At 55.5% G+C, this 115,343-nt stretch carries 98 protein-coding genes and 6 pseudogenes (1 of these 104 running past the window's edge); 67 read left to right on the forward strand and 37 right to left on the reverse strand.

The annotated features are described in order from the left end of the window. Positions 1–342 precede the first annotated feature (342 nt). Positions 343–729 (forward strand): annotated as a pseudogene (locus tag HGT1_RS04530) (IS3 family transposase); the annotation flags it as partial. Positions 730–926: 197 nt separating this feature from the next. On the opposite strand, the gene HGT1_RS04535 reads toward HGT1_RS04530, so the two are convergent. After that, positions 927–1,346: an Rrf2 family transcriptional regulator gene (locus HGT1_RS04535; RefSeq protein ID WP_176248751.1), complete on the reverse strand. Its 420-nt coding sequence runs from the start codon at positions 1,344–1,346 to the stop codon at positions 927–929. A gap of 88 nt (positions 1,347–1,434) precedes the next feature. On the opposite strand from HGT1_RS04535, the gene HGT1_RS04540 reads away from it, so the two are divergent. The 6 genes from HGT1_RS04540 to HGT1_RS04565 all read left to right on the forward strand — a co-directional run bounded on the left by HGT1_RS04540 (position 1,435) and on the right by HGT1_RS04565 (position 5,454). After that, the gene (locus tag HGT1_RS04540; protein WP_255200092.1) at positions 1,435–1,899 is read left to right on the forward strand and encodes a group III truncated hemoglobin; all 465 of its coding nucleotides are present in this window, start codon (positions 1,435–1,437) and stop codon (positions 1,897–1,899) included. Between the two features lie 15 nt (positions 1,900–1,914). Then, entirely contained in the window at positions 1,915–2,388 is a 474-nt protein-coding gene (locus HGT1_RS04545; RefSeq protein WP_176248752.1) for a hemerythrin domain-containing protein, read from the forward strand. 13 nt (positions 2,389–2,401) lie between these two features. Beyond that, the gene (locus HGT1_RS04550; protein WP_176248753.1) at positions 2,402–3,097 is read left to right on the forward strand and encodes a 5-formyltetrahydrofolate cyclo-ligase; all 696 of its coding nucleotides are present in this window, start codon (positions 2,402–2,404) and stop codon (positions 3,095–3,097) included. Beyond that, positions 3,094–4,305, forward strand: a complete 1,212-nt coding sequence (locus HGT1_RS04555; protein ID WP_176248754.1) for an NnrS family protein — start codon at positions 3,094–3,096, stop codon at positions 4,303–4,305. Before HGT1_RS04550 ends, HGT1_RS04555 begins: the two co-directional genes overlap by 4 nt. A 4-nt stretch (positions 4,306–4,309) precedes the next feature. Then, entirely contained in the window at positions 4,310–4,978 is a 669-nt protein-coding gene (locus HGT1_RS04560; protein ID WP_176248755.1) for an NnrU family protein, read from the forward strand. A 110-nt stretch (positions 4,979–5,088) separates the two neighbouring features. After that, on the forward strand, positions 5,089–5,454 hold the full coding sequence (locus HGT1_RS04565; protein ID WP_217902972.1) for a CBS domain-containing protein: 366 nt from the start codon (positions 5,089–5,091) through the stop codon (positions 5,452–5,454). A gap of 151 nt (positions 5,455–5,605) precedes the next feature. Here the strand turns inward: HGT1_RS04565 and HGT1_RS04570 are convergent. Continuing rightward, positions 5,606–5,875: pseudogene (locus HGT1_RS04570) on the reverse strand (IS21 family transposase); the annotation flags it as partial. 490 nt (positions 5,876–6,365) lie between these two features. Between HGT1_RS04570 and HGT1_RS04575 the strand changes: the two are divergent. Together HGT1_RS04575 and HGT1_RS04580 are read left to right on the forward strand one after the other, a co-directional pair. After that, the gene (locus HGT1_RS04575; protein ID WP_176248756.1) at positions 6,366–7,616 is read left to right on the forward strand and encodes an acyl-CoA dehydrogenase family protein; all 1,251 of its coding nucleotides are present in this window, start codon (positions 6,366–6,368) and stop codon (positions 7,614–7,616) included. A gap of 208 nt (positions 7,617–7,824) precedes the next feature. Further along, complete coding sequence (locus HGT1_RS04580) at positions 7,825–8,004, forward strand: hypothetical protein (protein WP_176249047.1); 180 nt, start codon at positions 7,825–7,827, stop codon at positions 8,002–8,004. On the opposite strand, the gene HGT1_RS04585 is transcribed toward HGT1_RS04580, so the two are convergent. Continuing rightward, the gene (locus tag HGT1_RS04585; protein WP_176248757.1) at positions 8,005–8,694 is read right to left on the reverse strand and encodes a Crp/Fnr family transcriptional regulator; all 690 of its coding nucleotides are present in this window, start codon (positions 8,692–8,694) and stop codon (positions 8,005–8,007) included. Between the two features lie 137 nt (positions 8,695–8,831). Here HGT1_RS04585 and HGT1_RS04590 point away from each other — a divergent pair, with 137 nt between their 5' ends. The 9 genes from HGT1_RS04590 (at position 8,832) to HGT1_RS04630 (ending at position 18,502) form a co-directional block, all read left to right on the forward strand. Continuing rightward, positions 8,832–9,293, forward strand: a complete 462-nt coding sequence (locus HGT1_RS04590) for a pseudoazurin (protein ID WP_308791271.1) — start codon at positions 8,832–8,834, stop codon at positions 9,291–9,293. Positions 9,294–9,406: 113 nt separating this feature from the next. Then, complete coding sequence (locus tag HGT1_RS04595; protein WP_176248758.1) at positions 9,407–9,862, forward strand: hypothetical protein; 456 nt, start codon at positions 9,407–9,409, stop codon at positions 9,860–9,862. Further along, positions 9,859–12,060 (forward strand): NosR/NirI family protein, encoded by a 2,202-nt coding sequence (locus tag HGT1_RS04600; RefSeq protein WP_176248759.1) that lies wholly within the window; start codon positions 9,859–9,861, stop codon positions 12,058–12,060. Before HGT1_RS04595 ends, HGT1_RS04600 begins: the two co-directional genes overlap by 4 nt. A gap of 11 nt (positions 12,061–12,071) precedes the next feature. Further along, the gene (gene nosZ, locus HGT1_RS04605; protein ID WP_176248760.1) at positions 12,072–14,009 is read left to right on the forward strand and encodes a TAT-dependent nitrous-oxide reductase; all 1,938 of its coding nucleotides are present in this window, start codon (positions 12,072–12,074) and stop codon (positions 14,007–14,009) included. A gap of 2 nt (positions 14,010–14,011) precedes the next feature. After that, entirely contained in the window at positions 14,012–15,343 is a 1,332-nt protein-coding gene (locus tag HGT1_RS04610; protein WP_176248761.1) for a nitrous oxide reductase family maturation protein NosD, read from the forward strand. Beyond that, positions 15,309–16,205: an ABC transporter ATP-binding protein gene (locus HGT1_RS04615; RefSeq protein WP_176248762.1), complete on the forward strand. Its 897-nt coding sequence runs from the start codon at positions 15,309–15,311 to the stop codon at positions 16,203–16,205. Before HGT1_RS04610 ends, HGT1_RS04615 begins: the two co-directional genes overlap by 35 nt. Next, on the forward strand, positions 16,202–17,026 hold the full coding sequence (locus tag HGT1_RS04620; RefSeq protein ID WP_176248763.1) for an ABC transporter permease: 825 nt from the start codon (positions 16,202–16,204) through the stop codon (positions 17,024–17,026). Before HGT1_RS04615 ends, HGT1_RS04620 begins: the two co-directional genes overlap by 4 nt. Next, a complete protein-coding gene (locus HGT1_RS04625; protein ID WP_176248764.1) occupies positions 17,023–17,589 on the forward strand; it encodes a nitrous oxide reductase accessory protein NosL in 567 nt (188 codons plus the stop codon). Before HGT1_RS04620 ends, HGT1_RS04625 begins: the two co-directional genes overlap by 4 nt. 4 nt (positions 17,590–17,593) lie before the next feature. Beyond that, positions 17,594–18,502, forward strand: coding sequence for an FAD:protein FMN transferase (locus HGT1_RS04630; protein ID WP_176248765.1), 909 nt, complete (start codon positions 17,594–17,596; stop codon positions 18,500–18,502). Positions 18,503–18,675: 173 nt separating this feature from the next. Here HGT1_RS04630 and HGT1_RS18455 read toward each other — a convergent pair whose 3' ends face one another. Beyond that, positions 18,676–18,903 (reverse strand): transposase, encoded by a 228-nt coding sequence (locus tag HGT1_RS18455; RefSeq protein ID WP_217902973.1) that lies wholly within the window; start codon positions 18,901–18,903, stop codon positions 18,676–18,678. A gap of 304 nt (positions 18,904–19,207) precedes the next feature. Here HGT1_RS18455 and HGT1_RS04640 point away from each other — a divergent pair, with 304 nt between their 5' ends. From HGT1_RS04640 to HGT1_RS04665, 6 genes are all read left to right on the forward strand, one after another. Beyond that, entirely contained in the window at positions 19,208–19,645 is a 438-nt protein-coding gene (locus HGT1_RS04640) for a MarR family transcriptional regulator (RefSeq protein WP_176248766.1), read from the forward strand. Positions 19,646–20,429: 784 nt separating this feature from the next. Beyond that, a complete protein-coding gene (ytfQ, locus tag HGT1_RS04645) occupies positions 20,430–21,383 on the forward strand; it encodes a galactofuranose ABC transporter, galactofuranose-binding protein YtfQ (RefSeq protein ID WP_176248767.1) in 954 nt (317 codons plus the stop codon). A gap of 90 nt (positions 21,384–21,473) precedes the next feature. Further along, a complete protein-coding gene (locus tag HGT1_RS04650) occupies positions 21,474–22,991 on the forward strand; it encodes a sugar ABC transporter ATP-binding protein (RefSeq protein WP_176248768.1) in 1,518 nt (505 codons plus the stop codon). Next, positions 22,988–24,007 (forward strand): ABC transporter permease, encoded by a 1,020-nt coding sequence (locus HGT1_RS04655; protein WP_176248769.1) that lies wholly within the window; start codon positions 22,988–22,990, stop codon positions 24,005–24,007. The genes HGT1_RS04650 and HGT1_RS04655 overlap by 4 nt, the downstream gene beginning before the upstream one ends. Beyond that, entirely contained in the window at positions 24,004–24,975 is a 972-nt protein-coding gene (yjfF, locus tag HGT1_RS04660) for a galactofuranose ABC transporter, permease protein YjfF (RefSeq protein WP_176248770.1), read from the forward strand. The genes HGT1_RS04655 and yjfF overlap by 4 nt, the downstream gene beginning before the upstream one ends. Before the next feature lie 14 nt (positions 24,976–24,989). Further along, on the forward strand, positions 24,990–25,979 hold the full coding sequence (locus tag HGT1_RS04665) for an aldose epimerase family protein (protein WP_255200111.1): 990 nt from the start codon (positions 24,990–24,992) through the stop codon (positions 25,977–25,979). 100 nt (positions 25,980–26,079) lie between these two features. On the opposite strand, the gene HGT1_RS04670 is transcribed toward HGT1_RS04665, so the two are convergent. After that, on the reverse strand, positions 26,080–26,997 hold the full coding sequence (locus HGT1_RS04670; RefSeq protein WP_176248772.1) for a LysR family transcriptional regulator: 918 nt from the start codon (positions 26,995–26,997) through the stop codon (positions 26,080–26,082). Between the two features lie 151 nt (positions 26,998–27,148). Between HGT1_RS04670 and chvE the strand changes: the two genes are divergently transcribed. The 8 genes from chvE to HGT1_RS04710 all read left to right on the forward strand — a co-directional run bounded on the left by chvE (position 27,149) and on the right by HGT1_RS04710 (position 37,063). Beyond that, positions 27,149–28,201 carry a multiple monosaccharide ABC transporter substrate-binding protein gene (gene chvE, locus HGT1_RS04675; RefSeq protein ID WP_176248773.1) on the forward strand — a complete coding sequence of 351 codons (1,053 nt, stop codon included), beginning with the start codon at positions 27,149–27,151 and terminating at the stop codon, positions 28,199–28,201. Between the two features lie 73 nt (positions 28,202–28,274). Continuing rightward, the gene (mmsA, locus tag HGT1_RS04680) at positions 28,275–29,795 is read left to right on the forward strand and encodes a multiple monosaccharide ABC transporter ATP-binding protein (RefSeq protein WP_176248774.1); all 1,521 of its coding nucleotides are present in this window, start codon (positions 28,275–28,277) and stop codon (positions 29,793–29,795) included. 12 nt (positions 29,796–29,807) lie between these two features. Then, a complete protein-coding gene (gene mmsB, locus HGT1_RS04685) occupies positions 29,808–31,007 on the forward strand; it encodes a multiple monosaccharide ABC transporter permease (protein WP_176248775.1) in 1,200 nt (399 codons plus the stop codon). A 10-nt stretch (positions 31,008–31,017) separates the two neighbouring features. Then, positions 31,018–32,760, forward strand: coding sequence for an L-arabinonate dehydratase (gene araD, locus HGT1_RS04690; RefSeq protein WP_176248776.1), 1,743 nt, complete (start codon positions 31,018–31,020; stop codon positions 32,758–32,760). After that, the gene (locus tag HGT1_RS04695; protein ID WP_176248777.1) at positions 32,760–33,695 is read left to right on the forward strand and encodes a Gfo/Idh/MocA family protein; all 936 of its coding nucleotides are present in this window, start codon (positions 32,760–32,762) and stop codon (positions 33,693–33,695) included. The genes araD and HGT1_RS04695 overlap by 1 nt, the downstream gene beginning before the upstream one ends. 35 nt (positions 33,696–33,730) lie before the next feature. Then, the gene (locus HGT1_RS04700; RefSeq protein ID WP_176248778.1) at positions 33,731–34,648 is read left to right on the forward strand and encodes a dihydrodipicolinate synthase family protein; all 918 of its coding nucleotides are present in this window, start codon (positions 33,731–33,733) and stop codon (positions 34,646–34,648) included. 11 nt (positions 34,649–34,659) lie between these two features. Beyond that, a complete protein-coding gene (locus tag HGT1_RS04705) occupies positions 34,660–36,180 on the forward strand; it encodes an aldehyde dehydrogenase (NADP(+)) (protein WP_176248779.1) in 1,521 nt (506 codons plus the stop codon). Positions 36,181–36,211: 31 nt separating this feature from the next. Further along, entirely contained in the window at positions 36,212–37,063 is an 852-nt protein-coding gene (locus HGT1_RS04710) for an SMP-30/gluconolactonase/LRE family protein (RefSeq protein WP_176248780.1), read from the forward strand. Between the two features lie 723 nt (positions 37,064–37,786). Here HGT1_RS04710 and HGT1_RS04715 read toward each other — a convergent pair. Continuing rightward, positions 37,787–38,856, reverse strand: a pseudogene (locus HGT1_RS04715) (IS110 family transposase). A gap of 272 nt (positions 38,857–39,128) precedes the next feature. Between HGT1_RS04715 and HGT1_RS04720 the strand changes: the two are divergent. Further along, positions 39,129–39,841: pseudogene (locus HGT1_RS04720) on the forward strand (IS3 family transposase); the annotation flags it as partial. A gap of 172 nt (positions 39,842–40,013) precedes the next feature. Here HGT1_RS04720 and HGT1_RS04725 read toward each other — a convergent pair. Continuing rightward, positions 40,014–41,660 (reverse strand): sulfatase-like hydrolase/transferase, encoded by a 1,647-nt coding sequence (locus HGT1_RS04725; protein WP_176248781.1) that lies wholly within the window; start codon positions 41,658–41,660, stop codon positions 40,014–40,016. After that, positions 41,657–42,178, reverse strand: a complete 522-nt coding sequence (locus HGT1_RS04730; RefSeq protein ID WP_176248782.1) for a MarR family winged helix-turn-helix transcriptional regulator — start codon at positions 42,176–42,178, stop codon at positions 41,657–41,659. Before HGT1_RS04730 ends, HGT1_RS04725 begins: the two co-directional genes overlap by 4 nt. Positions 42,179–42,318: 140 nt before the next feature. Between HGT1_RS04730 and HGT1_RS04735 the strand changes: the two genes are divergently transcribed. From HGT1_RS04735 to HGT1_RS18285, 4 genes are read left to right on the forward strand one after another with little or no spacing between them, the layout of a single operon-like run. After that, positions 42,319–43,374, forward strand: a complete 1,056-nt coding sequence (locus HGT1_RS04735; RefSeq protein ID WP_176248783.1) for a TAXI family TRAP transporter solute-binding subunit — start codon at positions 42,319–42,321, stop codon at positions 43,372–43,374. A 55-nt stretch (positions 43,375–43,429) separates the two neighbouring features. Further along, positions 43,430–45,730, forward strand: a complete 2,301-nt coding sequence (locus tag HGT1_RS04740; protein WP_255200093.1) for a TRAP transporter fused permease subunit — start codon at positions 43,430–43,432, stop codon at positions 45,728–45,730. Continuing rightward, positions 45,711–45,908 (forward strand): DUF3237 family protein, encoded by a 198-nt coding sequence (locus HGT1_RS18280; RefSeq protein WP_255200094.1) that lies wholly within the window; start codon positions 45,711–45,713, stop codon positions 45,906–45,908. The genes HGT1_RS04740 and HGT1_RS18280 overlap by 20 nt, the downstream gene beginning before the upstream one ends. Beyond that, a complete protein-coding gene (locus HGT1_RS18285) occupies positions 45,868–46,173 on the forward strand; it encodes a DUF3237 family protein (RefSeq protein ID WP_255200095.1) in 306 nt (101 codons plus the stop codon). The genes HGT1_RS18280 and HGT1_RS18285 overlap by 41 nt, the downstream gene beginning before the upstream one ends. 911 nt (positions 46,174–47,084) lie before the next feature. Here the strand turns inward: HGT1_RS18285 and HGT1_RS04750 are convergent. Continuing rightward, positions 47,085–47,309, reverse strand: coding sequence for a hypothetical protein (locus HGT1_RS04750; RefSeq protein WP_176248750.1), 225 nt, complete (start codon positions 47,307–47,309; stop codon positions 47,085–47,087). Here HGT1_RS04750 and HGT1_RS04755 point away from each other — a divergent pair. Beyond that, positions 47,287–47,688: pseudogene (locus HGT1_RS04755) on the forward strand (transposase); the annotation flags it as partial. The gene HGT1_RS04750 and the pseudogene HGT1_RS04755 overlap by 23 nt on opposite strands. Positions 47,689–47,985: 297 nt before the next feature. Here HGT1_RS04755 and HGT1_RS04760 read toward each other — a convergent pair. Further along, positions 47,986–48,438, reverse strand: a complete 453-nt coding sequence (locus HGT1_RS04760; protein WP_217902974.1) for a hypothetical protein — start codon at positions 48,436–48,438, stop codon at positions 47,986–47,988. 497 nt (positions 48,439–48,935) lie between these two features. Here HGT1_RS04760 and HGT1_RS04765 point away from each other — a divergent pair, with 497 nt between their 5' ends. The 4 genes from HGT1_RS04765 (at position 48,936) to HGT1_RS04780 (ending at position 52,512) form a co-directional block, all read left to right on the forward strand. Next, entirely contained in the window at positions 48,936–50,309 is a 1,374-nt protein-coding gene (locus tag HGT1_RS04765; protein ID WP_176248785.1) for an FRG domain-containing protein, read from the forward strand. Between the two features lie 453 nt (positions 50,310–50,762). Beyond that, entirely contained in the window at positions 50,763–50,963 is a 201-nt protein-coding gene (locus HGT1_RS04770; protein ID WP_176248786.1) for a hypothetical protein, read from the forward strand. A 303-nt stretch (positions 50,964–51,266) separates the two neighbouring features. Further along, positions 51,267–52,031 (forward strand): hypothetical protein, encoded by a 765-nt coding sequence (locus HGT1_RS04775; protein WP_176248787.1) that lies wholly within the window; start codon positions 51,267–51,269, stop codon positions 52,029–52,031. A gap of 73 nt (positions 52,032–52,104) precedes the next feature. Next, a complete protein-coding gene (locus HGT1_RS04780) occupies positions 52,105–52,512 on the forward strand; it encodes a helix-turn-helix domain-containing protein (RefSeq protein WP_176248788.1) in 408 nt (135 codons plus the stop codon). A 541-nt stretch (positions 52,513–53,053) separates the two neighbouring features. Here HGT1_RS04780 and HGT1_RS04785 read toward each other — a convergent pair. Further along, positions 53,054–55,513: an FAD-dependent oxidoreductase gene (locus tag HGT1_RS04785; RefSeq protein ID WP_176248789.1), complete on the reverse strand. Its 2,460-nt coding sequence runs from the start codon at positions 55,511–55,513 to the stop codon at positions 53,054–53,056. Between the two features lie 101 nt (positions 55,514–55,614). On the opposite strand from HGT1_RS04785, the gene HGT1_RS04790 reads away from it, so the two are divergent. Next, on the forward strand, positions 55,615–56,268 hold the full coding sequence (locus HGT1_RS04790) for a TetR family transcriptional regulator C-terminal domain-containing protein (protein ID WP_255200096.1): 654 nt from the start codon (positions 55,615–55,617) through the stop codon (positions 56,266–56,268). A gap of 457 nt (positions 56,269–56,725) precedes the next feature. Here HGT1_RS04790 and HGT1_RS04795 read toward each other — a convergent pair whose 3' ends face one another. The 7 genes and pseudogenes from HGT1_RS04795 to HGT1_RS04825 form a co-directional block, all read right to left on the reverse strand. Next, positions 56,726–58,384 (reverse strand): BCCT family transporter, encoded by a 1,659-nt coding sequence (locus HGT1_RS04795; RefSeq protein WP_176248790.1) that lies wholly within the window; start codon positions 58,382–58,384, stop codon positions 56,726–56,728. 42 nt (positions 58,385–58,426) lie between these two features. Next, the gene (locus tag HGT1_RS04800; protein ID WP_176248791.1) at positions 58,427–58,840 is read right to left on the reverse strand and encodes a universal stress protein; all 414 of its coding nucleotides are present in this window, start codon (positions 58,838–58,840) and stop codon (positions 58,427–58,429) included. A 636-nt stretch (positions 58,841–59,476) separates the two neighbouring features. Next, positions 59,477–59,641, reverse strand: a pseudogene (locus tag HGT1_RS04805) (transposase); the annotation flags it as partial. A gap of 150 nt (positions 59,642–59,791) precedes the next feature. Continuing rightward, a complete protein-coding gene (locus HGT1_RS04810; RefSeq protein ID WP_176248792.1) occupies positions 59,792–61,621 on the reverse strand; it encodes a TniQ family protein in 1,830 nt (609 codons plus the stop codon). A 20-nt stretch (positions 61,622–61,641) separates the two neighbouring features. Beyond that, a complete protein-coding gene (locus HGT1_RS04815) occupies positions 61,642–62,616 on the reverse strand; it encodes an ATP-binding protein (protein ID WP_176248793.1) in 975 nt (324 codons plus the stop codon). Beyond that, complete coding sequence (locus tag HGT1_RS04820; RefSeq protein ID WP_176248794.1) at positions 62,613–64,562, reverse strand: Mu transposase C-terminal domain-containing protein; 1,950 nt, start codon at positions 64,560–64,562, stop codon at positions 62,613–62,615. Before HGT1_RS04820 ends, HGT1_RS04815 begins: the two co-directional genes overlap by 4 nt. Then, positions 64,559–65,281, reverse strand: a complete 723-nt coding sequence (locus tag HGT1_RS04825; RefSeq protein WP_176248795.1) for a hypothetical protein — start codon at positions 65,279–65,281, stop codon at positions 64,559–64,561. Before HGT1_RS04825 ends, HGT1_RS04820 begins: the two co-directional genes overlap by 4 nt. Before the next feature lie 220 nt (positions 65,282–65,501). On the opposite strand from HGT1_RS04825, the gene HGT1_RS04830 reads away from it, so the two are divergent. The 6 genes from HGT1_RS04830 (at position 65,502) to HGT1_RS04855 (ending at position 74,444) form a co-directional block, all read left to right on the forward strand. Next, positions 65,502–66,170, forward strand: coding sequence for a hypothetical protein (locus HGT1_RS04830; RefSeq protein ID WP_176248796.1), 669 nt, complete (start codon positions 65,502–65,504; stop codon positions 66,168–66,170). 104 nt (positions 66,171–66,274) lie between these two features. Beyond that, positions 66,275–68,728 (forward strand): EcoAI/FtnUII family type I restriction enzme subunit R, encoded by a 2,454-nt coding sequence (gene hsdR, locus HGT1_RS04835; RefSeq protein WP_176248797.1) that lies wholly within the window; start codon positions 66,275–66,277, stop codon positions 68,726–68,728. A gap of 11 nt (positions 68,729–68,739) precedes the next feature. Then, positions 68,740–70,179, forward strand: coding sequence for a class I SAM-dependent DNA methyltransferase (locus tag HGT1_RS04840; RefSeq protein WP_255200112.1), 1,440 nt, complete (start codon positions 68,740–68,742; stop codon positions 70,177–70,179). Beyond that, positions 70,176–71,885: a restriction endonuclease subunit S gene (locus tag HGT1_RS04845; RefSeq protein WP_176248799.1), complete on the forward strand. Its 1,710-nt coding sequence runs from the start codon at positions 70,176–70,178 to the stop codon at positions 71,883–71,885. The genes HGT1_RS04840 and HGT1_RS04845 overlap by 4 nt, the downstream gene beginning before the upstream one ends. Further along, positions 71,882–73,384 carry a hypothetical protein gene (locus HGT1_RS18225; protein WP_217902975.1) on the forward strand — a complete coding sequence of 501 codons (1,503 nt, stop codon included), beginning with the start codon at positions 71,882–71,884 and terminating at the stop codon, positions 73,382–73,384. The genes HGT1_RS04845 and HGT1_RS18225 overlap by 4 nt, the downstream gene beginning before the upstream one ends. Beyond that, a complete protein-coding gene (locus HGT1_RS04855) occupies positions 73,374–74,444 on the forward strand; it encodes an endonuclease NucS domain-containing protein (protein WP_176248800.1) in 1,071 nt (356 codons plus the stop codon). The genes HGT1_RS18225 and HGT1_RS04855 overlap by 11 nt, the downstream gene beginning before the upstream one ends. A 97-nt stretch (positions 74,445–74,541) precedes the next feature. Here HGT1_RS04855 and gyrB read toward each other — a convergent pair whose 3' ends face one another. The 8 genes from gyrB to mutM all read right to left on the reverse strand — a co-directional run bounded on the left by gyrB (position 74,542) and on the right by mutM (position 84,072). Further along, a complete protein-coding gene (gene gyrB, locus HGT1_RS04860; RefSeq protein ID WP_176248801.1) occupies positions 74,542–76,956 on the reverse strand; it encodes a DNA topoisomerase (ATP-hydrolyzing) subunit B in 2,415 nt (804 codons plus the stop codon). A gap of 78 nt (positions 76,957–77,034) precedes the next feature. Continuing rightward, positions 77,035–77,655: a LysE family translocator gene (locus tag HGT1_RS04865; protein WP_176248802.1), complete on the reverse strand. Its 621-nt coding sequence runs from the start codon at positions 77,653–77,655 to the stop codon at positions 77,035–77,037. After that, a complete protein-coding gene (gene recF / locus HGT1_RS04870) occupies positions 77,652–78,749 on the reverse strand; it encodes a DNA replication/repair protein RecF (protein ID WP_176248803.1) in 1,098 nt (365 codons plus the stop codon). The genes HGT1_RS04865 and recF overlap by 4 nt, the downstream gene beginning before the upstream one ends. Before the next feature lie 60 nt (positions 78,750–78,809). Further along, on the reverse strand, positions 78,810–79,928 hold the full coding sequence (dnaN, locus tag HGT1_RS04875) for a DNA polymerase III subunit beta (RefSeq protein WP_176248804.1): 1,119 nt from the start codon (positions 79,926–79,928) through the stop codon (positions 78,810–78,812). Positions 79,929–80,062: 134 nt separating this feature from the next. Continuing rightward, positions 80,063–81,421 carry a chromosomal replication initiator protein DnaA gene (gene dnaA, locus HGT1_RS04880; protein WP_176248805.1) on the reverse strand — a complete coding sequence of 453 codons (1,359 nt, stop codon included), beginning with the start codon at positions 81,419–81,421 and terminating at the stop codon, positions 80,063–80,065. 524 nt (positions 81,422–81,945) lie between these two features. Next, positions 81,946–82,209 (reverse strand): 30S ribosomal protein S20, encoded by a 264-nt coding sequence (gene rpsT / locus HGT1_RS04885; protein WP_093916616.1) that lies wholly within the window; start codon positions 82,207–82,209, stop codon positions 81,946–81,948. 170 nt (positions 82,210–82,379) lie between these two features. Then, positions 82,380–83,156 (reverse strand): enoyl-CoA hydratase, encoded by a 777-nt coding sequence (locus HGT1_RS04890; protein WP_176248806.1) that lies wholly within the window; start codon positions 83,154–83,156, stop codon positions 82,380–82,382. A gap of 64 nt (positions 83,157–83,220) precedes the next feature. Beyond that, positions 83,221–84,072: a bifunctional DNA-formamidopyrimidine glycosylase/DNA-(apurinic or apyrimidinic site) lyase gene (gene mutM / locus HGT1_RS04895; protein WP_176248807.1), complete on the reverse strand. Its 852-nt coding sequence runs from the start codon at positions 84,070–84,072 to the stop codon at positions 83,221–83,223. 88 nt (positions 84,073–84,160) lie between these two features. Between mutM and ubiE the strand changes: the two genes are divergently transcribed. The 5 genes from ubiE (at position 84,161) to tdh (ending at position 89,448) form a co-directional block, all read left to right on the forward strand. Then, positions 84,161–84,913 carry a bifunctional demethylmenaquinone methyltransferase/2-methoxy-6-polyprenyl-1,4-benzoquinol methylase UbiE gene (ubiE, locus tag HGT1_RS04900; RefSeq protein WP_176248808.1) on the forward strand — a complete coding sequence of 251 codons (753 nt, stop codon included), beginning with the start codon at positions 84,161–84,163 and terminating at the stop codon, positions 84,911–84,913. A 1-nt stretch (position 84,914) separates the two neighbouring features. After that, positions 84,915–86,447 (forward strand): 2-polyprenylphenol 6-hydroxylase, encoded by a 1,533-nt coding sequence (gene ubiB / locus HGT1_RS04905; protein WP_176248809.1) that lies wholly within the window; start codon positions 84,915–84,917, stop codon positions 86,445–86,447. A gap of 114 nt (positions 86,448–86,561) precedes the next feature. Further along, positions 86,562–87,128, forward strand: coding sequence for a helix-turn-helix domain-containing protein (locus HGT1_RS04910; RefSeq protein ID WP_176249052.1), 567 nt, complete (start codon positions 86,562–86,564; stop codon positions 87,126–87,128). Positions 87,129–87,220: 92 nt separating this feature from the next. Continuing rightward, on the forward strand, positions 87,221–88,408 hold the full coding sequence (locus tag HGT1_RS04915) for a glycine C-acetyltransferase (RefSeq protein ID WP_176248810.1): 1,188 nt from the start codon (positions 87,221–87,223) through the stop codon (positions 88,406–88,408). Then, positions 88,405–89,448 (forward strand): L-threonine 3-dehydrogenase, encoded by a 1,044-nt coding sequence (gene tdh / locus HGT1_RS04920; protein ID WP_176248811.1) that lies wholly within the window; start codon positions 88,405–88,407, stop codon positions 89,446–89,448. Before HGT1_RS04915 ends, tdh begins: the two co-directional genes overlap by 4 nt. A gap of 59 nt (positions 89,449–89,507) precedes the next feature. On the opposite strand, the gene HGT1_RS04925 is transcribed toward tdh, so the two are convergent. The 3 genes from HGT1_RS04925 to HGT1_RS04935 all read right to left on the reverse strand — a co-directional run bounded on the left by HGT1_RS04925 (position 89,508) and on the right by HGT1_RS04935 (position 93,229). Continuing rightward, positions 89,508–90,242, reverse strand: a complete 735-nt coding sequence (locus tag HGT1_RS04925) for a metallophosphoesterase family protein (RefSeq protein ID WP_176248812.1) — start codon at positions 90,240–90,242, stop codon at positions 89,508–89,510. A gap of 170 nt (positions 90,243–90,412) precedes the next feature. Beyond that, positions 90,413–92,008 carry a phosphoglycerate dehydrogenase gene (gene serA / locus HGT1_RS04930; RefSeq protein ID WP_176248813.1) on the reverse strand — a complete coding sequence of 532 codons (1,596 nt, stop codon included), beginning with the start codon at positions 92,006–92,008 and terminating at the stop codon, positions 90,413–90,415. Between the two features lie 81 nt (positions 92,009–92,089). Further along, the gene (locus tag HGT1_RS04935; RefSeq protein ID WP_176248814.1) at positions 92,090–93,229 is read right to left on the reverse strand and encodes a phosphoserine transaminase; all 1,140 of its coding nucleotides are present in this window, start codon (positions 93,227–93,229) and stop codon (positions 92,090–92,092) included. 156 nt (positions 93,230–93,385) lie between these two features. Here HGT1_RS04935 and serB point away from each other — a divergent pair, with 156 nt between their 5' ends. Further along, a complete protein-coding gene (gene serB, locus HGT1_RS04940; protein WP_176248815.1) occupies positions 93,386–94,261 on the forward strand; it encodes a phosphoserine phosphatase SerB in 876 nt (291 codons plus the stop codon). 72 nt (positions 94,262–94,333) lie between these two features. Here the strand turns inward: serB and HGT1_RS04945 are convergent, their stop codons facing one another. Then, the gene (locus HGT1_RS04945) at positions 94,334–95,314 is read right to left on the reverse strand and encodes an asparaginase (RefSeq protein ID WP_176248816.1); all 981 of its coding nucleotides are present in this window, start codon (positions 95,312–95,314) and stop codon (positions 94,334–94,336) included. Between the two features lie 175 nt (positions 95,315–95,489). On the opposite strand from HGT1_RS04945, the gene HGT1_RS04950 reads away from it, so the two are divergent. From HGT1_RS04950 to HGT1_RS04960, 3 genes are all read left to right on the forward strand, one after another. Continuing rightward, positions 95,490–96,020, forward strand: coding sequence for an invasion associated locus B family protein (locus tag HGT1_RS04950; protein ID WP_176248817.1), 531 nt, complete (start codon positions 95,490–95,492; stop codon positions 96,018–96,020). Between the two features lie 111 nt (positions 96,021–96,131). Continuing rightward, the gene (gene rlmN, locus HGT1_RS04955; RefSeq protein WP_176248818.1) at positions 96,132–97,307 is read left to right on the forward strand and encodes a 23S rRNA (adenine(2503)-C(2))-methyltransferase RlmN; all 1,176 of its coding nucleotides are present in this window, start codon (positions 96,132–96,134) and stop codon (positions 97,305–97,307) included. A gap of 221 nt (positions 97,308–97,528) precedes the next feature. After that, complete coding sequence (locus tag HGT1_RS04960; protein WP_176248819.1) at positions 97,529–97,741, forward strand: hypothetical protein; 213 nt, start codon at positions 97,529–97,531, stop codon at positions 97,739–97,741. A gap of 24 nt (positions 97,742–97,765) precedes the next feature. Here the strand turns inward: HGT1_RS04960 and HGT1_RS04965 are convergent, their stop codons facing one another. Continuing rightward, positions 97,766–98,608: an LOG family protein gene (locus HGT1_RS04965; RefSeq protein WP_176248820.1), complete on the reverse strand. Its 843-nt coding sequence runs from the start codon at positions 98,606–98,608 to the stop codon at positions 97,766–97,768. A gap of 140 nt (positions 98,609–98,748) precedes the next feature. Here HGT1_RS04965 and dapD point away from each other — a divergent pair, with 140 nt between their 5' ends. From dapD to HGT1_RS04980, 3 genes are all read left to right on the forward strand, one after another. Continuing rightward, complete coding sequence (gene dapD / locus HGT1_RS04970) at positions 98,749–99,576, forward strand: 2,3,4,5-tetrahydropyridine-2,6-dicarboxylate N-succinyltransferase (RefSeq protein ID WP_176248821.1); 828 nt, start codon at positions 98,749–98,751, stop codon at positions 99,574–99,576. A 62-nt stretch (positions 99,577–99,638) separates the two neighbouring features. Further along, on the forward strand, positions 99,639–99,890 hold the full coding sequence (locus HGT1_RS04975) for a GlsB/YeaQ/YmgE family stress response membrane protein (protein WP_176248822.1): 252 nt from the start codon (positions 99,639–99,641) through the stop codon (positions 99,888–99,890). 61 nt (positions 99,891–99,951) lie between these two features. Continuing rightward, positions 99,952–100,290, forward strand: a complete 339-nt coding sequence (locus tag HGT1_RS04980) for a hypothetical protein (protein WP_176248823.1) — start codon at positions 99,952–99,954, stop codon at positions 100,288–100,290. Here HGT1_RS04980 and HGT1_RS04985 read toward each other — a convergent pair whose 3' ends face one another. Continuing rightward, entirely contained in the window at positions 100,291–101,385 is a 1,095-nt protein-coding gene (locus HGT1_RS04985) for a Hint domain-containing protein (RefSeq protein WP_176248824.1), read from the reverse strand. Between the two features lie 3 nt (positions 101,386–101,388). After that, a complete protein-coding gene (locus HGT1_RS04990) occupies positions 101,389–102,969 on the reverse strand; it encodes a Hint domain-containing protein (RefSeq protein ID WP_176248825.1) in 1,581 nt (526 codons plus the stop codon). A 273-nt stretch (positions 102,970–103,242) separates the two neighbouring features. Between HGT1_RS04990 and dapE the strand changes: the two genes are divergently transcribed. From dapE to HGT1_RS05015, 5 genes are all read left to right on the forward strand, one after another. Next, the gene (dapE, locus tag HGT1_RS04995; protein WP_176248826.1) at positions 103,243–104,388 is read left to right on the forward strand and encodes a succinyl-diaminopimelate desuccinylase; all 1,146 of its coding nucleotides are present in this window, start codon (positions 103,243–103,245) and stop codon (positions 104,386–104,388) included. Beyond that, a complete protein-coding gene (locus tag HGT1_RS05000) occupies positions 104,385–104,807 on the forward strand; it encodes a GNAT family N-acetyltransferase (protein ID WP_176248827.1) in 423 nt (140 codons plus the stop codon). The genes dapE and HGT1_RS05000 overlap by 4 nt, the downstream gene beginning before the upstream one ends. Continuing rightward, positions 104,804–105,406 (forward strand): TIGR04282 family arsenosugar biosynthesis glycosyltransferase, encoded by a 603-nt coding sequence (locus HGT1_RS05005; protein ID WP_176248828.1) that lies wholly within the window; start codon positions 104,804–104,806, stop codon positions 105,404–105,406. The genes HGT1_RS05000 and HGT1_RS05005 overlap by 4 nt, the downstream gene beginning before the upstream one ends. Positions 105,407–105,409: 3 nt before the next feature. Further along, positions 105,410–107,677 (forward strand): ribonuclease R, encoded by a 2,268-nt coding sequence (rnr, locus tag HGT1_RS05010; protein ID WP_176248829.1) that lies wholly within the window; start codon positions 105,410–105,412, stop codon positions 107,675–107,677. Positions 107,678–107,756: 79 nt separating this feature from the next. Next, on the forward strand, positions 107,757–108,989 hold the full coding sequence (locus HGT1_RS05015) for a lytic murein transglycosylase (protein WP_176248830.1): 1,233 nt from the start codon (positions 107,757–107,759) through the stop codon (positions 108,987–108,989). A 75-nt stretch (positions 108,990–109,064) separates the two neighbouring features. Here the strand turns inward: HGT1_RS05015 and HGT1_RS05020 are convergent, their stop codons facing one another. The 4 genes from HGT1_RS05020 to HGT1_RS05035 all read right to left on the reverse strand — a co-directional run bounded on the left by HGT1_RS05020 (position 109,065) and on the right by HGT1_RS05035 (position 114,360). Next, positions 109,065–110,243, reverse strand: coding sequence for an ABC transporter permease (locus HGT1_RS05020; RefSeq protein ID WP_176248831.1), 1,179 nt, complete (start codon positions 110,241–110,243; stop codon positions 109,065–109,067). Between the two features lie 4 nt (positions 110,244–110,247). After that, positions 110,248–111,933: an ABC transporter permease gene (locus HGT1_RS05025; RefSeq protein ID WP_176248832.1), complete on the reverse strand. Its 1,686-nt coding sequence runs from the start codon at positions 111,931–111,933 to the stop codon at positions 110,248–110,250. 98 nt (positions 111,934–112,031) lie between these two features. Further along, positions 112,032–113,147: an extracellular solute-binding protein gene (locus tag HGT1_RS05030; RefSeq protein ID WP_176248833.1), complete on the reverse strand. Its 1,116-nt coding sequence runs from the start codon at positions 113,145–113,147 to the stop codon at positions 112,032–112,034. A gap of 112 nt (positions 113,148–113,259) precedes the next feature. Then, positions 113,260–114,360 (reverse strand): ABC transporter ATP-binding protein, encoded by a 1,101-nt coding sequence (locus tag HGT1_RS05035; RefSeq protein ID WP_176248834.1) that lies wholly within the window; start codon positions 114,358–114,360, stop codon positions 113,260–113,262. 251 nt (positions 114,361–114,611) lie between these two features. Between HGT1_RS05035 and HGT1_RS05040 the strand changes: the two genes are divergently transcribed. After that, positions 114,612–115,343: the 5' portion of a M24 family metallopeptidase gene (locus tag HGT1_RS05040; RefSeq protein ID WP_176248835.1), read on the forward strand. 450 nt of this gene lie beyond the right edge of the window; only the first 732 of its 1,182 coding nucleotides appear in the window; it begins with the start codon at positions 114,612–114,614; its stop codon lies beyond the right edge, outside the window.

Raw genomic sequence — 115,343 nt, forward strand, 5'->3', positions numbered from 1 at the left:
GATTTACTTGGGGAATGCGGGATAAAAAATATTGCTATTTATTTGCAAGGCGAATGTTAGCTGGCTGAATAGGGCATAGCTGTGTGCCTTGTTCTATGCTGTACCGTTGTTTTCAACGTATTTTTTGAAAAAGGCCATGAACGAGGCTTCCACGCTGTCAGGGATGAAGCCGCTATCAAGCAACCATTCCCGCCACTTGCCCTCTAAAACGAACGTATCCCAACCGCCCGCATGTTTGTGCGCTTTCTCGTGGGTTTTCATATGCACAATGAGATCATACACGCCTAGCGGTTTGGCTTCTTTGCGGGGCCTGAAAGTCACAAGGTCTTTGTCGTCAATGCTGATCGAATAGAACGGCGCGTCATCGGTTGGGCAGTAAGCAATCGTATGAATCGCGACCTTGCGATCCGAGCGCTGAACATGGCTATGGCGTTCCGTGCGCCGCCTAAAGACTGCATCCACCACACGGATCGCCCCTCTCGAGACATTGCTCTGCAATGCACTGCCAGGCAGTGGATGAGCGGCAAGGGCAATTGTTATGACAATGCTGTCGTTGAAACGTTCTTCAAAACCATCAAGGCCGAGCTGATCTGGCGGGACACATGGAACACACGCAGACATGCTGAGATGGCGATCTTCCACTACATCAACGGCTTCTACAATCCACGCCGCCGTCACTCAGCACTGGGCTGGAAAAGCCCCATCGCTTTCGAACGGAAGGTGGCTTGAACGAGCGCTTGGGGCGGCACTAAAGCGGGACAGGTCCAAGTGGATTCTGATACCCTCAAGTTCCACATCGCTCCCAGACGAAACACGAATGCCAATATTGGTGGGAATTCTAACGATTTTGATGAGTTGCCTGCTTCGTGGGGTGCCAAGTCGGTCTGTAGTACTCCCACAGCGTTTTTGTGTGGTAAAGCATTTGCTCAAGTGTCAGAAGACAGTCTCGGAAGTGCGATGTCGGCAAGCGTCGCGTTGTCGAGACTTGCGAGGAACACCGTTTCCGCTGTTCGCAAACGTGCTTTTAACCGACAGCTACCGTCAAGTGAGCATGTGTTTGTCTCGGCCTGGAAGCACTCCACAAGCGGCTGATCCTCTTCAAGAAGGCGTACAATATCGCCCAGTCGGATGTCCCGCGGAGGGCATGCCAGCGTCGCACCACCGCCTCCGCCTCTGCGGGTCTCGACGATCCCGCCGCGTGACAGGCGTTGAATGATCTTGCTCAGATGATTGCGCGAGAGGCCAAATTCCTCGGCCAACGTGGCTGTGGAATGAGCCCGCTCAGGGGCGCTGGCCATGCGCATCAGCATGCGAAGACCATAGTCCGTGAAAGAAGTCAGGCGCACGAAACCCTCCATGTATTGAATTGGTATTTACAATACCTATTAACAGGTCTACGCAGTAATACAACGCGAAATGCTTCAGGAGGCGGCTATGGCCGACACGCAGGCTGACACACTGCGGATACCCTCCGCACGACCCGAGATGACCCGGGCGATTATTGACAAGACCGACCTCGACCAAGGGATGCTGGCGGATTTGGTACATCGATTTTACGGTAAGTTTCGCGCGGACATTGTTCTCGGACCGATCTTCGCAAGCCGCATCACCGAATTGGAGCCACATCTCGAGCGGATGGTAGCCTTTTGGTCTTCCGTCGCGTTGATGACAGGGCAATGCCACGGTGCACCGGTGCCAACGCATGCGCTTTTGCCCGTAACACGGTCGCATTTCGACCATTGGCTGAGCCTGTTTCGCGGGACCGCATATGATGAGACCTGCCCGCCTGCCGGTGCTGCGCATGTCATCGAACGCGCCGAGCGGATTGCACGCTCTTTGCACATGGCCGTGGAGGACATGGTCCTCACCAATTTAAAAACCATTCCCAACTTGCGCTGATGAAAGGATGCTGAAATGACCGAAACGAGCCCTCCACAAGATCCTGTTCAGCTGGCCCGGTACATCGAAACGCGTTACCATGCGCTGCATCGTGAACAGCTTCCCGTGCTTGCCCGGATGGCTGAAAGGGTCGAGACGGTGCATTTCGGCGACGACCATGTGCCTGAAGGTCTGTCTGACCTGTTAGAGCGGATGATCGGCGAGATGGAAATCCACATGAAAAAGGAGGAACTGATCCTCTTTCCCGCCATCCGCAAGGGTGGGATGCCGGGCATCGAAAACCCAATTGCGGTCATGCGTGCTGATCATGATGATCACGCCACCGGAATTATAGAGATCCGCCGCCTGACTGGCAATTTGACCTTGCCGGAGGGGGCTTGCGGAACCTGGACTGCACTTTACACTGGGCTGGCTGAGTTTCTGAGAGACTTGGAGGAGCATATGCGCTTGGAAAACGATGTATTGTTCCCACAGTTCAAGCCGGCTTAAGGGCAAATCCGATATGGCTATCACAGACGCTGGAGGCCGTTTCGCCTCGCCGCCGAGCTTCGCGGGAGAGATCGCGCCGGGCTATTTTGATCCGATGGCGGTGGATCCCGAACAGGGGCGGGACGTGGCGCGATGGCGAAAGTCGGAACGTGCCCGATTGCGCACCGAACGCCAAGCGCTCAGTGTAGAGGACCGTGAAACCGTGGGAACGGCGGTAGCCGGGCACCTGCGAGAGTTTCTGTTCACGCGCTTTGACGGCGCGCAGCGCAGGGTGGTCTCGGGCTATTGGCCAATCAAGGGTGAGCCTGATCTTCGGCCACTGATGGCCGACCTGCACGCGGCAGGTGTCACAATTGCTTTGCCATTGGTCGAACACAAGGCCGCGCCGCTTATCTTTCGCCGCTGGACCCCAAACACAACTATGATCCGAGGGGACTGGAACATTCCCGTCCCGCCGCCGGAGGCAGACGCGCTCACGCCCGACATAATGCTTGCACCTTTGGTTGGCTGGGACAGCGAAGGTTTCCGACTTGGCTACGGAGGTGGCTATTTCGACAGAACGCTGGCGGCGTTGTCCCCGCGGCCTTTTACCATCGGTATCGGGTTTCACTCCGCCCGCTTGACAACGATCTTCCCGCGGCCTCACGATATCCCGTTGGACGTCATCCTGACCCAAGAGGGCGCGCAAGTTTCGAGGAAAACACCATGAGCAGTACGGCAGAACAAATGCGCGCTTGGAGTGGTCCGGCACTTCTCACATTCGGCTTTCGCCCGTTCTTTCTCGGGGCGGCAGTCTGGGCCGTGCTGATCATGGCGCTCTGGGTGCCAATGCTGTCTGGCGCGATGACTTTGCCTACGGCATTCGACCCGGTTTCGTGGCATGCGCATGAATTCTTGTTCGGTTACCTTTCAGCTGTTGTTGCGGGTTTCCTGCTCACGGCAGTGCCGAACTGGACAGGGCGGTTGCCGATTGTGGGCTGGCCGCTGGCCGGTCTTTTTGCGCTCTGGGTGGTGGGCCGTGTTGCTGTTGGTCTCTCGACGCTTCTGCCACCTCTTGTGGTAGTGGTCCTGGATCTCGTGATGCCTGTCGCCCTTGGTCTCGTGATTGCGCGCGAAATTGTTGTGGGAAAGAACTGGAAAAACCTCATCGTTCTGGCCCTGTTGGCCGTGTTTGCGTTCGCAAATGCGCTGTTCCACTGGGAGGCCGCAAACGGTTTTTATGCCGCGCGAGGCTACGGGCTACGCTTGGGGGTTGGCACAGGTGTGATGATGATCGCCGTGATCGGGGGGCGGGTTGTGCCGTCGTTCACCCGCAACTGGCTTGCCAAGCGTGGTGAAGGGCGACTGCCGACACCACCGATGCAGAAGTTCGACAAGGTTGCGCTTCTGATCCTGCTGATTGCTCTGCTGCTTTGGGTCCTCTGGCCTGACCGCTGGGGAGTAGGTGCCGCCCTTCTTTTGGCTGGAATTGCGCACGCTGTTCGTCTGGCACGATGGGCAGGGCATCGCACGGGGTCAGAACCGCTGGTTGCAGTTTTGCACGTTGCATTTGCCTTCGTCCCACTCGGAGCAATTGCAATCGGGGCAGATGCTCTCTGGCCCGGCATCTTTGGGGCTGCGGCGGCACAGCACTTTTGGATGGCGGGGGCAATCGGTCTGATGACGTTGGCTGTGATGACCCGTGCTACTCTGGGGCATACGGGCCAGCCACTGACTGCGGGGATCGGGACCATTGGCATCTATGTCGCCGTGATCGTGGCGGTTCTGGCGCGGTTGGGTGCAGGATTCTTTCCCTCCGAGGCAGACTGGCTGCATCTGCTCGCGGGCTTTGGATGGTTCGTGGGCTTTGGCAGTTTTGTCCTGATCTACGGACCAATGCTCCTGCGCTTGCCGGCAGATAAGCGGCCCGGAGGATAGGACCATGGGCTGGCTTGAATTCGCTGCAGCTTGGGCGGCTTTCTTCTTTACCCATTCGTTGCCTTTGCGCCCGCCAATGCGTCCGTGGCTTCAAACCCGGTTGGGCCAGCGCGGATTCACATTTGCGTACTCTGGCCTTTCGCTCGCAGCGCTGGTCTGGTTGATCGGTGCTGCCGGGCGCGCACCTTTCGTGTCTTTTTGGGACTGGGCCCCTTGGCAGGCGCATGTGCCTTTGGTCGTCATGCTGCCGGTCTGTGTGGTCCTCGCCCTTGCTATTGGTCGGCCGAATCCGTTTTCCTTCGGGGGCGCAAGGAATGACCACTTCGATCCGGCGCGTGCTGGTATCGTCCGGTTGACGCGGCATCCGTTGCTTCTGGCATTGTCGCTTTGGGCCTTGGCGCATGTCGTGCCCAATGGTGATCTGGCGCATGTGATTTTGTTCGGAGTTTTCGCGATCTTTGCTGCATTTGGGGGACGCCTCGTCAACAGGCGCCGACAGCGCGAAATGGGCGCAGAGTGGCAAAGGTTGCTTACTGAGGTCACTTCGAGCGCCGGGAATGCCAGGCCAGTGTCGTGGGTTGCGGTAATTGTCCGCGTTGCGATCGGCGTCGCGCTTTACGTTGGCCTGATTTGGGTACATCCGTGGCTGATTGGTGTTAGCCCTCTGAGGTGACAGGGAAAGCAGCGATTGATCCTGATAAATAAGCTTTTGATGGGCCCAACTACAATACAACTGATATTTGATTGGGGGCTCATTTCGCAACGGAAACGCTTCGACAAATTATGGATGAGAAAGGCGCAAATGTTTTCAGTGTAGCGCCCGATGGTACTGCCCTTGATGCAATCAAGGCGATGGCCGATCACGATATCGGAGCGCTTGTTCTTTTGGATGGCGACATTCTGGCCGGAATTGTTACCGAGCGCCATTATGCCCAAAGAGTCTTCTTGCAGGGCAAATCCTCTCCAAAACCCAAAGTGAAAGACATCATGACCACACCAGTTGTCTGTGCTGACCCCAATCAATCAACAGATCAGGGTCTGGCGTTGATGACTGAAAGGAAGATACGTCATTTGCCGGTCATCAGCGAGAACCAGATCATTGGCATTGTGTCGACCGGCGACTTGTTGAAAAGCAAGATCAGCGACTAGAAGTGCGAATGGCGCTTAGGCGCAGGATGTTCAACATCACCGGCGTCAAGCTGTCGAAACGACGCCGGCCGCAAGATGCGGAAGACAAAATTCGTGACAGCATCATCAATTGCTACGAATGCAAGAGCGGCGATACCTGTGCTAGCTGAGCGCGCACATAATCTTTGACGATGGTGTCGCCGCCGACAAACCCGCATTCATCACGGAGCCGTATAAAAATACGCTTGGAAGTGTGCCGCTGCTTGCGTGGGCGCATCTTGTCTTCCGCCAACCACTGATCAATCTGACCGATATAAGTATTCAACTTCGGGCGTTTGATTGCTGCCGTCCGCCGGTATCCAGGCGGCTCAGAATACGGCAACATCTTCAAAACACTGTCCCGGCTGATCCCAAAATCCCGAGCTATCTGTCGCCCGCTCAACCCATCCTGAAAATGGGCGCGACGCACCTTCAAATATAATTCCACGGTGAATATCCCCAAGCCCTCCCATCAAGTGAATATGCCAAAGTGGCCGACTTTTAAGCCGCCCGCGACAGCACAATGCCGCCGCTACCGTGGCCGAGTACTTTTCCGCCGATTACAAATCTCTGCACCTTATCGCCTCTACACCCTGGCGCTCATGCATAGAGAGGGTAGGGGGCGGTCGATCTTATTCCATGATGTTTGGAGTACCAAAAGGTGACTGGCATGTCTTGAAGACAGTTTGTTCTGAGTTTGATCTTGCACAATGTTGGATGGATTAAAGCAGCCTAGGCTTGGAGTAACATGACGCAACGGAGCAGAGGCTGATGTGCCGATGAAGGCCTTTATCTCGATAGGAGCGATTATCGCAGATCAGCATTTGACCTTTTCCAAATCTCGCTTTGGCGCGATCGGTTAAATTGCGCGCACTATGGCAGGAGCCGTTGAGATGGAATTTTCACATTCGATCCGATGCAGAGATTATCTGCGACTAGTGTCCGATTTCATGGATACTTACATCGTGCCACGCAACGCATTGTGGCGCGCTGAGGTTGCTGCTGGGAACTTTCCAGTCTCTTTCATGGCAGACCTAAAGGCTTTGGCAAAATCTGAAGGACTGTGGAACCTGTTTTTGCCTAGCCTCAAAGACGATGAGCCGGGGCAAGGGCTAAGCACATTGGATTATGCGCCCCTTGCAGAAGTGATGGGCCGGATCTCATGGGCGTCGGAGGTGTTCAATTGCAGCGCACCAGACACGGGTAACATGGAACTGCTGCATATGTTTGCCACACCCAAACAGCGTGAAGACTGGCTGATGCCGCTGCTGGAAGGCGAGATCAGATCTGCTTTTGCCATGTCCGAGCCGGATGTGCCTTCCTCCGATGCGAAAAATATCCAAACCTCAATCAAAAGGGTCGGCAACGAGTATCTGATCAGCGGGCGTAAATGGTTCATCACCAATTCGGCGCACCCTGACTGCAAATTATTGATTGTCATGGGGAAAACAGACACGGACGCGCCGCGCCATCTGCAACAAAGCATGGTGCTGGTGCCCATCGACACCCCGGGTGTGGAGATCAAGCGAAACATTCCGGTGCTCAACCACCAGACGCCTGAGGGCCATGGCGAAATCCTGTTCCGGAATGTGAAAGTGCCAGCCGACAATTTGCTGGGTGCCGAAGGCGAGGGGTTCAAAATGGCACAGGCCCGTCTTGGGCCGGGCCGCATCCATCACTGTATGCGCTCCATTGGTCAGGCCGAACTGGCGCTGGAACTGATGTGTGACCGCGCCAAGGAGCGTAAAACCTTCGGGAGCTATCTGAGTGATCGTGCCAATGTGGGAGATTGGGTCGCTCACTCTCGGCTTGAGATCGAACAGGCGCGGCTGCTGGTGCTAAAAGCAGCATGGATGATCGATACGGTCGGGATCGAAGGGGCGAGGGCGGAAATCGCCATGATCAAGGCGCTTGTACCGTCCATGCTATGCCGTGTAACGGACCGCGCCATGCAGACATTTGGTGCGATGGGGATGTGCCCCGACACCCCACTGGCCGAGATCTATACATTTGCGCGGGCATTGCGGTTTGCGGATGGTCCTGACGAGGTGCATCTGCGCTCGATTGCCAAGGGTGAGTTTAAAGCGAGCTCAGAACGTTTCGGTGCGTCGGCAAGTTACATGACGCCACCAACCACCGGTTAAGCGACCGGTCATTCTCTGTCCGTATGGTTGGGCAAGCATGTAAAGTTTGTCGCAGGGACTTTGGGGCTCGAAAATAGCCACCACGCGACACCCAGTTCAAAGAGAGAAGTTTACGCTTCCACAACGTCTGAGCAGAAGTTTACTGATATCAACGTGCTATAGTGGAGGGCTGCCCGTGACGAAAAAGCCAGATATCAACGATCCAGATATGTCTTTGGACATGCTGATGTCTATCTGGCCTGAAACGATCACGGTTTTTCTGCAGCACAGGATGTTATGTGTAGGCTGTATGGTAAATTCGTTTCACACGATCATTGACGCTTGTCGCGAATATCGCCTCGATGAGGTGCTTTTCCGCGCAGAACTCCAACTGGTCATCGAGACCTGACTACGCCTCGCCGAGAATGGCCAATTGATGTGGATTGCAAATAATTATCTTCTTTCGTTTGCTGGTCACGAGTCCGTTCTTTTCCCATGAGCTCAGCAGACGGCTTACGGTCTGCAGGGTTGTCCCTGTCATTTCAGACACATCTTTGCGCGTTATAGGAAAGCTTATTTCTATTCCCTGCTCAACTTGTCGACCTGATTGGCTGATGAGCCGCAAGAGTGCCCTCGCGATGCGCTGTTCCACGTGCTGTGTCGACATCTCAATAACGCGAGTGTTCAGCTCTCCTAGACGATCGCCGACAGTCTTATATGTCTCTGTGGCAAAGCCTGAATATTCGGTGACAAAATTATCCCAGAGCGTTGTAGGCCAAGATAGTGCTAGCGCCTCCGAGGCTGCTCGTGCCGTCGCCGGGTAGGTTGTCCGACTTAGTGCTTTTGCAATCCCGAACAGTTGGCCAGCGGGAATGTGTATCGAGGTGACCTGCTCGCCATCTGCAGTGGTCTTTACCACCCTGATGGTACCATCCAGCAAAAGGAAAAACCGCTCCGCGAGGGCACCTTCATGAAAAACTGCTGCGCCGGATTCGATGCGCCGACTCGTTGCCTGATCCAGAATGGTTCTGATCTGCGTTTTTCCCAATTTGGAGAAAGGCGGCAGCGGCGACAACAGGCTTTCGTCGAGTTTGTGCAAAGTTTTATCCTGTTTCAGAACTGCTCCCCTCCTAAAGGCGTTTCAGTTGAACCACCAGCGCCGTCTGATCAGCACAAAACGAATAGAAGGTTAATCTTGCGCAACGTTTGGTGCTGCAGGTGGGGCTAGGAGTGCTTTTGACAACGATCCATTTGAAAGGAAATACGATGTTTCGCACCCTGGTTACCTCTGCTGTAGTCATGTTGTCTCTCGGCGGTGCAGTCGTCGCAGAAACGTTCGAAGTTAAAATGTTGAACAAGGGAGAAGGCGGTACAATGATTTTTGAACCGGCCTCGTTGCGCATTGCCGTGGGAGACACAGTGAAGTTTCTCCCCGCTGATAAGGGTCACAATGCTGAATCTGTCAAAGGCATGATCCCTGAAGGAGCGGAAGCTTTTGCAGGAAAGATCAACGAAGAGATTGATGTAACTCTCACAGAGCCAGGACTTTATGGCGTAAAGTGCAAGCCACACTGGGGTATGGGTATGGTAATGGTCGTCGCTGTTGGAGAGGGCGATGTTGACGCTGACAGTTTTCTTTCAGGCAAGATGCCGAAGAAAGCCAAAGCGCGTTTTGAGAAAAGCCTTGGTGGCCTTTGAGAGTTATCAAACGGACGATCCCCCAACAATCATACCTTGAGCGCGCAGATCTGGCGCGCATTTCTTGAGTTAGATCAAAGTGCCTTGTTTAATCTGGAGCTAATCGTTTACGCATGAAAGCCGTATCCACCGTTGTCCTCGGCGTTTTGCTGACCGTGTGCCTTACTTTGTATGGCTCTTTCGGCATGGCCAGCGCCGGGGAGGTCTTTTCGATGGAGATCTGTGCAGACGGTGTTGCGAAAACGGTTCTGTTCGATGCGGATGGCAATCCTGTCGAGCCTGCTGCGAACTGCCCTGAATGTCTGACCTGTTGTCGGGCCATCGGGTCGCTTGTTCCTGTGAGTTGTCCGGCGAACGCGTCCTTTGCCACTATCGAAATTCTACTGGAGCACCTTTCTGCCCAGCAACCACTTACCAATAGACGACATTCATTCCCCGCGCCGCGTGGCCCGCCTGTTGTGCAAGCAACTATGGTCACTCAAAAAGGGTTGATCATTGCCGACCATCCTGAGTTTGGTCAAACTACGAACGGCGACGGGCGACTTTTGTTTAAGGACGCCATCACATGAATGTTCTGCGCTCTCGCCTCAGATGTTTAGCGATGCTTGCGGCGATGCTCCTTATCGGGCTGCCTGTTGCTGCCGATACAATTCTGTCCAAGCTACTGCCCGACCTGAATGCCTCAGAGTTGGTCGAGGGTGCGGATGGCTTTGGCTCAATTCATCCCGATATTCCGGTTGTGCAGGTCCTCCAAGGCACCGAGCGGATCGGCTGGGCCTATATCACTTCTGACTTCGTCTCCACGACTGGCTATTCGGGCAAGCCCATTCACACGATGGTTGCGATTGATGACGCAGCACAGGTGATTGGCGTGCAATTGGTCAAGCACTCCGAGCCGATCGTGCTGATCGGTATTCCGGATGCGAAGGTTAAGGCGCTGGTTGCGGGCTATCGCGGTCTTGATCTGGTGGCAGAGGCGGAATCGGGCGGCACCGCACACCAGCTTGATATTATCTCCGGCGCGACCGTCACGATCATGGTGATCGACGATTCTATCGTGCGGGCGGGTTTGAAAGTGGCGCGGCGGCTGGGCTTGGGCGAACTGGCTGCCGAGGTTGCAGGCACAGGTCCGCAGTTGGAGATCAACCCCGACGCCGAAGCCTCAAATGACTGGATGACGCTGGAGGGGGATGGCACCTTGCGCCGTCTCTCATTGGATGTGGGCCAGATTAACGCGGCCTTTGCCGCGATGGAGGACGTGCGCGCAGGCAAACGTGCGCTGACCGAAGCGCCAGAGACAACCTTCATCGAAATGCAGGCCGCCCTTGTGTCCCACCCCGCCATTGGTCGCGCTATTCTCGGTGAGGCTGTTGCCGAAAATATCGAAGCATGGATGGACGAGGGTGATCACGCCATCGCGATTGTGGGCCGTGGCCTCTACTCCTTCAAAGGGTCTGGTTATGTACGGGGCGGCATTTTTGACCGGATATTTCTGATCCAGGATGACGTGTCCGTCCGCTTCCGTGATCGTATGCACAAACGGATCAACACCATCGCTGCTGAAGGTGCGCCAGTCTTTGCCGAAGCCGACCTGTTTAAAATTCCCGCCGACAGCGGCTTTGATCCGACAAAACCGTTCCGCATTCAACTGTTGGTGCAGCGCGAAGTGGGCGCAATCGAGAAGGTCTTTACCACCTTCGATCTGGGCTACCAGCTGCCGTCAAAATACATCCGCACCATCGCGGCGTCCCCTTCGGCGGAGGTGCCTGCCAGTGTCGCAGCGATGACCTCGCAATCCGAACTCGATGCACAACAAGCTATGTGGAAAAAGATCTGGATGGGCAAAAAGGTCGAAATTGTCGTACTTAGCATCATGCTGACCATCCTGACTGGCGTATTCTTTTTCCAGAATTTGGCTGTGCGCAACGAGCGTGTGTTCTACTGGTTCCGCATCGGTTTTCTGACGGTCACGTTGGTCTATCTCGGCTGGATGTCCAACGCACAGTTGTCGGTGGTCAATTTGATGGCGTTGTTCGGCTCCTTGGTCTCCGGCTTTAGCTGGCAGGCGTTCCTGTTGGATCCGCTAACCTTCATCTTGTGGTTCTCGGTAGCAGCGGCCCTGCTGTTCTGGGGGCGCGGTGCCTATTGCGGTTGGTTGTGCCCGTTCGGCGCGCTGCAAGAGCTTCTCAATCAGGTGGCGCGCAAGCTGCGCATCCCGCAATGGACCCTGCCATGGGGCCTGCATGAGCGCCTGTGGCCGCTGAAATACATGATCTTCCTCGGTCTGTTTGGCGTTTCGCTGACAAGTATCGAGCAGGCGGAGCGGCTGGCAGAGGTCGAGCCGTTCAAGACCGCGATCATCTTGAACTTTGTTCGTGTCTGGCCGTTTGTGGCATATGTTGCCGCCTTGTTGATCGCTGGTTTGTTTGTCGAGCGTTTCTTTTGCCGCTACCTGTGCCCGCTTGGCGCGGCGCTGGCAATTCCGGCGCGCCTTCGAATGTTCGACTGGCTGAAGCGCTATAAGGAATGTGGCAACCCGTGCCAGACCTGCGCACATAAATGTCCGGTTCAGGCAATCCATCCGACGGGTGAGATTAATCCCAACGAGTGTATCAACTGCCTGCATTGTCAGGTGCTTTACCAATCAGAATCAACCTGTCCCGTTGTTATCAAAAAGATGAAGCGGCGGGCAAAAGATGGTGCCGGACCAGACCTTGACCGGTTTGTCGGGCATCCCAATCAAAAACTCAAACTACCTACAACATGAAAGGAAAAGACATGTCTGAGGAAAGAAGATTGCCAATTTCACGCAGAAGCCTGCTGGGTGCAACGGCGGGCGGTGCCGCTCTGGCCGGAACCTGGGGAAGCAGGGCTCTGCTGGTCGGCGGAACCGCTGCGGTCGCAACAGTCGCAACGACCACCAGCGCACGGGCAGCAGCCGGTGCAGAAGTCGGACCTGGTCAGCTGGACGAATTCTATGGCTTCTGGTCTTCGGGCCAGTGTGGCGAGATGCGCATTCTGGGTATTCCATCCATGCGCGAGCTGATGCGGGTCCCTGTCTTCAACACCTGTTCTGCAACAGGCTGGGGCATTACGAACGAGTCCAAGAAGATTCTGACCGAAGGGCTTCTGCCGAAAACCAAGGCCTACCTTGCCGCCAACGGTCTTGAGTTTCCGCCCAACGGCGATTTGCACCACCCGCATATGTCGTTCACCGAAGGCACCTATGACGGGCGCTATCTGTTCATGAATGACAAGGCCAATACCCGTGTTGCCCGTGTCCGGTGTGACGTGATGAAGTGTGACAAGATTATCGAGATCCCCAATGCCAAGGCGATCCACGGTCTGCGTCCGCAAAAATGGCCCCGCACGGACTATGTCTTCTGTAACGGCGAAGACGAAGTGCCCATGGTCAATGACGGCAAAATTCTTGATGAGCCAGAGCAGTACGTGAACTTTTACACCGCGATCAATGCCGATGAGATGACAGTGGCGTGGCAGGTGATGGTCAGCGGAAACCTTGACAACACCGATTGCGACTACGATGGGAAATATGCCTTCTCGACCTCGTATAACTCGGAAATGGGCATGACGCTTGCCGACATGACCGAGGCAGATATGGACCATCTTGTCGTGTACAACATCAAAGAGATCGAGGCTGGCATCGCGGCTGGTGATTTCATTGAATTGAACGGCGTGAAAGTGCTGGACGGGCGTAAGGGCACGACCAACAAATACACCCGCTATATCCCGATCCCGAACAACCCGCACGGCTGTAACATGGCACCGGACAAAATCCACTTGTGCATCGCGGGCAAGCTGTCGCCGACAGTGTCGGTGATTGACGTGCGTAAACTGGACGCTGTCTTCAACGATGGTGCCGACCCGCGCAGCGTTGTCGTGGCAGAGCCTGAACTGGGCCTTGGGCCGCTTCACACAGCATTTGATGGCAAGGGCAACGGGTATACGACATTGTTCCTCGACAGCCAGGTTGTGAAGTGGAACATTGAGGACGCGATCAAGCTCTATAACGGCGAAAATGTCGATCCGATCCGCGTCAAGAAGGACGTTCATTACCAGCCGGGCCACAACTCAACCGTGATGGGCGAGACGCTGGAAGCAAACGACAAATACTACATCACGATGAACAAGTTCTCGAAAGATCGGTTCCTGAACGTGGGTCCGCTGAAGCCCGAGAACGAGCAGCTGTTCGCGATTGATGGTGACAATATGACCTTGATCCACGACGGCCCGACTTTTGCCGAGCCACACGATTCAATCATCGTTGATCCGTCCAAATTGAACCCGAGATCGGTCTGGGATCGCAACGATCCGATGTGGGCCGATGCGCGCACGCAGGCAGAAGCGGATGGTGTGAACCTCGACGATTGGCAGGACACAATCATTCGCGACGGCAACAAAGTGCGGGTCTATATGTCCAGCAACGCGCCGAACTTCTCGCTTGAGAGTTTCACCGTGCAGCAAGATGATGAAGTGACCGTCTATGTGACCAACCTTGATGACATCGATGATCTGACCCACGGCTTCACCATGGGTAATCACGGTGTCGCGATGGAAGTGGGACCACAGGCCACGTCATCGGTCACATTCGTTGCCGCGCAGGCTGGGGTCTACTGGTACTATTGCCAGTGGTTCTGTCACGCCCTCCACATGGAGATGCGCGGCCGGATGTTTGTCGAGCCGAAGGCGAGCTGAACATGTTGCGTGCCCTGATCTTTGCGCTGTCCCTGCTGATCGCGCCGCCTGTCTGGGCGGACGAGAGACATGTGATGGCAGGTCGGGGCACGCTTGCAATTGCCATCGCCGGGGCCAACCCCGGCGATGTTCTTGTTCTTCAGCCGGGTCTGCATCGCGGTCCGGTTGTCATCGACCGCCCTTTGACCCTGACCGGTGAGCCCGAGGCAATCATTGATGGCATGGGTCAAGGCACGGTTGTGAGCATTGATGCGCCTGACGTCACCATTCGCAACCTGACCGTGATCGGTTCGGGCCTGAACAGCCAAGAGACGGATGCAGGAATCAAGATACTCAGGAAGGCAGACCGGGCCATCGTTGAGCGCAACCGCGTGCTGGGAAACCTGCACGGCGTTGATGTGCATGGGGGCCGTGACGCGCGGGTTAGCAACAATATTATCGAAGGTACCCGCACCCCGCGCATGAATGATCGTGGCAACGGTATTTATGTCTGGAACTCGCCGGGTACTGTCGTCGAGGGCAACTCGGTTCGTTGGGGCCGCGACGGGATTTTTTCGAACACATCCCGCAAGGGTATCTATCGCAACAACCTGTTCCGCGATCTGCGGTTCGCTGTGCATTACATGTATACCAACGATTCCGAGGTGTCTGGCAACGTGTCCATCGGCAACCACCTTGGCTATGCGATCATGTTCTCGAACAAGGTGATCGTGAAAAACAACCTGAGCCTGTCGGACCGCAGTCATGGCGTCATGCTGAATTTCGCCAATAACGCCGACGTCTCGGGCAATCTGGTGCGCGGCGGGGCGGACCGCTGTACATTTATCTACAATGCGCACAAGAACCTCATCTACGGGAACCGCTTTGAGGGCTGTAACATCGGCATCCATTTCACTGCGGGGTCAGAGCGGAATGTACTTACTGGCAACGCCTTTGTGGGCAACCGCACGCAGGTGAAATATGTGGGCACGCGTGATATCGAATGGAGTTTTGAGGGCAGGGGCAACTACTGGTCCGATCATGCCAGCTTTGATTTGGGTGGCGACGGTATCGCTGACAGCCCGTTTCGCCCCAATGACCTGATGGATCACATTCTCTGGTCCCAACCTGCTGCCGGACTCCTGACGGGCGCACCCGTGGTGCAACTCATCCGCTGGGCACAATCGAGCTTTCCTGCCACGTTGCCCGGCGGTGTTGTGGATTCCAGCCCGCTTATGACAGCGCCAACCATTAATATTCCCTCTAAGTATCTGCCGATGGAGGTCGAAGCGGCCGCTCGGTGGAGTGAAAGTGAACCCGATGACTTCGACGTTAACGATCTCTCATCTCACTAAGACCTTTGGCGGGGTCAACGCCCTGTCAGATGTGTCCTTGCACGTGGCCGCAGGTGAGCGAGTCGCGCTGCTGGGCCATAATGGTGCGGGCAAATCGACCTTCATGAAGGTGATTTTGGGGCTGATCGCAGCAGACAGTGGCGAGATTTCTGTCTGTGGTGAAGCACCAGGTGGTGCCGCTGCGCGGGCAAAGGTCGCGTACCTGCCAGAGAATGCGACTTTCCATTCCGCGCTGACAGGGTTGGAGCAGATCACCTACTATCTGCGCCTTCGCGGTGAGGATACATCGGAGGCTATGGTGCTCCTGGATAAGGTCGGCCTGGGCCACGCGGCCAAGCGGCGGATCGGCACCTATTCCAAAGGCATGCGGCAGCGCGTCGGACTGGCCCAAACCCTGATCGGGCATCCCGACCTGTTGGTGCTTGACGAGCCGACAAGTGGTTTGGACCCTGTCTCGCGCCGCGATTTTTATGAGCTGCTGGACGGGCTTGCGGCGGAGGGTGCGGCAATTCTGCTGTCCAGCCACGCCTTGACAGAAGTGGAGGCGCGCACAGATCGCCTGTTGATCCTGTCGGGCGGGAAGATGGTGGCGACGGGAACTCTGCCGGAGTTGCGGCGTGAAGCGGCCTTGCCTATTGCGATGCACATCACCGCGATCAACGGCTATGACGGAGACATCCTCACTGCTTTCCCAGACGCCATCCGCGTGGGCAGCGCCTTGCACTTAAACTGCAGCCAAGAGGACAAACTCACCACCCTCTCGCAAATTGCCGGCCTCAAAGACAAAGTGGCGGACATCGACGTCATCCCGCCCAGCCTTGAAGATATCTACAGTCATTTCAGTCGGAGGGATGGCCAATGATCGCCCGCATCCTTGCCACCGCCATGACCGAGGCGCATATCGCGCGGCGCAACCGCTGGGTGCTTATCGCGGTGGTGCTGATGGTCGTTTTCTCGCTGGTTCTTTCCGCCGTTGGCTCCGCTCCCAGTGGAGGTCTTGGTGCGGACAGGCTGTCGATTACGGTCGCGTCACTGACTTCCCTTTCGGTCTATTTGGTCCCTTTGGTGGCTCTGCTGATGTCATTCGATGCCGTCGCGGGCGAGGTCGAGCGGGGCACGCTGCCCTTGCTATTGACCTATCCGGTTGCGCGCTGGGAAATCCTAGCAGGTAAACTGGTCGCGCATACTGGTATTCTAATCATCGCCCTTGTCGCGGGGTACGGCGCAGCCGCTATAATTGCAGTGGCCAGCGATCCTGCCGCCGATGCCGGTTTCGGCGCGCTATGGCGGCTGACTTGGACTTCGACGTTTCTGGGTGCCACTTTCCTCGGGATTGGTTATGCGCTGTCATCGTTGGCACGGCGTGCATCGGGGGCTGCGGGTCTCGCGATCGGGCTTTGGTTAGGGCTGGTAGTGCTGTATGATTTGGCGCTGTTGGCTGCTGTTGTTGCGGACGATGGCGGCACGTTTACCACGCAGGTCTTTCCTGCGGCCCTTCTTGCCAATCCAGCAGATGCCTTTCGTCTGTTCAATTTGACGGCTTCGCAGGCCACGGCGGCGGCGTCTGGTATCGGCGCTGCGGCGGCCTCAATCGGGCTCTGGAAATCGCTGGCGTCCGTCTTGGTCTGGCCCTTGGTCGCCCTTGGCCTCGCCACACTGGCGTTCAGAAAGGTCGAGCCATGATCCGATTATCGAGCATTATTGCCATCGTTTTATTGGTGGGATGCAAGCAAGAGGTGGTGCAAGACACTTCGCCGCTTCCGTTGACGGTCGAGGCAGTCGGGCATTATTGCCAGATGAACCTGTTCGAGCATGAAGGCCCGAAGGCGCAGGCACATTTGGGCGGGCTGCCGCAGATGCCGCTATTTTTCAGTCAGGTGCGCGATGTTGTTGCTTACGTGCGCCTGCCTGAGCAGACCCATGAAATTCTGGCGATCTGGGTCAATGATATGGGTGCGCAGGATGCCACTTGGTCCGCGCCCGGAACCACCAACTGGATCGCTGCCGATGAGGCACATTATGTTGTCGGCAGCCGTGTGATCGGCGGGATGGGGGCACCGGAACTTGTGCCCTTTTCGGATGCAGTCAAAGCGCTGGAATTCGTCGCAGAAAATGGCGGAACAGTCATGCGATTGGCTGAGATACCCGATGATGCCGTGCTGGCCCCCGTGGCGCTGGAAGGTGACAGCGATGATGCCGATTTTGAACAACGCCTGCGCGCCCTGTCGCGCGCATCGGGAGATTAAGACCATGACAACCCGCCGCCGTTTCCTTGCCATCAGTGCCGCCGCTGCTACCTTCCCAAGCATTGGCAGCGCCGCACCCGTCTACACTTGGCAGGGTGTTGCCCTTGGTGCCCGCGCAACGTTGCGCCTTGCACATACGGATGCAAAAGCGATCAGCAAACGTGTGGCTGCCGAGATTTCGCGGCTCGAAGACATCTTTAGCCTTTACCGTCCCGACAGCAGCTTGATGCGATTGAACCATACGGGCAGGTTGGATGCCCCGCCTTTTGAATTGCTCGAATGTCTCTCCCTTGCGGGGGCCGTGCATAAGGCAAGCGACGGACGGTTTGATCCAACTGTTCAGCCACTGTGGGCTTGTTATGCGGAGGCTTCAGCGTTGGGGCAAGCGCCTGAAAGCGATGTGCTGGGCGTTGCGCTTTCACATGCGGGCTGGGCGCGTGTGCGGTTCGACGCCGCCGCCATTGAAATAGATCCAGACATGGCGCTCACGCTTAACGGCATCGCACAGGGATATATCGCGGACTGCGTGGCGAGGATGCTGGAGGCTGAGGGGCTTACGAATATCCTTATCGACACAGGCGAATTTCGTGCAGTGGGAAGTCATCCTGACGGGCGCGCATGGCCGGTCAAATTGTCAGCAGGCGGCGAGGTCCCTCTGATCACCCGCGCGCTTGCCACCTCTGCCCCGTTGGGGACCACCTTTGATGCGGATGGGCAAGTCGGGCATATTCTTGATCCGCACACGGGCTTGCCTTCGCCAGCTTTGTGGCGTGAAATCTCGGTTTCGGCAGGCTCTGCGGCTTTAGCGGATGCACTCTCGACTGCGGCCTGCCTGTGCGAGAGCCGCAATGGGGTAGAGCAGCTTACCGGGCAGTTTGTGGACGCTCGTATTGAGGCGGCTCTCTTTATCTAGTCGCAGGGTTTTTCGAATGTGGGACACGGACATTTCTTAAATCAGTTGGCCAAATGGGCATGCAGGCCAACGGTGGCCCGTATCTGCGAACTGACCAACGACCCATCAAAGTTTCACTTCGACTGCGCTGATTACAGCCCGATGTCTTCTGCCAAGCTATGCGTCCGTACGCCTTAATTTCGGAAATTTAATGATCGCGGATTGTCGGATTCCGGGCGGCGTCCGAGCTCAGCATCGCGTTCTTGGGTGGTGGAATCTCCGACGTCATCGGTGGTCAAATCGGAGCAGACGATCTCGCCGCTGACAAGATCGAGACCGAGGTGCAGCTTGCGCCAGGACCGCCGTTTGCGCTTGGTTTTATGCTTCTCCTCTAGCCACTCGCACGCATCGTGGATCTTCAACCCGGTGCTATCCCTTGTCTGGCAGGCGATAAATATCGCCGAGAAGGGACGACCAACTGGATTCCCGCTTGGCCGTTGGTCTGCGGCTGAGCGCGCAATGTCAGGCCGCTGCCCCAGTGCTACAAGGTGGGGAAACTGGGCACCGCGATTTCGACCCCCGGCAGCTTGGAAAGCGACCACATCAAGCCTTGAATCTGGCGCAGCGGTTGCGAGAGTTCTTGAGATGGATATTTGCATAATTGCCCATATCATCACCCTAGGTTGATAATTGAGATATCGTGTTCCAAAAAAGTATCTGTCAACCATGGATGATGAAAGAATTTTCGAACCCGAGCAAAACAACATTCATGGGCTTGTTCAAGATCTGTCTGAACGTCTCGATGCCAAATCCAACGAACTGCGGTCTGACACTGCTTTTGCGTCAACAAGGCCTGCGGACGCTAAGACATTCATGCTTATTTCCCGGCATCCCCGCAGGTTAACGGAACTTCCCAAAGCACTGAAAATATCAAGGCAAGCCGCGCATAGATCCGTTCTCCGACTAGTTGAGGCCGGCGTTGTTCAGTTTGACTACGCCGAAGGATCACGCCGCGACATGATTGCAAATCTTTCACAAGAAGGTCTGAAAGCACGCAAAGTCGGATTGGAAATTGCGGCCGCTGTCGAAGAGATGGTTCGCGAAAAAGTCGGGAGTGATGATCTGGAGACACTGCGGCGTATTTTGATCAATCTAAGCCAATAAGTAACAGGATCTTTCTGGTGCCAACTACTTCGCAAACGAAAAGAAAAGCCGACGGGTGTCTATCAGGAGGTGACGGCAGGGCTCAAAGGGAGTCACCCTTTTGGCACTCGGTCTCAAGGCGTTTCACCCTTCGACCTGCAAATTGGATGGGGAAAAATGCCCACATGACCCGCTGGGCAACGTTAAGACACCCCCTCCAAAAACCTACATGCAGATCCACACTTTCTAGAACACGCCTAAATGCTGAAATTTTCAGATCTATATCAGCGTGACAGCACTGTCGAATTTGCCCGATGCCGAGCTGCCACTCCAAAAAGACATAACAAAAATGATATGGTAAGTGCAAAATTCTTAATTTGACTGAAATGATGCAATATTGGCAATTCAATCATGCGAGTGAGGTTTCTTCGAAAATTCTGCCGGTCTCCGTTGGGATGGAAGGTAATTTCTTAATTACCGTCAGAAATGGAAATTTGGTAAATAGGAGGCGATCAAGCTTCGTAAAGTAAACGTCAATTAAAATCGATCAGCAACCGAATGCGTATGAAGCTGACAAATGATAACGTGCGTGTGTTAAAAAGAGGAGTTCAATCAAATAGATTTATTTGGCTTTCACCGAACCTAATATTTAAGTGAATGCTTGTTGCTTAATGATTTACTCCAAAACGCGAGGAGTGTGATTGGGAGTAATACACGCGTCAAATCTATCGCGTGTATATTTGGTTGGATTATCTAATAAATATCAAAAACAGCATTTGTGCTGGTACCGTCTGGGAGGACAAACATGAAACTCAAAACCCTTATGATGACAACCGTTGCAGCGTTAGGGATTGCTGCAATGTCTGAAGCACAGACCGTTGGCTTTTCGCAAATTGGCTCCGAGTCGGGCTGGCGTGCCGCTGAAACTACAATCACAAAACTACAAGCGGAAGAGCGTGGAATTGACCTGCGATTCTCCGATGCGCAACAGAAGCAGGAAAATCAAATTGCAGCAATGCGTTCGTTTATCGCGCAGGGCGTTGATGCTATCCTGATCGCACCTATTGTTGCTACTGGCTGGGACTCGGTCCTGGAAGAAGCGCAGGAAGCGGAGATCCCTGTTGTTTTGCTTGACCGGTTGGTCGACAGTTCTGACGATCTGTATTTGACGGCCGTTGGATCCGATCTCGTTCATGAGGGTAAGGTTGCCGGGCAATGGTTAGCAAAAACAGTAGGGGACGCTCCATGCCGCGTCGTTGAACTTCAGGGTACCACTGGTTCTTCTCCTGCAATCGACCGCAAAGCTGGTTTCGAAGCGGGTATCTCTGGCCACGCCAATATCGAGATTGTCCGCAGCCAAACAGCCAATTTTACGCGCTCGCTTGGCAAGGAAGTCATGGAGAGTTTTTTGCAGGCTGAAAGTGGTGGTGCTGACATTTGTGCTCTTTACGCTCACAACGACGACATGGCTGTGGGTGCCATTCAGGCCATCAAAGAAGCGGGCCTGAAATCAGGGACGGATATCCTTGTTGTGTCAATTGATGCGGTTCCAGATATCTTCAAAGCGATGTCCGAAGGCGATGCAAATGCCACCGTGGAGCTGACGCCGAATATGGCAGGCCCCGCGCTTGATGCCCTCGCGGCATATTGGAAAGACGGCACAATGCCACCTAAATTCATCCAAACAGAGTCAGCGCTTTACACTGTGAATGATGACCCATTGGGTGAATACGAAGCCCGTAAAGATTTGGGCTATTGATCTGAATAGAAAAGTAGAGGCCGGGAGGGGTATCGTCCCACCTGGCCATATTAATATTCGCTACTTTGAAATATTCAGACAGGCCTGCTTATGCTTCTTACAATTCAATCGCTCTCCAAATCATTCCCAGGCACAAAGGCGCTTGATGGAGTTGATTTTGAACTGGCCTCAGGCGAGGTCCACGCTCTGCTTGGCGAAAATGGTGCGGGCAAGTCTACCCTGATAAAATGTTTGACCGGTGCCTATAATCGCGATGGGGGCGAAATCAGGTTGGGTGGAGAAACCATCTCACCCAGCTCGACAGCTGAAGCGCAAGACTTGGGAATCGGCACTGTCTACCAAGAGGTCAACCTCCTTCCCAATTTGACCGTTGCCCAGAATCTCACATTTGGTCGTGAACCGCGTCGATTTGGCATAATTAATTCTCGATTACAGAAACTCGAAGCACGCGAAATGTTGCAGGGCTATGGGCTCGAGATTGATGTTGGGCGTGATCTGTCCAGTTATTCCCTAGCAATTCAACAGATTGTCGCCATCGCCCGTGCGGTAGCGGTGTCAGGCAAAGTGTTGATCCTGGACGAGCCGACTGCCAGCTTAGATGCCGCTGAAGTAAAGATGCTGTTTGATGTGGTGCGAAAACTACGTGATCAGGGTTTGGGCATCGTCTTTGTGTCGCACTTTCTGGACCAGGTGTTTGACCTTTCTGACCGCATGACAGTGTTGCGCAACGGTAAATTGGTAGTCACCGAGCGGGCAGAAAATCTAAACCGAATGAGCCTGATCCAGCATATGTTGGGGCGTGAGCTGGAGAGTGTCGAGGCTAAGGAGCGTGTAGATGACGTGACCGAAACCCGCGGTAAGGAATTGATTTATTTTAATGACATGGGCCATTCTGGAGTTGTCGAACCCTTTGATCTAACCATTTACGAAGGGGAGGTGCTCGCCTTTGCCGGGCTGCTCGGTTCTGGTCGAACTGAAAGCGCGGAACTGCTTTTTGGTCTTCGCCGTTCGCAAAAGGGAACTGTATCTGACACAAACGGACCATTAACCATAGACACATCTCGTGCCGCAATCGGTGCGGGCTTTGGATTTGCACCAGAAGACCGCAAGACAAGTGGCATTGTGGCCGAGTTGTCTATCCGCGAGAATATAATTTTGGCACTTCAGGCGCAACGGGGATGGGCGCGCCCGATGCCGCGTTCTGAGCAGGATCGTTTGGCAAGCTATTTCATCACCAAACTGGATATCCGCACATCAGACGCTGAGAAAGCAATTGGCGATCTCTCCGGCGGAAATCAACAAAAGGTCGTACTTGCCCGTTGGTTGGCAATGAACCCCCGGTTCTTGATTCTTGATGAACCGACACGCGGGATTGATGTGGGAGCACATGCGGCGATCCTTGAATTAGTGGACCAACTGACAGCCGAAGGTATGGCCGTTCTCATCATCTCTTCTGAGTTGGATGAGCTCGTTGCGGTTGCAGATCGTGTCATTGTGGTTCGAGATCGGTGCCATGTGACAGAGTTAACGGGCACTGCAGTCAAAACAGACACTATTTTGCAGGCAATTGCCGGATCGAATGCCCCAAATAAAGAGGCCCACTCATGAGGCGTACATTTAAGCGTATCGCACCCCAAATAATCACCCTTATTGTGTTGGCTGGCCTTGTGAGTTGGTTCTTTCCCAGTTTTCTTCAGGTCGAATTGGTGGACGGCCGTTTTGTTGGCCCGGTTATCGATATCTTAAAACGCAGCGCACCCATTGCCATATTAGCCGTCGGCATGACGTTGGTGGTAGCAACGGGTGGGATCGACCTTTCGGTTGGTACAATTATGGCGATCACGGGGGCTGTTGCAGCTTTCGCAATTGTCAGTGGCTGGGGCGTTACAGCGGCGCTCTTACTTGCCATCGCAGCAGGATTACTTGCTGGGTTCTGGAATGGGATGTTAGTTTCTGTCCTTGGAATACAGCCCATCGTCGCCACTCTGATCCTAATGACATCTGGGCGTGGCATTGCGCAGCTGATTACCGAAGGGCGCATTCTGACATTCACGGATCCCGGCTTTGCCTTCATTGGGTCTGGGAGCCTGCTCGGTATTCCGTTCTCAGCTGTGCTTTGGATGCTGACCGGAGCATTGGTTGCAATGCTCATGCGCTACTCTGCCCTTGGCCTGCTGGTCGAGGCCGTTGGGATCAACAAGCGCGCGAGTGCGCTTTCGGGTGTCAACGCTCGGGCGTTGATCATATCGGTCTATATGGCATCTGGCTTTTGCGCTGCCATTGCTGGAATTATCGTTACCGCAGATATTCGTGGGGCAGACGCGAACAATGCAGGCCTATGGCTTGAACTTGACGCGATCCTCGCTGTTGTGATCGGCGGTAATTCCTTATTGGGAGGGAGGTTCTCTATTGCTGCGGCAGTACTTGGAGCGATGATCATCCAGACCATTGATACAGGTATTTTGCTGGCCGGATTTCCGTCTGAATATAACCTTGTCATCAAAGCGGTGCTGATATTGGCGATATTGATGATCCAGTCCCCACATCTTGCACAGGAATGGGCGTTAATCCGGGCTAAAATAGGCCAGGGTCGTGCCTCCGGGCGCTCAGGAGATATCGCATGAACCCCAGAACTTTTCCGCTCCTGGCGACCATCGCTATATTTGTGATTGCTTACACGCTTTGTGCAGCCCAGTTCCCCACACTGTTTTCGACGCGTGTCGCGGGTAATCTGCTGACGGACAACGCTTATCTTGGCATTGTCGCAGTTGGAATGACACTGGTCATCCTGTCTGGGGGGATCGATTTGTCTGTCGGTTCAGTTATCGCATTTTCTGGTGTGTTTATCGCAGTATTGCTGCGTGACACTGGGCTACATCCTATCGCTGTATTTGCACTGCTTTTAGGTCTAACCACACTCTTCGGTGCTGCCATGGGTGGGGTGATCGATTGGCTGGCTATGCCACCCTTTATCGTAACGTTGGCTGGCATGTTCTTGGTACGAGGCTTGGCGTACATGCTGTCAATTGAATCGGTGCCAATTGATACACCCATGTACGATATGTTACAAAAAGCCTATTATTTGATGCCGGGCAAAGGCCGTCTGACCTTTATTGGTGTGCTCATGTTGCTGGTGGTAGCAATAGGCACGGTGGTTGCCCATAGAACACGATTTGGCGCTTCGACGTTTGCCTTAGGTGGCGGGATCGCCACTGCGCGCTTAATGGGTGTCAATGTCCGTCAAACAACGGTGCAAATCTACGCTTTCTCGGGCTTTATGTCCGGCCTCGCAGGAATAGTTTTCTCTATCTACACTGGGTCTGGATATCCACTGGCAGCGGTAGGGACGGAACTTACCGCAATTGCTGCAGTGGTGATTGGTGGCACATTGTTGTCAGGCGGAGCAGGTTATGTTTTTGGCACCCTGATCGGTGTACTAACAATGGGCCTGATTCAGACCTATATTGTCTTCGACGGAACCCTATCGAGCTGGTGGACAAAAATTGTAATTGGTGCACTGTTGTTGACCTTTATCCTTTTGCAAAAAATGTTAGTGCACCTGTCAAACCGAAACCGGAAGGCGTTAGGATGAGTTTTCCAAACGTCATGCCATTTGGCCAGCTTCCTGATGGTCGGCAAGTCGAGCGCATCACCTTACGGGGCGGGGGGGTGACATTGTGTCTCCTGACACATGGGGCCCGAGTGCAAGATCTGCGTCTGGCCGGTGTCGATCATCCACTTGTTATAGGCTCTGATACAATCGCCCCTTACCTGAATGAAATGATGTATCACGGAGCGATCGTTGGACGGTGTGCAAACAGAATTGCGCAAGCCCGTTTTGATTTGGATGGGGGCACCTTTTACACCGACCCAAATGAATGGGGTCTACAGACTTTACACGGGGGTGCTGACGGAACTTCCAGTCAGATCTGGCAAATTGCGGCAGTGTCTCATGATCGTGCCTCTCTAATCTGCGAGCTTCCAGATGGGCACATGGGTTTTCCGGGCGCTATGAGTATCACTGTGACATATTCTGTGCTTTCCGGTGACACGGTGACTATAGATATTTCAGCAAAGACCGACCGGGCCACGCTTTGCAACTTTACACATCATGGGTATTTTTTCCTGGACGGGAAAAAAACGATCACGGATCACGCCCTTTGGATCGATGCAGATTTCTATCTGCCTGTCGACAACACCCTGATCCCGACACAAGAAGGACCCGCACCGGTGCAGGATACACGGTTTGATTTTCGCGTACCGAGGGTTATTGGAACAGCGGGGTTAGATCACAATTTCTGCCTCAATAACTCTAATGGTAAGTTGCGACCCGTGGCGAGTCTGACTGCGCCTGGCGGCCTGACGATGGAAGTGCAGACCGATCAGCCAGGTCTCCAAGTATATGACGCAGGGCAACAATCTATTGTTGTTGGGCTAGGCGGACGTAAACATGGAGCATTTGCGGGCATTGCGATGGAAACACAAATTTGGCCTGACGCGGCAAATCGCCCAGATTTTCCATCTGCGACTTTGTTTCCACATCAGACTTATCGCCATTGTGTCAGCTATTCTTTTCAAAAGGGTGCTTTACAATGAGACCACAGACTTCTTAGCTGATGGAAAGTGTGGTTTGTGCTTAAATCGCAGCAATCCGGCTTTTGTTGCCGGTAACATCCGGAAAGAGATCCCGCACCCATTAAAACCTGGATAACACAGCGTCCAAAAGGTGTTCGGCGGCTCGAGACAGCTGTTTATCTTTTTCCATTATGACAAAATACGGTGAGACCGTGATTGCGCGGTCTAGGTTCAGTGCAATAAGATTGGCACCCAACGCGGCACTCGTAAGGACGTTGGCAACTTCTTCGGCCAATGTTGCGATGGTATCGGATTGCTCCAGAAGCCCCAACATCACCAGAAGTGAAGACGTGTTTGTAATGTGAGAAGGGATTTGTGTTCCATTGGCCGCAAAGGCTTCTTCGACCGCGGTGCGTATCGGCGATCCTCGCTCTTGAATTGCCCATTCAAATTGGGCGAGATCCTCAAGTGATACCTTCGCCTTCTTGACTAGAGGGTGGGAGGCGCGCACCACCAAGGACACCACTTCGGACCGAGCAGGACGGATGTAAAAGGCCCGGCTATCGTACTCATGTGGTAACCTAGCAATAATGAAGTCAAAATGACCTTTCTCCAGCCGACGCACAAGTTCTGTCGAAGGGCCAACCTCAATCGTGGCTTCGAGTTTTGGCGTCGCTTTCTTGATTTCAAGAATAGCGGGCACAAGACAACAAATGGCCGGCCCCGTGACCGACCCAACTTTGACCTCACCCATTTCTCCCCGCCCCAGGCCCTTTACTTCTGCCTCCAGAGTTTCGAACCCTGAAAGAATTGATTGGGAGTGGCGCACAAAAGCCTCACCGATTGGAGTTGGGTACATTCCCTTTGCGGAGCGGATGAATAGGGGAGCCCCAATATCGGTTTCAATTTCAGCTAATGTACGCGACGCCGCCGGCTGTGAAAGACCGATCGATTCAGCAGCAAATTGCAGCTTCGCAGTCTCAGATATTTTGACAATCAGCTTAAGTTGGTGCGGTTTCAGTTTGCGGGCAAAATTCACTTTAAAGACATACCATTATTGTGATGATGAATGTTGTTAGTAGAATTTGTTTGATATGTCGACTGTTGATAGCGTTTTACTTGGGTTCAGTGGGCCCGCAATATCAAAACACGCACGTCCAGTAACGATGCGATGTGTCAGGGAGGACACCATGAAACTCACATCACTTTTGGTTTCGGCAACAGCCGCGATTACCTTGGCTACCGGGGCTTTTGCGGAAGGTACAGTTGGCATCGCCATGCCTACCAAATCTTCGGCACGTTGGATTTCTGACGGGAATTCAATGGTAAAGCAGTTCGAAGCAGCTGGTTATTCGGCTGATCTGCAGTATGCCGAGGATGACATTCCCAACCAGTTAGCGCAGATCGAAAACATGATCACCACAGGTGTTGATGTGCTGGTCATTGCTGCCATTGACGGGACAACACTGTCGAACGCGTTGGAAAACGCCCATTTCGCCGGCATCAAGGTCATCGCCTATGACCGCCTGATCCGTGACAGCGCTTATGTCGATTACTATGCGACATTCGACAACTTCAAGGTTGGCGTTCAGCAGGCCTCGTCTCTGGTTACTGGTTTGAAAGAAGGCTTTGGCGACGCACCTTACAATGTTGAACTTTTTGGTGGTTCGCCCGACGATAACAATGCGTATTTCTTCTACAATGGCGCAATGTCGGTTCTGCAGCCACTGATCGATGACGGTTCAATCAACATTGTATCTGGCCAGCAGGGTATGGATACTGTGGGTACGTTGCGTTGGGACGGTGCAGTTGCACAGGCCCGCATGGATAACCTGCTGTCAGCCCACTACACCGACAAAGTACTGCACGGCGTTCTGTCGCCCTATGACGGGTTGTCGATTGGCATCCTCTCGTCGCTGAAAGGCGTCAGCTACGGATCTGGTGATCTAAAAATGCCCATCGTTTCTGGCCAGGACGCCGAGGTCCCCTCGGTCAAATCCATGCTGGCCGGCGAACAATATTCGACAGTCTTTAAAGACACCCGTGAATTGGCGCGAGTCACTGTAGGTATGGTTCGGGCCGTGCTGGAGGGTGGCACACCCGAGATCAACAACACCGAAACCTATGACAACGGTGTCAAGGTCATTCCGTCCTATCTGCTGGAACCGGTATCGGTTGATATCTCCAACTGGGAAGAGACGTTGATTGGGTCCGGTTACTACACCGAAGATCAGATCAAGTAATCTGACTTCTTGATCCCCGTCCTGCCTGGACCTTTGCACTAGGCAGGGCACCACTCTTTCATTGAGTATGACTATGAACACTCTTCTTGAAATGCGCGATATCACTAAGACTTTTCCGGGTGTAAAGGCACTGGATTCGGTCAACCTCGCGGTGCGCGAAGGTGAAATTCACGCAATCTGCGGTGAAAATGGTGCCGGAAAATCGACCTTGATGAAAGTCCTGTCTGGTGTTTATCCGGCAGGTAATTTCGAAGGCGACATTGTCTATGACGGAACAGTGGCCCAGTTCCACAGTATCGCCGATAGCGAAACCAAGGGCATTATCATTATCCATCAGGAACTCGCGCTTGTGCCTCTGATGTCAATTGCCGAGAATCTGTTTCTGGGCAATGAAAATGCTACCAACGGCGTTATCCAGTGGCAACGAACCTTCAAGGAAACAGAACGGCTGTTGGCCAAAGTCGGGCTGGCCGAAGCGCCGGGCACGTTGGTCGACTCTCTTGGTGTGGGCAAGCAACAACTGGTGGAGATTGCCAAAGCGCTGTCGAAGAAAGTGCGGCTTCTAATCCTGGATGAACCCACGGCCGCCCTTTCTGAGTCTGACAGTCAGGCGCTTTTGGATCTGATCCTGGAGCTGAAGACACAGGGTGTGACCTCGATCATCATCAGTCACAAGCTGAACGAAGTGCGGCGGGTGGCTGACACGGTGACGGTTATCCGGGACGGAGCAACCGTTTCAACGCTTGATGCCCGCACTCAGGATATCTCAGAGGATCACATTGTGCGGGACATGGTTGGCCGGGATATGGCTCATCGTTACCCGAAACGAAAACGCCGTGCCGGTGACGTCCTGATGGAGGTGAAAGACTGGAACGTCTGGCACCCGGAACATGCGGAACGGCAAATGGTTCGAGACATCGACCTTACGGTGCGCGCCGGTGAGGTCGTTGGAATTGCAGGCCTTATGGGGGCAGGTCGAACCGAATTGGCGATGAGCATTTTTGGCCGCAGCTATGGTCACAATATCTCGGGCAGTGTCGAGATCGACGGTATGCCAACCAATGTCAGCACCGTCAGTCGGGCGATTGACGCCGGATTGGCCTATGTAACCGAAGACCGGAAATCTCTGGGTCTGATCCTGGATGAAACCATCCAGCGTAATATCACTTTGACCAATCTGGCCAAGGTTTCGTCGAACGGTGTGATTGCCGAAGCCAAAGAATCCCAGGTGGCTGAAAAGTACCGCAAAGCGATGAACATCCGTACTCCAAGCGTGTTCCAGAAAGTCACCAATCTCTCAGGCGGCAACCAGCAAAAAGTAGTGCTATCCAAGTGGTTGTTCGCGGAACCCAAGGTGCTGATCCTGGACGAACCAACGCGCGGAATCGATGTCGGCGCAAAATTCGAAATCTACAACATCATCAATGATCTGAGTGCTGAGGACAAAGGAGTCATCATGATTTCTTCCGAACTGCCCGAACTGTTGGGGATGTGTGACCGTATTTACGTAATGAACGAAGGCGCTTTTGTCGGGGAACTAACCGCCGAAGAAGCAAGCCAAGAGCGCATCATGTCGCTCATTGTGACCAACTAGGAGGTCGAACCAGTGGAACTTGCAGAGATAAAAACACAAGAAAATCAACCAGCGGGAATTGGCCACTACCTTTTGGGGCACTTGCGCGAATTCGGGCTGCTGTTTGCACTGATTGCGATCATGGGGTTTTTCCAGATCGTTACCGGCGGCACCATGTTGAAAGCGATCAATATAACCAACCTGTTCCTGCAGAATAGTTATATTATCATCATGGCTCTGGGTATGCTGATGGTCATTGTTGCAGGCCATATTGATCTGTCGGTTGGCTCGGTCATGGGATTTGTAGGTGCCTTGGCCGCAGTCATGATCGTCAACTGGGACTGGCCAATGGCCATGGCCCTGCCGGTCTGCCTGATCGCAGGGGGATTGATTGGTGCCTGGCAGGGCTATTGGGTGGCCTATTGGAAAATCCCCTCCTTTATTGTCACCTTGGCCGGTATGCTGGTTTTTCGCGGCATGTCGCTGTGGTTGCTTGAAGGTCAGTCCGTTGGCCCGTTCCCCCGTGAATTTCAGGCTCTGTCGACCGGATTTGTACCAGATCTTATAGGGAGTGGTCGTCCCAATGTTACCGCACTGGGAACCGGTATTATCGCCGCCATTCTGGTGGTTTGGATGGGGTTTCGGTCGCGTGCTCGGGATCGTCAGTACGGGATCGAGGGTGAGCCGATACTGTTCTTTGCGATCCGCAATGCAATTGTGGCAAGCGCGCTGGTTTTTGTTTCTTACAAGCTGGCTAACTTCCGCGGCCTGCCAAACGTGCTGATCTCGATGGTTGTGTTGACCATAGTCTACACTTTCGTGACCGAGAACACTGTGCTGGGTCGCCGTGTCTATGCCTTAGGAGGCAACGAAAAGGCCGCCAAACTGTCGGGAATCAAGACTGAGCGCCTTGCCTTCTTGACGTTCGTCAACATGGGGGTCCTAGCGGCACTGGCCGGGCTGATCTTTGCGGCACGACTAAATACCGCAACACCAAAGGCCGGCTTTGCGGTTGAACTGGATGTGATCGCGGCCGTGTTTATTGGCGGGGCGTCTATGTCGGGTGGCGTTGGTAAAATCGTCGGTGCGGTAACCGGGGCTTTCATCATGGGCGTGCTGAACAACGGTATGTCGATCATGGGAATTGGCATCGATTATCAACAGGTTATCAAAGGTTTGGTGCTGCTCGCGGCAGTGTTCTTTGATGTCTACAACAAAAACAAACAGGGTTGAGGAGCGGACAATGACATTTTTACCCGCAAAATGGCCTCGAAAACTGCGTAGCCAAGAGTGGTATGGAGGGACGTCACGTGATGTGATTTATCACCGTGGCTGGATGAAGAACCAGGGCTATCCTCATGACCTTTTCGACGGCCGCCCGGTCATCGGCATCATGAACACCTGGTCGGATTTGACGCCCTGCAACGGGCACCTTCGCGAGTTGGCCGAGAAGGTAAAGGCGGGGATCTGGGAGGCCGGTGGCTTCCCTGTCGAAGTTCCGGCGTTTTCAGCGTCGGAAAATACGTTTCGCCCCACTGCTATGATGTTCCGAAACCTTGCTGCGCTGTCTATCGAAGAGCAGATGCGAGGCCAGCCGATTGATGGTGCCGTTCTGTTGGTGGGTTGTGACAAGACCACCCCCAGTCTGCTGATGGCGGCGGCGTCCACCGATTTGCCATCCATCGTGGTGACCGGTGGCCCAATGCTGAACGGGTATTTTCAAGGGGAGCGTGTCGGATCAGGTACCCACCTGTGGAAATTCTCAGAAGCGGTCAAGGCCGGGGAAATGACCCAGGATGAGTTCCTTGAGGCTGAACAATCGATGAGCCGGTCGTCGGGAACCTGCAACACGATGGGCACTGCTTCTTCGATGGCTTCGATGGCCGAAGCACTGGGCATGGCCTTGTCCGGGAATGCTGCCATTCCGGCTGTGGACAGTCGTCGTCGTGTGATGGCGCAACTGTCGGGGCGGCGGATTGTTCAGATGGTCAAGGACGACCTGAAACCTTCGGATATCCTAACCAAGCAGGCCTTTGAAAACGCGATCCGCACCAACGGAGCAATTGGGGGATCAACCAATGCGGTTGTGCACCTTCTGGCCATTGCCGGCCGTGTTGGCATAGACTTGTCTCTGGACGACTGGGATCGTTGTGGTCGCGACGTCGCCACCATCGTGAACCTGATGCCTTCGGGTAAATACCTGATGGAAGAATTTTTCTATGCTGGCGGCCTGCCAGTGGTTCTCAAGCGGCTTGCTGAATCCGGGCTATTGCACAAGGAGGTCTTGACCGTTTCTGGTTCGACTATGTGGGACGAGGTAAAAGAAGCCGTCAATCACAACGATGATGTTATCTTGCCGTTTGAGCAGGCGTTGACCGATCAGGGTGGCATCGCTGTGGTCAAAGGCAACCTTGCACCGGCTGGTGCGGTTCTGAAACCCTCTGCCGCCTCGCCGCATCTGTTGCAGCACAAAGGCCGTGCCGTGGTGTTCGAGGATATCGACGACTACAAGGCGCGGATCGAGGATGATGATCTGGACATCGATGAAACCTGCGTCATGGTGCTGAAAAATTGCGGCCCCAAGGGGTACCCTGGTATGTCCGAAGTCGGCAATATGGGATTGCCGCCAAAAATTCTGAAACGGGGCATCACCGACATGGTGCGCATTTCTGATGCCCGCATGTCTGGCACCGCTTATGGCACTGTGGTTTTACACATAGCACCCGAGGCTGCTGCTGGTGGCCCTCTGGCGGTGGTGCGAAATGGCGACATGATTGAACTGGATGTACCCGCACGTCGCCTCCATCTGGATATCACGGACGAGGAACTGGCCGCTCGGCTAGAGGCTTGGGAACCGTCGCATGATCAAGCGCCAAGTGGTTACGCTTGGTTACACCAGAAGCACGTCGAAGGGGCTGACACCGGAGCTGATCTTGATTTCCTAAAAGGCTGTCGTGGGTCGCCTGTCGGAAAGGATTCACATTGATGCATATTGCTCTTGTAGGGATAGGCAAAATTGCCCTCGACCAACATGTTCCTTCTATCACCGCATCGTCAGACTGGGAACTCTCAGCCACTGTGTCACGGGCGGGGTCTGTTGACGGGGTTCCAGCCTATACGGATTTTGCGCAGATGCTGGACGAGCGTCCTGACATCCGCGTTGTCTCGCTGTGTTTGCCGCCGGTGCCGCGCTTTGACTTTGCAGCTATGGCGATCGAGGCTGGCCGTCATGTCATGTTGGAGAAACCACCGGGAGCAACCTTGTCCGAGTGTCATACGCTCGAAGTTATGGCGCGTACCAGACGGCTTTCGCTCTATGCTACCTGGCACTCACGTGAGGCTGAAATGGTGGCTCCGGCCAAGGCTTGGCTTAAGGACAAGAAGCTGCGCCACTTCCACGTCACATGGAAAGAAGACGTGCGCCGCTGGCACCCCGGTCAGGACTGGATCTGGGAGCCGGGAGGACTGGGCGTGTTTGATCCGGGCATCAACGCGCTGTCCATCGTGACCGAGATTCTGCCGGATTCAATTCACCTTAGGTCTGCAAATTTGCTGGTGCCGGAGAACCGGCAGGCCCCGATCGCGGCCAAGTTGGACTTCTATCACCCACAGGGTGCCGTGGTCACAACTGATTTCGACTGGCGACAAGAGGGGGAGCAGATCTGGACCATCGATGCAGAAACCGACGAAGGGACACTGCGACTTTGGAACGGCGGCGCGAATATGGCGATTAATGGGGCCGAGGTTAAAGCCGCAGACAGCGCTTCTGCTGAGCTATCAGGGGAATATCCAAGGTTGTACCAAAAAATGGCCCGACTGGTCGAAAGCGGCAACGTGGATGTCGACCTATCTCCGCTGCGCCATGTGGCTGACGCCTTTGCACTTGGCCACCGGGCAACCGTTGCGCCATTTATTGAATAAATTCCCAAAATAGACTTGTCTGGAAAGGACAGTAAATGATTACTCCGTTGACGGGCATATTCCCGGTTGCCCCGACCCCGTTTCATGCAGACGGCCAGATCGACGAAGAAGGCATGTGCCGCGTACTGGATTGCATTATCGACCAGGGTGTCGATGGCATTTGTATTCTGGCCAATTATTCCGAGCAGTTCGTGATTTCAGATGAGGAGCGGGCTCTGTTGATGCGGCTGTGTCTGGAGCATGTTGCTGGCCGGGTGCCGGTAATCGTAACGATCAGCCATTTCGCGACTGAAATTGTGGTAGCACGCGCCCAGGCCGCCCAGGCGCTTGGGGCTTCGATGGTGATGATGATGCCACCCTATCACGGGGTTGGCCTGGTGCCTGCCGAGGCCGGAATATTTGAACATTTTCAGGCGGTGAGTGATGCAATCTCCATCCCGATCATGATCCAGGATGCACCGCTATCTGGAGTCACACTGTCGGTACCGTTCTTGGTGAGGATGGCGCGCGAAGTAGAGAACGTCAGCTATTTTAAAATGGAAACTCCGTTTGCGGCCGACAAACTAGCAGCACTGATTGAGCAAGGCGGCGAGCACATTGTCGGGCCATTTGATGGCGAAGAAGCGGTGACGCTACTGGCCGACCTTGATGCTGGTGCGCGGGGGACAATGACCTCTGGTATGTTCTGCGAAAAACTGCGGCCCATCGTGACTGACTATCTGGCTGGTAACAAGGATAGTGCCTTGTCGCACTGGCAGAAATGCCTGCCGCTGATCAATCATGAAAACCGTCAATGCGGGTTGCGCGCTTGCAAGACAGTATTTGCGGCGGGCGGCGTAATTAAAAGCGATCAAGTCCGCCACCCCCTTGCACCAATGTCCAGTCGCACCAAGACACGCCTCCTGCAGCTCGCCACCGACCTTGACATTATGGCCCTGTCATGGGGCAAATAAGGATAACTAACATGACCTATAAACCCCATGGCTGCCACTTGATTGCAGGCGATCGCGTAGCCTGCGAAGACACGTTTATTTCTAGCCCGGCCGAAGGGCCTTCCTATGCATATTCCGCGGGCACTGCGGCCCATGTTGATGTGGCCTGCCAGTCGGCCGAGGCAGCTTTCTGGGACTACAGCCAAACAACCCGGCAAGAGCGGGCTGCGTTTTTGAATGCTATCGCCGATGAAATCGAAGCACGAGGTGATGACATCACCACGATAGGTGCGCAGGAAACCGGATTGCCCAAAGCGCGGCTTGAAGGTGAGCGCGGACGGACAACTGGGCAGTTGCGTATTTTTGCAGCGCATATTCTTGCCGGCGATTATTTGGATTGCCGTCACGACGAAGCACTTCCAGACCGTCAGCCTTTGCCTCGAACTGAAATGCACATGATTCAGCGACCGATTGGTCCGATTGCTGTGTTTGGGGCATCCAATTTTCCATTGGCTTTTTCGACTGCTGGAGGGGATACCGCCTCGGCACTGGCGGCGGGCTGTCCGGTTGTGGTCAAGGGCCATCCTGCTCACCCCGGAACAGGTGAAATTGTTGCAGACGCCATCTGCGCCGCAGTCAAAAAGACAGGCATGCCTGCCGGCGTCTTCTCGTTTGTGCAGGGTAACACAATCGAAGTCGGGCAGGCCCTTGTCCAGCACCCCTTAATTTGCGCTGTTGGCTTTACCGGAAGCTTGCGGGGTGGTCGGGCTTTGTTCGATCTTTGCGCAAGCCGCCCTGAACCGATCCCATTTTTTGGGGAATTGGGCAGTGTGAATCCGATGTTCTTGTTGCCGGACGCTATTGCGGCGCGAGGCGCAGAGATCGGGGCTGGCTGGGCCAACTCGCTGACAATGGGGGCAGGGCAATTCTGCACCAATCCCGGCATTGCAATCGTCATTGATACCCCCGCAGCGAATGTTTTCGTAAAGGCGGCATTGGATGCGTTGCAGAACGTGGCCGCACAGACGATGCTGACCGTCGACATCGCCTCCGCTTACCGAGCGGGTCGTGATCGGATCGCAGCAGTATCAGATGTGCAGGGCTTGTTGACCTCGACATGTGATCAGCGCGGTGCAGAGCCAAACTTGTTTGAAACAACTGGCAAAACTTGGCTGTCAAACTCTGACCTTGCCGAAGAGGTCTTTGGCCCCTTGGGTTTAGTTATTCGCGTTGCAGACCAGAATGAGATGATTGAGTTCGCCAAAAACCTACAAGGACAATTGACCTGCACAATGCATCTAGATGCGGGGGACGACCAATTGGCGCAACAACTGATGCCAGTGCTTGAACGCAAGGCGGGTCGGGTTCTAGCCAATGGCTTTCCGACGGGAGTCGAGATAAGTGACAGTATGGTACACGGTGGACCCTATCCCGCCTCGACCAATTTTGGTGCGACATCGGTTGGTACGATGGCCATCCGCCGCTTCCTGCGGCCTGTCTGTTATCAAAACATTCCAGAATCGCTTCTTCCTATAGACACGCAAACTCGTTGAGCGTTCGTTCTCTGAATAGTGGAGTTTGACTATGTCGACTGTCTTTGACGCGCGTATATGTGAGTTGGGGGAAGGGCCGTTTTGGCATCCGGGTCGTTGCCAACTGTTCTGGTTCGACATACTCGGAAAGCGGATGCTTTCGCGTAGGGATGGTGCCGATCTTGAATGGAAATTCAACGAATACGTCTCGGCCGCTGGGTGGATTGATAATGACACCCTGCTAATCGCATCGCAATCTGGGCTCTACCAGTTTGAGATTGCATCTGGCCTTCGCGTCCTGCTCCACTCTTTTAACGCCGAAAAATGCGCGACCCGCACAAACGATGGTCGCGCAGACCCTCAGGGTGGGTTCTGGATCAGTACCATGGGCACTTCTGCTCAAGAGGGTGTCGGAGCCATCTACCGTTTTCATCGCGGTAAGTTGACCAAGCTGTATTCTGGCCTGACGATCCCAAATTCTATTTGTTTCTCTCCCGATGGACATACTGCCTACTACACCGACTCGCCGACCGGTGTGATCATGCGTCAAACGCTGGACGCAGAGGGGTGGCCCGTTGGAGCTGCCAGTGTATTCGTTGACATCTCGGGTGAAGGCATGCTGCCTGATGGATCCGTAGTGGATGCCAATGGCGGGCTTTGGAATGCTAGATGGGGGGCTGGGCTTGTCGCGCGTTATTTTCCGAACGGTGATTTCGATAGAACTGTTAAAGTCCCGGGCCTACTATCGTCCTGCCCAGCCTTCGGGGGTAAGGATTTTTCGTCGATGTTCGTAACTACCGCACGGGAAGGTCTGGACACTCCGTCTCCAAACGACGGAAAGGTTTATGAACTGATCCTCGACGTATGCGGCATTCCAGAGCACCGTATTCAAGTCGGCGCGTAAAGTGTAGGGCACTGGTGCATCAACCGTCTCTGGTCTGCGACTTGGCTTTGAAGGAGACCTTCATGTCCCGCAATCGCTGTTCAAGCACCGTCGTTTTCCAGCCGTCGTTATTCTGAGCGCCGTGCGGATGTGTTTGCGCTACCCGTTGTCTTACGCCAAGGTCGTCGACTTGTTGTCGGAGCGGGGCAGGACGGGAGGGTGATGTGCAGGAGCAGCCAAGAGCGCCGCAGGCCCACAATGCGCGAACGAAGGCCAATGTGAGAGGCTGGAAAATCGATCGGGACCGCTAGGAGAAGGGCAAAAAGTAGGAGCCGGAGGAACAGAAGGAGAAGTCACGTCAGCGGGATTGAGGACTCGATGGTGATTTCGGGCTGTGAGAGATGAAAACGTGGATCGATGCTCAGGTGGACCTGTCGCGGTTTGATGCCGCTCCTTTGATAGCATTTGCTGCATGTATGGATGCCCCATTGGTGCAAGTGATTTTTGAACGGCGCGAGCGTGTGATCGGGTGCGGTCATGTATCAGGCCTCTGTGTGCGGTGATATTTTGACCGCGGGCCGGTATGGCGATGCGCGGACCAGAGGCATATCAACAAACCGAGCTCGGTGGCTCCTGCACAAATGCTGCTTTCTCTGACCCGGATCTGATCGATCCTTTGCCCTTGCTGTTCAGTGACCTCCTCACACCCCCAACTTACCGGGACGTCGTGACTTGCAATCTTCGCTACGCCATCGTCGCCATCGGATTCCGGTAATTCTCTTGTTTCGTCATCATGGCCCAGAGGCCACGCGCCATCTTGTTGGCCAGCGCAATCGCGGCGACCATTCGTGGCTTGCGGGTCAGCAGGCGCTTCAGCCAGCCATTGTTCGGTGTGTCAAACCGCTCGACAGCCTGAAGGACCGCCATGGCTCCAGAGACCAAGAGGGTGCGGATGTCGCGGTGACCCATCTTCGAGGTCTTCCCGGGCCGGACCTTGCCGCCCGTCGAGTGCTGCTTGGGCACAAGCCCAAGCCAGGCGGCAAAATCACGACCGCGCCGGAAAGTGGCCAGGTCTGGTGCAAATGTCTCGATCGCAAGCGCCGTGACAGGGCCCACGCCCGGCATGGTCTGTGCGCGGCGCACCACTTCGGCTTTATTCGCGGCACACCTCATCCTCGCGTCAAGCTCAGCGACACGCGCATTCAGGCCCTCGATCTGCTCCAGATACATCCGACTGAGTTCCCGCACCTCGGTGTGCAGCGCGGTGTCATCATCTGCGATTGCATGCGCGAGCGTTTTGAGATGAGCAGGCCCCCACGCTGCGACCAGACCGTGTTCCGCGAGGTGGCCGCGTAAAGCATTGATCATCTGGGTGCGCTGGCCGACGAACATCTGCCGCGTGCGAAACAGCATGGCACGGGCCTGTTGATCTTCCGTCTTCACCGCAACAACACGCCCTCTAGGGACATTGCTGCGCAATGCCCTGCCGGGTAATACATGGTTTGACGCAAAGCGGCCTCTACGATGGCCTCTGCATCGGCCACATCGTTATTTTGGCGTTTGATGAATGGCTTCACATAGACTGGCGGGATCAGGCGCACATCGTGCCCCGCCTCCTCGAATGCCCGCCCCCAACCATGCGCCGTCGCACAAGTCTCCATGGCGATCAGGCATTTGGGCTGCTGTGCCACGAATGCGAGTAACTGACCGCGTGACAGCTTCTTGCGAAACGCGACCGAACCGTCGCTGCGCGCGCCGTGCAACAGGAAAACGCGCTTTGCCAAGTCGACACCGATAATAGTGACTTCGGACATGGATGCTCCTTCCTTATGTGATTGCGTTTAACACTCATCATAGTGGCACATTGCTATGCCGTCGGGAGGGGGCATCCACGCCATCAACAAAGGAGACTGACTATGGGACCTGGAAGAACGGACGAACTCCGGCAAGATGCGGTGCGCATCGCGCTGACCAGCGGGCTGTACTATTGCCCGGCAGTCGATACGCAGTATCGATGAGAGGGGCGCAAGCAGGTGGCTGACGATCCATTCCCTGACAGGGTATTGCGCAGCTATGTCCCGAGAGTGGCAGGCCCCGGATGACCGAAGAGCTGAAGGAGATCGGATTGGATATCGGTCACCGCCGTGTTGGCCGTTTGATGCGCCAGAACGGCATATCGGTGGTGCGAACGCGCAAACATAAAGTCACAACGGATAGCAACCACAAGTTCAACATTGCACCAAACCTGCTAGATCGCGACTTTGTGGCTGAGAGCCCGAACCAGAAATGGGCTGGTGACATCAGTTACGTCTGGACAGGTGAGGGGTGGCTGTATTTGGCCGTGATCCTGGACCTGCATTCCCGACGCGTTATCGGCTGGGCCGTTAGCAATCGCATGAAACGCGACCTGGCGATCCGGGCGTTAAACATTTCTATAGCATTCTGCTCACCGCCCAAAGGCTGCGTCCATCACACAGATCGTGGGTCGCAATATTGCTCTCACGACTATCAGAAGATCCTGCGCCAACACGGGTTCACCGTGTCCATGAGCGGCAAAGGGAATTGTTATGATAATGCCGCCCCCTCCCGGCAGCATGCTTTGCATGCGCCTGCCGGGCAATGGTCGAGACGTTCTTCAAAACCATCAAGGCTGAACTGATCTGGCGGAGGTCATGGGAAACACGGCGGCAGGCCGAGATGGCGATCTTCGACTACATCAACGGCTTCTACAAACCGCGCTGCCGCCACTCAGCACTGGGCTGGAAAAGTCCCGTCGCTTTCGAACGGAAAGTGGCTTGAACGAGCGCTTGGGGCGGCACAAAAGCGCGACAGGTCCAGTGAACGCCAGCTCTGAAGAAACCGTGATCTATACTGGATCGCGGTCCTTAGCTTTGGGGTGGGGAGAGAATAGACCTCATCTTTGATTTTGTCTCTCAGCGAGATCTGTCAACGCTAAGGCATCTCGGCCTCGTTAAACCCGTCCCACGGGCGCTAGGTCGTCGAATGCGATACCAGTGGTGTCTTCATATTCCTTCTCATCCCAGAAACCGATCAGAATGCCCCCTTCGGCTGCCTTTTTCTGCCGTGCCAAGACTGCAGGCGTCGCTGTGATCCTCGTGTGATGGCGCGTGGCCCAATCCAGCAGAGCCGCTTCCATACGGGTGCGGACGGCGGCGTGCTTTGCCTTCTTTGATGCGCCCAAATCAGTCAGTTCATGCGGATCAGAGTGCAGATCAAACAGAACCGGCCGGAAGCCTTCACAGCGGATATACTTCCAGCGCCCATCAAAGATCATCGTCGTATGGGCATGTTCCTGCGGTTGATCCAGCAGACGGGCCATATCAGACCAATGATAATCATGCTGACTGATTGCATAGCTGCGCGAAAACCCATCTGTACCCTGCAAGATTGGCGTCAGGTCGCGCCCCTCGATCACGTGGGGTTTGGGCGCGCAGCCAAGCGCGTTCATGAATGTCGGTGCCAAGTCGATCATCTCGACAAGCGCCTCTGACGCAAGTCCACGTGTCGCGTCCGCGTCGGGACGCGGATCGGCGATGATCAGCGGTACCTTTACTGCCATCTCGTGATAGAAATCCTTATCACCCATCCAATGGTCCCCCATGTAGTCGCCGTGGTCCGAGGTGAACGCGATGATCGTATTGTCGCTGAGGCCGGCCTCATCCATCCACGCAAACAGTCGCCCGAGATTGTCGTCGAGCTGTTTAATTAGCCCCATGTAGGCGGGGATCACGTGTTCGCGCACCTCGTCACGCGCGAAGCTTTGGCAGACCCGCGCCTTAAGGTAGGCCTGCATCAGCGGGTGGTCGGTGTCATGCTCTGTCGCAGAACGGATTGGCGGCACGATGTGACTTTCGTCATACATGTCATGATAGGGGGCGGGCACGATGTAGGGCCAATGCGGCTTGATATAGGAAAGATGACACATCCACGGCCGCCCATCCGCCTTGGCCTCTTCCATGAAAGCGATGGCGCGGTCGGTCATATAGGCTGTTTCCGAATGCTCCTCAGGGACATTCGCCGCCAGACGGGAGTTCTTCAAAAGCCAAGCCGAGAGCAGGTCGCCGTCTTCTCCGATACCCGAGTTTGCAAAGTCTTCCCAAGGATTGTCAGAAGCATAGCCCTGCGACACAAGATAATCGTCGTAGGCGGACCAGTTTTGCCGCGCGCTGTCGGGGTGAAGGCCGTCGTCACGCTCGAAAGGCTCGAACCCGCATTCAGACACGCGCACCCCGATCTCGCTGGCTGGATCAATGCCAAGCCAAGCCATCCCTTCGGCGTCAGCTGTCATGTGGGTCTTGCCCACAAGTACGGCGCGTGCGCCGACTTCGCGCAAGTGGTCGCCTAATGTCGGCTCCCCGACACGCAAAGGCATGCCGTTCCATGTCGATCCGTGACTGCGAACGTAACGCCCCGTATAAGCCGACATCCGCGATGGGCCGCAGACTGGTGATTGCACATACGCATTGGTAAAACGCACGCCACGGGCGGCCAATGCATCAATGTGGGGGGTCTGCAAATGCGGATGGCCGTAGCAGCTGAGGTAATCGAACCGAAGCTGGTCTGCCATAATCCACAAAACGTTGGGTCGGTCGGTCATTGCGTGTCCTCTTCTGTGATTTGGCTTGCAAGAAGTTCGGCTGCGGGGATCCGCAGAAACACTTCCAGCCGGTCAAGAAATCCGGCGAAGGCGTGAATTTCATCTTGGGAAAAAACCTCTCTCAGCGCTGCGCGGCGTTGGGCCATGACAGGGGCTGCGCGGTCATAGGCAGCGCGGCCGGATTCGGTCAGGGCGACAACGGTTTTTCGGCCATCCCGCGTGTCCTTGTACATCGTGACATACCCTTTTTTGCACATATCCGGCAGGGCACGGCTGAGCAGAGAATGATCTGCCCGCTGGATCGCCGCAAGGTCGCGTATCGTGAGAGGTCCGGCCTCTGCCAAATCCCAGAGCGTTCGCCATTCCACGACCGACAGATCACCGGCGATTTCAAGGAAGTTGCGGCTTTGCGTACGGGACGCGGCGTAGACAGCTGGTAGGCGCGCAAAGATGTTGAAACCTTCCCGTTCCATGCGAGCCCGTATCTGCTCGGCGTCCACTTTTGGATGTTCCGTCATAGGCTGTCCTCCCTTGGGTACTATAATGGCCGTAAGGAAATTACGTGACAAGTCATATATTTTCTGCAAACCTAAGATTGGGTCAACCAGTTTTGACCTACGCGTCTTTGGAGGAAGGTGCGGGATCAAGGGAGGATATCATGATCAAAACAGCAATTTTTGGTGTGGCCGTTGCACTCGCCCCTCTGGCGGCATCCGCTCAGGCGACCCTGACCGCAGAAACCACCACACCGGGGTCGACTCCCCATTACATTGACACAACACTGGCCGCGATCCTTAATAGCGCGGGCGTTGCCACTGTGCAGATTACCGAAGGGGCGACACTGACAAATTCCGTTCAGGCCGTTGCCGAAGGGCGGTTGGACATGGCACCTGCGCCTCTGATCCTGCCGTTTCTTCTGTCACGTGGCATCGGTCCCTACAGCGGTGTCGGGCCCGAAGACGGCGCTGAAATGGCAAGCAACCTGCGCGTGCTGTTCTGGAACTCCGGTTCTGCCCAGATTTTCGCTTACTACAACAATAATCCCGTCGAAGACATCCGGTCGCTGGACGGGTTGCGTATCTGGAACGGCCCGCCACGGGGCGCGGCTCTGACCTCTGGACGGGCGATGATCCAACTGTTGTCTGGCGCAAAGGACGGCGAGGATTACGAAGGCATCCAGACGCCTTGGCCTGATACAGTGTCGAGCATCACCGGCGGTGGTGCAGATGCATGGACCATCCCCGAAGGCCTGCCATCCGGTCGCGAGATCGCAATTGCAGCCGCAGGCGGGATCACAATCCACGACGTCCCCTCTGACCTTTTGGCCAGCGAATTGGGCCAGCAGATTCTCGCGGCACCGGGCCATGCACCCTATTCCGTTCCGGTTGAGGCGTTCAAGGCAGCCTATGCGGGCAACGACATTACCATTGTCACCGACGATGATACTTTTGATAGCTTCGCAACGGCCTTTGGCCAGATCGTGAATGCCTCGATGGACGAAGAGCTCGTCTACCAGATCACCAAGGCCTACCTCGAAGGCGAGCAGCGCTTTATCGAAGGGTCACCGCGCGGTCCATTCGCCATGCTCAGCTTCGGTGACATTGACGGTGTGTCCCAGGGTGCCTGCGGGGCTGTGCAGATCAAGATGCACGAGGGTGCGATCCGTGCCTTTGAAGAGGCGGGTCATAGCGTCGCTGACTGTCTGCGTCCTTAAGAACTGATCACGGAAAGGCCAGACCTTTGGCCTTTCCAATAGGGAGGCTCCATCCGTGACGTCGCAATCCCCCAATCTGCCCCTAGGCCGGCGTATCGCTGTGTCCCTCGCCTTGGTCTTGGTGTTTTTTGGAATGTTAAACACCATGCCCGAGATACCGGGACTTCAGGACTTGGCGCGCGATCTGACGGGTCGGCAGTTTTTCAGGGTGGCAAACTTCCCGCCCGAATATTTCTACCCTCCGATATTCCTTTTGATGATGACGATTGTGGCACTGGATGCCTCGGTCTATCGGGCATGGCGTAAGGACAAGCCCCATTTGGCGTGGCTCGGGTTCTTGCTTGATGCGGGGCTGTTGCTTGCTGCATTTCTTGCGGCCTTCGGATACCTCGTCGAAATCGATTCCATCTGCCTGATTGACCAGATCACAGGCGAAAGAGCCCGCCTTATTCAGGACGCGGCCGAACGATCTGCAGGTGTTATCCCCGGAATGTCTTTCGAGGCCGAGGTGCCCGCCTGTCAGGCCCGTTTCGGGATCTGGATCATTCCCCTGCTGTTCACCATTATCACGCTATTCTTCCTCTATAACATCCGTGTCTGGGGGCTGCCCTTGGTGGCCGTCGCCAGTGTCGTGGTGCTTTATACCGTTGGCACGACCCTGATCTGGATCTTCGATCTTTCGGACAACAATTTCCTGCTGACCAAACTGGGGGCCGATGGGGGGGACGTTACCGCGGCGGCGATCCAGAAAGCTACGAACGTCTTTGTCACGCCGGACGGGTTCATGGGCCGTTTCATGGATATTGTCGTCAATCAGGTCTTTCCCTACGTGGTTCTCGGGGCGCTCTTTGGCACTTCGGCAGGGGGCACATCCCTGATCAAGCTCGCCGTGCGCGCGACGCGCAACCTGCGCGGCGGACCGGCCCATGCGGCCATCGTGTCCTCGGCGATGTTTGGCACAATCACCGGCGGGCCCGTCACCAATGTGCTGTCCACGGGGCGGCTGACGATCCCGATGATGCGGCGCAACGGCTTTTCGAAAGAATTTGCAGGCGGAGTCGAAGCCGCGGCCTCCTCGGGCGGGCAGATCATGCCGCCGGTCATGGGGGTTGCAGCCTTTGTGCTCGTGGCGCTGACGGCGGTGCCCTACACCAAGGTAATCACGGCGGCTTTCCTGCCTGCGATGTTCTTTTTCTTTTCGATCTTTCTCGCGGTGATGTTCCAAGCCCGTCGCGAACGCGTTGTGGCCGTAGGTGAGGTCCCCGAGGACCTTGTGATGGAGCGTCAGGACTGGTGGAACCTGATCATCATCGTGGTGCCGATCCTCACAATCTTGTTCCTGCTTCTGGGCAGCAAGGACGCCAGCGGCAGCGGGTGGATTGGGGCAATCATGCCCGACGCGGTGACGCGCACGGTCATCAATTCCACAGGGGATGCGGTATCCGCCGGTTGGTGGGCGGTTGCGGTTCTGATTCCGCTGCTGCTGCTTGACCCTGAAACCCGCGCCAAACCGTCCAAGATTTTTGTGTCACTGGCCGACGGTGGGCTGCTGATTTCAAGGCTGTTCCTGCTGCTCTTTGCTGTGTCGATCATTTCGGCATTCCTCAATGAAAGCGGTCTGACCGGAGAATTGACCCGCGCCGTGACCTCGTGGCTGGAACAGGCCCAAAGCATCCAGCTTTTCGGCTATGAGGTGCAGATCGTCGGGGGCGTCTATCTGATGCTGGCCCTGACCTGTGCGATGCTCTGCGCGATCCTGTTGGGCATGGGAATGCCGACAGTTCCTGCATATGTGAACGTCGCCCTTTTGCTCGGCCCCTTGCTGGCCAACCTTGGCGTCAGCTTTTTCACCGCCCATATGTTCGTCTTCTACTTCGCCGTGGCGTCAGCGATCACACCGCCCGTGGCGGTCGCCGCCTTTGCAGCCGCCTCGATCACCGGAGCCGAGCCGATGCGCACCGGCGTCGCAGCCGTGCGCATCGGGATTGTGATGTTCACGATTCCCTTCATCTTTGCATGGTACCCAGAGCTTTTGCTGATCCCCGAAGCTGTCACAATCACCGACGATTCCGGTGCCAAAGCCCTGATCGAAGGCTACAGCGGCGAGGTCGAAATCGCTGCGCTGGCAATGCTGTCCGCTCGATTGATCCTCGCGCTGTACCTGATGGCGTCGGCCTTGGCACGGTATGACCGTGGCCCGATGGGATCTGTGGAAATTGCGGCACGCCTTGGTCTGGCAGTCCTGATCATGTGGAAAACAGCACCGGTCATGTGGTTTGGAATCAGCGCCGGACTGGCTGTGATTGTTGTGCACAATGTTCTTTTAAGGAGAGCCGATGAGCGCGCCACAGCTTGAATTCGCATTCCGTCTTGAGGTGAACCTCGGTCCGATTCGCGAAATTGGTGCCAGTCGGGCCGGTCATCGGCGGATCGTCCAGATTATTGGCGGCACGGTTAGCGGCCCAAGGGCGTCCGGGCGTATTTTGAATCTTGGTGCCGATTGGCGAAACTATCTTCGCAGACCGGACAGCTGAACTTGATTTCCGCTATGCGTTCGAGACCGACTACGGTGCTTTGATCGAGGTCTGCAACTACGGCTTTCGGCATGGTCCAGCGGAAGTTATTGCGGCCATTGCACGGGGCGAAGATTTCGCCCAAGAAAGCTATTACATGCGCACCCATGCACGGCTACAGAGCACAGACTGGCGATATGACTGGTCAACCGCCCCTGTTTGTCGGAACTGGCCAGCGCAAAGAGTCCAGCGTCGTGATGGATCTTTGCGCGGTTACCTGAATTAGGCGCTAAAGACCAAAAAAGCAGCTTAATTCGTGTTGCAATTGTCTTTTAGAGTGATCTTGTGGAAAAAATTCGAACTGGCAATTCAACCCGAGTGTTTCCTTTGAATTCAATCGTAATCACTTGATCACCATCCACAGTCCTCTGCGTTGAATCTGCACCTGTCGCGAATGATTGCTTGGCCTCCAAGCGACTTTTCAGGGCGCTCGCGCCATAGGGAAAGCAGCCGTTGTTCTGGAAGGTCCCAACGTCCGCTGTGTCCGCAGAGCTGCCCTTAATCCATCTATAACGCCTGATCTTCTATCTGCGGCGCAGCGAAGGTCGGCTTCCCGCCCTTTGCATCTTGGAAGAATAAAAACCAGAGAGACGCAGGTCTCACTTCGAAACCGCCGATAGAGAATGCTTTTGTAAGTTTATAGCACTGAATAAAAAAACTTATTTGAGACGTAGAGGTTATAAACCAAGTGTGGCTGTCATGGGCAATTGCCAGATACTGACCGAATGTCAATTTTAAGATTCACTCGGGTTTGAAATGTAAGCGGCGAACTTGGCGCAAGCCCCTAAGTCGGGTGTCTTGAGGAAAATCACGTAAGCTATTGAATAAATAATTTTTTTATTTCAAGGCATCATCGGCGACGCGCAAAGTTTTACGCGCCGCGCAATTTTATGTGCTTCCCTACACCTATTGTAGGGCAGCGCGAAGCACTTCATTTCCGCTACTGAACTTAAAGAAGAAATTATCCACTTGCCGCCCAAAGAGTTTCGCAGCGATTGCGCATAGTATTTCGCAACTGCCTCATACTTCTTCGCCACAGACCACTGGATTTAATCGTTTCTCCCATCAGAGAACGAACCAATATTCTTGATCACTGGATAGCACAGCTGTTGGTTATCTGGAAGAAAAAATCGGTATTCAATCATCCTCACCCCCGAGCGAAAGAAGTTTAGAGTCGAAAACTTCCGCAGGATTATGGACTAATTTTTCGTCCAGAAGTTGATCAGACTGGCAAGCGGCAAGCATGATTGCAACCCAGTGCGCGGTGCCGTCTGTAACCACACAATCAAAGAGGTCGCGACCGACGGCAGCTAAGCAGACAAGAAGCTTATCGATGTTCGTTGCGATGCGGTTGATGACCATCCCCGGCGTTGGCCCTATTGCAGCCCTCACATTCAAGGCGGCTGTCGACGATCCGAGCCGGTTCAAACGTTCGCGTACAGATGGAGCACACTTTGGCCTGACTCCAAGGCGCTTTCAGTCTGGAGAGCATGACAATCCCGGGAGAATATCAAAGGCTGGGGATAGAGATGTTCGCGCAACTCTTTACGCCGCTGCCAACGCATTGCTCATGCGAACGATGGCAGGGTCACAAATCAAATCATGGGGCATGCGATTGATGCGCACCAAAGGTCGCCGACGCGCTGTAGTTGCCGTCGCCCGCAAGCTCGCCGTTCTGCTCCACCGTATGTGGATCGACGGCAGTGAATTCCGTCAGGAATCAGTTGGAGGTACGGCATGAACAAGTAGCCTACCAACTAACCTGACGGGATCGTCCAATCCGGACGAGGTTCGTGGATGAAGCCGAAAATGTCTGCTGCGCAACTTGAAGCGCGCCGGAAAGCGGGGCTCTCCACTTCCGATCCGACACATGCATGCAGCGGTGCCATTTCGAGCGCCAAACCAGACTGCGAAGAGAAGCGTGACCCGGACAAACGATCCTTGATCATTCAAAAGAAGGAAAACGAGCTTGACCCAGACACCCAATTAGATAAGCGGTCGTTCGCTGCATCTGCACGACGATTGCAAGCATGGGATGTTAAGGCCGAGGCGGGACTTCGAGCTGCGGGCTGATCAACTCTGACCGGTACAGCGTTGCGAATTCATCCAGTACCATTTCCAACGTTGCGACGAAGGTGGTTAAGTTGAATGATATCCCGTGCTCTCGCTTTTCATGAATGTATCGCCATTCAACGAAAGCGTTGGCATGCTGGTATAGCACGTCTCTGATCCCATAGTCCGATCTCAAGCAATCTGGGTGGTGCGGTGCCACATTTTTCCTAAATTCGAGATCAAGACGTTCCTTACTGGTGTCGCCAAGTAGCTCGAAAAGCTTCAAAAGATCATGGATTCTCTTGGTTTTGAGCGTGTTGTGATCCCAAACGAACCAAGCCTTCAGCGCAAATTCCATCGACAGCGCCAAAAGCATTGGTTCGACGCCGGTATGTTCCTCATGAAGCATACCAAATTCACGCGCATTGGCTTTCGCCATTGCATGGGTCTGCTTAAGGATGGATCGCGCCTGTTTTTCAAGCTTTACACCTGTAGAGAGACCGTGAAACTGAGGCGATTTCTGCATGAATAGAAGGTAGGCTAATCATAGAGCAACGGCAACGCGCATATGCAAGGTGATTTGGCCGGGCATGGCTGGCTGTAAATTGGGAGGGCAGCCGCCGAATGTGCTCGCAGGATCGGCAGTAAATCTCACAACCGGCAAAGGGCGGTGGGCTCAACTGGTCGACGCAGCGGGCGGATTGCAGGCATTCGCTGCGCAGGCGACGAACGTCAGCTGTGCAGCAAAACAGCCTTTCACGGGTGTTTAATATATCCTTTGTCATTAAGAGCTACGTCTTTCATATTCGTCTGCACAGAGGAATCTGTTGTGCAGGCAAATGCATATGGCGGCCGTTAATAATTTTTCGACAAGAGATAGCGAGAAAAATCTCGCATGGGCTTAAGCCGAGCGTTAATTTGATAAAGGCATAAGAAATGAGCGAAAACTTCAATTATATCTCTATTACCGATAAAGACCGTATTAACGATAATATGACCATACTCAGGGGCCGCTTATTTGAGTCCACTCCGGTTGCCATCGAGAAACGGCTTGAAGGCCTCAGTGATAAATCCGTTACCTTTCTCAAGAGCCTGCCTACCTTCGTGTGCAGCGAGATAGACTCGCATGCAGACGGCAACTCCATGGTCATAAAATATGGGAGAATCGCCGACCTAAAGCATTCTGATTTGACGGTTTCCATTACCTTCGACACGCTGATGGACTTTGGTGAAGTGAATTTCGATAACGTTGAAGATGCCCATAAAATATTCAGTGTGGACAGAATCCAGCTCTACCGCGGACACTGGGCGGTACGTGAAGGAGACTCTGTAGAAGTGTTGCGCCGTTTGAGCGATTTCTTCCCGAAGTTTTCTGAAGGGATCGATAGGCTCATAGAACAACCTGAAGTCGATGCAGAGATCGAGCCACCGCCTCGGGAGAAAAAAATACTTGGCACCGCTACCGATGTCGCATCTTTCTTAAAATTACTCTACGAAGCCCCTCTCGAAGAAGATCCCGAGACTTTTTTTCGAGGGCATGGCACAGCTAAGTATGAACTTTCACCGTTCCTGCTGAGAAAATGGGAGAATGGCGATTGGAAATTCTTGCCGAATGAGGACCGCCTTTGCAAAGAGTTGCTGATCGCGCATTATGATGAGTTCCAGAGTGACCAGTATTGTTTCGATCGCCTTGTGCGCATGCAGCACTTTGGACTGCCAACGCGGATGCTTGATATCACTGGAAATCCGCTGATGGCGCTGTTTTTTGCTTGCTCGAGCCAGCCTCAAGACGACGGTGAAGTCATAATATTTCAGGTTACCTCTGATGCTGTGAAATACTACGATTCGGATACCGTCAGTTGTCTTTCCAACCTTTCTAACTTGACGTACGAACAAAAGAACACAATTGACGTCAGCCTCGAACAGGGCAAATTCAATAAATCTGAAGTCGTCGGAAAACTGCTTCACCATATTAAGTCAGAGAAGGGATTTTTCGAAGGACGAATTATCCCGAAAGATCTTAGCTCAATCGTCTGCGTGAAGGCTAAGCGCACCAATTCGCGTATCAAATCGCAATCAGGCGCATTCCTATTGTTCGGGCACGAGGCGAAATTGCCGGATGTTGGGCAGAAAGGGATCAGGATCAGTCGCATCACGGTTAAAGCGGAAGAGAAGATAAAAATCCTCGCTGAACTTGATCGGATCAACGTCAACGATGCAACTGTATATCCGAGCATCGGTCAGACGGCAGATCATCTGCGGGAACAGTATCAGTCCAAGGTGCGGGAAACAGAATACGAGGGCAGATAATAAGAAGCGTTTTGAAGGTTTGAAGAAAGTCTGCAGCAGACCTTCGCATTAGAGGGCTCAGACGGCGGCTTTGAGTTGGACGAGAGATCCCTCATTAAAGGCGGATTCCAGACTTTCGCTGTGCGTGCGAAATTCAGCTTGTGGCCATGCGAAAGCCGACATTCGGGTGAGTGTGATTCCAGCGAGTCGTTGGAACTGCAAACTCCTGACCTGCCCCCCGAAACTTCCCTCAGTTTAATGTAGAGTTTGCTCAACCTTTGAAGGAGCAAACAAATGCGACAGAGCCGTTTTACTGAAGCCCAAATTATCGGAATGATCAAAGAACAAGAAGCTGGGATGCCGACAGCTGAGGTGTGAGTCCTAACTTTACAACATCAAGGAACCTGCTGTGCCTTAACAGGGTTCTGGATTTGTAAACTGCTTCGTGACATAAAAAGAAGTCAGGAGATCGTCGTGAAACCGAAAGTTTCAAATTTCTCATTCAAAAAACGCGCAGCTGAGAAGGCTGTCGCGCGCGCGAACGATGAAGAAAGACTTCAGTCCGGTCAGGTTTCGCCTGCCGTGATGGCACGCGTCAACTGCGGTCATCTGCGCGGAGTGCGCTATAAAGGCCCCTCAAAGCGCATTCAGACTATGGTTGCTGAAATGGATTAGCATTTTGCTTTCAGGCAGGACTGATCCAAAATCAAGCGCTCTAACCGATCGGGCGAAGGTCACGACATGATCTGGGCTTTAGTCTCGCAAAGCCACAAGCTTCTGCCATAGCTTGTGGTGCCGCACCTTGAGGAAATTATTGGGGGTCGGAATTTCTGCGTGTGGACGGCGGAGACGCCGGCCTGAGCGCCAGCAGAACGACACTGCTCGTGGTCGCCGTTACGCCGGTGTTGATCTGATTTTGAAGATTTATGCTATAAGTGCTATCCAGTAATTTGTGCTAACCAATGTAGGAGTTGGGATATGACGCGTGCATCAGAAGGTCTGGCGGGCTGGCCGACGGTCGCAGATCTGCGGCAAGATGATAGCCATCCTGTTTTCAGGTCGCGCAAGAGCGCTGTGTCTTCATCTGGCTCTGTTGATGTGAGCGTGGATGTCAAACTCGATGCCAACGACATCGATCTCAGTGACACGCTTCGAAAACTCCAATCCATAATCGATCAGCAAGGTGGGCCTGCTCTCGATGCCGAGACAGTGCGGGCAAGCCTGCAGCAGGCGTTGGAGACGACCCTCCAAAAGGGGTTTGCCAGGGAGCTCGACAGGATCGTTGCTGCGTACCGGGATATGCTGGAGCGACGGATGGCTTCTGGTCAGGACGAGGCGATTTCACGAGCCCTGACTCGGGCGAAATTGCAGACGGAGGTTCTTTCGTCGGTCCCCATGGTTGATCAGTCCCAAGCCTGCTTGCTGCTGGGATTGTCGGATACGAACCCGTCCGCCACGCTAAAACGATACGAGAGTAAGGACAGGATTCTGCGGTTCGACTTGAGGGGAAAAGCGGCTTATCCGCTGTTTCAGTTTGACGTGGCCGAGCGCCGCATTCATCCGATGCTCCTCACGATCATGAAATTGCGGAGCGATGACTGGGGAGGCAAGATGGCTTTATTGCATTGGCTGACGCGTCCCAACCGCAGTCTCGGTGGTGCGAAGCCGTGCGCTATGCTGGCCGAGGATGCAGATGGGGTACTGAAGTCCTTCACCGCCGAGATCGCGGAGCCGCTCAACTGATGACTGCAGATGTCGGCTTTGCCACAAGCTTTTGCCATACTATGAAAGAAGGTGCTTCAGAACGGAGATGACCATGGCGTCACATACACCCCTCGCAGGCGCTATTGAGCGTTCGGTCGAGCACAGCGAAAAACTTACTAAGATGGCAGGTGATTTTCTGACAAGCGCTCAGGTCTGTGACCTCCTGCGCATCGAACAGGCGGAACTTGTGGAGCGCCGCAAGACCGGCAAACTCATCGCCGTCCAAGTTGATTCAAACTGGCGGTACCCGGCATTCCAATTTCAAGATCGGGCAGTCTTGCGTGGGATTGAGACTGTACTGGCCGCGCATAAAGGCTACGATTCCTTTGTCGTAATCGACATACTGCTCGCGCCAGATGCTGTCTTCGACGGCCGCAATCTACTCTCTGTGATCCAAGATGGCGATGATGACGCTGTCAGGCGTTACGCAGCACAGATTGCAGGAAGCGGCTTCACATAGCTCCGATAGGCCTCATACCCTACAAACTATTTGTTGTAGGGTATGCCGGCAAACAGGCGGCCCCATGGGGCGCTTATCCCAAGGCCTCGGGCTGTTCACGCTCTGAAGTCGTGAAAAGGTGAGACTTGGCCCGGCACCTGTCCAACTGATGGGTGTCGGTTCCATTTTGGGATTGAGCTTCGCATGTTTGCTCGGTCTGGGCGATGATCCAAGGCTGCATTTCGGCACCAAATTTCCGAGAGAATGTTTCTCATGGGCCATTCGTGTTGTTGGGAAACGCCGACAGGGAGGGCGGATTGCAGACTTTCGCTGCGCTAAGCGCCGAGGTCCGCAATGCGGAGCCTTCCCGCCGTCCGTAGCATAGTAGATGGATAGCAATTAAGCCCGAAGAATTTCCTTCTCGGCGCGGGGGGTAGGTCGCATTTATACATCGTCGAGGACGAATTGGCACAGCGCTATTGCTTGCTCAACCCCGAACCAATCAGTGGATTTTCATTCGCCATTGCCGTGGCGCTCGCAACCGGGTCACGGTCAAACGGTCTCACCGCTTTACACGCTCCATAGCAGGATCAAGCAAAGGTTTCAGCGAGGCGTCTGCTGAGATGTGGCCGTCCGCGATTTCAATCGTCCATCTGCCAGTCTTTACGACCTCTGCTGTCACTGGTTCGTCAGTCTCGACAAAGCCGAGTCCGACTGCGCCCCCCAAGGTGTGACCGTAAGCTCCGATCTGAATATATCCCACCGGCATGCCATCCAAATGGATGATTTCGTTTCCATGCATCAGCGGTGCGGGATCGTTCAGCAGAAACTGGAGCATGCGACGCTTTGGTGTGCCTGCGGCTTTGATCTGTGCAAGGGCATCACTCCCAATGAACCCGTTTGACTTATCCAACTTCACCGCAAAGCCAAGCCCAGCCTCGATTGGGTTGTCGGTATTGTCCACATCGACACCGAAATCGCGATAGGCTTTCTCCAAGCGCAGCGAAGACAGCGTTTGCATCCCGGCGTTGCGCAGGTCGTAATCTTTGCCAGCGTCGACCAGCAGGTCGTAAACCTGAACCGCATGCAGGCTGGGCACATGCAATTCCCAGCCCAACTCGCCAATATAGGTGACCCGCAGCGCAAAGACGCGGAACAGGCCGACGTCGATATGGGCGGCCGACATGAAAGGGAAGGTGTCGTTTGACAGGTCCGCATCGCTAACCTTGGCCAAAATATCGCGGGCCTTAGGGCCATGCAGGTTGATCTGGGTGATGCCATCAGTCACATCGGTGACTGTCACGAATTCATCTGGGCCGATGTGCCGCCGCATCCACGCCTCTGTATGGCCGTGACTGTTTTCGCCGACCACGACCATGAAGCGGTCTTGCGCCATGCGGGTAACGGTGAGATCGGCCTCAAATCCGCCCGCCTCGTTCGTCCAGGCGGTATAGACGACGCGGCCCGTTTTCACGTCGACGTTGTTGCAACTGATCCGGTTTAGCAGCGGGCAGGCGTCGCGCCCTTGGACGAGGAATTTTGACATCGAACTCATGTCCATCAAGATCGCATCTTCGCGCGCGGCGCGGTGTTCTTCGGCGTGCCAGTCAAACCAGTTCTGGCGGCCCCAACTGTAGGCGTCGATCTGTGCGGCCTCTGGTGTCGGCGCGAACCAATCGGGAAGCTCCCAGCCGTGGCTCTCGCTAAAATACGCCCCGGCGGCCTTGAGGCGGTCATAGAGCGGCGAACGCTTCAGTCCGCGCGCTGTTTTGAAGCTGTCGTTGGGGAAATGTGCGCCAAAGCTTTTCGCCAGCAATTCAGGCGTCCGGGCGCGGCGAAACGCAGGCGTATTGTGGCTGCCATCGGCAAATCGGTCTACGTTGAAGGCGGTGTGATCGACCGGGCAGCGGCCATCGGCGATCCAATGTGCCAGCGTCTTGCCAATGCCGGGGCCGTACAGGATACCCAGCGAGTTCATCCCCGCAGCCACCCAGCAATTGCCTAACCCGGGCGCTTCGCCCACCAGCGGCGCGAGGTCTGGGGTAAAGCTCTCCGGGCCGCAGAAGAACTTGCGCACACCTGCCTCTGCAACTGAAGGCACGCGCTTGAAGGCCGCTTCCAGATGGGGTGCCATGCGCTCCCAATCGGGCTCAATCTCGCCAAAGGAGAACCCCTCGGGGATTGCGTCAACCATCCACGGGGCTGCGTCCGGCTCGAACAGACCTACCAGCAAACCGCCGACCTCTTCACGGTAGTAGGACCAGTTGTGCGGGTCTTCGAGCAGCGGTAGATCTCGTGACAGGCCGTCTATCTGCTCGGTGATAAGATAATAATGCTCCGCCGCCTGAAGCGGCAGATTCAGCCCTGCCTGTGCGCCGATCTGGCGCGACCACATGCCCGCGGCGATGACAACATGTTCGGCTGCGATGTCACCCTGATTTGTTCGCACGCCGACCGCACGTCCACCACGGGTTAGAATGTCCCGCACCGCGACTTCCTCAATCAACTTTGCGCCACGATTGCGCGCGCCGCGCGCCAGTGCCATCGTGGTATCAACAGGATTGGTGCGGCCTTCCTTGGGGTACCAAAAGGCGGCCAGCGTGTTAGCGAAGTCTCCGATTGGGAAACGCTCTGCGGCCTCTTTGGGCGAGATCTCATGCACTTCGATCCCATGCAGCCTCATGAAGGCCGCACCGCGGCGCATTTCCTCCACCCGCTCAGGAGTGTCGGCTGGCTGGATATAGCCAACCTCGCGCCAGCCGGTTGCCTGACCGGTTTCTGCCTCAAGCCCGGCAATAAGGTTGCGCCCATGCAGGTAAAGCTCACATTCCCATTCGGCTCCTAAAACCGCTGGTACGATCTCCCCTGCCGCATGCCAAGTGGTGCCCGAGGTCAGTTTGTCTCTCTCCAGAACCACCACGTCGGTCAGTCCAAGTTCAGTCAGATGGTAGGCAATATTACAGCCAATAGAACCGCCACCAATAATGACGACCTTCGCTTGGCTCGGAAGGGATATAGTCATTGTGAACCTTTTCTCGAATCTGTTCGATTTGATCAAAAGCCTGACTTGACCTGCGCTAAAAAGCAAGGAAATGATTGAACGAACATTCAATGGAGCCGCTGATGTCTGCCCCTGTATCAAGCAAAGCACCCGCGCGGACGGCCTCCCCCGAGATCAGACGCCAGCAACTGATCGACGCGACTATTGCCTCGATATGCAAGTTTGGCATTTCCGGCACAACGCTCAATCGGGTTACTCAAGAGGCGGGCCTGTCCCTTGGGCTGGTGAATTTTCACTTCAAGAGCAAGGACGCGCTTCTGCTGGCCGCCTTGCGGTATCTTGCGGATGAACATCGCGACCTGTGGATCAACAAATCGTCGAGAGGTGATCTCGACCCCATGGCGAAGCTGCGCGCCATCGTAGAAGCGCAGTTTCACCCTCGCATCTGCAACCGCCGCAAGCTTGCCGTTTGGTTCGCCTTCTTCGGCGAGAAGCGACATCGGGAGGCATACCGGAAGTCCTCTGGTGAAGTGGATTTGGAACGACAGCGGATTACAATGCGATTGTGTGCTGAGATTGTAGACGAAGGGGGCTACGAAGATGTTGCCCCTGACGAGGTTTCTCGCACTCTTGAGGGATTGTTTGACGGATTATGGCTGAACATTCTGACATATCCAGATCGGTTTAGCCGACAAACCGCCCTCCAAGACGTTTTGGGCTACCTTTGCAGGTGTTTTCCGAAGCATGTCGACATTTGCTGCGAAGGTCTTGAATGACGGCTTAGGGCCGGTCGCGTTCTTCGACACAGGGGGCGGGAACCGGACTTTAGCTGCACCCGCAAACCCGCAAGGCTGCATTGCTGGAGCTGACATTCGCCTGACGCGATTTTTGGGCTACAAGCTGCGTCGCCAGAGGTCCGATCCAAGGCCAAATTGACCGACGTCGGTGCCTTGGATGTTGCTCCTGCATTCGGTTGTTGCCAGCCCTTTGCCGCCGATCGTATTGGTTTCTGTGTGCCACGGATACTGCAGATGCGAAGTATCGTCATCGCCTCACTCAATGATGCTGCAGGTCGGAACTGCGGCGATAAAGTGCAAATTCCGAGCATTGCAAAATTGGACGCATTCAGCCCGCCGCACTGAATGGTGTTACTGTGCAAATTTGATAGCATATACCATGTTACGATCAAAAAAAATCCCGGCACCGCACAGGGCGGCACCGAGATCGTTTGTGTCAGCGTGGTTCGTTCATCAACCCACGCACGACGGCGTAGCAGGCCGCCAGTAGGACGAAAGTGAACGGCAAGCCCGTTGATACAGACATAGCTTGCAACGCTGCCAGACCACCGCCCAACAAAAGCGCAATGGCAACCGCGCCTTCAAAGCTGGCCCAGAAGATCCGCTGGATAACGGGCGCATTGGTCTTGCCGCCTGCTGCAATTGTGTCGATCACCAGCGAGCCCGAGTCTGACGAGGTGACAAAAAACACCACTACCAGCACGATACCGATGAAGGAGGTAATTGAGGTCAGTGGCAGTTGCGTCAACATCTGAAACAGCTTCAGCTCGAGCGCGGCGTCCTGCACTGCTGTGTAGCCATCATTGACCACTTGCCCGATGGCCGTGCCGCCCAACGCCGTCATCCACAGAACTGACAAAAGGGTTGGCACGATCAGCACGGCAATCAGGAACTCACGCACGGTCCGGCCACGACTGACGCGGGCGATGAACATGCCGACAAACGGTGACCAGCTGATCCACCACGCCCAGTAGAAGGCTGTCCATCCCGAGGTGAAGTTTGCATCTTCTCGGCCGAAGGGCATCGACAATGCAGGCAGATTTTTAGCGTATGCCAGCAGGTTGTCAAAGAACCCAGTGATGATCGCCAACGTCGGTCCGGCAACGATTATAAAAAACAGCAAAAGTGCTGCAAGACCCATGTTGACCTCGGACAGAACCTTGACGCCGCCGTCAAGGCCGCGAAGGATCGAACCGATTGCGATCAGCGTGATCAGGATGATCAGCAGGATCAGCATCGAACTTCCAGTACCCAGACCGAACAGGAAATTCAGACCCGCTGCTGCCTGCTGTGCGCCGATGCCCAAAGAGGTTGCCAAGCCAAAGACCGTGGCAAACACGGCAAGGATGTCAACGATATGGCCAGGCCACCCCCAGATGCGCTCGCCAAAAATCGGGTAGAAGGCCGACCGCAAAGTGAGCGGCAAGCCCTTGTTATAGCTGAACAGCGCCAGTGCCAGTGCCACCACCGCATAGATCGCCCAAGGGTGAAGACCCCAATGGAAGATCGTCGCGGCCATGCCCAGACGTGTGGATTCAAGCACGTTACCTTCTGCCCCCCCCAAGGGTGCCCAATCTGTGCGCAAACCGTCTTCACCGAAAACAACGCCACCAAAAGAAGACGAATAATGCGACATCGGTTCGGACACGCCAAAGAACATCAAGCCGATGCCCATACCGGCGGCGAACAACATCGAAAACCACCCGATATAGCCGTAATCAGGAGTTGCATCCGGCCCGCCCAGGCGCACTTTGCCCAGAGGCGACAGGATCAACCCAAAACAGACGAGTACAAAAATGTTACCCGACAGAAGGAAAAACCAGTCCAGATTGCCTGTCAGCCAATCGCGTAGTCCCACGAAAAGCGGTTCGGCGTCATTCTGAAACGCAAGCGTCAGGAATGTGAACAGCATGATCCCGACTGCAGAGATCGAAAAAACAATCTTGTGGATATCCAAATCCATCGACACTGCACCGCTGAAGTTGTCCTGACCAATGTCAAAATCGGTCTCGATGATTTCCGTATCACCCTCGGGTTCCGGAATGGCTTCGACATCGGGCTCTTCAACCGGATGCTCTTGTTTGTCTTCATTCATCTGGTGTCTTTCTTGTTGTTGGCGCTGATCATGTTTCTTGGCTCAGCGTACGACGAATACCGAGATCTCTGCATGCTCCGCAACATGTCCGCCATGCGACGCGAGTATCCAGTCCAGCATTCGGGGCGGATGGCTGGCCATCACCACCAGATCGGCACCGCAATCGCTCACCGCCCTCAGGATTAGCTTGTTAATCTCTACAGCCGGATCAGTGCTGACGACCGGCAGCGCCTCGGTCTTGATGCCGTGCGTGCTGGCTTGTTCTGCGGAAAAGGCCGCAAGTTTAGCCTCGTATTCCTTGGGGTTGTGGGCTACGTCACCAGGCGTCTCCTCGGTCACGCCCATGTAGACGACACTCGCGCCGTGCTGCCGGGCTTCTGTCGCGGCCACGGTCAATGCCTTTTGCAATCGATCGAGATGGCCGAGATCGACGGGGACCAGAATTTTCTTGAACACAACTATTTCTCCTGTCTGATGCTGTTCGTTTCGATCCGCGGTGCCGCATGTTGGACCGCAAGAGCTGGTCGTGATGGACTTCGAAAATCGATACGTTGCTCAACACTTCCTAAAAAAAGACGCCGCAGACTGAGTATGCGACGCAAAAATACCTTTATTCGCCACGTAGAACCATAATGTTACTGATAGACGTCATTGGAGTAAAACGCATTTTTCTTGTTGCCGGTCTGATGCACTGCGCCCCGAGTCGGTGGGAGGCAAGAAAAGAAGGGGCAAGTATCCTAAGAAGAAATCCATCCATCGGTTGAATTGCTGAGTCTCGACCTGAGCTGAGCGAAGCTGTTCCTTGCAAGAGGGGCGAAGCTCTATAAGTCTATTAGACGTAAGTCTGACTGCGCGCGACACTAAAGCACTCGGGACGTTCTACAAACAGGTCCTCGGTATTGTTGATCGGCGTCCACCGATCCGGTTAAGCTGCATCCGCAGTGAACGGCGAGAAGACCTGCACTGCCGCCATCCACTCATCGAAAATGCTGCACGATGCACGGACGGCCGGTCAGGGGAAGCCGCGCTGCGGCATTGCAAGGCTGGTTCAATGGCCGGTTAGGGCCGGAAGCTGCATTCGACAGTAAGGGCGGATATCCGACCGGGATTGTCATGTTCACCTGACTGGTATCGTCTCGGCGTCAGGCCAAAATGCGCGCCAACAGTCCGTGATCGTTTGAAACGCGTCGGGTCGTCGACAGCGGCTTTGAATGTAAGTGAAGCGATTGCGCCGACGCCTGGAGCTGTCATCATGCGCACCCTTATAAACGAGATGGAAAGACGACGCCTCCCTCATGTCACAGATTATTGCGAGACGGGCTCCCCCTGAAATCTCCTTCGTGAAAATAGGTCAGGCCCGTCTTTCAAGAAGAAGGTTGTCTACAGCGTGGCAAGCTAAACGATTATCTACAACACATCTGGTAACTGGCTTAATTCTCGACGGACCTGCTTTTTCATCGTGGATGATAGGGGAGCAATTTGGGCCAGGTCGGAAACTCTAAGCAGATGGCCACGCGACGTATCGCCTTCATTTTTCGCCCCAACCGTAGGAATGCCCAACTTGCGAAGATGATTAAGCATATGTCGCCCGGTCGTGCCGCCTTGCTTGGCGAAATCTGCGACGGGGATATAGCAGGACTGGAAATGGACCAGATCCTCGGGGAGGACGCTTTGCTGCCCTCGCTCTCCATGAGAGGGTGGGGTTACCTTAAGCAGGCCTACTTTGCACCAGTGCACGACGACTTCATGCTTCCATCCAGTCATCTTCGCAATATCATGTGCGGTCCATGCTGATGAATGGCCGTTCGCTGCAAGCATCGCCTCCAAGTCCGCTTTGAGGAACTGAAATTCACCCAGTTTCCCTTCCGTGCTTACCGGGAGCAGACCTCCAGAGAATATCAAGCGGATGACTTGGAGGATGGCGTTTCGATCCGTGGTTCGCCGCAAATTGATGTCGGAGAACGAAAGTGTGTCACCAGTTTGATCCAACGCTGTGTCCTTGAAGCGGTCAACCATTGCAATCAACGCCTCGCTGTCAAATCCACCTTCGACGAGTGGCGGACGGTCACTGGTGTCGACCGGTGTGATGGCTCCTGCCTCGCCAATCATGTTGAATTGCTTTCGACTGACGCCAAGGAATTCGGCAGCGGCTAAAGCTGTCACAAACCGCTCTCGGGCTGATACGACCTCTTGAACTACAGTTCTGCGGACTTGCGTGTGCCTGTGGCCTGACCCTGAAAGCCGTTGAACCCCGTCTATCGTTCCATTGGCAACCGCTGCGACAAGGCGTTCCGCGCGGACACCGATCATTTTCGCGGCCTCGGTCGCAGAGACCCACTCTCGTTTGATCCCAGTATTGGTAAGTTGTGATGCATAGCCGCCATCGAAGGCATCAGCGCCAATTAGCATGATCCGCCTACGGAATTCAGCGTAGCCATCGCCCCTGAACCCCATGATGGTTTGATACCAACGACCCAAGCGACCTGGAATTGAATTTGCGGTCAGATCACCCGCTGAGAAACGCTCAGTCACGTGTTGATCAAAGCCGTTCGGCCAGTTGCTGAGCATTCCTCCGACCGGGTCCATGAACTCCAAGGTTTCCTGAACCGTTTGGGGAATTGAATACTTGCCGGACTTGCCTGTCCTGCTTCGGCGCGTATCTGCTGCCAAGAATGCAAGAAATCGACAAAGATCTGGTGGAGCGGCGGTGGTCCACGCCGCTGGCAACGGGACGGTCCTTTTCGGGGTGCCATTGGCCACGAGAGAGGCGATTATTATTGCCCGATCTGGAGCATTCTCAATCTGGAATTCGGCAAGCGGCAACCCGCATTCACATGTTCGAAACCCGCCATTATTGGGTTTGAGCGGGGAGGTGCATCTTGGGCAGGTATCTTGAAGCAATATTTCGTGGTGTTCGCACGCGGCGACAAGTGCGCTCCGCCAACTCTGACGCCTGAACTTTCCTTCCGCCATGCAACTGGGACAGATGGGATCTCTGTGGTGCCGCTCGAAGCGCCAGTCCAGCACTGGGGTAGATGGAGCGGCCGACGGCGAAATGGCGCAAAGTTCGCTGTTCGCCAGTCTCAATTTTGCTTCGAGGGCTTCGACGTTCTCGACGAGGTTTCGACCATACCGATAGCCGAGGGCGGTCAAAAAGTCGGATGACTGTGCGTAGCCGTTGAGGTCACCGATCCGTCGAAAGTAGCCCAACAGACTTTCGCCGTTTTCGGGACGCATGATCCTATAGCAGTCGAACATCATGAAGCCTTCATCGCGGCAAATTCAACCAGGTTTGTCGGATCAACGGCAAGTTCTGCGTCATGCATCACACGAGCGTATGACCGAACCAATGACTCGTCGGTTGGCGCAGCATCCTGGAAATAGATGTCCGTGTGACCGCTATCCTGGATTGTCAGCCTTGCCGCACGTGCCACCGTATCAAAAGTCAGGGTACCATCCTGGACCCGCTTGGCAGCGGCCCGGAGGACATCAAGCACTCGGCCGACGCGTCCGCCTGAGATCCCATAGAGGCGTCGGGACATGTCGAGGTCATCGAAGTCGATTGATACGCCCTCTGCCTGAAGGATCTGCAAGCACGCGAGGACAGCCCCAACGAACCCCGGGTGGTCTTTTTCAGAACCCCAGTTGTATGGAAGAAACTGAACAGTTCTGAAAGCGCGATCCCTAAATTGCTCATTGCCATCGATAAGATGCTGGAACTTGGGAAGTCCTGCGAGAATGAGTGTGACCCCTGTTTCATCGACAAAGGTCTTGAAGTGATCTGTTGCCCCGCGCGCGGAAAGATTTGCGCCTCGCTCAGCACAATGACTGCATTCATCGAGTGCGATGAATTTAATCCCCTGGTCACGCACGGCTTTCAGGAGCCTGTCTCGGACGAGGGCAGTCGTTTCCTTGCCGTGAAAGCTCAATCCAATTGCCGTCAGCATTGAGCGGTAGAGCTCACGATCATTCGGTTTCGGCGGGATGGTCGAAAGGCCAAAGTCCGAAGATGGAAATAGATGCCCAGACGGAGCCGCAACAGTTTGCAATTGCTCTTGCATATCCTTCAACAGCTCCGATTTGCCGCATCTTGTCGGACCAAGAAATGGAATGATCGAGCCGCCGCGGTCCTCAGCGAGTTCGATCAACTCCCGTACATTTGCGCTGACTTGATCATATCGCTCATGCGCGACATGGACATCCAAGGCCTTGGAAAAATCAACGATAGTCATGACTTTGTCCGTTGTCTGACTGTCGGCAGGATAGCGGGTCGTTCCAACGGTCTTGTAGGCAGTTGAACTTCAATGACACTCTCAGACTTTGAAGTTGACCGGCGCGAATTCCTCACGATCTCTGATGTTCGGCCTTTCTGAACTGCGCTCCGTTTCGCCTCCTTGAGCTTTGTTCCTGGCTTGCGAACCTTAATGGCGTGCCCGTTCGAAATCGCCGCCAGGATCTCACTGGCGCTCAGATCCTGCGCTGCGTCATGCCCAAGTTTCGTTCGTATTCTTTTGAGTTCTTCAAATGTGATGGCAGGCATATCCGGATCTTTCGCAGAAACGAAAAAAGTGTGGCCCGTCGTCGGGTCACTGACCGCGATCTCCCTAATATCGGTGGGATCTATGCTGATATCGACCAACTGCCCCGGACCGACCGATTTTACATACTCGCGCAACTCCGGTGAGGAATACTGGATTTTCTCATATTCGATACCGTACCGCTGCACCTTTCTGGTGCCCTTACGAAGATAAAACATCTGCCTGAGCTGATGGCGGCTGGGCGGCTCGATAATCAGATGTTCTTCGGCCAGCCGTTGCCAGCAATCATAGGGTGCTTCACGAGTTCTTAAGGCGCTTTGAATGCGTTTTCTGGACTTGCGCGCGTAGACATCGTAGCGCCACTTCTGGATGGCTGACTCCAGATCCTGACAAGTGAGCTGTGCCTCCCGCTGTGCCTTCTTGGTCCGTTCTTTGGCTCCAATCAAATCAGTTTGCGTCGCTCCGGGAAGAGTTCTCAGGAAGCGGTTCAGCTCCAGAAAAAAGCGTTCAATGAACGGCTTTCGATCCGGTTGTCCCGGGATATTCTTGCGAAGTTCGAAGCTGGCATTCTTCAGGCAGGCCTCGATTAGTTCGCCAGAGTTCTCACTGCCTTGGTCAGTAACGACCACCCGCAAGCGTCCACACGTTTGCATCGGATACTCGATATCGTGTTTTTCAAAGAAAGCAGCATCCTTGACCGTCATCGTCTCTTTGAGCGTTTTGGCCACCATGATCGAATTGGGATCTTCGAGGGAAACTGTAATGCCAACAATAACCCCCGTCGCACAATCGATCGCAGCACATATCGTGGGCCGACCAAGGACTACCCACTCCTCGTCTACGACGAAGATATCGGCGACGGTACAGTCCAACTCAACGCGCTCCAAAGGTGCGGTCACTGTTTGGAACTCCGCAGCTTGAAGTACAGCACGACGTCCCTCCGGACCACCGATCCTGGCCTTGATGATGTCCGCATGTGGAAGCCGCTTCACAATTGTACGAACGACCTTTTCGCCATGAGGGCTCGGCTTCATGCCGTTCTCTTCACATCTCGCAGTATAAATACTGCCCGCTTCCGCCGTCAGAGATTTAATCGTGTATCGGTCAGAAGCGATGTAGCTCTTTTCCAACAGGTCATGGACGATATCATCGAAAACATGGTCATGACGTGGTAAATAATTCCCTGAATTACCTGATTTTTCCAAGAGATTTGGTTCACCGCCTTGAAGCCAGAGCTTCAACCATATCTGTAGGGTTCGCACGGTTGGGAACCCCTTTTTCCGCCAGTCGTATTCTTCTCGGTCGGCGTAACGATGACGTAAAATTTTATGTATTTCGCTCCATGCGACCCCTTGATCCCGCATTCTGATGACTTCGCGCGAAATTCCGGATCTAAATCGAAGTTCGCGCTGATGCTCACCTGAGATCAGTAGAACTTGTTCTTGCTGCCCGGCAGACGTGTCGGAGACGAAACCCTGGGCAACAAATGTGCGGAAATCAGCTTCTGGGATCTCGTGCTCAATGCCTTTGGGCGATCTGAGCCTGTAAGCCGCGCTGCCATTAACCTTGCCAAGAACCTCATGAACTTCACCATTCAGCGCCAGTTTTCGGCCGTCATACTCGAGGATGTATCTATTCATAGGTCAAAGACCTGCAAATGCGCTTTGGAACCGCGAGAGGGCTTCAAAACTGTATTCTTGGTCAAAGGGACGCCGGCAACGTCGAAGCTGAGATCCCCAGCAACGATCAACCGCAACACCTCAGTATCGGAAAAGCCAGGGAGAGAGGCGATCTGAGCAAAGCGCAGACCATCATCGTCGAGTAATGCCGCCCTTTCCGCATTTTCCGGACCTGGCGCATCATCCATTACCGACTTCAGCATGCGAATATTCTGGGCCGCCGCCGCCTGTAGAATTGCTTCGGTTGCAATGAGTAGTTTGAGACCCCACGATGCCATCGTTCCGGGATATCCGAGATATTCGGGTTTATCTTCGAGCCATGATGTATGTTTAGCTTCAAGGAAAACTGAGCGTCTACACACCATGGTGGCTTCAAAATCTGGTGTATAGATCTTGGGCTTATAGCCGCCCGGCTGCTGAGCGGCCTTTAAGGTCTCCTTGTCCGAATATCGCTTTCCGCTGATCATATCAAACGTCGCGGGTTGAGGAGAAACGGCCACCACACGGGGGTCCAACATCAGCAGCATGCATAGCGTTGCTTCGAGATCACTTTCAACTTGAATCATGCCGTCCAGCTTCGGGCCTGACAAGAAGCTGGCCTTCTTGATCAATCCTCTTTGGTGGATACGGCGAGCGGTGGGTGATGCAAACTTATCGACTTTCATAACCCAATCTGGCATACTTCGATTCCTATTAGGAATGCAAGGATGGATTGCATTGACCGGTCGGCAAACAGATGAACAGTTCAGATCACTTGAAGAGATCTCAGCCATGGACACCTGGCTCGAGTTCGGTTGCGCATTGATTCACGCAATGAATAGCCATGACCGCTACGGTTTGCCGAGTGGGCAAGCGGTCCTGACAAAGGTGTCACATCTCCGGAAAAGGCAGGAGATGAGCATGAGAAAAGTTTTGGTCGCTACTGAATTCATTAGACTGCATTTTCCTGAAGTTTTCCTGAACGGGGAACAGGAACTCACACTGACGGACGCACTGAAAATGCGGACGATCTTCACTAAGAACGTCGATCAAGTCGATAAGATGACCGCTGAGATACTTGAGAGTATTCACAATAATGAATCGTTCAAAAAAACGATTTCGGCTTATGAGAAGGCGGCCGCGGTGGAGGCCGGTGGCTACATCAATCCTGCCCAGAAGGCTTCGTCGTTCCGTTCCGCGCTAAGATTGCATCTGGAGGAAAATCTGGCGGACTACATGGGTCCTGGTGATTTTGCACTGTTTGGAGGCAAGGTTGTGACACCTCATGCTGATCTGACCATTATGCGGAATGGCCTGCCGCACGTCGCAATCGAAACCAGACCTGCCAAGCGTGGCGTTCAGGTTCGTGAGATTTACGAGCTTCTGGGCGTTTGCGGACTGCGACTCAAACCCGTCGCAAAGAACTGGATTATCTGCGATCCATCTTGGACACGCTACCTCCAACAGATCGAGAAATGCCGGTCCGATGTGAGCTTGAAAGGGATCAGCGTGGGTATTTTTGATCCAGATTCGTCTCGCCCTCAGGTTTCATGGAGTGATTCCCGCCAATCATTCGCTGACATAAAGTGAATTGGTGGGACATGCTCGCTCGAAAGTTGAGAAAACATAATAACTCCAGTTGTCTATATGACCCCATGCAGTAGTTTGGTCCTATATTAAAATGGATTTGAATTATGAATGGTCAGCGCTTTTCAGAGCGAGATGTATGTAGCAAATTCATAATGCCTGCACTTATCAAATCCGGGTGGGATCTGAAAACGCAGATTTCAGAAGAGAAGACCCTTACTGACGGGCGCATCATCGTTCGCGGCAAGATGGTTGCCCGTGGTCGCCAAAAACGGGCAGATTATGTGCTCTATCTAAAGCCCAACATTCCGATCGCTGTGATTGAAGCGAAGGACAACCGCCATAGCGTCAGCGACGGCATGCAGCAGGCCTTGACCTATGCTAAAATGCTTCGGGTTCCCTTTGCTTTCTCATCGAACGGTGATGGCTTCGTTTTCCATGATGCGACAGGGCAGTCCACTTCTTTGGAGGCGCAAATCGGTCTGGATGACTTTCCGTCGCCGGAGACACTGTTTGCAAAATACAAGGCATGGAAGGGGATCTCCGATCCCCAAGCTGATACTGCATTCTATCCGTATTTCGATGATGGAAAGACGCCACGATACTATCAGATGAACGCAGTAAACGCGTCGCTTGAAGCAATCTCCAAGGGTCAGCAACGTTTGCTTCTTGTCATGGCGACGGGCACGGGTAAGACCCTCACGGCCTTCCAAATCATTTGGCGTCTCTGGAAGTCCGGTGCCAAGAAACGAGTTCTCTTCCTTGCAGATCGCAACATTCTCATCGATCAGACCATGGTCAACGATTTCCGGCCCTTTATCGGAGATATGGCCAAGTTATCTTCGCACTCGAAGACTATTGAACGACCTGACGGCACCAGCGAGCACCTTACCTTGGCCGTCGACAAGAAACGCCGCATCAATACAGCGTATCAGATATATCTCGGCCTCTATCAGGCACTGACCGGTCCTCAGGAGAGCCAGAAGATCTTCAAGGAGCTTTCACCTGACTTTTTTGACCTGATCATCATTGATGAGTGCCACCGCGGTAGCGCGGCGGATGATTCTGCCTGGCGTGAAATCCTTGAGCATTTTTCGAGCGCCACACATATTGGCCTGACCGCCACACCGAAAGAAACTGAATACGCTTCCAATATCGATTACTTCGGCGAGCCAGTCTATTCCTACACGTTGCGTGAGGGGATCGACGACGGCTTCCTGGCACCCTACAAAGTTATCAAATGCCACATTGACCGCGACGTGGCTGGTTACCGACCAGAGTCCGGTCAGCTTGATCGCGACGGTGTCGAGGTTGACGACCGCATCTACAACACGAAAGACTTTGACCGCGTCATTGTCATTGATGACCGCACCAAATTAGTTGCGCAACGGATTACACAGTTCCTGAGGGAAAGCGGTGACCGGATGCAGAAGACCATCGTGTTCTGCGTTGATGAAGAACATGCCGCGCGCATGCGGCAGGCCCTCATCAATGAAAATGAGGATCTTGTTAAGAAAGATAACCGGTATGTCATGCGGATCACTGGCAGTGACAAAGAGGGGATCAACCAGCTTGCGAATTTCATTGACCCTGAAGCGCCCTATCCAGTGATCGTCACGACATCCCGTCTTCTAAGCACAGGAGTGGACGCCCAGACATGCCGCCTGATTGTTCTTGATCGCCAGATTGGGTCCATGACTGAATTCAAACAGATCGTCGGCAGAGGCACTCGTGTGCACAAGGACACGGGCAAATACTATTTCACCCTGATGGATTTTCGCGGTGCCACGAGTCATTTTGCAGATCCCGATTTCGACGGCGATCCGGTTCAAATTTATCAGCCCACTGGCGATGATCCGATGGTGCCTCCGGAGGAGGATGGCGCTCTCGGAACAGTTGGAGAAGGTGGCTGGGCCGACGAAATCGATGGCATTGAAGTCCTGATTGACCCAACAAACCCAGGAACGATCGACACAGGTGGTGATAGCGGACCAATTCGGAAGGTTTACGTCGATGGTGTCGGTGCCATGATCCTGAAGGAACGGGTCGAATACCTTGACGCTGACGGAAACCTCATCACTGAAAGCCTCAAAGACTTCACCCGTAAGCACCTGACCAAACGGTTTGCCTCCATGGACGATTTTCTGAGGCGTTGGAATGCGGAAGATCGCAAACAAGCCATCATTGACGAACTCGCAGACGAAGGTCTTGATCTGAACCTGATTGGTGCGGAGCTAAACAAGGACCTTGATCCATTTGACCTCGTTTGCCACATCGCGTTTGACGCGAAGCCGCTGACTCGCAAGGAACGGGCGGATAGCGTTAAGAAGCGGGACGTATTCAATCGCTATGGCGACAAAGCCCGCGCAGTTCTTGAAGCTCTGCTTGAAAAGTATGCTGACGAAGGCGTATTCGACCTCGAAGACACCAAGATCTTGCAAATCAATCCGTTCTCACACATGGGAACGCCGATTGAGTTAATGCGTGCATTCGGGAAGAAACCTGACTACCTGCGGGCCGTTCATGACCTTCAGAATGCCCTATATGAAGAAAGCGCCTGACCGTCATGTCCATGAGAAACCTCGTCAAATCTATCCAAGACGTAATGCGTAAAGATGTCGGCGTCGATGGTGATGCCCAGCGTTTGTCCCAGCTTGTCTGGATGTTCTTCCTCAAGATCATCGACGATCAGGACGAAGCTTTGGAGTTCAACAGCGACGATTACACCTCGCCAATCCCAACGCATCTGCAATGGCGCACTTGGGCCGCCGATCCAGAAGGCATCACTGGCGACAACCTATTGGATTTCGTCAACGACACTCTCTTTCCAAAGCTGAAACAGCTGCCCGCGACCACGCCGCGTGCCAAAGTTGTCCGCTCGGTTTTCGAAGATGCCTACAACTACATGAAATCCGGTACCCTGATGCGGCAGGTGATCAACAAAATCGCGGAAGTGGATTTCAACTCTCTGACCGAACGCCAGCACTTCGGTGACCTCTACGAACAGCTCCTGAACGATCTGCAAAACGCCGGCAACGCTGGCGAATACTACACACCTCGTGCGGTCACGGCTTTCATGGTGAAGCAAATGGACCCAAAGCCTGGCGAGATCATTATGGACCCCGCTTGCGGCACTGGTGGATTTCTGACCTGTGCCATGCGTCACATGCGCGACACCTATATCAAGCGTCCTGAGGATGAGGCGCTGATGCAGGCCTCCCTTCGCGCTGTGGAAAAGAAGCCACTACCCCACATGCTCTGCACCACCAACATGCTGTTGCATAATGTCGAGGAGCCATCCTGGGTCAAGCATGACAATACACTCGCCCGTCCATTGATCAGTTGGACCAAGGACGAGCGCGTGGACATCGTGCTCACCAACCCGCCATTTGGCGGCAAGGAAGAGGACGGGATCGAAAACAACTTCCCGGCCTTCAAGACACGAGAAACAGCTGACCTGTTCCTCGCGCTCATCATCCGCCTTCTGAAAAAGAACGGTCGCGCCGCCGTGGTCCTGCCCGACGGCTCGCTCTTTGGCGAAGGCATCAAAACCCGGCTCAAGGAACACCTGCTGACCGAATGCAACCTGCACACCATCGTGCGGCTGCCGAACTCGGTCTTCAAACCCTACGCCTCCATCGGCACCAACCTGCTGTTCTTTGAAAAGGGCACGCCCACGCAAGACATCTGGTATTGGGAACACCGCGTGCCAGAGGGGCAAAAGGCCTATTCCATGACCAGGCCCATCAAGCTGGAGCATCTGGATGACTGCGCCGCATGGTGGGGCGGTGCAACCCGCGAAGGGCGCGAGGAAAACGAACAGGCCTGGAAAGTGTCGATCGACACGATCCGCGAACGAGGTTTCAACCTCGACATCAAGAACCCCCATGTGGTCGAGGATGACCACGGCGACCCCGAAGACCTGCTGAACGATCTGACCAAGGCAGAGGCGTCTGTCGAAGGCCTGCGGGCCGAGCTGAAGGCAATCCTGTCCGAGGCGTTGGCCCGATGAACGCGGATCGGTTGCTGGAGGTTTACGAGCAAATCAGCGAAGCCCCCGACGCCATCGCGCGGCTGCGGCGCTTCGTGCTGGATTTGGCGGTGCGTGGGAAGCTGGTAGAGCAGGATGCAGCAGACGAACCTGCGCCAAAGCTACTTTCCCGTATCGCGCAAGAACGAAAGCGACTGCACGAGCTTGGTGAGATCAAGAAGCCCAAAAAGCTGCCGGCAATTGATATCGCACCCTTTGATCTGCCACTGTCGTGGACTTGGGCGCGGATACGAGATGTTACGAGCGATCGCGGTCAAAAAATACCGGCTGCTGAGTTCACATACATCGATGTCTCAGCCATCAATAAAGAAGCTGGTGTCGTTGCCGATCCTAAGGTTCTCGCTCCCGAAGAAGCGCCGAGCCGTGCTCGAAAAGTCGCTCGCAAGGGCGATGTTATCTACTCCTGTGTCCGGCCATACCTTTTGAACGTTGCCGTCATCACCAAGGACTTCGATCCCGCGCCAATCGCCAGCACTGCCTTCGCAATACTCAACGGATACGGGCTTGTATTGCCTTGGTATCTTTGGATAGCCCTGCGTAGCCCTTTCATGGTCGAATGCGTCGAACAGGAACAACGCGGGCAGGCGTATCCAGCGATAAACGACAAGGACTTTTCCCTCCTTCCACTACCCCTCCCACCCATCGCCGAGCAGCACCGGATCGTCGCCAAGGTCGATGAGCTCATGGCGCTGTGTGATCGGCTGGAGGAGGCCCGCAAGACGCGGGAGGAGGTGCGCGACAAGCTCACCGCCGCCAGCCTCGCCCGCCTGACCGCCCCCGACACCACGCCCGAGGACTTCCCCGCCCACGCCCGCTTCGCTCTCGACAGCCTCCCCGACCTCACAACCCGCCCCGACCAAATCAAAACTCTACGCGAAACCATCCTAAACCTCGCCGTCCGCGGGAAGCTGGTGAAACAGGAACCATTAGAAGGCAGTGGGGCGGAACTCCTCGAAAAGATCCTACAATTACCTTGGCTGAAGAAACGTAAAACAACGGACCTTGAACCAGATGAAGCCGCTATGGCATCGGCATTCAATCCGCCGACCAATTGGTGCTGGGCAACTGTCCAGTCATTGGTTCGTCCGGATGAGATTGCGACATACGGAATTCTGAAGCCCGAGTGGGTGGAGGATGGAGTCCCCACCGTTCGTGTAACGGAAATGAAGACTGGCGTTATTGACATTGAAACACTTCCAAGGTGCAGGACCGAACGAGCAGATAAGTTCCAGAAAACAACTCTCGCCGCGGGAGACCTTTTGGTTTCAAAGGATGGCACAATCGGCAAAACGGCTTTCGTTCCGCCGGAGTTAGTTGGAGGTAATATTACTCAACACATGCTACGTTTCCCTATTGTTTCCCTCGTGAATCGGCGTTTCATCCGACTGGCTATAGATTCTCCCTTTTGCCAGTCTTGGATGCTTGGTGAAACGAAAGGCGTGGCGCTTCAGGGTGTTAACGTTGGCGATTTCAGACGAATGCCCATCCCATTTCCACCACTTGCAGAACAAAACCGCATCGTGGCCAAAGTCGACACCCTCATGGCCCTCTGCGATCGACTGGAGGCCAGTCTGACCACCGTCACTACCACCCGCACCCGCCTCCTCGAAGCCCTCCTACACGAGGCGCTGGAGCCGAAATCAGACATCATGGAAGCCGCTGAATGACACTTGTCCCCAAAGACGCCGAGCGCCTTCTCTATGCCCGCTACGTTGAGCCAGCCAAATCGCCGACCAAGTATGTCGTCGGTTTCCGCACCCCAACCGGAAAGGTCCTGGCCATCCACCGCACCGTGGCCGAGACCATGGTCTGGTTCCAGCCGCCCAAACCGCCTGTGCTGAACGGCGTCGACCTTCAGGCGGAGCCGAACAACGGAAACCACCACATCAATGGCCCGCTGGCCCCGCTGAGCCGCCCAGACACCTTGCGGGCACGCATCGACAGCCCCACAGCACTGAACCGTTTCCTTGAGTGGTATGATGGTGTAACGGCCAGCGACACTGCCCCAACGACACCGCGCCCGACAGATTTCGCGGCGTCCTATGCGCAATTCCAGGATCTCGTGACACAGAAGTCCGGCGAGCCGTTCACCCAGTTCGATGAGGGTCTCATTGCGGCCTGGGAAAGCTACAAGCCGCGTGTGCGGTCCTATGCATTAGAGCTACTCGCAGCAGACGGTTGGCTTGAAGATCAAATCGGGTCTGGTGAAATTCTCAAGAAAGTCATCTCCGCAATCGAGATCCAGGCGGCACACGGTGATCGCACTAACAATATGGTCTTCTGGCAGAATCGTTATGGCCACGCCCAACGGGATCACCGCGCCCTTTTGGAAGCACAGCGCAACGCACAAGATAGACAACGGTTTGAGCGCCTTTTTTTCGATCTCTATCGGAGTGATCGCGCCGAAGGCCCAATTTTTGAGGGCCTTCTTGATCTGTCGGACGGAAAGTATCCGCTTCTCGCCTATCTGTTTTTCCTGAAAGACATGGATCGTTTTATGCCGATCCAGCCAACCGGGTTCGACAGGATCTTCAGCGAGCTGGGGATCGAACTCAAAACCCTGCGGAACTGTTCCTGGGAGAATTACCAGACGTTCAACGCGGTTTTGAACGAACTTCGAGGTGACATCGAGCGGCAAACTGGTCTGAAAGATGTCAGGTTGATCGACGCCCACTCGTTTTGCTGGATGTTCAGCACGCTTCTGAAACAGGCCGCAAATGGCGAGTTGGCATCGGGCGGCAAGACCAACGAGCGCCTTCTTGGTGCACGCGAAAAATCCATCGCCGATATCAAGTATTCGGTCAACAAAACCGTGTTCAACTCGAACGGGCAGGTCGTCCCCCGAACGGTCAAGGAAAAGGAACTTCGCATGTCCGATGCGGAGCTGGACAAGCGCATTCGCGAATTGCTTGAGATACAGGGCGACCGCTGCGCGATCACCGGTCTTCCGTTTCAGTTTCAGGGGGCGCATGAGGACGCTAATTTTCTGCCTTCTCTGGATCGAATTGACAGCGGTGGTCACTACGAGACCGTGAATGTCCAACTGGTATGCCGATTCATAAACTTCTGGAAGCAAGCTGCCAATGATGAAGAGTTTCGCCGTTTGATCATGATCGTCAGGGGCCATGAAATATCCGACACTTTGGGAATAGAAAATGCCAATTAGCCACGCGGTCTGGACCGTCTCAACTGAACCAAAAGAGATATCACAAGGCATCCTTCCATCTGAACAAATGTTAGAGGAGATGATCGTTGCTCAACCGCGCATCCTTTCTTCCGAATGGATGCTTATTGGTCGGCAAGTCGGTACAGGGCATGGGGGTTGGATCGATCTTCTCGCAATCGCTCCTGATGGCACGCTTGTGGTGGTCGAACTTAAAAGAGACAAAACTCCGCGCGAAGTCGTCGCTCAAGCGCTTGATTACGCATCTTGGATTGAAGGTCTCGAGGCGGATGACGTTGCGGCGATCTATTCCAAGTTCAAATCTGGCCAGAGCCTATCACAGGACTTCCTTGCGTTCTTTGGGCAACTTCTCGACGAGGATAGCATCAACGATAGTCATCAAGTCGTCATCGTTGCCGCCACTCTTGATTCCAGCAGTGAGCGTATCGTCAATTATCTCAACGACAGGGGCCTGGCGATCAACGTTCTCTTCTTTCAGGTCTTCAACACTGGAGATCAACAGCTTTTGAGCCGCGCTTGGCTCATTGATCCGGGTGAAGTACAGGTTCATGCAGCGAGTGTCACGAAAGGTGGAGAGAAGGAGCCCTGGAACGGCGAATTCTATGTCAGCTTTGGTGCGAACGACACGAGCGTATGGGATGAGGCCATTGAATACGGCTTCGTATCCGGCGGTGGCGGCTCTTGGTATAGTAACTCTCTGCGGATGTTGGATGAGGGCGACCGCATTTGGGTCAAGATCCCTGGAAAAGGGTTCGTTGGTGTAGGGCGTGTGTCTGGACCTCGCATCGCCGCAAACGAGTTTCGGATCGAGGGAGGCCCAGCACTCGACAAGCTGGCGGGCGGCTATCATCGAGAATTGAAGGATGATCAGGAAAAAAGCGAATATTTTGTGCCCGTAGATTGGCTTTACACGGTTCCAGAAAACCAGGCGATTCAAGAAGTCGGAATGTTTGGGAACCAGAACACGGTCTGTAAGCCGAAGACGCCAAAGTGGCGCGCCACTGTCGAGCGCTTGAAGGAAAAATTCGATGTCGCGGTTTAGATTGCAGAAGTAGCAAAGAATCCGTTCGCGAAACACTATGGGTGTTTCGCGAAGAATTGTGGGGCGTGCGAAGTGCTTTGGGGATTCCTACACCTATTTAAAAGTCGAGGTTTTCAACGTTCAGAGCGTTCTGTTGGATGAACTCTCGACGCGGTTCGACCACATCACCCATCAGTTTGGTAAACAGGTCATCCGCTTCGGCCATGTCCTCGACGCGGACCCGCAGCAAGGTGCGGGCATCCGGGTCGAGCGTTGTTTCCCACAGCTGGTCGGGGTTCATCTCTCCCAAACCTTTGTAGCGCTGCAATGACAGGCCTTTTTCACCTTCGGCAAGGATCGCATCAAGCAGATCCATCGGCCCGTAGATCATCTGCGACCGGTCTTTTCGGACCAGTTTTGCGGGCAGGTTATAGACGTCTTGCAGGTGCTGGGTAAATCCACCCGAACGCTTTGCCTCGCCGGAGCGGAGCAATCTGCCGTCGAGGGTTCTTACTTCCTCCACGCCGCGCAGGATACGGGCCAGGCGGACGCCGTGATCTTGGGTAATGCGGCCTTGCCAGCCGCGTTCCCATTCCAGCGCGATCAGGTTCAAGCGTTCAGCAACCTTGTCGGCCACACCTTGCAGGTCAGCATCGACCGCGCCGGGCACGAAAGCACCCGCAATCGCGGCTTGTTCCAGAATGTGGCGGGGATAATGCGTTGGAAATGCCTCGAGCACCCGACGCATTTGGCGGGCCAGATCGACAACGCGTGCCAGATCCTGACCTGTGATTTCCTCGCCATTGCCCTGCCGCAGCATCGCGCCGTCAATGCCTTGCTGGATCAGGTAATCCTCCATCGCGGCCTGGTCTTTCAGGTACACTTCGGACTTGCCGCGCGACACTTTGTAAAGGGGCGGTTGGGCAATATAAAGATGACCGTTTTCAATAAGTTGCGGCATCTGGCGATAGAAGAACGTCAGCAACAATGTCCGGATATGCGCCCCGTCGACGTCAGCATCGGTCATGATGACGATCTTATGATAGCGCAGCTTGGCAATGTTGAATTCGTCGCGGCCAATGCCTGTGCCCAGGGCCATAACAAGGTTGCCGATTTCCTGAGAGCCAAGCATCCGGTCAAACCGTGCACGTTCGACGTTCAGAATCTTACCCTTCAGCGGCAGAATCGCCTGGGTTTGACGGTCACGTCCGGTTTGCGCAGATCCACCAGCGGAATCACCCTCCACCAGGAACAATTCGGTCTTTGACGGGTCTTTCTCGGAGCAATCCTTGAGCTTGCCTGCCAAAAAGTTCACGTCCATCGCGGTTTTACGGCGGGTCAGATCGCGGGCTTTGCGCGCAGCTTCGCGGGCATGGGCGGCCTCGATGATCTTGCTGACCACCATTTTCGCGACCTGGGGGTTCTCTTCGAACCACTCTGACAGTTTCTCGTTCACCAGACCTTCAACGGCGGGGCGAACTTCGGAGCTGACCAGCTTGTCTTTGGTTTGCGAACTGAATTTTGGATCGGGCACTTTGACAGACAAAACACATGTCAGCCCCTCGCGGGCATCATCGCCGGTAAAGGTGATTTTTTCCTTTTTGGCGATGCCCGAGGCTTGCGCGTAGTTGTTGATCGTGCGGGTCAACGCACCGCGGAAACCGGCCATATGCGTTCCGCCGTCGCGCTGCGGGATGTTGTTGGTAAAGGGCAGGACATTCTCGTGATAGCTGTCGTTCCACCACATGGCGACTTCAACGCCGATGTCGTCTTTCTCTCCGGTGATGAAGATCGGTTCCGGCATGACGGGCGATTTGGAGCGGTCGAGGTATTTAACGAACTCCTTAACACCACCTTCATAAAACAGTTCGCTGCGCAGGGGCTCGGCGGGGCGTTCGTCCGTCAGGATGATCCGCACACCCGAGTTCAGAAACGCCAGTTCGCGCAAGCGCTTTTCCAGCGTCTCAAAGCTGTATTCGAGGTTCGAGAATGTATTGGTCGAGGCCATGAAACGGACTTCGGTACCGGTGCGATCTGTCGGGCCGACAACCGACAGGTGTTCTTTGGTAAAGCCGCCTTCGAAGCGGGCAACGTGTTCCTTGCCTTCGCGCCAGATACGCAGTTCCAGCCAATCGGACAGGGCGTTCACAACCGAAACGCCAACGCCGTGCAGACCACCGGAAACCTTGTAAGAATTGCTGTCGAATTTACCGCCAGCGTGCAACTGGGTCATGATAACCTCGGCTGCGGAAACGCCTTCTTCCTGGTGAATCCCCACGGGAATGCCACGCCCGTTGTCGCTGACCGAAACGGAGCTGTCTTCGTGAATTGTCACGTTCACAGCGTCGGCGTGACCAGCCAAGGCTTCATCGATACCGTTATCGACCACCTCATAGACCATATGGTGCAGACCAGACCCATCATCAGTGTCGCCGATGTACATACCGGGACGCTTGCGTACAGCTTCTAACCCTTTGAGAACTTTGATAGAATCAGCGCCGTATTCCTCAGTGATCTGCTCTTTGTCGGACATTTTGGGAAACCTTCTTTTGTTACCCATTTTATAGGCGTTTTCGCCGCTACTGTCACGTCTTTGGCACAAGATTTTGTGTCAGAGGAAGGGGATCAACAGCCCCACCAGAATAAGCAGGCTTCCGGCCACGATATTGATCCGTTTCAGGGTCGCAGGATTGGTCATCAGGGTGCGCACCTTGCCCACAAAGGCCGCGATCACGAGGTTGCCAATCAGCGGGATGGCAACCGACACAAGGATGATTGCCACGACGTCCGGCCAGGTGACTGTGCGCAGGTCAAAGAAGCCGGGCAAGACGCCCATATAGAACAGAACCGCCTTTGGATTTCCCAAGATCGCCAGCAATCCGGCTGCAAATCCGGACCACGCGCCCGGTTTGGTCAGGCGGCTGTCGCGGTCAATCTTGTCGGCCGCATGGCGGATCAGCAACGCGCCCATGACCAGAAACACCCCGCAGGCGATCCATCGCATCCCCAGCATGAAAACGTCAAAAACAGACAAGATCCAGCTGATGCCCAGCACGGCAACCAATGGCCAGACCATGTCGCCGACGGAAACACCCAAGGCAAGCGGCCAGGCGGATTTGAACCCGCCGGACAAGGCGCGGGCCATGATGGCAAGCCAGACCGGGCCGGGCGTCAGGAAAAGGATGACCAAGGCCCCGCAATACAGCAGCAGGTCAGGCAAAGCGATTGTCATGGCAGCATCCTTACTTCCGAAACGCCGTCTGTCTCAGTGACCTCGAGGGTTTGAGCCCGCGCGTTGAGGGTGTCAAATAATTCTGCCCCCGTTCCGGTCATCCACGCCTGTGCGCCAAGGGCCGTGATTTCATCATAAAGCGCGGCACGCCGGCTTGCATCCAGATGGGCGGCGACTTCATCCAGCAAAAGCAAAGGCGGTGCCCCGAAATCAGCGGCCAATGCCCGGGCATTGGCAAGGATCAGCGACACAAGCAGCGCCTTTTGCTCGCCTGTGGAGCAGTCCCGTGCGGGCACATCTTTGGCAGCATAGACCGCTTCGAGATCGGCGCGGTGCGGGCCGATCAATGTCCGCCCTGCCGCCAGATCGCGCATCCGGTTGTCGGCAAGTGCTGCGCGTAAATCCTGCGCAGATGCGGGCATGTCGCACACAAGCTTTAGGGTGGCTGTCGGAAATGCTGTCTCGGCCTGATCCTGTGCTTCGGTAATGGCCTCAAGTGCTGCCAGCCGGTTGGCGTGGATGGCGGCCCCGGCTTCGGCCAGTTGCTGTTCTAGGGCAATGTACCAAGACGGCTCGCGGACCATGTCCTTGAGCAAGCGATTGCGTTCGCGCATCGCTTTTTCATAGGCGAGGGACTGTTCCGCGTGATCGGGCAGAAAGCTGAGCGTCATCCGGTCAAGGAAACGTCGGCGGCCATCGGCTCCTTCGATCCACAAACGGTCCATTGACGGAATGAGCCAGAGCACGCGCGCGATACGCCCAAGCCCGGTCTGAGGGGTCGCCTTGCCGTCGATGCGGACTTGCCGTGCGGCACCGTTTTCGGACCAGGTTTCGATTTCGTGCACCTGACCGAGCGAATGCACGATTGCGGTCAGCTTCCAGCCAAGCGCCTCGGGCCGGCGCGTCATGTCCATGGCGCTGGCACGACGCAGGCCACGGCCGGGCGAAAGGAGCGAGACAGCCTCGAGGATGTTGGTTTTCCCCGCACCATTGGGGCCGTGTATCGCAACGGAGCGCGCATCAGTTTCGATCACAGCCCGCTTGTGTGACCTGAAATGCGACAGCGTCAGATTAGAGATAAAAAGCTGTGTCATCGTTCAGCGCCGTTTTCTTTCAAAGAAAACGGGCCGGAATTTTTGAAAAATTCCGGCGCGTTACACACGCATTGGCATTACGACATAGACGGCAGACATGTCATTGCCTTCCCGCATCAATGTCGGATCACCGGATGAGTTGAACAGGAACACAGCGTTTTCGCGGTCTACCTGGCTTGCGATCTCAAGCAGGTATTTTGCGTTAAAACCGATTTCCAGACGTTCATCCGCATAGGCCACAACCAGTTCTTCCTCGGCTGCACCGCTGTCGGGCGCATTCACGGAAAGAATCAAGCGGTCTTCGTCCAGTTGCAGTTTAACGGCACGGGACCGTTCAGAGCTGACGGTCGCCACACGGTCAACGGCGCGAGCAAAATCGCTGGCGTCGACTTCCATTCTGCGGGTGTTTCCTTGGGGGATCACGCGGGTGTAATCTGGGAAGGTGCCGTCGATTACTTTCGAGGTCAGGGTAATATCGGGTGTTGCAAACCGGATCTTGGTTTCGGAGACCGACACGGCGATCTCCATCTCGTCATCATCCAGCAGCTTGCGCAATTCGCCAACGGTCTTGCGCGGCACAATCACGCCTGGCATGTCAGCCGCACCATCGGGCATCGGTGCATCAATGCGGGCCAGGCGGTGGCCATCGGTGGCAACACAGCGCAAAACCTTGCTGCCGTCGCTTTCCGAAATATGCATGTAAACACCGTTCAGATAGTACCGTGTTTCTTCGGTCGAGATCGCGAATTTCGACTTATCGAACAGGCGGCGCAGCACGGGTGCGGGGGCCTTGAAGTTCGATTGATATTCAGACGTCGCCATGACGGGGAAATCTTCGCGCGGCAATGTCGCCAGCGAGAAGTTGGAGCGGCCCGCTTCGACTGTCAGTCGGCCAGCGGCGCTGTCGGATGTCAGCGTAATCAGCGCGCCATCGGGCAGTTTGCGAACGATTTCGTGCAATGTTGTGGCGGAAACGGTGGTAGCACCTGCGCGCTCTACCTGAGCGGGGGCCTTGTCCACGACTTCGATGTCCAGATCGGTGGCGCGGAACGAGGCATCGCTGCCTTCCGCTTCGATCAGCACGTTGGCAAGGATCGGAATGGTATTCCGGCGCTCGACGACTGATTGAGCCTGTGACACTGCTTTAAGCAGAGCGGCGCGTTCGATGCTGAATTTCATATCCATCTCCATTCCGGCAGTCCGGGAGGGCAAACTACCCGATACCGGTGTATTCACAAGAGTTTTATTGACTTTTCAGCGCGAAACGAAGGCCCGTCAAGGCCTTCGCACCTGTTCTGTCATAGATATGGGTATTATGCTTCCAACGCGCGGCGCAGCAATTCCAGATCTTCGGCAATCTGGCCATCACTTTGCTTGAGCTCTTCGATGCGTTTCACGCCGTGCATGACGGTTGTGTGATCACGTCCGCCAAAACGGCGACCGATTTCAGGCAGGGAACGGCTGGTCAGTTTTTTGGACAGATACATCGCCACCTGACGGGGGCGCGCATAGCTGCGCAGGCGCTTTGGGCCAACCATGTCACTGAGACGGATGTTATAATGTTCGGATACCTTGCGCTGGATCTCTTCGATGCTGATCTTGCGCTCCGAGGCACGCAGGACATCGGCCAGACAATCCTGGGTCAGGTCCATGTTGATTTCACGACCCACAAGCGACGCAAATGCGAACAGACGGGTCAACGCCCCTTCTAGTACGCGCACGTTTGTCGTGATCCGGTGCGCCAGAAATTCGAGAACGCCAGCTTCGACTTCCAGACCCGGATAGTTTTTCTGCTGGGTTTCAACCTTGCTTTGCAGGATGCCCAAACGCAATTCATAGTCGGTCGGGTGCAGGTCAACGACCAAACCACATTGAAGGCGTGATTTCACGCGGTCCTCGAGATCCTTGATCTCGCCGGGGGCGCGGTCGGCGGAAATGATGATCTGTTTGTTTTGATCGACCAGCGCGTTGAAGGTGTGAAAGAACTCTTCCTGAGTGCTGTCCTTGCCCGCAATGAACTGGACATCATCAACCATCAGCACATCAACAGACCGGAAGATTTCCTTGAAATCCATCATTTTGCGGTCCCGCAGGGCCTGAACGAAACGGTACATGAACTGTTCTGCCGACAGATACAGCACGTTCAGCTCTGGCTTGCGGATGTGCAGCTCTTGGGCGATCGCGTGCATCAGGTGGGTTTTACCAAGGCCAACGCCACCATACAGGAACAACGGGTTGAATGTGACGGGGCCACCTTCGGCCACACGGCGGGCAGCGGCATGGGCCAATTCGTTCGGCTTACCGACCACGAAATTGTCAAAGCTGAAACGCGCATCCAAAGGGGCAGTGTTCAACGGATTGCTGTTAGCAGCTTGAACGGGTGCAGGTCTGGCAGGGACTTTGGCGGCTTCGAGTGCTGCGGGCCTTTCAGCGCCGCCAACGGTGAATTTCAGGCGCGTGATTCCATCATTCTCGTTCTGCATCTCGTGCAAGATCAGATCAGCAAAATTCTGGCTGACGTAATTGCCGAAGAAATTCGTCGGAACGAACAGCGTGCTGACGCCGTCTTCGGTGGCCCCCAGCGAAAGCGGGTCGATCCATGTGGTAAAGTTATTCTGCCCGACCGTTTTCAATAAACGGTTTCTGATATTTGCCCACTGCGCCTGCATCATTTAACCAACTGTCCCCATCGTCTGCTTCAACCCGTTTCGGTTGAATACAAATGTTACTCTTGTCAGAAGGCATAAGACCATTGTTCCGGTCCCATCAGAAAACCGGTCAAACGTCCCTCGGACATATTTTATAAGGTTCATTCCGACATGGATGCTTGAGGCAGAATAAGCCTAGCATTGCTGTCGAACGCACCGTTCGAAGTATCAAAGACAGGGCAAATGTGCCGTTAGCTACATCTGCAGAATGATTGGAAACCCCTAGCAAGGTGTCCAAAATATCCCCGTCTGGATCAGAGCATTCTAGCAAATGCAAAGGTCCGTTCGGGCCCATCCCCCCAAGCGAAGTGAATCGCGCTCAACACTTCTAGCAATGTAAAAGGCGCCGTTTCAACACATCTTCAAACTTGACTCAGGGATTGGTGGAAAAGAATCTAATCTCGTAAAAAGTGTTTCCCGGAAAATAAAAAAAGGCACCGCCAAGCGATGCCTTATTCTTTCAACAGCTTAGGTGAAACGTTCCCGATTCAGCCCAGTGCTTTTACGCGCGATGCAAGGCGCGACATCTTCCGGGAAGCGGTGTTTTTATGGAACACACCTTTTGTAACGCCACGCATCAGTTCTGGCTGTGCAGCGCGAAGCGCCGCAACCGAAGCTTCCTTGTCGCCAGATTCGATGGCTTCTTCAACTTTGCGCAGGAACGTGCGGATGCGCGAACGACGTGCTTTGTTGATCTGGAAACGTGCTTCGTTTTGACGGGCGCGTTTTTTTGCCTGTGGTGTATTTGCCATGAGGATCATCCTTCATCTTGGGTCTGTTCAAATTGCGAATACGCGACACAAACCCAAAGACCGGAGCCAATATCCGATAAGGTGATTCTAGCCTGAGCGGGCTGCACGCGCATGTATTGGGGTTGCCTATAGTCCAACCCGATGCGCTTTGCAAACCCGCAAAGGCGTTTTTACTTGTCGCGGAACTGTGCTTCGCGCTTTTCGAGGAAAGCAGACATGCCTTCCTTCTGATCTTCGGTCGCAAACAGCGAATGGAAGACGCGGCGTTCAAACAACAGACCTTCGCGAAGCGGTACTTCAAAGGCGCGGTTCACCGCTTCTTTGACAACCATCGTGGTGATCATGGATTTCTCGGCGATCTTGCCAGCGGCGGCCAGGGCTTCTTCCATCAGCTTTTTGACGGGCACAACGCGCGATACCAGACCTGCGCGCTCTGCTTCGGCGGCGTCCATGAAACGGCCGGTCAGGTTCATATCCATCGCTTTGGATTTACCAATCGCACGGGTCAGACGCTGGGTGCCGCCGATACCGGCAACAACGCCCAGGTTAATCTCGGGCTGGCCGAATTTCGCGGTTTCGGAACAGATGATAAAGTCACACATCATCGCCAATTCGCAGCCACCGCCAAGCGCATAGCCCGACACTGCGGCGATAATCGGTTTGCGAACACGCATGATCTGGTCTGTTTCCGGGGTGAAAAGATCGCCCGCGAACACATCAACAAAGCTTTTGTCGCGCATCATGGCAATATCGGCACCTGCTGCGAACGCTTTTTCAGATCCTGTGATGACGATACAGCGGACTTTTTCATTGTCCTGCGCTGCTTTCATCGCATCGGCGAGCTCTTTCATCAGCTCGTCATTCAGGGCATTCAATGCATCCGGTCGGTTCAACGTAACCAGTGCTACGTGATTATCTACATCGACCGTGATTGTTTCATACGCCATCAAGAATGCTCTCGCTTGTTACACTTTGAAACATGTGAATATCACGGGCGCGTGGCGTTTCAAGTTATCTTTGGCATTGCGCACAGTAGAACGATGATCTTCCCGACTGAACGATTCGACCGATATCTTCGCTGCATCCTTCTGTGCGGCAAGGTTCCCCCTCGCGGCCATAGACGTCAAAGCTGTGCTGGAAATAACCCAATTCGCCATCCGCTTGTTTGAAGTCGCGCAAGGTTGATCCGCCTGCGGTGATTGCCTCGTCCAACACTTGCCGGATGATCGGCACCAGCCCTGCGACGCGCGCCGCCGAAATGCGCCCGGCCTTGCGTGCGGGATGAATGCGCGCCCGGTAAAGCGTTTCACATACATAGATATTTCCAAGGCCCGCCACGATGCGTTGATCCAAAAGCGCGGATTTGATCGGCATGTTGCGCCCCTTTAGGGCCGCCACCAGATGCGCCTCGTGAAAATCATTGCCCAAGGGTTCTGGCCCGATCGAGGACAGCAATTTATGGGCGCCTGCGGTTTGCGTATCCAGCAGGTCCATCGCGCCAAAACGGCGCGGATCGTTAAAGGTGACCCGCGCCCCGTTCGCCATGTGGAACACCACATGATCGTGCTTTTCAGGTGACGGATGGTCATGCACGAATTGCCCCAACGGATCACCCGAAATCAGCATCCGCCCCGACATGCCCAGATGAATCAGCAATGATTCCCCCGATGACAGATCAGCCAGAATGTATTTCGACCGCCTGCGCAGCCGTTCCACCTTTTGACCTGTCAGCCGTGCAGCCATGTCTGGTGGAAAGGGCCAGCGCAGATCGGGCCGGTTCACATCGGCGCGCGCAATGACCTGTCCCTCCATCACGGGGGATAGGCCGCGGCGCACTGTTTCGACTTCTGGCAGTTCAGGCATGTTGTTTCCCCTGTGACAAAAGGGGCGCATTGTACCCGCCCCCCTACGCCCTATAACAAAGGTGCAGATCAAAGGACCACAAGACCCCATGACAAACGATAGCGACAAAACCACCCACTTCGGATTTGAAACCGTGGCCGAAGGCGACAAAGCCGGGCGCGTGCAGGGTGTCTTTAACTCTGTCGCCAGTAAATACGACATCATGAACGATGTCATGAGCGTCGGCATCCACCGCATCTGGAAAGAAGCGATGATGGATTGGCTGGCCCCGCGCGCTGGTCAAAAGCTGCTGGATGTGGCCGGCGGCACCGGTGATGTGTCGTTCAAGTTTCTTGAACGCGCCGGATCGGGCCATGCCACAGTGCTGGATCTGACCGAACCCATGCTGGTCGAGGGGCGCAAACGTGCCGAAGCGGCGGCGATGGTCGACAGCCTTGATTGGGTCGTGGGCGACGCAATGGCGCTGCCGTTCGAGGATAACACATTCGACGTCTACACAATCAGCTTTGGCATCCGCAACGTCACCCGCCCCCAAGAGGCCCTGAACGAAGCCTACCGTGTGCTGCGCCCCGGTGGCCGTCTGATGGTGCTGGAATTCAGCCAGCTGCCGAACCCGATGATGCAAAAAGCCTATGATCTCTACAGCTTCAACGTGATTCCCCGGATGGGAAAACTGATCGCGAACGACCGTGACAGCTATCAGTACCTTGTTGAATCTATTCGAAATTTCCCCGATCAGGAAACGTTCCTTGGCATGGTCAAGGCCGCCGGTTTCGAGCAGGCTAAATACCGCAACCTGACGATGGGCGTCGCGGCACTTCATTCAGGCTGGAAAATCTAAAATGCGCGGACCACATAATATCTGGCGGCTTGTCCGCACCGGTGCCACTCTTGAACGTACAGGTGCCATGAATGTCGTGCTGGATGCATTCGACGCGACCCCGGCGCTGCGCTTCGTGGCCAAGGCGCTTGGTAAACCGTTCAAATTTCTGGGCTATGCGGGTGATCCGTCAATGCCGCCCGCGACCCGCGCATTAACCGCCCTTGGCCCGGCCTACATCAAATTCGGTCAGGTTCTGTCGACCCGCCCCGATGTGGTGGGCGATGAACTGGCCGTTCAATTGCGCGTGCTCCAAGACAAACTGCCACCATTTTCAATCGAGCAGGCCAAAGCCGAAGTCGAAAAAGAACTCGGCCTGCCGGTCGATGCGATCTTTTCCACTTTCAGCGAACCCGTGGCTGCGGCCTCGATCGCGCAGGTACACCGTGCCACCATCGCCGAAACCGGCGAAGATGTGGCCGTCAAGGTCCTGCGCCCCGGCATCGAGAAAGCATTCCGCAAGGATGTCGACGCCTTCTATCTTGCCGCGCGCATGGTTGAACTGTTTTCCCCCGGGTCACGTCGCCTGCGCCCGACCGAGGTGATTGAGCATTTCGATGGCGTCGTGCGCGGAGAACTGGACCTGCGGCTTGAATCCTCTGCCGCGTCCGAGTTTGCCGCCAACACCAAGAATGACGAAGGCTTCCAACTGCCCGCGATCAAATGGGAATTTTCTGCGCGCCGTGTGATGACCCTGGAATGGGCTGACGGTGTACCGATGGGCGACAACGCTGCGATTGATGGCGCAGGTCACGACCGCGTCGCCATCGGGGACCGTGTGTTGCAACTGTTCCTGAACCACGCGCTGCGCGACGGTTATTTTCATGCGGATATGCATCAGGGCAACCTCAAGGTAGCACCGAACGGCAACATTATCGCCTATGACTTCGGCATCATGGGCCACATCGACGAATACACCCGCCGCGTCTACGCGGAAATCCTGTTCGGGTTCATCCGCAAAGACTACAAACGCGTGGCCGAGGTGCATTTCGAAGCAGGCTATGTGCCAGCCGACAAAGATGTCGATGAATTTGCCCGTGCCCTGCGCGCTGTCGGAGAGCCGATCTTCGGCATGGATGCCACACGTATCTCAATGGCCCGACTGCTCACCTATCTGTTCGAGGTAACAGAACGCTTCGGCATGGAAACCCGCACCGAACTGATCTTGCTGCAACGTACAATGGTGGTGGTCGAAGGCGTGGCGCGCTCTCTCAACCCGCATATCAACATCTGGCAAGTCTCGAGCCCGATTGTGACCGATTATATTTCCAAATCCATCGGTCCCAAAGCCGTCGTGCGCGACCTTACCAATACCGCCCGCGTTCTGGCCCGTTTCGGCCCGCGCTTGCCCGCCTTGGTCGAAGCAGCGCTTATCCGGCAACAACAAGAAGCCGAACCGCCGCGAAAAGGCTTCAAACGCTGGATCGCCCTTGCCGCACTTCTGGGCGCTCTCGGCGCGATGGCTCTTGCGGCCTTTGCCGACCGGTTCTTTTAACCGGCTTCTCTGGCTCGGAAATATCCTGCGGGGGTCCGGGGGTGCAAAACCCCCGGCGCTTTGCAAAAAACACAGCCATTGACAGGGGGGATGCCCGACGTGCAGTTATCCACTATGACGGATAACCCTGACGCTATTCTTACCCAATTGCCCTCGCGCCTCAAATCGGCCCGTACTGCACAAGGCCTCAGCCTTGATGCCGTGGCCAAGCTTTCGGGCGTGTCCCGGTCGATGGTCAGCCAGATTGAACGTGGCGAAAGCAGCCCGACAATCGCAACATTGTGGAACCTGACACGGGCTTTGCAGGTCGATTTTGCGGGGCTTCTGGACAGCACTCAAACTCCGGCCCAGATCGAAATCTTGCGCGCCGCCGAAGTGCCCACGATCCATAATCTGGGAACGGGATGCCACATCCGCATCCTTTCTCCGCCCGAAGAGGCCGGTAAGCACGAAGTTTACGAACTTTTGATTGATGCGGGCGGGAAACTGGACAGCCAGCCCCATACCCGCGGTGCCCGCGAACATCTGACAGTTATCCAGGGCACAGCAGGCCTGCAAAGCGGCGACGCCGAAAGCACGATCAACACTGGCGACACGGCGCGGTATCCTGCCGACGTTCCCCATGCGATTACGGCAATAGGCGGGGCCGTTCGGGCATTTCTGGTCGTTCAGAATGCTTGATTCCAAAATACAGGAATAAATCCGTCATATAGGATTTCCCCTGTTCCGGAAAATAATCCGCTATGATAGAAGTTCTGAAAAGGAGCTTCATCATGACCCAGACTTATCTCGACCACGTCACAGCCACACTTGCGCAAATCGAGGCGGAAGGCATGATGAAGCGCGAGCGCATGATCACCTCGCCCCAGTCGGGTAATATTGATGTCGCCGGGCGGCATGTCATCAACCTTTGTGCCAATAATTACCTAGGGTTGGCCGATCACCCCGACCTGATCAAAGCAGCCCAGGATGCCATGGGCCCCCGAGGGTTCGGCATGGCGTCGGTCCGGTTCATCTGTGGCACCCAGGATATCCACCGCGAACTTGAACAGAAGCTGGCCAAGTTTCTGGGCAAGGATGATTCGATCCTGTTCGCGGCGTGTTTCGATGCCAATGGCGGCTTGTTCGAACCGCTTTTCGGGCCCGAAGACGCAATCGTCTCGGATAGTTTGAACCACGCGTCGATCATTGACGGCATCCGCCTGTGCAAGGCCAAGCGCTATCGCTATGCCAATTCCGACATGAACGACCTTGAGGGACAGCTAAAGCTTGCCCGTGAAGAAGGGGCGCGGTTCATCATGATTGCGACGGATGGCGTGTTCAGCATGGACGGCTATCTGGCTAATCTGCCGGACATTACCCGCCTCGCAGAAAAATACGAAGCCCTCGTTATGGTCGACGACTGCCATTCCACCGGCTTTATGGGGCCGAAAGGGGCAGGGACGCCGGCACATTTCGGTGTGGATGTGGATATTCTGACGGGGACGCTGGGCAAGGCGCTTGGCGGTGCGATCGGTGGCTATATCGCGGGGCCGCAGCCTGTGATTGATCTGCTGCGCCAGCGCGCGCGCCCCTATCTGTTTTCGAACTCCCTGCCGCCGTCCATCGTGATGGCAGGTATCAAGGCGCTTGAGCTGGTCGAGAAGGGCGATGATCTGCGCGCGAGATTGTTTGAGAACGCTGCCTATTGGCGCAAGGGGTTGACCGATCTGGGCTTTGATCTGTTGCCTGGTGAACATCCCATCATCCCGGTGATGTTGGGCGAGGCCCAATTGGCGCAGGATATGGCGACCAAACTGTTCGAGGAAGGCGTCTATGTCAGCGGGTTCTTCTTTCCGGTTGTCCCGCGGGGTCAGGCGCGGATCAGAACGCAGATGAACGCTGCGTTGACGAAGGATGAACTGGACCGCGCGCTTGTCGCCTTCGAGGTCGCGGGCAAGGCCTGCGGGGTTTTGTCATGAGCAACCAGATGAAAGCGCTGTGTAAATCGGAGCCGCGCGAAGGTTTGTGGATGACCCGCGCACCGGTTCCCGAAATCGGGCCGGATGATGTGCTGATCAAGGTCAACAAGACCGGTATTTGTGGCACCGACATTCACATTTGGAACTGGGATGAATGGGCGCAGAAAACCGTGCCTGTGCCGTTGATCACAGGCCATGAATTCGCCGGAGAGATTGTGGAGTTGGGGCGCAATGTCACTGATCTGACCATTGGGCAAAGATGTTCCGGCGAGGGGCATTTGATTGGCAAGACATCCCGCCAGTCACGGTCGGGGAAGTTTCATCTTGATCCGGCAACGCGGGGCATTGGCGTGAACGAACAGGGTGCCTTTGCGCAATACCTGCGTCTGCCCGCGTTCAATGTGGTGCCGCTGCCGGACGAGATTTCCGATGACATCGGGGCGATCCTTGATCCGCTTGGCAATGCTGTTCACACAGCGCTTAGTTTTGATCTGGTGGGCGAGGACGTGTTGATTACCGGTGCAGGGCCGATCGGTATCATGGCCGCAGCGGTCGCGCGGCATGTCGGTGCGCGCCATGTTGCGATCACGGATGTTAATCCTGCGCGTCTGGAACTGGCAGCGCAGGTTGCGGATGTGACGCCAGTCAACGTCGCCAAAGAAGATCTGAATGATGTGATCGCAAAGCTGAAGATGAAGCAGGGCTTTGACGTCGGCATGGAAATGTCAGGCAACCAGATGGCGCTGGACCAAATGGTCGAAGCGATGACCATGGGGGGCCGCATTGCCATGCTGGGGATTCCCCCCGGCAAGTCGCCGGTGGATTGGAGCCGGATCGTGTTCAAGGCGATCACCATTAAAGGCGTCTATGGCCGCGAGATTTTCGAGACATGGTACAAGATGATTGCTATGCTCGAAAACGGGTTGGATGTTTCCAAGATCATCACCCACCGCTTTGGTGCGGATGAGTTCGAGGCCGGGTTTGCAGCGATGAAATCGGGCTTGTCCGGCAAGGTGGTTCTGGACTGGACCGGGGTTTAGGGGGCCAGCCCCCGTCCCGGCGATGCCGCGACTCCCCCGGGATTTAAGTCCATTTGGAATTAGCTTGCGGGGCGGAGCGGCACCCTGCCTTTTTCGGATATCACATGGACGTCCTGACCTTCGAAAACTGCCGCTTGGAGCGGCTTGAAATAGCCCGCGCCAGCGTCAAGGTTGATGCGGTATCCGTGGTGTTCGGGATAGTCGACGGCGGTATGCCCGTGCACGACGGGGCGGCCGAAATCGTGATATTCGGTCAGCCAGTCGCCGCGGATCCAGATCAGATCGTCTTCGACTTGATCCTGGATCGGAACGCCGTAGCGCAGGCCTGCGTGGGCGAAAATCAGGTGATCGGTGATGTGAATATTCGGCAGGTTATCCAGAAAATCGCGGTGTGATTGCGGCACCGCCTGTAGCGCTGCTTGATGGATTGGGTCGACGGGCGCGTAATCTTCGCCGACAACGCCATATGAAAGCAGGGTTTTATCCCCGCCCAAGCGTGGGTTCATCCAGAACAGATCTGCGCGGGTGGCTGGATCGAAGACGGTTTGGTCGTCCAGAAAACGGGTGAAATACCGGTCATGATTGCCGCGGATGGCGGTCCAGTTACGGCCTTGGGTGATCCCTGTCATCAGCAGATCAACGACGCCTTTGCTGTCGGGGCCGCGATCGACGTAATCCCCCAGAAACACGATTTCGGCGTCTTTGCCACCGTCTGCTTCGATCAACTCCAGCACGCGGTGCAGGTCGTCGAGTTGGCCGTGAATATCACCGACGGCATAGATGGGCGTGGACATGAACATATTTCCTTGTTGCTTGGTCTTATGATGCCTGATCTGCGGGAAAAGGGGAAGCCGGGCTGGCGTTGGTGCTGTCTGATTTGACGGCTGCGGTTTGGAGGCTGTCGGGCCGAACGAAAAAAGCGCCCCTTGAAGGGGGCGCTTTGGAGAAATCATGCTGGAGGCGTTTAGGAAACGTCGAACTCAAGCTCTTTGACCTGGGTGAACAGGCCTGTGTCTTGCAATTGCTTGATCACGGCTGCAGATACAGCGTCATCGATGTAGAGCAGCGCAATCGCCTCGCCTTTGGCAGCCGAGCGGCCCAAGGTAAAGTTCGCGATGTTCACACCGTTGGCACCCAGCGTCTGGCCCAATGTGCCGATGATGCCGGGGACATCTTCGTTGGTGGTGTACAGCATGTGCGCGCCGATTTCGGCGTCGATGTTGATGCCTTTGATCTGGATGAAACGTGGCTTCCCGTCCGAGAACACGGTGCCCGCGATGGAGCGTTCGCGCTTTTCGGTCACGACCGTCACCTTGACATAGCCGTCGAACACGCCGGATTTGTCCTGGTTTGTGGTGCTGATCTGGATGCCTTTTTCACGGGCAACCACAGGTGCGCTGACCATGTTCACATCGGGGTTCGCGCGTTTCATGATGCCTGCAACAACCGCGCAGTTCAGCGCGTTCAGGTTCATTTCAGATACCTGACCGTCGTACAGGATGTTGATCGCCTTGATCGGCTCGTCCGTCATCTGGCCGATAAACGCGCCAAGGTGGCCGGACAAAGTGATCCATGGGCCCATGACTTTGGCTTCTTCAGCTGTAACCGATGGCATGTTCAAGGCGTTGGAAACAGCGCCTGTCAGTAGGTAATCGGACATCTGTTCGGCGACTTGCAGGGCCACGTTTTCCTGAGCTTCGGTCGTGGCGGCACCAAGGTGTGGGGTGCAGACCACGTTTGGCAGACCGAACAAAACGTTTTCGGTTGCGGGTTCTACTTTGAACACGTCAAAGGCAGCACCAGCGACATGGCCGGATTTCAACGCTTCGGCCAGGGCTTCTTCGTCTACCAGACCACCGCGGGCACAGTTGATGATGCGCACGCCTTTTTTGGTCTTGGCCAGGGCTTCCTTGGACAGGATGTTGGCGGTTTGATCGGTATAGGGGACGTGCAGCGTGATGAAATCAGCGCGGGCCAGCAATTCGTCAAGCTCGACCTTTTCGACGCCCATTTTCTTGGCTTTTTCTTCGCCAAGGAAGGGATCATAGGCGACGACTTTCATCTTCAGCCCGCGCGCACGGTCGCACACGATGCCACCGATGTTGCCCGCACCAATGACGCCAAGGGTTTTGCCTGTCAGCTCGACGCCCATGAACTTGGACTTTTCCCATTTACCGGCGTGGGTCGATGCAGAGGCTTCGGGGATTTGACGGGCCACGGCGAACATCATCGCGATGGCGTGTTCGGCGGTGGTGATCATGTTGCCGAAAGGCGTGTTCATGACGATCACACCTTTTTTCGATGCGGCGTCTTTGTCGATGTTGTCTGTACCGATACCGGCGCGGGCGATAACCTTGAGGTTCTTCGCATTTGCAAGGATCGCTTCGGTCACTTTGGTCGCCGAGCGGATGGCAAGACCGTCGTAGTTGCCGATGATGGCGGCCAGTTTTTCTTTGTCCTTGCCCAGATCAGGCTGGAAATCGACCTCGATGCCACGGTCTTTGAAGATTTGAACGGCGGCTTCGGACAGGCTGTCGGAAATGAGAACTTTGGGGGCCATGTTTGGCGCTCCTTTTTTAAATAGAAGGGGGGTGTGGGTTGGCACCCACCCTACGCGCGGCGCAGGGCGGGGAACCCGGAATTATGCGTTGATTTCGGACTCAAACGCCCAAGCAAGCCACGGCAGCATTGCCTCGATATCCGAGGTTTCAACCGTGCCGCCGCACCAGATGCGCAGGCCCGGAGGGGCATCGCGGTAGGCACCAACGTCCAGTGCTACATCTTCGTCGGCCAGGCGTTTTGCAACGGCTTTGGCGAAGGCAGCGCCATCAGCGATACGGTCATCTGTGAACTTGAGGCAGACAGATGTGTTGGACCGTGTCGCGGGATCGGTGGCAAGGAAATCGATCCAGTCGTGGTCTTGCACAAACTTGGCAATCGCGGCGGTGTTGGCATCGGCGCGACCGATAAGGCCTTGCAGGCCGCCAACAGATTTCGCCCAGTCCAGCGCCAGCAAGTAATCTTCGACACACAGCATGGAAGGCGTGTTGATGGTTTCACCCTTGAAAATGCCGTCGATCAGCTTGCCACCTTTGGTGAGGCGGAAAATCTTGGGCAGGGGCCATGCAGGCGTGTAGTTTTCGAGCCGTTCAACCGCGCGCGGGCTGAGGATCAGCATGCCATGCGCCGCTTCGCCGCCGAGCACTTTTTGCCAGCTGAAGGTGGTCACATCCAGCTTGTCCCAGGGCAGGTCCATCGCGAAGGCGGCAGAGGTCGCGTCGCACAGGGTCAGGCCCTTGCGATCGGCGGGGATCACATCACCGGTCGGAACGCGCACACCGGATGTGGTGCCGTTCCAGGTAAAGCATACGTCGTTGTCATAGTTGAGCGACGCCATATCCACGATCTGGCCGTAGTCGGCAGTGTGGACGGCATGTTCGATTTTCAGCTGTTTGACGGCATCAGTGACCCAGCCAGCGCCGAATGATTCCCAGGCGACCATTTCAGCGGGGCGTTCGCCCAGCATGGTCCACATGGCCATCTCGTAAGCGCCGGTATCGGAGGCGGGCACGATGCCGATTTTGTAATCCGCAGGCACGCCGAGAATCTCGCGCGTTGTCTCGATCGCGGCAAGCAGCTTGGCTTTGCCCGGTGCAGCACGGTGGCTGCGGCCCAATGGCGCGCTTGCAAGCTTGGTCAGATCATATGCGGGGGGTTTGGCGCAGGGGCCGGAGGAAAAACGCGGATTCGTTGGTCGCGTGGTAGGTACTGTAATAGCCATTTAGCTACCCTTTCAGATAAGCGCCCTTCGTTGGGGAAGGGTGTCCCATCGCTGCATCTAGAGGTGCGGACGGTCTGGCACAAGCCGGAAAATATCGCTAGAACGCCGCTTGATTGGCTTTTTACGACAGCTCTGACGCGGATCGGAAACTCGACGATGCATAGTGTGACTTTGTTAACCTCTCCTCAAAGACCAAAGCTGGAGGCTGCGTTGGTCGATAGCCTGCGCAATGCCTGGGGCGGCGGGGACGCGATCTGGCTGGCCCCCGACGAGGCCGCGACATTCAATATGATGCGAATGCCGGGGAACCGCTGGGATATCTGGGCCGAATGTCAGGGTATGGGTGTTGATTTGATCATTGTGCCAGCGAGTGGGCGGCGCAAAAAAATGCTGTTGGCCGATATGGACAGTACGATGATCCAGCAGGAATGTATCGACGAATTGGCAGATGAGGCGGGCGTGGGCGCGCGGGTCAAGGATATCACAGCGCGTGCCATGAACGGCGAGCTGGATTTCGAGGGGGCATTGCGTGAGCGGGTTGGCCTGCTTGCCGGTCTGGAAGAAGCCGTAATCGGCCGCGTTCTGGAGCAGCGGATCACTTATATGCCGGGCGGGCGGGCCCTTTTGGCGACGATGAAGGCGAACGGCGCTTATGCGGCGCTTGTTTCGGGCGGTTTCACGGCGTTCACGTCATCGGTGGCCAAGGCGTTGGGGTTTGACGAGAACCGGGCGAATACGCTGCTGGTCAGTGAAGGCAAACTGACGGGTGAGGTTGCTGAGCCAATTCTGGGCAAGCAAGCCAAGGTCGACGCGTTGGACGACATCACGAAACGGCTTGGCCTGGCAGAAGCGGATGTGCTGGCTGTTGGCGATGGTGCCAATGATCTGGGCATGTTGCACCGCGCGGGTATGGGTGTTGCGTTGCATGCCAAACCGGTGGTGGCCGCGGAATGTGATGTCCGGGTCAACTTTGGTGACCTGACGGCGCTGCTGTATGTGCAGGGCTATGCCAAGAACGAGTTTGTCGTTTAGGCGGAGAGGTGCATGGGGCGCTGCCCCATACCCCGGGATTCTTAACCATTTGGAAATGGGGCACCGCGTGTTTTAAGCGAAGGTTGCGGCGGGTTTAATGCTGCCAGTAATAATGCCGCGGCGGTTTTCGATTGGTGCATTGCGGTATTTCAGCGCCTCTGGGTGGTTGGGGTCGAGGGCCCCGAGTTTCACCAGAATTGAGGCGATGGCGCAGTTCGAGGCCCGCACAGTGCCGCAGGACGCTTTGAGGGCAACGCCAAGTTTTTGTTCGGGCAGGATCGCGATGAAGAACCCTTCTGCGCCTGTTTTTATTGCCACTTTGCCGTTCATCGCACGCATGAGACCTGTGCAAGCGCGGGTTTCACCGGCGACGAGTTCGGGGTGCAAGCGCATCGCCTGATGCAGTCTTGCCTCGGCCGAGCCATCGGGGGCTGCTGCGAAATGCGCCATCGCGCGGGCCATGCCGTGCAATGTGGTCGCGAAATTCGGCACGGAGCAACCGTCGATCCCGTAACCGAAGGAAGTGAGGTCTGTGACACCTTCGAATGCCTCGAGGCAGGCCTTTTGTACGGGGTGGTCGGGTTTTTCATAATCCGCATCGCCGCCGAGGTGTTTGTTCAACGTCAGGAAGCCTGCATGTTTGCCCGAGCATTCATGATGAATTTGGCAGGGCTTTTCATCGGCGCGGATCAGGGCGTCGCGTGCATCCATGTCGCCTGGAACGGCGGAGCCGCAACGAAAATCGCTGTCGCCAAGGCCCATGGTATCAAGCCATTTCCCGATGATCCCCGTGTGAAGGCTGGCGGCCTGATGTGAGGCGCAAGCAAGCGCAAGATGTTGGGGCCCCAGGCCCATCGCATCCGCAGCGCCAGAGCGCACCAGAGGCAGAGCCTGTATCATTTTGGCGGATGACCGCGGGAGGATGACGGCCTCGGGATTTCCCCATGCGTGGACGATCTGGCCCTTTTCATCGCACACAACCGCATGGCCCGAATGCACGCTTTCAAGGAAGGTGCCGCGCCAGATTTCTGCAAAGGGGGCCGGTTGTGTCATCTTTCATCCTTTTGTTGGGCGAATTCCTGCCAATCAGGGTTTCGCAGGTCGCCTGTTTGGCGTTAATATGCTTGTTGTCGAGAGAAATACAGTTCCTTTAAAGAGCGCCTCCCGAAAGGCTGCCGGTGGAGTTGATGGAAATGTTGAGGATAATGGCGGCTGGAGGCCTAGGTAGATGATGAAGTTAAGAACAATTGGTTTGGCCGCAGCCCTTGCGGGGTTCGCTGCGGGTGGCGCGATGGCGCAATCGCAAAGCACTAATCGTGTTGCTGCGGAAACCGATTGGAGCGTTTTCGTCGAAGACAATCCGACCGAATGCTGGGGTGTTTCAACGCCCAAGGAAATGGTGAATTCGCGGGACGGGCGCGTTGTTGCTGTGAACCGTGGCCAGACATTGCTGATGGTTTTTTACCGCCCCAGTGCGGGGGCCAAGGGTCAGGTTGCATTCACAGGCGGTTATCCCTTTGCATCTGGATCGACCGTAAACATGGATATCAGCGGCACCACGTTTGAATTGTTCACCGAAGGTGAATGGGCGTGGCCTGCAACCCCCGAGGATGACAACAAGATCATCACTGCGATGAAGCGGGGGGCGAGCGCCATCATGACGGCCCGTTCCGGTCGTGGCACACAGACCAAAGACACATTTTCATTGCTGGGCTTTACCGCAGCTGTTGAAGACGCGGCAAAGCGCTGCGGCGGCTAGGCTTTGGGCGATATCTTAGAGGGCCTCGCCAGTGGCGGGGCTTTTTTCATTTAGATCTGGGCGCGAATGCCTATATAGACCGCTGAAACACCCACATCCCGGAGAATCCCAATGTCTGCGACCGCGCCGATCACTCAAGATGTCATGACCATTCCGCGCAAATTGCCGGAGGGGCCGATCAACCTTGTCGGTTTGACGCGTGACGCGATGCGGGATGTCTTGATCGCCCATGGCACGCCGGAAAAGCAGGCCAAGATGCGGGTCGGCCAGATTTGGCAGTGGATTTATCAATGGGGCACGCGTGATTTTGCGGATATGACCAACCTGTCCAAGACATTTCGCGCGGAACTGGCTGAGAAATTCGTGATTGCCGTGCCTGAGGTTGTGACCAAGCAGGTGTCAGAAGACGGCACACGCAAATATCTGGTGCGCATTGCTGGCGGTCACGAGGTCGAGGTGGTGTACATCCCTGAAGAAGGGCGCGGGACATTGTGCGTGAGTTCTCAGGTCGGGTGCACGTTGACCTGTTCGTTCTGTCACACGGGCACGCAGAAACTGGTGCGCAATCTGACCGCAGCCGAGATTATCGGTCAGGTTATGGTCGCGCGGGATGATCTGGGAGAATGGCCGGTTCCCGGTACGATCACCGAGGCACCGCGCCTGTTGTCGAACATCGTTTTGATGGGCATGGGCGAGCCGCTCTATAACTTTGAGAACGTGCGCGACGCGATGAAAATTGCGATGGACCCCGAAGGGATCCAGCTATCACGCCGCCGCATTACCTTGTCCACGTCTGGCGTTGTGCCGGAAATTGCGCGTACGGCGCAGGAAATCGGTTGCCAGCTGGCCATATCATTTCATGCCACAACAGACGAAGTGCGCGACAAGCTGGTGCCGATCAACAAACGCTGGAATATTGCCGAACTGGTCGAGGCGCTGCGGGCCTATCCAAAGGTCAGCAATTCAGAGCGGATCACCTTTGAATATGTGATGCTGGACGGGGTGAATGACAGCGATGCGGACGCCTATCGGCTGATCGAGCTGATCCGGGGCATCCCGGCCAAGATCAACCTGATCCCGTTCAATGAATGGCCCGGCGCGCCTTACAAGCGGTCGTCGAACAATCGCATTCGTGCATTTTCAGAGATTGTTTACAAAGCGGGCTATGCATCCCCGGTGCGCAAACCACGCGGCGAGGATATCATGGCGGCTTGCGGGCAGCTGAAATCAGCGACCGAACGCGCGCGCAAATCGCGCAAGCAGATCGAAGCAGACGCAGGCCTTTAAGGACCCGCGCCCCCTTAAACACGGGTTTAAATCCACTCTGGCGCTGGGATGTCGCGCCAGAGAAGCACCGTGGTTGGCGAAAATTGTTTAAATTCAGGGGGTGGCAAATTAAGGCAAAGACGTCCTGAAGTGACCTTTGGCCTGCCACAGTTCGGCGGAACTTAAGACATCATCCCCCAAGATATTGTTTCCATCGACAACACAATTAGGAGCAATATCCAATGTCTGTTATCATTAAGAGCGACGCCTTCCTGACTGCCGAGGTTATGACCCTGGTCACCAATGAACGTGAACGCGCCTTGTCTGTTCGCGAATGGAAGCACCGTCTGGCCGGTTATGGCTACAGCGTGCGTGATACGGAAAACGGTCACGTGCTTGAGACCCTTCCGCATCACGTCGAAGTATGTACGTTGCCCGCCGAGCTGTGCGCCTGAACGATACCGCTTGGTCTTGTGAAATCACCTGCCGGGCAAAGAATCCCGTGCCGGTGCCGTTTCCCAGTTATCAATCACGTGCATCGCTTCGTCAGCGGACTCAACAAACCTAAACAGGTCAAGATCTTCGACTGAGATGGTACCGGCATCTGCCAGCGCTTCCCAGTTTATGATTTTTTCCCAGAAGGCACGCCCAAACAGCAAAAACGGCACCCGCGACATGCGGCCGGTTTGAATGAGGGTCAATGCTTCGAATGTTTCATCCATGGTGCCAAAGCCCCCTGGAAACACACAAATTGCACGCGCCCGCATCAGGAAATGCATTTTGCGGATCGCGAAATAGTGGAAGTTGAAACACAGCTCTGGCGTGACATATGCGTTCGGGGCCTGTTCAAACGGAAGCACGATGTTCAATCCGATGGAACGCCCGCCCGCGTCCACGGCACCGTGGTTACCGGCCTCCATCACGCCGGGGCCGCCGCCGGTCACGATGACGTTTTCGCGGCCGCCTGTTTCTACCGATTTCAACGTCATCAGGCGCGCAAATTCACGCGCTTCTTCATAGAAATGCGACAGCTCGGCCAATGTCTTGGTCCGCGCCTTGTCTTTATCTGCCGGTTTGGGGATGCGTGCGCCGCCAAACAGCACGATCGTTGATGTGATGCCATGCGCATCCAGCCCCATTTCTGGCTTGAGCAGTTCCAACTGCAACCGGACCGGACGCAAGGCATCGTGGCCCATAAATTCCTGGTCGGTAAACGCCAGCCGATAGGCCGGCGCGCGGGTTTGTGGTGTGTCCGGGACTTCCCTGGCCTTGGCGCTGTCAGCAACGGCATCGCGCAGGGGGTGGCGTGTCTGTTCGGTCATCAAATTCTCCGGTTTGATCCTTGTCGCTAACATGCCCGCGTTCTACGCAAATGACCACGCCAGCCGTTATGATTGCGCGCACAACCTGACGAGGGTATAGCCATGCGCAACACCTGACCCCATATTCCGGAGCCAACCATATGTCTAATGCACAACTTGAAACCGCAATCGAAGCTGCGTGGGATGCCCGCGACACGATCACTTCTGCCACCAAAGGTGAACAGCGTGACGCCATCGAGGCCACATTGGCCGCATTGGACAGCGGCAAACTGCGGGTTGCTGAAAAGCGCGAAAATGGCGATTGGCATGTAAACCAATGGGCCAAAAAGGCGGTTCTGCTGGGTTTCCGCATTAAAGACATGGAACATCAGACTGGCGGCCCGCAGGGTGCCGGCTGGTGGGACAAGGTCGATAGCAAGTTCAAAGGCTGGGGCGACGACGAATGGAAAACAGCCGGTTTCCGCGCTGTGCCCAACTGCGTTGTGCGCAAATCGGCCTATATCGCGCCGGGCGTCGTGTTGATGCCATCCTTTGTGAACATCGGTGCCTATGTCGACAGCGGTACAATGGTTGATACATGGGCGACAGTCGGGTCCTGCGCGCAGATCGGCAAGAACGTTCACCTGTCCGGCGGTGTGGGTATCGGTGGCGTGCTGGAACCCATGCAGGCGGGCCCGACAATCATCGAGGACAACTGCTTTATCGGGGCGCGGTCCGAGGTGGTCGAGGGGTGTATCGTACGCGAAGGGTCCGTGCTGGGCATGGGCGTTTTCATCGGCCAGTCGACCAAGATTCTTGATCGTGACACCGGCGAAGTCATGTATGGCGAAGTTCCTGCCGGTTCGGTTGTTGTTGCAGGGTCGATGCCATCAAAGAATGGCGTGAACCTGTACTGTGCCGTGATCGTCAAGCGCGTGGATGAACGGACCCGTTCGAAAACGTCGATCAACGAACTGTTGCGCGACTAACGCGGAACAAAATGGTGCCTTTGGCGGTTAGACTGCCAAAGCGCATATAAAGGAAAGCACTTATGGGACTGGGATTGATCGGATCGATTTTCGTCGGTGGTCTTGCGGGCTGGATTGCCAGCATGATCATGAAGGCGAATACCGGAATATTTTCGAACATCGGTTTGGGGATCATCGGTGCCGTGGTGCTGAACTTCATTCTTGGGCTGCTCGACATCTATGCCGCTGACGCTTGGTTGACCCAACTTTTTGTGGGTTTGGTCGGCGCATGTCTGGTGATCTGGGTCTGGCGCGCGCTGCGCGGCCGCAGCTGACCCTTTTCAGACGCTTCAGAACACGATAGGGCTGCCGCATCTCATTGCGGTGGCCCTTTTTATGTCTGACCAGAAGAAACCCAAAAAACCCTCACGCCAGCAGGTCTATACCTTGCTGGTCGAAATCGGGCGCAAAGAAGGTGACGGATTGCCGGACAAGGCGACGGGTGCCGCGCTGATGTGCTTTGCCTCTGGCATAGACGAGGCCGAAGCCGTGCGTGAAACCGTCGCGATCCTGAAACAGGCCGATACAAACCCGCTGGATGTGACCGGCTATGGCACATTGGCTGAACGCGAGGCCGAGGGCCACGAGATCGACGAAGAAGAACGCGCCTTGATGGCACGGGCTTTGGACGAGAACTCGGTCATTATTGCGCAGATGACGCCGTTTTTCGACTGATCAGGCGGCGCGGCGGCTGGCGAGTGTGATTGCCTCGAACCACTTTAGGACAGGATGCGCCGGCTGACCGTGTTCGGGCAGCAGGTTGCGGTCGAAACCGGCCAGAACGCTGCTGGCCATGTGCACAGGCTGGCGGCGCAGGCGACCGATATAGAGGCTTTCCGCAGGGGCACCTGCCGCGAGCATCGTTTCATGGGCGGGCAGCAACAGTTGCGAATAGGTGATCGTGGGCCCGCAGGTTTCTTGCAAGGCAGCAAACCCGTTGACCAGATGGCGTGCGGGGATCAGCACAGCCTCTTTGGCGAAAAGATACTCGACCTCTGGCCCATCGATAACAAGCCGCTGGTCGGGGGCAACGACGATATCCTGTTGCAAGCCGAAATAGGGCGCGCGTAACCGGATAGGGGCATAGCTGCCGCGCGCCGGGACCGTTCTGGAAACAGTTTCCAGCACAGGCACTACGCCTGAATCCTGCGTCATCACGGTGTCACCGCGTTTGAGCTGCGACAGCGGCTTGAACCCCCAAGGCGTCGCAAGCGGCGTTGATGGCAAAAGCGATGGCATCGGGCCGATCGGTTCGACCCTGCTGGAAAGTGCTGCAAAGATCACATCGGATGAAAACGTCTGATCGCCACGGCCCAGCATCATATTGCGCAGGTCTTCGATCGAGATCGGTTTAGGGTTGCAAACAGGCACCGTTACGACGCGATTGCTTTCGGGGTGTTCCATGGCAAGGCGGCCCCATTTCGCGGTGCTGTCCCACGAATAGGTGATGCGCAGCACTTCATTCCGGCCACTGTCTTTGTGCTGGATTGCGGCATGGGTGATATCGTTGCCCTGCACCTGCACCAAGGCGACACCACCGCCCGGAATCGCCTGAAATGTCAGGCTGCGAAGCCATGGGAATGTCGACTTGTACCCCAGCAAAAGCTGCGGCCTGCCATCGGGGGCCTGCCGCGTTTCGAACATGATACTGCCGCTGGTCAGCAGGTCGTCATCTTGGGTGCCGCACACTGGGGCATCCCGTTTGTCGTGGCCGATCCCGAAGCAGGAAAACCGGCGGTCGTCTTTATCTGCCAATGCGATCCAGGTCATCGGTCAGGCCACCATGCCGGAACAAAGAATGCCGGCCTCGAACCGTTTCAACGTCCTGCGCGCCGCCTGAGAATATCCCTGCCCCGTTTTAGGGTCGATTTCGGGGAAGATCGCACAGATTTCCGCAATTGTTTCGGCCTCAAAGCTTTCACAGGTTTGCGGGCCGGGCAAATAGCTTTCGGTTTCCAGACCCTCTGAAAAGATCACCTGATGACGGTCAAACATCAGATGTACGTATTCGACCTGCCCTCCTTCGCGGCGTGTGACGGTGGCGTCATTGACCAGATCTCGGGCGGCGACCAGCACTTCGGCCTCGCCAAACAGTATTTCGGCCAGATTATCCCGGATCAAAACCCGGTGCAGCGGCGATACCAGCAGATCACGATGTTCACCAAAAGTATTGGCACGAATATGGATCGGCGCGAATTTCCCCGTGGCGGCAACTGTGCGCGTCCCGATCCAGCGCAAGGGTTGCGGGCCGTCATCCTGGGTCAATACCAGATCGCCAGGCATCAAGTCTTCGGCTGGACGTTCGCCATCGGGTGTCGCAATCAACGTGCCCGCCACAAAGCAGGGAATGGAGCTGGCATTGACCATGCCAATATCTGTTTCGACGCCATCTGTGACCGTATAGGTAAAGTTGAAATCTTCGGTGTCACCGTCCCCGTCAACGGTCAAGGTTCCATCGCTGTTAAGGGTAACAGACTGGCCCGTGGGCAGCAGGATTTGCGCGCCGACAGCCGCGACCTGCCCGTTGATATGGGTGATCGTCAGCAAGCTGTTGTTGGCGCTGACATCATTGCCAAGCACATCAACGACTCTGGTTCCGTTCGGGTACACCGCGAAGCTGTCCGTCAGGGCGACCAGATCCGTCTGGACCGAATTGGCCGCGATCATCAGGTTTGAATCATATCCCGAGTCGCTGACATCGGCGATGGCGATCCGGATGGAGTTGGTCTCGTTGGGGATGACATTCATGGTCAGCGTCATCGTGATGGTAAAGCCGTCCATCTCGGTGTTGTAGGCATCGTTGGTGTTATCAACATACATGTTGATGTTGTTGGCAGTGTTAATGTTTCCGGGGTCCATGTCGCCGTCACCGACGGCCAGTTGAACTTCTTGGCCATTGATCCACACGCCAAAGAAATCCTGATAGATCGAGTTTTGGAATTCCGGATACTCTTCGGACGAGAAAACAAATTGCATCGTCATCAGGCTGCTGGTGGGTATGAAATCAACATCCAGGATCGCGGCATCGTAGGTGTTGGCACCTGCTGCGGCATTCAGCTGGGCGTTATCGTTGATGCCCGATGTATTGGTAGAGGTGCTGTTGCTTTGGTTCGAAGAGCCGAAAAAATTGGTGAAATCCTGGGCGTCGCCCGTCGACAAGATGATTCCGCTGTCGCTCGGGGCCACGCCGGGTGCGATTGTATCTGCATTTGAATAGGTGCCCGCGCTGTCGATATCGCCGGAATAGCTTGCGCTGATAACGGTGACGCCGCTGCCAAAGATGGTCTGCGCAAGATCAAGGGCGGTCGTGCCCTCGCGCATTGTCTCAATCGGAAGTTCAGATGCTGCTACCATTGCCTGTTACCCCAAAGCGTAAACGAGACAGCGCAGTTCAGCATGATCCATCACGGATTGATCCCGTGTTTGGTCAGTTTTTATTTTTGATGGATGACCCGGTTTTCCGGTGCCATGCCTGCTGATGCCCTGCCTCGGGTATATTTATTGCTCTAATGATAGCACGGAAATTTACTGAGTGTTAATCTTTTCCTTGCCATCCCCCTTGGCACCGCGCTTTTTTCGCCACAAGTGTAGGGAAATGAACAGAAAACATGTGTAGAGGATCCGAGAATGCCCAAGATTGACCCTGTCGAGTTGACTGCAAAGCTGGTGAAATGCCCTTCGGTGACACCTGCTGACGCGGGGGCGTTGGACATTCTTCACGATTTGCTAAGCGGTGCTGGCTTTGACTGTGCTTGGGCGGATCGCGGCGGCATCCGGAATCTGTTCGCGCGGTGGGGCAACAAGGGCAATACGCGCAGTTTCGGGTTTAACGGCCACACCGATGTGGTGCCCGTCGGCAACGAGGCGGATTGGAAATACCCCCCCTTTGGTGCCGAGATCAAAGACGGCATCATGTACGGGCGCGGCACAACGGATATGAAATCAGGTGTCGCGGCGTTTGCTGCGGCTGCGGTTGATTTCGTGCGTGACACGCCGCCGGACGGGTCGATCGTGCTGACCATCACCGGCGATGAAGAGGCCGAAGGCGTCGACGGGACGCTGGCGCTGCTGGATTATATGGAACAAGCGGGCGAGCGGATGGATGTCTGTCTGGTTGGCGAACCCACATGTCCCAACAAAATGGGCGAGATGATCAAGATCGGCCGCCGTGGATCACTGAACGCGCATTTCCGCATTATCGGCAAGCAAGGCCATGCTGCCTATCCGCACCGTGCCAACAATCCGCTGCCCGCGATGATGCGCCTGATGGACCAGTTGGCGTCGCACAATCTTGATAATGGGACCGACCATTTTGACCCCTCCACGCTGGCGGTGGTCACGGTTGATACCGGAAACCCTGCCACCAATGTCATTCCGGCCGAATGCCGTGGCACGGTCAATATCCGCTTTAACGATACCCATTCCGGTGCCAGCCTGACCGAATGGCTGGAAACGCAGGCTGCTGCCATTCGCGATGCGTTCGGCGTTGTTGTCGAACTAACGGTGAAAATCTCGGGGGAAAGTTTTATCACGCCTCCGGGTGCGCTGTCTGATCTGGTGTCCAGGGCGGTTGCCGCCGAAACAGGCGTGACCCCTGAACTGTCCACGACCGGGGGCACATCTGACGCGCGGTTCGTGAAAAACCACTGTCCGGTCGTCGAATTCGGCCTTGTCGGGCAATCCATGCACGCGGTCGATGAAAACGTGGAAGTCGCGCAAATTCACCAGCTCAAGGGGATTTATTCGCGGATTCTAAAGGATTATTTCGCATGAGCTTGGACATTGCCGTGACCCAGGACCTTGCCAGTTGCCATCTGTTGCGCCGGATTGTGTTTATCGAGGAACAGGGCGTTTCCGAAGCCGAAGAACTGGATGATCTTGACGGGTCGTCGATCCATCTTCTTGCGACGGAACATGACCTGCCCATCGGAACGGCCCGCATGCAGATCAAGGGCGATATCGCCAAGATCGGTCGGGTTTGCGTGCTAAAGGCACACCGTGGGACGGGGCTCGGCGCGGCGCTGATCCGCGCTGCGATTGATGTGGCACGCCAGCACTCCGGTGTCACAACCGCCAAGCTGGGCGCGCAGGTTCACGCATTGGGGTTCTATGAGAAACTGGGTTTCGTCGCGCAGGGGCCGATCTTTGACGATGCGGGCATAGATCACCGCGAAATGGTGCTGCCCCTTTGAAGGGGACGCTGGTTGTCATGGTGAAAGAGCCACGGCCGGGACGGGTGAAAACCCGTTTGGGCCGTGATCTGGGCATGACGGCTGCGGCATGGTGGTTTCGCCACCAAACCCGCCGCTTGATCCGCAACATTCAAGACCCGCGCTGGAACGTGATGCTTGCCGTTGCCCCTGATCGCGCGGGCCTTGCCAGTCGTGTCTGGCCCGCGCATCTGGCGCGCGTGCCGCAGGGCCGTGGCGATTTGGGCGACCGTATGGGGCGCATGTTGCGGGGGATGCCACCGGGGCCTGTCTGTGTGATCGGGGCCGATATCCCCGGTATCAATCGCGCGGAAATCGCGAAAGCCTTTCGTGCCTTGGGCGGTCATGATGCTGTTTTCGGGCCTGCGCCGGATGGTGGCTATTGGCTGGTTGGGTTGAAACGTATGCGCCCTGTTCCGCCCAAGCTGTTCACGGGTGTGCGTTGGTCGACGCAGCATGCGCTGGCTGATACGATCGCCACATTGCCGGATCATCGCATCACCCAAATCGCGACTTTGCAAGACGTTGATACAATCGACGATTTGCCCATGACGAAGCGGGGTGCGCGTGCTACCTCGTAATGCATGAGCAAAATACCATCCAAGCCCGAAATTCTTGATTGGATCGCCGCCAATCCGACCCTGACCGCCAAGCGTGACATCGCAAAGGCCTTCGGGATCAAAGGTGCTGCGCGTATCGATCTTAAGCGTGTGTTGAAAGAGCTGGAAGCAGACGGCCATCTGGAAAAGCGCAAACGCAGCTATAACAACCCTGACCGTTTGCCGCCTGTGTCTGTTTTGCAGATCACCGGGCCTGACAAGGACGGCGATCTGTTCGCCAAACCGATGGAATGGGCAGGCGAAGGGGTTGAACCCATTGTGCTGGTTATTCCGCGTGCCTCTGACCCGGCTTTGGGGGCAGGGGACCGCATTCTGGCCCGCCTGACGTTGGTCACGGGCGAGGATTACCATTACGAGGCACGGCTGATCCGCCGCATTGGTGCAAACCCGCAAAGGGTGCTGGGTATTTTCCGCAAGGCGACCGAAGGCGGTCGTATAATTCCCATCGACAAGGGCAGCGACAAGGAATGGACCGTCGCCGCGGATGCGACCTATGGCGCAAAAGACGGGGAATTGGTCGAGGCAGAGCAGGCGGGCCCCAAGGGCCGTATGGGCCTGCCCCGCGCGCGTATCGTGGACCGGCTTGGCGACCCGTCCGCGCCCAAAGCGGTGTCGCTGATTGCCATTCACCAGCATGGTATCCCTGATGCATTTCCCGATGATGTGATGGCGCAGGCTGACGAAGCCACGCCCGTTGGCCTGAAAGGCCGCGAGGATTTACGTGACCTTCCGTTGATCACCATCGATCCGTCGGATGCGCGTGACCATGATGATGCCTGTTACGCCCATGCCGACGAAGACCCGAAAAACGAGGGTGGTCATGTGGTCTGGGTCGCGATTGCGGACGTGGCTGCTTATGTCACGCCCGGATCTGCGCTGGACCGCGAGGCGCGCAAGCGGGGGAATTCGACCTATTTCCCCGACCGTGTTGTGCCGATGTTGCCGGATCGTTTGTCGGGTGACTTGTGTTCCTTGCACGAAGGCGTGCCACGCGCCTGTATCGCTGTGCGGATGGTGCTGGATGCCCAAGGCAAAAAGCTCGGTCACAGTTTTCATCGTGGTCTGATGCGGTCCCCCGCATCGCTGCATTACGAAGAAGTCCAGGACGCGATCGAGGGACGCCCGAATGATCGCACAGGCCCTTTGTTAGAGCCTGTTCTAGAGCCTATTTATGCAGCCTACGCCGCGCTCAAGGCGGCCCGCACCGACCGTCAGCCGCTTGACCTTGATCTGCCCGAGCGGCGGATCGAGCTGGACCCTGACGGAACAGTGAAGTCGGTGAATTTCAAGGAACGGCTGGACGCACATCGGCTGATCGAAGAATTCATGGTGCTGGCAAATGTCGCCGCTGCCGAAACCCTGCTGGAGAAAAAGACCCCGCTGCTGTTTCGTATCCACGAGGAACCAACGGTCGCCAAGCTGGACGTTTTGCGCGAAACGGCACAAGCGGCGGGATACACCTTGGGCAAGGGCCAGGTGCTGCACACACGTCATCTGAACAAGCTGCTGAACGATGCGGCTGGCACGGATGATGCAGAGCTAATCAACATTTCGACCCTGCGGTCGATGACCCAAGCCTATTACGGGCCGGCACATATCGGGCATTTTGGTCTGGCACTTCGGTCTTACGCGCATTTCACGTCACCGATCCGGCGCTATGCTGATCTGCTGGTGCACCGTGCGCTGATCACCGCGCATGGCTGGGGCAAGGATGGCCTGTCACCTCAGGATATCGACGAGATCGAACAAACTGGCGCGCATATTTCGGACACCGAACGCCGGTCGATGACAGCGGAACGGGACACGACGGACCGCTATCTTGCGGCCTATCTGTCCGAACGTGTGGGCAACGAATTCTCGGGCCGGATCAGCGGTATCGCCCGGTTCGGGGCCTTTGTGAAACTGGATGAAACCGGTGCCGATGGCCTGCTGCCGATGCGGGCCTTGGGGCGGGAGTATTTCCACTTCGACGCTGAGGCGAACACGTTGATGGGGTCGGATACCGGGCTTTTGATCGGCATTGGCCAGCGCGTGACCGTGCGCCTGACTGAGGCGGTTCCCGTCACGGGCGGCATCGCGCTTGAGCTGCTGACGCTGGAAGGCAAGGCACTGCCGCAAGGCGGGCGGGGCGGTCGTGGACCTGCCGGGCGTACAAATCCGAAACGCAAAGGCGTCAAAGCCAAGCGCAAGGCGGATAAGGTCAAACGCAAGGTAAAGCGGACTCGGCAGTAGCTTGCCCATGCCGCTGAAGGGACTTTCTGCTGCGCCTGCTTGCCGGTAGGATTCGGGCGACAGGTGGAGGGTTGGCTGGATGACATATGCAAGGGTTTGGGTGTTGGCCGCTGCGTTTGCCTTGGGGGCAGGCGCGGATGCCGTTGTGGCGCAGACAACACCCGATCAGGTCGAGGCGGGCAGCGATGCGGGGCTAGACCTGTGGATCGCTGAGTTTCGCGCACGGGCGCTGGAGGCGGGTATCAAGGCTGATGTGTTCGATGCCGCGTTCGCTGGCGTATCTTACGATGAAAATGTCATTCGCAGAGATCGCAACCAGTCGGAGTTCACCAAGACGATTTGGGAATATCTGGAGACAGCGGCTTCGGATTTGCGGATCGCCAACGGTAAAAAGGCGCTTGAGAGCCAGCGGGCGGCGCTGGAAAAGATCGAAGCGCAATACGGGGTCGATAAAGAAGTCATTGTGGCGATCTGGGGGCTGGAAAGCGCTTATGGCACGTTTCGCGGCAGGGATAGCGCGATCAGATCACTCGCGTCGCTGGCCTATGACGGGCGGCGGCAGGCGTTTTTCGAGGCAGAACTGATGGACGCGCTACGGATTTTGCAGGCGGGCGATACCAGCCCCGCGCAAATGACCGGCAGTTGGGCGGGGGCCATGGGGCATACCCAGTTTATGCCGTCATCTTTTCAGCTTTATGCGGTTGATTTTACGGGCGACAGCAGGCGCGACATCTGGGGGGATGACCCGCGTGATGCGCTGGCATCCACCGCGGCCTATCTCAAGCACTTTGGCTGGACGCTGGGGCAGCCTTGGGGGGTAGAGGTGAACCTGCCGGACGGGTTTGACTATTTGTTGGCCAATCGCGAGATACTGAAAGCCCCCGAGGAATGGGCGGCGCTTGGGGTCGTGGGGGTCTCGGGCAAGGCGGTGCCAAACCATGGACCTGCGTCGATCTTGTTGCCGGGCGGTGCCGAGGGTGCTGCCTTTATGATCTTTTCGAATTTTGAAGTTATCGAGCGGTACAACACGGCAGATGCCTATGTGATCGGCGTCGGCCATTTAAGTGACCGGATTGCAGGCAGTAAGCCGATCGCACAGGGCTGGCCGGTGCAAGACAGGGCGCTGACCTTTGATGAGCGGATCGAGTTGCAAACACGTCTGACGGCGCTTGGGTTTGATACGGTAAAGATCGATGCCAAGATCGGCCCGCTGACGATCAATGCTGTTCGGGATTTTCAGGTCGCGCAGGGGCTTTTGCCTGACGGGTATGCGTCCCCCCGGTTTCTGGACAGCGTGCGCGCGGCGCGGTAGCAAAAGAAAACCCAAGACCCTGAGGGGTCTTGGGTATGCCTTCGGCGAGGATTTTAGTCCATTTGGAAGGGGCTGTTAGCCGGGTGACATGCCGCGCAGGCGTTCTGATCTGCGACGTAGCAATTCAACCACCGTCAGCAAGCAGATCGAGATGCCCACAAGGATCGTGGCGACCGCAAGGATCGTCGGGCTGATCTGTTCGCGCAGGCCTGTGAACATCTGCCAGGGCAGGGTTTTCTGACCGGCGGAGCCGACAAAGAGCACCACGACGACTTCGTCAAACGAGGTGATGAAGGCGAAGAGGCCGCCGGAGATAACGCCTGGCAAGATCAGCGGCATCTGGACGCGGAAGAAGGTCGTGACCGGGTTTGCGCCCATGTTCGCCGCAGCGCGGGTCAGCGAGCGGTCAAAGCCCACAAGTGTTGCGGTCACGGTGATGATCACAAAGGGAATGCCAAGGGCGGCATGGGCCAGAATGACCCCCAAGGTGGTGCCTTGCAGGCCGACGCGGCTGTAGAAGAAGTACATGCCAGCCGCCGAAATGATCAGCGGTACGATCATCGGAGAGATCAGGACTGCCATGATTGCGCGGCGGAACGGGACGTGGGGTTGGCTGAGGCCGATGGCTGCCAATGTCCCGAAGCTGACCGATAGCAAGGTCGCGGCGGGTGCGATCTTGAGAGAGTTCCAAACGGCACCTTGCCAGTCGGAGCTGTTAAAGAAGTCTTTGTAGTGCTTCAGGGAGTAGCCCGCAGGATCGAAGCGCAGCATTTCCGGGGTGAAGGTAAAGAAGTTTTCGGCGTTGAAGCTGAGGGGCATCACGACGAGGATAGGTGTAATCAGGAATACGAAGATTGCGCCGCAGATCACCCGGAAGGTGAAGTGCCACAGGACCTGACCAGGGGTGAGGTAGGGTGCGACTTTGGCGCGGTAGCGGCCTTCGTAGAGCCAGAACACGAACCAGCCGAAGAACCAGCCGAATGCCGCGCCGATCAACATGGCCGGAATGCCGCCCATGAAATAGCCGACGACCGCCAGTCCGATAAGGGTCACCCAACGGCTGATCGTTTCGTTTCTGACGACCTTTGTCAGCACGAACGCAAGGGCGGCCATGACAACGGCCCCTATGACAACGCCTAGAAGGCCACTGCCGTTGGCGGTCCCTACAAAGAGCCCTGCAACAGCACCGGCTGCGGCTGTGACGGGTACATAGAAGGAAACGGGTTTGCGGGAGATTGGTGTGAGTGCGACCATTGCTTTAGCCCCCCAGTTTCACGTTATCGATGCCGACAATCTTGTCGTATGCATAGTAAAGGCCCAACACCACAGCGAGGAGGATTGCGCCAAGTGCGGCGGCAAGACCCCAGTTCAGTGAGCTGGAGATGTGATAGGCGATCCGGTTGGAAATGAATGTACCGGTTGTCCCGCCCACGATCTCGGGGGTGATGTAGTAGCCAATGGACAGGATGAACACGAGGATGGACCCCGCACCGATCCCAGGCACTGACTGGGGAAAGTAAACACGCCAGAAGGCTGTCCAGTTGGTGGCCCCCAGTGATTTCGCGGCACGCAGATAGCTGGGCGGCACTGTTTTCATCACGGAATACAAGGGCAGGATCATGAAGGGCAGCAGGATATGTGTCATGGCAATGATCGTACCGGTTTGGTTGTTGATCAGGGCCAGACGGCTGTCATCGGCAACAACGCCAAGCCAGACCAGCGTATCATTCACCACACCTTGTTGCTGAAGCATCACCTTCCAGGCGGATGTCCGTACAAGGAGCGATGTCCAAAACGGCAAGAGCACAAGGATCATGAGCAGATTGGCGGAGCGTGCGGGCAGGTTGGCCAAGATCCAGCCGACCGGATACCCCAGCAGGATACAGCTGAGCGTGATGCAGACCGACATGAACAGGGTGCGCAGAAAGAGCGTGCCGTAGATGCGTTCGTTTTCGGGACGGAGTTGCGGGCCATCTGCCGATTTTTGCATGTCTACCGCGTTGAGAAAGTAGCCGCTGGTGAATTTCGGGCTGTAGGCGCGGATCGTTCCCCAGATCGGGCTTGCGCCCCAGTCTTTGTCGATTTTAACGAAAGCGGCTTTGTAATCAACGGTTTCAAAACCGGGTGCGGCTGCTGCGGCTTCGGCAATCTCGGTTGCGCCGGGGCCAGAGTAGCTGGCAATCGCGGCTGCGGTATCACCGGCCATGTCGTCATAGAAAGCCGAATAGATCAGCGGCCAGGGGTCTTCTTTGTAGAGGTTGTCTTCGTCTACGGTTTGAACGAAATCGGCGAAAATCAGATAGTAGCTGGCTGTTTGCGGAAAGATATCGGCGATACCGTCGCGCATTTCAAACACGGGCTGCGGTGTGCCGGAGGCCTTCTTCCAGTCTTTGATCTGGGCCAGCCAGGCGTCGGAGCCAAATATCTCGTTCCAGTTTTCGCCTTTCTTCCAGAACGCGTTCAGATCTTCGAACTGGTCTTGGTAGACCTCGCCGATGTCATCCACGCCGCGGCCGGATTTGCGAAACAAAGACGACGCGCCGGTCAGTTCATAATTCAGACGAGACCCCAGACGCGTGTGCAGTTTGCGTTCCTGAGCGACGTAAATGTCCTGATAAAGCGCTTTGTAAACGGGGGCGTCGGGGGTTGTGCCGTCTTCGCCGCTCCATTGGTCCAGTGCTTTGGTGGTGCGTGGCAACGTGTTCTGCACGATTTCGTTTTCGACAGACCGGAACAGCATGTCGGCGATGGGGGCGATGAATGTCACCAGTACGAAAATCAAAAGCGGCGCAATCAGCAGCAATGCGCGCATCTTTTGGCGACGTAAGGCGCGGTTCAAGCTGCGCTTTAGCGGTGTGCCATCGGCCGCCAGCATCGGGCCTGAGTATTCTTTTTCGGCACGCTCGGCATCAAGTGCTGTGGTCGCAGTGTTTACATCGCTCATATCGGCCCCACGGGGTTGGATCGGTGTGAAAATCGGAAAAGGGAATAACAAATGAGGTGGGAGGGGCCGAAATGGCCCCTCCCGATAGGTCTAAGCGCTTATTGCGCCAACCATGCCTGGAACTTCGCGTCGATGTCGTCGCGGTAGTCAGCCCAGAACTCGTAGTTATACAAGAACGTGTTTTCGGCGTTCTTGGGATCGGTTGGCATGTGTGGTGCCATGTCGATGCCCAGATCTGCGTGCTTGCCAACCATAGGAGCGGAGGACAAACGTGCAGGACCGTAGCTGATGTACTGTGACTGATCGGCCAGACGCTGTGTGTCTGTCGCAAATTTAACAAAGTCCATCACGCGGGCCAGACGATCTGCTGGCAGGCCTGCTGGGATGATCCAACCGTCAAGGTCAAACACCTGAGCGTCCCAAAGCATTGCAACAGGTTGCTTTTGCTCTTCGATGACGCTGAACAAGCGACCGTTGTAGGTCGAACCCATGACGATTTCGCCATCAGCCAACAGCTGTGGTGTGTCAGCACCGGCGGACCACCAGATTACGCTGTCTTTGATGGTGCCCAGTTTGGCCAAAGCTTTTTCCTGGCCTTCTGGTGTTGCCAGAACGTCGTATACGTCTGCTTTTTCAACGCCGTCACACAGCAGAGCCCATTCCATGTTGTTGATTGGACGCTTTTCCAAGGCGCGCTTGCCTGGGTATGCTTCCAGATCGAACACGTCACAGATTTTGGTCGGAGGCGTGTCGCCAACCATGTCTGTGCGGTAGCCGAATGTGGTCGAATAAACGATCTGTGGGATAAAGCAGTCGCTTACCAGCAGGTCGCCAAAGTCTTCGGATGCAGGTGTGCCATCGGGTGCTGCTGCCAGCACTTCGTCGGCGTCGATTTCCATCGCCAAGCCTTCGTCACACAGACGGATTGCGTCGGCTGCTACGACGTCGACCAGATCCCAGGTTACGTTGCCGGCTTCGTTCATGGCGCGCAGTTTGGCGACGGCTTCAGCCGAGCTTTCGTCCCATACGGCCGAAACGTCGGAGTTCATGCCCAGGTAAGGCTGAACATATGCTTTGTCTTGGCTGGACTGGTATGCACCACCCCAGGAAACAAGTGTCATCTCTTTTGCCATGTTGCCGTGTGCATCGGCGAACGCCAATGTACCAGCGCCAACAATCGCAGAGGAAGCGAGTAGCGTTGTCGTGAATTTCATTCAGTAGTCTCCCAACTATTGCCCGTTTGGTTTTTGAGGGTGTGATATCGGGCCTAACCACAGCCTCTTTGACGCGCCGCCCGACATTGGGGCGGCGCACTACCGTTAAGCGCTATGCGTCAAGCGCGCGGCAATCTTCTGCAAGCCAGCCGATTTCGATCTGCTGGCCAGGCTTCAAGCGTACCTGATCCGGTGCGTTGCGTGTCTTGATGATGAAGTTGTCCGTTCCGGCGACGCGCAGGCGCGTGCGGAAAATGTCACCCATATAAACGAACTCAAGCACTTCCGCTTTCAACGTGTGGGCACCCTCGGGCATCCGGTCTTTGTTGAATTCAACGCGCTCGGGGCGGATCGACACGCGAGTGCGTTCGCCTGCCTGGGTCACATTGATCGGCTTTGCCTCGATCATGCCGCCACCGTCCAGCTGCACCAGACAGGTACCGCCTTTGATCTCTTTTACCACGCCTTCCAGCGTGTTGTTTTCACCGATAAACTGCGCAACAAAGCTGTTTTCGGGTTCTTCATACAGCAAATCTGGCGGGGCCAGTTGTTGAATGCGGCCATTTTCAAACACGGCAACGCGGTCTGACATTGTCAGGGCTTCGGTTTGGTCGTGGGTCACATAAACAACGGTAATGCCCAGTTCGTGGGCAAGATGCGTGATTTCGAACTGCAAGGTTTCGCGCAGCTGTTTGTCCAAGGCACCCAAAGGTTCATCCATCAAAACCAGTTCGGGTTCGAACACCAAGGCGCGGGCCAAGGCGACGCGCTGTTGCTGACCGCCGGACAATTGCGCAGGACGCCGGCCACCAAAGGCCCCCATCTGCACACGATCCAGCGCGATCTTCACTTTTTCCTCGCGGTCGGACTTGCCCATTTTGCGGACTTCCAGAGGGAAGGCCAGGTTTTCGGCAACCGTCATATGCGGGAACAAGGCATAGTTTTGGAACACCATGCCGATGCCGCGCTTGTGTGGCGGGATGTTATTGATTGATTTACCATCAAGGCGGATGTCGCCGTGGGTGGCGGTTTCAAACCCTGCCAGCATCATCAGGCAAGTTGTCTTGCCTGAACCCGATGGCCCGAGCATCGTCAAGAATTCGCCCTTTGGCATGGATAGGTTCAGGTCTTTGACGACAAGATTTTCGCCGTCATAGCTTTTCTGCACGCGTTCAAATTCGACAAACGCATTTGTTGCTGAAGTATCTGCCAAAAGCTGGCTCCCCGGTTATTCTGACGTTCATGCGCCATTGTTGACAGGAAGTTAAAGCTATCTGATCTATAGTTTGCAACCAATTATCAGCTATTTTAGGCGAATCCGGGAAATTACAGGAAGAAATCCTGCAATAACGACAGATTCAGTTGATATGACTGCGAAACGGGCAGCGATTTACTTTTTATTTCATTGCCGGGAGGGGAAAGCTGGCTAAAGCTAGGGCCATCGCAGTTTGAAGGATACCTAGAATGCCCGCAATTGATTTGCCGTTTTCCCCCGCAGAATACAGCCGCCGCCTTGAGCTGGTGCGCGCCGAAATGGCGAAGCGGGGGTTGGATGCGTTGTTTGTGACTGACCCAAGCAACCAAGCCTGGCTAACGGGTTACGACGGATGGTCATTCTATGTGCATCAGGGTGTGATTGTCTTGCCCGATGCCGATCCGGTCTGGTGGGGCCGCAATCAAGACACCAACGGCGCGCTGCGAACTGTCTGGATGGGCCCCGAAAATGTGCGCGGGTATGCTGACGGGTTCGTGCAATCGACGGAACGCCACCCGATGCAGGATCTTGCCAAGCATCTTGCGGCTGCCGGTGTCGAGGCCGGGCGCATCGGTGTCGAGATGGACAATTACTACTATTCTGCCAAGGCACATGCGTCGCTGTGCGAAAGTCTTCCGAAGGCGCGGATCGTTGATGCGACTGCATTGGTGAACTGGAAGCGGACGGTGAAATCGGAACCCGAACTTGCCTTCATGCGCAAAGCGGCGTTGATTTCGGAAAAGATCGTTGATGGCTTGCTAGAGCGGGTCGAACCTGGCGTGCCCAAGAACGAGATCGTCGCGGAAATTTACCGCGATGCGATCCGCGGCGTGGATGGCGCATGGGGTGATTATCCGGCGATTGTGCCTTTGCTGCCCTCAGGATCGGATGCCGCAGCGCCGCATCTGACGTGGGATGGCCGGCCCTTCGCAACTGGCGAA

The organism is Sulfitobacter sp. HGT1 (assembly GCF_013282155.1).
In the GTDB taxonomy this organism is placed as follows: Bacteria; Pseudomonadota; Alphaproteobacteria; order Rhodobacterales; family Rhodobacteraceae; genus Sulfitobacter.

Bases quoted from the DNA above. Each gene is read 5' to 3' on its own strand.
- chvE (WP_176248773.1), top strand. From the start codon at position 27,149: ATGAAACTCACATCACTTTTGGTTTCGGCAACAGCCGCGATTACCTTG.
- HGT1_RS04580 (WP_176249047.1), top strand. From the start codon at position 7,825: ATGTCTTTGGACATGCTGATGTCTATCTGGCCTGAAACGATCACGGTT.
- dapE (WP_176248826.1), top strand. From the start codon at position 103,243: ATGCCCAAGATTGACCCTGTCGAGTTGACTGCAAAGCTGGTGAAATGC.
- HGT1_RS04730 (WP_176248782.1), bottom strand. From the start codon at position 42,178: ATGACGGAACATCCAAAAGTGGACGCCGAGCAGATACGGGCTCGCATG.
- HGT1_RS04615 (WP_176248762.1), top strand. From the start codon at position 15,309: ATGACTTCGACGTTAACGATCTCTCATCTCACTAAGACCTTTGGCGGG.
- HGT1_RS04665 (WP_255200111.1), top strand. From the start codon at position 24,990: ATGCCATTTGGCCAGCTTCCTGATGGTCGGCAAGTCGAGCGCATCACC.
- HGT1_RS05025 (WP_176248832.1), bottom strand. From the start codon at position 111,933: ATGAGCGATGTAAACACTGCGACCACAGCACTTGATGCCGAGCGTGCC.
- araD (WP_176248776.1), top strand. From the start codon at position 31,018: ATGACATTTTTACCCGCAAAATGGCCTCGAAAACTGCGTAGCCAAGAG.
- HGT1_RS04695 (WP_176248777.1), top strand. From the start codon at position 32,760: ATGCATATTGCTCTTGTAGGGATAGGCAAAATTGCCCTCGACCAACAT.
- mutM (WP_176248807.1), bottom strand. From the start codon at position 84,072: ATGCCTGAACTGCCAGAAGTCGAAACAGTGCGCCGCGGCCTATCCCCC.
- HGT1_RS04735 (WP_176248783.1), top strand. From the start codon at position 42,319: ATGATCAAAACAGCAATTTTTGGTGTGGCCGTTGCACTCGCCCCTCTG.
- HGT1_RS04980 (WP_176248823.1), top strand. From the start codon at position 99,952: ATGTCTGACCAGAAGAAACCCAAAAAACCCTCACGCCAGCAGGTCTAT.
- HGT1_RS04775 (WP_176248787.1), top strand. From the start codon at position 51,267: ATGACGCGTGCATCAGAAGGTCTGGCGGGCTGGCCGACGGTCGCAGAT.
- yjfF (WP_176248770.1), top strand. From the start codon at position 24,004: ATGAACCCCAGAACTTTTCCGCTCCTGGCGACCATCGCTATATTTGTG.
- HGT1_RS04965 (WP_176248820.1), bottom strand. From the start codon at position 98,608: ATGACCGAACAGACACGCCACCCCCTGCGCGATGCCGTTGCTGACAGC.
- HGT1_RS04990 (WP_176248825.1), bottom strand. From the start codon at position 102,969: ATGGTAGCAGCATCTGAACTTCCGATTGAGACAATGCGCGAGGGCACG.
- rpsT (WP_093916616.1), bottom strand. From the start codon at position 82,209: ATGGCAAATACACCACAGGCAAAAAAACGCGCCCGTCAAAACGAAGCA.
- HGT1_RS04760 (WP_217902974.1), bottom strand. From the start codon at position 48,438: ATGGCGAAAGCCAATGCGCGTGAATTTGGTATGCTTCATGAGGAACAT.
- ytfQ (WP_176248767.1), top strand. From the start codon at position 20,430: ATGAAACTCAAAACCCTTATGATGACAACCGTTGCAGCGTTAGGGATT.
- dapD (WP_176248821.1), top strand. From the start codon at position 98,749: ATGTCTAATGCACAACTTGAAACCGCAATCGAAGCTGCGTGGGATGCC.
- recF (WP_176248803.1), bottom strand. From the start codon at position 78,749: ATGACACAGCTTTTTATCTCTAATCTGACGCTGTCGCATTTCAGGTCA.
- HGT1_RS05030 (WP_176248833.1), bottom strand. From the start codon at position 113,147: ATGAAATTCACGACAACGCTACTCGCTTCCTCTGCGATTGTTGGCGCT.
- HGT1_RS04700 (WP_176248778.1), top strand. From the start codon at position 33,731: ATGATTACTCCGTTGACGGGCATATTCCCGGTTGCCCCGACCCCGTTT.
- nosZ (WP_176248760.1), top strand. From the start codon at position 12,072: ATGTCTGAGGAAAGAAGATTGCCAATTTCACGCAGAAGCCTGCTGGGT.
- HGT1_RS04600 (WP_176248759.1), top strand. From the start codon at position 9,859: ATGAATGTTCTGCGCTCTCGCCTCAGATGTTTAGCGATGCTTGCGGCG.
- gyrB (WP_176248801.1), bottom strand. From the start codon at position 76,956: ATGTCCGACAAAGAGCAGATCACTGAGGAATACGGCGCTGATTCTATC.
- HGT1_RS05000 (WP_176248827.1), top strand. From the start codon at position 104,385: ATGAGCTTGGACATTGCCGTGACCCAGGACCTTGCCAGTTGCCATCTG.
- HGT1_RS04790 (WP_255200096.1), top strand. From the start codon at position 55,615: ATGTCTGCCCCTGTATCAAGCAAAGCACCCGCGCGGACGGCCTCCCCC.
- HGT1_RS04785 (WP_176248789.1), bottom strand. From the start codon at position 55,513: ATGACTATATCCCTTCCGAGCCAAGCGAAGGTCGTCATTATTGGTGGC.
- dnaA (WP_176248805.1), bottom strand. From the start codon at position 81,421: ATGATGCAGGCGCAGTGGGCAAATATCAGAAACCGTTTATTGAAAACG.
- serA (WP_176248813.1), bottom strand. From the start codon at position 92,008: ATGGCCCCCAAAGTTCTCATTTCCGACAGCCTGTCCGAAGCCGCCGTT.
- HGT1_RS04830 (WP_176248796.1), top strand. From the start codon at position 65,502: ATGAGAAAAGTTTTGGTCGCTACTGAATTCATTAGACTGCATTTTCCT.
- rnr (WP_176248829.1), top strand. From the start codon at position 105,410: ATGAGCAAAATACCATCCAAGCCCGAAATTCTTGATTGGATCGCCGCC.
- HGT1_RS04705 (WP_176248779.1), top strand. From the start codon at position 34,660: ATGACCTATAAACCCCATGGCTGCCACTTGATTGCAGGCGATCGCGTA.
- HGT1_RS04575 (WP_176248756.1), top strand. From the start codon at position 6,366: ATGGAATTTTCACATTCGATCCGATGCAGAGATTATCTGCGACTAGTG.
- ubiB (WP_176248809.1), top strand. From the start codon at position 84,915: ATGCGCGGACCACATAATATCTGGCGGCTTGTCCGCACCGGTGCCACT.
- HGT1_RS04540 (WP_255200092.1), top strand. From the start codon at position 1,435: ATGGCCGACACGCAGGCTGACACACTGCGGATACCCTCCGCACGACCC.
- HGT1_RS18280 (WP_255200094.1), top strand. From the start codon at position 45,711: ATGAGCGCGCCACAGCTTGAATTCGCATTCCGTCTTGAGGTGAACCTC.
- HGT1_RS04750 (WP_176248750.1), bottom strand. From the start codon at position 47,309: ATGGTCATCAACCGCATCGCAACGAACATCGATAAGCTTCTTGTCTGC.
- HGT1_RS04840 (WP_255200112.1), top strand. From the start codon at position 68,740: ATGAGAAACCTCGTCAAATCTATCCAAGACGTAATGCGTAAAGATGTC.
- HGT1_RS04630 (WP_176248765.1), top strand. From the start codon at position 17,594: ATGACAACCCGCCGCCGTTTCCTTGCCATCAGTGCCGCCGCTGCTACC.
- HGT1_RS04855 (WP_176248800.1), top strand. From the start codon at position 73,374: ATGCCAATTAGCCACGCGGTCTGGACCGTCTCAACTGAACCAAAAGAG.
- HGT1_RS04655 (WP_176248769.1), top strand. From the start codon at position 22,988: ATGAGGCGTACATTTAAGCGTATCGCACCCCAAATAATCACCCTTATT.
- HGT1_RS04825 (WP_176248795.1), bottom strand. From the start codon at position 65,281: ATGCCAGATTGGGTTATGAAAGTCGATAAGTTTGCATCACCCACCGCT.
- HGT1_RS04810 (WP_176248792.1), bottom strand. From the start codon at position 61,621: ATGCGTCCCGAAAACGGCGAAAGTCTGTTGGGCTACTTTCGACGGATC.
- HGT1_RS04815 (WP_176248793.1), bottom strand. From the start codon at position 62,616: ATGACTATCGTTGATTTTTCCAAGGCCTTGGATGTCCATGTCGCGCAT.
- HGT1_RS04890 (WP_176248806.1), bottom strand. From the start codon at position 83,156: ATGGCGTATGAAACAATCACGGTCGATGTAGATAATCACGTAGCACTG.
- HGT1_RS04915 (WP_176248810.1), top strand. From the start codon at position 87,221: ATGACCCAGACTTATCTCGACCACGTCACAGCCACACTTGCGCAAATC.
- HGT1_RS04620 (WP_176248763.1), top strand. From the start codon at position 16,202: ATGATCGCCCGCATCCTTGCCACCGCCATGACCGAGGCGCATATCGCG.
- HGT1_RS04795 (WP_176248790.1), bottom strand. From the start codon at position 58,384: ATGAATGAAGACAAACAAGAGCATCCGGTTGAAGAGCCCGATGTCGAA.
- HGT1_RS04950 (WP_176248817.1), top strand. From the start codon at position 95,490: ATGATGAAGTTAAGAACAATTGGTTTGGCCGCAGCCCTTGCGGGGTTC.
- HGT1_RS04640 (WP_176248766.1), top strand. From the start codon at position 19,208: ATGGATGATGAAAGAATTTTCGAACCCGAGCAAAACAACATTCATGGG.
- HGT1_RS04845 (WP_176248799.1), top strand. From the start codon at position 70,176: ATGAACGCGGATCGGTTGCTGGAGGTTTACGAGCAAATCAGCGAAGCC.
- HGT1_RS18225 (WP_217902975.1), top strand. From the start codon at position 71,882: ATGACACTTGTCCCCAAAGACGCCGAGCGCCTTCTCTATGCCCGCTAC.
- HGT1_RS04985 (WP_176248824.1), bottom strand. From the start codon at position 101,385: ATGACCTGGATCGCATTGGCAGATAAAGACGACCGCCGGTTTTCCTGC.
- HGT1_RS04820 (WP_176248794.1), bottom strand. From the start codon at position 64,562: ATGAATAGATACATCCTCGAGTATGACGGCCGAAAACTGGCGCTGAAT.
- HGT1_RS04650 (WP_176248768.1), top strand. From the start codon at position 21,474: ATGCTTCTTACAATTCAATCGCTCTCCAAATCATTCCCAGGCACAAAG.
- HGT1_RS04560 (WP_176248755.1), top strand. From the start codon at position 4,310: ATGGGCTGGCTTGAATTCGCTGCAGCTTGGGCGGCTTTCTTCTTTACC.
- hsdR (WP_176248797.1), top strand. From the start codon at position 66,275: ATGAATGGTCAGCGCTTTTCAGAGCGAGATGTATGTAGCAAATTCATA.
- mmsA (WP_176248774.1), top strand. From the start codon at position 28,275: ATGAACACTCTTCTTGAAATGCGCGATATCACTAAGACTTTTCCGGGT.
- rlmN (WP_176248818.1), top strand. From the start codon at position 96,132: ATGTCTGCGACCGCGCCGATCACTCAAGATGTCATGACCATTCCGCGC.
- HGT1_RS04925 (WP_176248812.1), bottom strand. From the start codon at position 90,242: ATGTCCACGCCCATCTATGCCGTCGGTGATATTCACGGCCAACTCGAC.
- HGT1_RS04610 (WP_176248761.1), top strand. From the start codon at position 14,012: ATGTTGCGTGCCCTGATCTTTGCGCTGTCCCTGCTGATCGCGCCGCCT.
- HGT1_RS04910 (WP_176249052.1), top strand. From the start codon at position 86,562: ATGACGGATAACCCTGACGCTATTCTTACCCAATTGCCCTCGCGCCTC.
- HGT1_RS04545 (WP_176248752.1), top strand. From the start codon at position 1,915: ATGACCGAAACGAGCCCTCCACAAGATCCTGTTCAGCTGGCCCGGTAC.
- serB (WP_176248815.1), top strand. From the start codon at position 93,386: ATGCATAGTGTGACTTTGTTAACCTCTCCTCAAAGACCAAAGCTGGAG.
- HGT1_RS04595 (WP_176248758.1), top strand. From the start codon at position 9,407: ATGAAAGCCGTATCCACCGTTGTCCTCGGCGTTTTGCTGACCGTGTGC.
- HGT1_RS04960 (WP_176248819.1), top strand. From the start codon at position 97,529: ATGTCTGTTATCATTAAGAGCGACGCCTTCCTGACTGCCGAGGTTATG.
- HGT1_RS04780 (WP_176248788.1), top strand. From the start codon at position 52,105: ATGGCGTCACATACACCCCTCGCAGGCGCTATTGAGCGTTCGGTCGAG.
- HGT1_RS04765 (WP_176248785.1), top strand. From the start codon at position 48,936: ATGAGCGAAAACTTCAATTATATCTCTATTACCGATAAAGACCGTATT.
- ubiE (WP_176248808.1), top strand. From the start codon at position 84,161: ATGACAAACGATAGCGACAAAACCACCCACTTCGGATTTGAAACCGTG.
- HGT1_RS05015 (WP_176248830.1), top strand. From the start codon at position 107,757: ATGACATATGCAAGGGTTTGGGTGTTGGCCGCTGCGTTTGCCTTGGGG.
- dnaN (WP_176248804.1), bottom strand. From the start codon at position 79,928: ATGAAATTCAGCATCGAACGCGCCGCTCTGCTTAAAGCAGTGTCACAG.
- HGT1_RS04935 (WP_176248814.1), bottom strand. From the start codon at position 93,229: ATGGCTATTACAGTACCTACCACGCGACCAACGAATCCGCGTTTTTCC.
- HGT1_RS04565 (WP_217902972.1), top strand. From the start codon at position 5,089: ATGGATGAGAAAGGCGCAAATGTTTTCAGTGTAGCGCCCGATGGTACT.
- HGT1_RS04555 (WP_176248754.1), top strand. From the start codon at position 3,094: ATGAGCAGTACGGCAGAACAAATGCGCGCTTGGAGTGGTCCGGCACTT.
- HGT1_RS04865 (WP_176248802.1), bottom strand. From the start codon at position 77,655: ATGACAATCGCTTTGCCTGACCTGCTGCTGTATTGCGGGGCCTTGGTC.
- HGT1_RS04550 (WP_176248753.1), top strand. From the start codon at position 2,402: ATGGCTATCACAGACGCTGGAGGCCGTTTCGCCTCGCCGCCGAGCTTC.
- HGT1_RS05020 (WP_176248831.1), bottom strand. From the start codon at position 110,243: ATGGTCGCACTCACACCAATCTCCCGCAAACCCGTTTCCTTCTATGTA.
- HGT1_RS04725 (WP_176248781.1), bottom strand. From the start codon at position 41,660: ATGACCGACCGACCCAACGTTTTGTGGATTATGGCAGACCAGCTTCGG.
- HGT1_RS04945 (WP_176248816.1), bottom strand. From the start codon at position 95,314: ATGACACAACCGGCCCCCTTTGCAGAAATCTGGCGCGGCACCTTCCTT.
- tdh (WP_176248811.1), top strand. From the start codon at position 88,405: ATGAGCAACCAGATGAAAGCGCTGTGTAAATCGGAGCCGCGCGAAGGT.
- HGT1_RS04975 (WP_176248822.1), top strand. From the start codon at position 99,639: ATGGGACTGGGATTGATCGGATCGATTTTCGTCGGTGGTCTTGCGGGC.
- HGT1_RS04710 (WP_176248780.1), top strand. From the start codon at position 36,212: ATGTCGACTGTCTTTGACGCGCGTATATGTGAGTTGGGGGAAGGGCCG.
- HGT1_RS04625 (WP_176248764.1), top strand. From the start codon at position 17,023: ATGATCCGATTATCGAGCATTATTGCCATCGTTTTATTGGTGGGATGC.